The sequence below is a fragment of the Streptomyces sp. NPDC050287 genome (assembly GCF_044459385.1).
GTDB lineage: Bacteria > Actinomycetota > Actinomycetes > Streptomycetales > Streptomycetaceae > Streptomyces.
In genome coordinates this window covers 169,333-283,232 of sequence record NZ_JBITIY010000005.1, presented here as the reverse complement: position 1 = coordinate 283,232, position 113,900 = coordinate 169,333, and the positions used below count along the sequence as shown (strand labels likewise).

At 69.9% G+C, this 113,900-nt stretch carries 98 protein-coding genes and 3 pseudogenes (2 of these 101 only partly in view); 49 read left to right on the top strand and 52 right to left on the bottom strand.

The features are described from left to right. The 7 genes from ACIBK3_RS19925 to ACIBK3_RS19895 form a co-directional block, all read right to left on the bottom strand. Positions 1-1,975: the 5' portion of a GDSL-type esterase/lipase family protein gene (locus tag ACIBK3_RS19925; protein WP_399367047.1), read on the bottom strand. The gene continues 173 nt to the left of window position 1, outside the view; 1,975 of the gene's 2,148 nt are visible here — the first part of the coding sequence; its start codon is at positions 1,973-1,975; the stop codon falls past the left edge of the window. Between the two features lie 9 nt (positions 1,976-1,984). Next, the gene (locus tag ACIBK3_RS19920; protein WP_399367045.1) at positions 1,985-3,205 is read right to left on the bottom strand and encodes an SGNH/GDSL hydrolase family protein; all 1,221 of its coding nucleotides are present in this window, start codon (positions 3,203-3,205) and stop codon (positions 1,985-1,987) included. Between the two features lie 11 nt (positions 3,206-3,216). Beyond that, on the bottom strand, positions 3,217-5,211 hold the full coding sequence (locus tag ACIBK3_RS19915; RefSeq protein ID WP_399367043.1) for a TIM-barrel domain-containing protein: 1,995 nt from the start codon (positions 5,209-5,211) through the stop codon (positions 3,217-3,219). An 11-nt stretch (positions 5,212-5,222) separates the two neighbouring features. After that, positions 5,223-8,948 carry a beta-galactosidase gene (locus tag ACIBK3_RS19910; RefSeq protein ID WP_399367041.1) on the bottom strand — a complete coding sequence of 1,242 codons (3,726 nt, stop codon included), beginning with the start codon at positions 8,946-8,948 and terminating at the stop codon, positions 5,223-5,225. Further along, complete coding sequence (locus ACIBK3_RS19905) at positions 8,945-12,601, bottom strand: beta-galactosidase (RefSeq protein ID WP_399367039.1); 3,657 nt, start codon at positions 12,599-12,601, stop codon at positions 8,945-8,947. Before ACIBK3_RS19905 ends, ACIBK3_RS19910 begins: the two co-directional genes overlap by 4 nt. Further along, positions 12,598-14,463: a glycoside hydrolase domain-containing protein gene (locus tag ACIBK3_RS19900; RefSeq protein WP_399367037.1), complete on the bottom strand. Its 1,866-nt coding sequence runs from the start codon at positions 14,461-14,463 to the stop codon at positions 12,598-12,600. The genes ACIBK3_RS19905 and ACIBK3_RS19900 overlap by 4 nt, the downstream gene beginning before the upstream one ends. Before the next feature lie 159 nt (positions 14,464-14,622). Then, positions 14,623-17,667, bottom strand: a complete 3,045-nt coding sequence (locus ACIBK3_RS19895; RefSeq protein WP_399367035.1) for a TIM-barrel domain-containing protein — start codon at positions 17,665-17,667, stop codon at positions 14,623-14,625. Positions 17,668-18,249: 582 nt separating this feature from the next. On the opposite strand from ACIBK3_RS19895, the gene ACIBK3_RS19890 reads away from it, so the two are divergent. Genes ACIBK3_RS19890 through ACIBK3_RS19880 form a run of 3 tightly spaced genes read left to right on the top strand, consistent with a single transcriptional unit; the run spans position 18,250 to position 21,381 of the window. Further along, positions 18,250-19,500, top strand: a complete 1,251-nt coding sequence (locus ACIBK3_RS19890; protein ID WP_399367033.1) for an extracellular solute-binding protein — start codon at positions 18,250-18,252, stop codon at positions 19,498-19,500. 4 nt (positions 19,501-19,504) lie between these two features. Then, positions 19,505-20,479: a carbohydrate ABC transporter permease gene (locus tag ACIBK3_RS19885; RefSeq protein ID WP_399367031.1), complete on the top strand. Its 975-nt coding sequence runs from the start codon at positions 19,505-19,507 to the stop codon at positions 20,477-20,479. After that, on the top strand, positions 20,479-21,381 hold the full coding sequence (locus tag ACIBK3_RS19880; protein WP_399367029.1) for a carbohydrate ABC transporter permease: 903 nt from the start codon (positions 20,479-20,481) through the stop codon (positions 21,379-21,381). The genes ACIBK3_RS19885 and ACIBK3_RS19880 overlap by 1 nt, the downstream gene beginning before the upstream one ends. A 24-nt stretch (positions 21,382-21,405) precedes the next feature. Here the strand turns inward: ACIBK3_RS19880 and ACIBK3_RS19875 are convergent, their stop codons facing one another. After that, positions 21,406-22,194: a DeoR/GlpR family DNA-binding transcription regulator gene (locus tag ACIBK3_RS19875; RefSeq protein ID WP_399367027.1), complete on the bottom strand. Its 789-nt coding sequence runs from the start codon at positions 22,192-22,194 to the stop codon at positions 21,406-21,408. A 197-nt stretch (positions 22,195-22,391) separates the two neighbouring features. Between ACIBK3_RS19875 and ACIBK3_RS19870 the strand changes: the two genes are divergently transcribed. Then, on the top strand, positions 22,392-23,126 hold the full coding sequence (locus ACIBK3_RS19870) for a hypothetical protein (RefSeq protein WP_399367025.1): 735 nt from the start codon (positions 22,392-22,394) through the stop codon (positions 23,124-23,126). A gap of 104 nt (positions 23,127-23,230) precedes the next feature. Here ACIBK3_RS19870 and ACIBK3_RS19865 read toward each other — a convergent pair. Beyond that, a pseudogene (locus ACIBK3_RS19865) lies at positions 23,231-23,970 on the bottom strand (NAD(P)-dependent oxidoreductase). 291 nt (positions 23,971-24,261) lie between these two features. Here ACIBK3_RS19865 and ACIBK3_RS19860 point away from each other — a divergent pair. Next, the gene (locus tag ACIBK3_RS19860; protein ID WP_399367023.1) at positions 24,262-25,158 is read left to right on the top strand and encodes a BTAD domain-containing putative transcriptional regulator; all 897 of its coding nucleotides are present in this window, start codon (positions 24,262-24,264) and stop codon (positions 25,156-25,158) included. 130 nt (positions 25,159-25,288) lie between these two features. Here ACIBK3_RS19860 and ACIBK3_RS19855 read toward each other — a convergent pair whose 3' ends face one another. Beyond that, positions 25,289-25,711: a YjbQ family protein gene (locus tag ACIBK3_RS19855; protein ID WP_399367021.1), complete on the bottom strand. Its 423-nt coding sequence runs from the start codon at positions 25,709-25,711 to the stop codon at positions 25,289-25,291. 123 nt (positions 25,712-25,834) lie between these two features. On the opposite strand from ACIBK3_RS19855, the gene ACIBK3_RS19850 reads away from it, so the two are divergent. From ACIBK3_RS19850 to ACIBK3_RS19825, 6 genes are all read left to right on the top strand, one after another. After that, on the top strand, positions 25,835-25,918 hold the full coding sequence (locus tag ACIBK3_RS19850) for a putative leader peptide (RefSeq protein WP_349817350.1): 84 nt from the start codon (positions 25,835-25,837) through the stop codon (positions 25,916-25,918). A gap of 181 nt (positions 25,919-26,099) precedes the next feature. Continuing rightward, on the top strand, positions 26,100-27,020 hold the full coding sequence (locus tag ACIBK3_RS19845) for an ABC transporter permease (RefSeq protein WP_399367019.1): 921 nt from the start codon (positions 26,100-26,102) through the stop codon (positions 27,018-27,020). After that, complete coding sequence (locus tag ACIBK3_RS19840; RefSeq protein WP_399367017.1) at positions 26,993-27,820, top strand: ABC transporter ATP-binding protein; 828 nt, start codon at positions 26,993-26,995, stop codon at positions 27,818-27,820. The genes ACIBK3_RS19845 and ACIBK3_RS19840 overlap by 28 nt, the downstream gene beginning before the upstream one ends. A gap of 102 nt (positions 27,821-27,922) precedes the next feature. Further along, the gene (locus ACIBK3_RS19835; RefSeq protein WP_399367015.1) at positions 27,923-28,948 is read left to right on the top strand and encodes an ABC transporter substrate-binding protein; all 1,026 of its coding nucleotides are present in this window, start codon (positions 27,923-27,925) and stop codon (positions 28,946-28,948) included. A 1-nt stretch (position 28,949) separates the two neighbouring features. Next, positions 28,950-30,089 carry an LLM class flavin-dependent oxidoreductase gene (locus tag ACIBK3_RS19830; RefSeq protein WP_399367013.1) on the top strand — a complete coding sequence of 380 codons (1,140 nt, stop codon included), beginning with the start codon at positions 28,950-28,952 and terminating at the stop codon, positions 30,087-30,089. A gap of 42 nt (positions 30,090-30,131) precedes the next feature. Further along, a complete protein-coding gene (locus tag ACIBK3_RS19825) occupies positions 30,132-31,208 on the top strand; it encodes an NAD(P)-binding domain-containing protein (RefSeq protein WP_399367011.1) in 1,077 nt (358 codons plus the stop codon). 12 nt (positions 31,209-31,220) lie between these two features. Here the strand turns inward: ACIBK3_RS19825 and mltG are convergent, their stop codons facing one another. Then, the gene (gene mltG, locus ACIBK3_RS19820; protein ID WP_399367009.1) at positions 31,221-32,063 is read right to left on the bottom strand and encodes an endolytic transglycosylase MltG; all 843 of its coding nucleotides are present in this window, start codon (positions 32,061-32,063) and stop codon (positions 31,221-31,223) included. Between the two features lie 92 nt (positions 32,064-32,155). Further along, positions 32,156-33,967 carry an ABC transporter ATP-binding protein gene (locus tag ACIBK3_RS19815; protein WP_399367007.1) on the bottom strand — a complete coding sequence of 604 codons (1,812 nt, stop codon included), beginning with the start codon at positions 33,965-33,967 and terminating at the stop codon, positions 32,156-32,158. A gap of 93 nt (positions 33,968-34,060) precedes the next feature. Between ACIBK3_RS19815 and ACIBK3_RS19810 the strand changes: the two genes are divergently transcribed. Continuing rightward, on the top strand, positions 34,061-34,528 hold the full coding sequence (locus ACIBK3_RS19810) for a MarR family winged helix-turn-helix transcriptional regulator (protein ID WP_399367005.1): 468 nt from the start codon (positions 34,061-34,063) through the stop codon (positions 34,526-34,528). Between the two features lie 118 nt (positions 34,529-34,646). Here the strand turns inward: ACIBK3_RS19810 and ACIBK3_RS19805 are convergent, their stop codons facing one another. Together ACIBK3_RS19805 and ACIBK3_RS19800 are read right to left on the bottom strand one after the other, a co-directional pair. After that, entirely contained in the window at positions 34,647-36,086 is a 1,440-nt protein-coding gene (locus ACIBK3_RS19805; RefSeq protein WP_399367003.1) for a cation:dicarboxylate symporter family transporter, read from the bottom strand. A 172-nt stretch (positions 36,087-36,258) separates the two neighbouring features. Continuing rightward, a complete protein-coding gene (locus ACIBK3_RS19800) occupies positions 36,259-37,905 on the bottom strand; it encodes a peptide-N4-asparagine amidase (RefSeq protein WP_399367001.1) in 1,647 nt (548 codons plus the stop codon). Between the two features lie 612 nt (positions 37,906-38,517). Here ACIBK3_RS19800 and ACIBK3_RS19795 point away from each other — a divergent pair. From ACIBK3_RS19795 to ACIBK3_RS19780, 4 genes are all read left to right on the top strand, one after another. Then, entirely contained in the window at positions 38,518-40,335 is a 1,818-nt protein-coding gene (locus tag ACIBK3_RS19795) for an ABC transporter ATP-binding protein (protein WP_399366999.1), read from the top strand. Further along, entirely contained in the window at positions 40,332-42,113 is a 1,782-nt protein-coding gene (locus ACIBK3_RS19790; RefSeq protein WP_399366997.1) for an ABC transporter ATP-binding protein, read from the top strand. The genes ACIBK3_RS19795 and ACIBK3_RS19790 overlap by 4 nt, the downstream gene beginning before the upstream one ends. A 240-nt stretch (positions 42,114-42,353) precedes the next feature. Then, positions 42,354-42,824, top strand: a complete 471-nt coding sequence (locus ACIBK3_RS19785) for a DUF5709 domain-containing protein (RefSeq protein WP_399366995.1) — start codon at positions 42,354-42,356, stop codon at positions 42,822-42,824. A gap of 54 nt (positions 42,825-42,878) precedes the next feature. Beyond that, positions 42,879-43,151, top strand: coding sequence for a type B 50S ribosomal protein L31 (locus tag ACIBK3_RS19780; RefSeq protein WP_399366993.1), 273 nt, complete (start codon positions 42,879-42,881; stop codon positions 43,149-43,151). Positions 43,152-43,423: 272 nt separating this feature from the next. Here the strand turns inward: ACIBK3_RS19780 and ACIBK3_RS19775 are convergent, their stop codons facing one another. Next, positions 43,424-44,218, bottom strand: coding sequence for a metal-dependent hydrolase (locus ACIBK3_RS19775; RefSeq protein WP_399366991.1), 795 nt, complete (start codon positions 44,216-44,218; stop codon positions 43,424-43,426). Positions 44,219-44,363: 145 nt separating this feature from the next. Here ACIBK3_RS19775 and ACIBK3_RS19770 point away from each other — a divergent pair, with 145 nt between their 5' ends. Both ACIBK3_RS19770 and ACIBK3_RS19765 read left to right on the top strand, forming a co-directional pair. After that, positions 44,364-46,877 (top strand): DUF3516 domain-containing protein, encoded by a 2,514-nt coding sequence (locus tag ACIBK3_RS19770; protein ID WP_399366989.1) that lies wholly within the window; start codon positions 44,364-44,366, stop codon positions 46,875-46,877. Positions 46,878-46,896: 19 nt separating this feature from the next. Beyond that, positions 46,897-47,766: an acyl-CoA thioesterase gene (locus ACIBK3_RS19765; RefSeq protein WP_399366987.1), complete on the top strand. Its 870-nt coding sequence runs from the start codon at positions 46,897-46,899 to the stop codon at positions 47,764-47,766. On the opposite strand, the gene ACIBK3_RS19760 is transcribed toward ACIBK3_RS19765, so the two are convergent. Together ACIBK3_RS19760 and ACIBK3_RS19755 are read right to left on the bottom strand one after the other, a co-directional pair. After that, the gene (locus tag ACIBK3_RS19760) at positions 47,753-48,679 is read right to left on the bottom strand and encodes a DUF6397 family protein (RefSeq protein WP_399366985.1); all 927 of its coding nucleotides are present in this window, start codon (positions 48,677-48,679) and stop codon (positions 47,753-47,755) included. The two genes, ACIBK3_RS19765 and ACIBK3_RS19760, sit on opposite strands and share 14 nt — an antisense overlap. Positions 48,680-48,805: 126 nt before the next feature. Further along, entirely contained in the window at positions 48,806-49,219 is a 414-nt protein-coding gene (locus ACIBK3_RS19755) for a roadblock/LC7 domain-containing protein (protein WP_399366983.1), read from the bottom strand. A 97-nt stretch (positions 49,220-49,316) separates the two neighbouring features. Between ACIBK3_RS19755 and ACIBK3_RS19750 the strand changes: the two genes are divergently transcribed. Continuing rightward, positions 49,317-49,745: a PPOX class F420-dependent oxidoreductase gene (locus ACIBK3_RS19750; protein WP_399366981.1), complete on the top strand. Its 429-nt coding sequence runs from the start codon at positions 49,317-49,319 to the stop codon at positions 49,743-49,745. 28 nt (positions 49,746-49,773) lie between these two features. Here the strand turns inward: ACIBK3_RS19750 and ACIBK3_RS19745 are convergent, their stop codons facing one another. From ACIBK3_RS19745 to ACIBK3_RS19725, 5 genes are all read right to left on the bottom strand, one after another. Further along, on the bottom strand, positions 49,774-50,379 hold the full coding sequence (locus ACIBK3_RS19745; protein ID WP_399366979.1) for a GTP-binding protein: 606 nt from the start codon (positions 50,377-50,379) through the stop codon (positions 49,774-49,776). A gap of 239 nt (positions 50,380-50,618) precedes the next feature. After that, positions 50,619-51,032 carry a DUF742 domain-containing protein gene (locus ACIBK3_RS19740; RefSeq protein WP_399366977.1) on the bottom strand — a complete coding sequence of 138 codons (414 nt, stop codon included), beginning with the start codon at positions 51,030-51,032 and terminating at the stop codon, positions 50,619-50,621. A gap of 21 nt (positions 51,033-51,053) precedes the next feature. Continuing rightward, a complete protein-coding gene (locus ACIBK3_RS19735; RefSeq protein WP_399366975.1) occupies positions 51,054-51,527 on the bottom strand; it encodes a roadblock/LC7 domain-containing protein in 474 nt (157 codons plus the stop codon). Beyond that, positions 51,524-54,181, bottom strand: a complete 2,658-nt coding sequence (locus ACIBK3_RS19730; RefSeq protein ID WP_399366973.1) for a nitrate- and nitrite sensing domain-containing protein — start codon at positions 54,179-54,181, stop codon at positions 51,524-51,526. The genes ACIBK3_RS19735 and ACIBK3_RS19730 overlap by 4 nt, the downstream gene beginning before the upstream one ends. Positions 54,182-54,256: 75 nt before the next feature. Next, positions 54,257-55,030, bottom strand: a complete 774-nt coding sequence (locus ACIBK3_RS19725; protein ID WP_399366971.1) for an MHYT domain-containing protein — start codon at positions 55,028-55,030, stop codon at positions 54,257-54,259. Between the two features lie 153 nt (positions 55,031-55,183). Here ACIBK3_RS19725 and ACIBK3_RS19720 point away from each other — a divergent pair, with 153 nt between their 5' ends. The 3 genes from ACIBK3_RS19720 to ACIBK3_RS19710 all read left to right on the top strand — a co-directional run bounded on the left by ACIBK3_RS19720 (position 55,184) and on the right by ACIBK3_RS19710 (position 57,391). Next, positions 55,184-55,783 (top strand): class I SAM-dependent methyltransferase, encoded by a 600-nt coding sequence (locus ACIBK3_RS19720; protein ID WP_399366969.1) that lies wholly within the window; start codon positions 55,184-55,186, stop codon positions 55,781-55,783. Between the two features lie 264 nt (positions 55,784-56,047). Beyond that, positions 56,048-56,344 carry a hypothetical protein gene (locus ACIBK3_RS19715; protein WP_399366967.1) on the top strand — a complete coding sequence of 99 codons (297 nt, stop codon included), beginning with the start codon at positions 56,048-56,050 and terminating at the stop codon, positions 56,342-56,344. Positions 56,345-56,500: 156 nt separating this feature from the next. After that, the gene (locus ACIBK3_RS19710; protein WP_399366965.1) at positions 56,501-57,391 is read left to right on the top strand and encodes a hypothetical protein; all 891 of its coding nucleotides are present in this window, start codon (positions 56,501-56,503) and stop codon (positions 57,389-57,391) included. 265 nt (positions 57,392-57,656) lie between these two features. On the opposite strand, the gene ACIBK3_RS19705 is transcribed toward ACIBK3_RS19710, so the two are convergent. Together ACIBK3_RS19705 and ACIBK3_RS19700 are read right to left on the bottom strand one after the other, a co-directional pair. Next, positions 57,657-57,839 carry a hypothetical protein gene (locus tag ACIBK3_RS19705; RefSeq protein WP_399366964.1) on the bottom strand — a complete coding sequence of 61 codons (183 nt, stop codon included), beginning with the start codon at positions 57,837-57,839 and terminating at the stop codon, positions 57,657-57,659. A gap of 93 nt (positions 57,840-57,932) precedes the next feature. Beyond that, a complete protein-coding gene (locus ACIBK3_RS19700) occupies positions 57,933-59,000 on the bottom strand; it encodes a fatty acid desaturase family protein (RefSeq protein WP_399366962.1) in 1,068 nt (355 codons plus the stop codon). 552 nt (positions 59,001-59,552) lie between these two features. Here ACIBK3_RS19700 and ACIBK3_RS19695 point away from each other — a divergent pair. Together ACIBK3_RS19695 and ACIBK3_RS19690 are read left to right on the top strand one after the other, a co-directional pair. Continuing rightward, positions 59,553-59,696, top strand: a complete 144-nt coding sequence (locus ACIBK3_RS19695) for a hypothetical protein (RefSeq protein WP_399366959.1) — start codon at positions 59,553-59,555, stop codon at positions 59,694-59,696. 69 nt (positions 59,697-59,765) lie between these two features. Next, the gene (locus ACIBK3_RS19690; RefSeq protein WP_399366958.1) at positions 59,766-61,853 is read left to right on the top strand and encodes a HelD family protein; all 2,088 of its coding nucleotides are present in this window, start codon (positions 59,766-59,768) and stop codon (positions 61,851-61,853) included. Positions 61,854-61,978: 125 nt separating this feature from the next. Here the strand turns inward: ACIBK3_RS19690 and ACIBK3_RS19685 are convergent, their stop codons facing one another. Both ACIBK3_RS19685 and xylA read right to left on the bottom strand, forming a co-directional pair. Then, positions 61,979-62,332, bottom strand: coding sequence for a hypothetical protein (locus ACIBK3_RS19685; protein ID WP_399366956.1), 354 nt, complete (start codon positions 62,330-62,332; stop codon positions 61,979-61,981). A gap of 339 nt (positions 62,333-62,671) precedes the next feature. Further along, positions 62,672-63,838, bottom strand: coding sequence for a xylose isomerase (xylA, locus tag ACIBK3_RS19680; protein WP_399366954.1), 1,167 nt, complete (start codon positions 63,836-63,838; stop codon positions 62,672-62,674). Between the two features lie 116 nt (positions 63,839-63,954). On the opposite strand from xylA, the gene xylB reads away from it, so the two are divergent. From xylB to ACIBK3_RS19650, 6 genes are all read left to right on the top strand, one after another. Then, a complete protein-coding gene (gene xylB, locus ACIBK3_RS19675) occupies positions 63,955-65,400 on the top strand; it encodes a xylulokinase (RefSeq protein WP_399366951.1) in 1,446 nt (481 codons plus the stop codon). 64 nt (positions 65,401-65,464) lie between these two features. Next, positions 65,465-66,691 carry an ROK family protein gene (locus ACIBK3_RS19670; RefSeq protein WP_399366949.1) on the top strand — a complete coding sequence of 409 codons (1,227 nt, stop codon included), beginning with the start codon at positions 65,465-65,467 and terminating at the stop codon, positions 66,689-66,691. Between the two features lie 589 nt (positions 66,692-67,280). Beyond that, the gene (locus ACIBK3_RS19665) at positions 67,281-68,303 is read left to right on the top strand and encodes an acetamidase/formamidase family protein (RefSeq protein WP_399366948.1); all 1,023 of its coding nucleotides are present in this window, start codon (positions 67,281-67,283) and stop codon (positions 68,301-68,303) included. Positions 68,304-68,372: 69 nt separating this feature from the next. Further along, positions 68,373-68,972: an N-acetylmuramoyl-L-alanine amidase gene (locus ACIBK3_RS19660; RefSeq protein WP_399366946.1), complete on the top strand. Its 600-nt coding sequence runs from the start codon at positions 68,373-68,375 to the stop codon at positions 68,970-68,972. 104 nt (positions 68,973-69,076) lie between these two features. Continuing rightward, positions 69,077-70,390 carry a GAF domain-containing protein gene (locus tag ACIBK3_RS19655; protein WP_399366944.1) on the top strand — a complete coding sequence of 438 codons (1,314 nt, stop codon included), beginning with the start codon at positions 69,077-69,079 and terminating at the stop codon, positions 70,388-70,390. A gap of 443 nt (positions 70,391-70,833) precedes the next feature. Then, the gene (locus ACIBK3_RS19650) at positions 70,834-72,357 is read left to right on the top strand and encodes an aldehyde dehydrogenase family protein (protein WP_399366942.1); all 1,524 of its coding nucleotides are present in this window, start codon (positions 70,834-70,836) and stop codon (positions 72,355-72,357) included. A gap of 161 nt (positions 72,358-72,518) precedes the next feature. Here ACIBK3_RS19650 and ACIBK3_RS19645 read toward each other — a convergent pair whose 3' ends face one another. The 9 genes from ACIBK3_RS19645 to ACIBK3_RS19605 form a co-directional block, all read right to left on the bottom strand. After that, entirely contained in the window at positions 72,519-73,907 is a 1,389-nt protein-coding gene (locus tag ACIBK3_RS19645; protein WP_266586919.1) for an integrase, read from the bottom strand. Beyond that, on the bottom strand, positions 73,904-74,101 hold the full coding sequence (locus ACIBK3_RS19640) for an AlpA family transcriptional regulator (protein ID WP_266586917.1): 198 nt from the start codon (positions 74,099-74,101) through the stop codon (positions 73,904-73,906). The genes ACIBK3_RS19645 and ACIBK3_RS19640 overlap by 4 nt, the downstream gene beginning before the upstream one ends. A gap of 1,211 nt (positions 74,102-75,312) precedes the next feature. Further along, positions 75,313-76,437 carry a hypothetical protein gene (locus ACIBK3_RS19635; protein ID WP_399366939.1) on the bottom strand — a complete coding sequence of 375 codons (1,125 nt, stop codon included), beginning with the start codon at positions 76,435-76,437 and terminating at the stop codon, positions 75,313-75,315. A gap of 87 nt (positions 76,438-76,524) precedes the next feature. Then, complete coding sequence (gene fxlM / locus ACIBK3_RS19630) at positions 76,525-78,615, bottom strand: methyltransferase, FxLD system (protein WP_266586913.1); 2,091 nt, start codon at positions 78,613-78,615, stop codon at positions 76,525-76,527. A 24-nt stretch (positions 78,616-78,639) separates the two neighbouring features. After that, positions 78,640-79,908 (bottom strand): lanthionine synthetase C family protein, encoded by a 1,269-nt coding sequence (locus ACIBK3_RS19625; RefSeq protein WP_269649421.1) that lies wholly within the window; start codon positions 79,906-79,908, stop codon positions 78,640-78,642. Further along, positions 79,905-82,850 carry a lantibiotic dehydratase gene (locus ACIBK3_RS19620; protein ID WP_326673185.1) on the bottom strand — a complete coding sequence of 982 codons (2,946 nt, stop codon included), beginning with the start codon at positions 82,848-82,850 and terminating at the stop codon, positions 79,905-79,907. The genes ACIBK3_RS19625 and ACIBK3_RS19620 overlap by 4 nt, the downstream gene beginning before the upstream one ends. 227 nt (positions 82,851-83,077) lie before the next feature. After that, a complete protein-coding gene (locus tag ACIBK3_RS19615; protein ID WP_030661977.1) occupies positions 83,078-83,257 on the bottom strand; it encodes an FxLD family lanthipeptide in 180 nt (59 codons plus the stop codon). A gap of 93 nt (positions 83,258-83,350) precedes the next feature. Further along, a complete protein-coding gene (locus tag ACIBK3_RS19610; RefSeq protein WP_371649106.1) occupies positions 83,351-83,557 on the bottom strand; it encodes a hypothetical protein in 207 nt (68 codons plus the stop codon). 211 nt (positions 83,558-83,768) lie between these two features. Next, a complete protein-coding gene (locus tag ACIBK3_RS19605) occupies positions 83,769-84,215 on the bottom strand; it encodes an ATP-binding protein (protein ID WP_266586906.1) in 447 nt (148 codons plus the stop codon). A gap of 240 nt (positions 84,216-84,455) precedes the next feature. On the opposite strand from ACIBK3_RS19605, the gene ACIBK3_RS19600 reads away from it, so the two are divergent. The 4 genes from ACIBK3_RS19600 to ACIBK3_RS19585 all read left to right on the top strand — a co-directional run bounded on the left by ACIBK3_RS19600 (position 84,456) and on the right by ACIBK3_RS19585 (position 87,899). After that, on the top strand, positions 84,456-85,742 hold the full coding sequence (locus tag ACIBK3_RS19600; protein ID WP_266586904.1) for an XRE family transcriptional regulator: 1,287 nt from the start codon (positions 84,456-84,458) through the stop codon (positions 85,740-85,742). Beyond that, a complete protein-coding gene (locus ACIBK3_RS19595) occupies positions 85,739-86,278 on the top strand; it encodes a GNAT family N-acetyltransferase (protein ID WP_266586902.1) in 540 nt (179 codons plus the stop codon). Before ACIBK3_RS19600 ends, ACIBK3_RS19595 begins: the two co-directional genes overlap by 4 nt. Positions 86,279-86,454: 176 nt before the next feature. Next, complete coding sequence (locus ACIBK3_RS19590; RefSeq protein ID WP_266586900.1) at positions 86,455-87,060, top strand: ParA family protein; 606 nt, start codon at positions 86,455-86,457, stop codon at positions 87,058-87,060. Then, positions 87,057-87,899, top strand: a complete 843-nt coding sequence (locus tag ACIBK3_RS19585) for a hypothetical protein (protein ID WP_266586898.1) — start codon at positions 87,057-87,059, stop codon at positions 87,897-87,899. The genes ACIBK3_RS19590 and ACIBK3_RS19585 overlap by 4 nt, the downstream gene beginning before the upstream one ends. Before the next feature lie 99 nt (positions 87,900-87,998). Here ACIBK3_RS19585 and ACIBK3_RS19580 read toward each other — a convergent pair whose 3' ends face one another. The 3 genes from ACIBK3_RS19580 to ACIBK3_RS19570 all read right to left on the bottom strand — a co-directional run bounded on the left by ACIBK3_RS19580 (position 87,999) and on the right by ACIBK3_RS19570 (position 89,437). Next, the gene (locus ACIBK3_RS19580) at positions 87,999-88,247 is read right to left on the bottom strand and encodes a hypothetical protein (protein WP_266586896.1); all 249 of its coding nucleotides are present in this window, start codon (positions 88,245-88,247) and stop codon (positions 87,999-88,001) included. A 63-nt stretch (positions 88,248-88,310) separates the two neighbouring features. After that, complete coding sequence (locus ACIBK3_RS19575) at positions 88,311-88,517, bottom strand: hypothetical protein (RefSeq protein WP_266588558.1); 207 nt, start codon at positions 88,515-88,517, stop codon at positions 88,311-88,313. A gap of 38 nt (positions 88,518-88,555) precedes the next feature. After that, positions 88,556-89,437: an aldo/keto reductase gene (locus tag ACIBK3_RS19570; RefSeq protein WP_329225486.1), complete on the bottom strand. Its 882-nt coding sequence runs from the start codon at positions 89,435-89,437 to the stop codon at positions 88,556-88,558. A 95-nt stretch (positions 89,438-89,532) separates the two neighbouring features. Here ACIBK3_RS19570 and ACIBK3_RS19565 point away from each other — a divergent pair, with 95 nt between their 5' ends. Then, positions 89,533-90,102 carry a TetR/AcrR family transcriptional regulator gene (locus ACIBK3_RS19565; RefSeq protein WP_269654781.1) on the top strand — a complete coding sequence of 190 codons (570 nt, stop codon included), beginning with the start codon at positions 89,533-89,535 and terminating at the stop codon, positions 90,100-90,102. A gap of 229 nt (positions 90,103-90,331) precedes the next feature. Here the strand turns inward: ACIBK3_RS19565 and ACIBK3_RS19560 are convergent. The 5 genes and pseudogenes from ACIBK3_RS19560 to ACIBK3_RS19540 form a co-directional block, all read right to left on the bottom strand. Further along, positions 90,332-90,820, bottom strand: a pseudogene (locus ACIBK3_RS19560) (Tn3 family transposase); the annotation flags it as partial. Positions 90,821-91,039: 219 nt separating this feature from the next. Then, positions 91,040-91,789, bottom strand: a complete 750-nt coding sequence (locus ACIBK3_RS19555; protein WP_266586890.1) for an SDR family NAD(P)-dependent oxidoreductase — start codon at positions 91,787-91,789, stop codon at positions 91,040-91,042. An 89-nt stretch (positions 91,790-91,878) separates the two neighbouring features. Then, complete coding sequence (locus ACIBK3_RS19550) at positions 91,879-92,094, bottom strand: hypothetical protein (protein ID WP_371649100.1); 216 nt, start codon at positions 92,092-92,094, stop codon at positions 91,879-91,881. Positions 92,095-92,099: 5 nt separating this feature from the next. Next, a complete protein-coding gene (locus tag ACIBK3_RS19545; protein WP_269654779.1) occupies positions 92,100-92,558 on the bottom strand; it encodes a hypothetical protein in 459 nt (152 codons plus the stop codon). Between the two features lie 41 nt (positions 92,559-92,599). Beyond that, positions 92,600-93,271 (bottom strand): SDR family NAD(P)-dependent oxidoreductase, encoded by a 672-nt coding sequence (locus ACIBK3_RS19540; RefSeq protein ID WP_399366933.1) that lies wholly within the window; start codon positions 93,269-93,271, stop codon positions 92,600-92,602. Positions 93,272-93,420: 149 nt separating this feature from the next. Between ACIBK3_RS19540 and ACIBK3_RS19535 the strand changes: the two genes are divergently transcribed. Continuing rightward, entirely contained in the window at positions 93,421-94,113 is a 693-nt protein-coding gene (locus ACIBK3_RS19535; RefSeq protein ID WP_399366931.1) for a TetR/AcrR family transcriptional regulator, read from the top strand. A gap of 1,208 nt (positions 94,114-95,321) precedes the next feature. Then, complete coding sequence (locus tag ACIBK3_RS19530) at positions 95,322-95,903, top strand: group II intron reverse transcriptase/maturase (protein WP_266586882.1); 582 nt, start codon at positions 95,322-95,324, stop codon at positions 95,901-95,903. Positions 95,904-96,119: 216 nt separating this feature from the next. Here the strand turns inward: ACIBK3_RS19530 and ACIBK3_RS19525 are convergent, their stop codons facing one another. After that, positions 96,120-96,722, bottom strand: coding sequence for a TetR/AcrR family transcriptional regulator (locus ACIBK3_RS19525; protein WP_266586880.1), 603 nt, complete (start codon positions 96,720-96,722; stop codon positions 96,120-96,122). A gap of 119 nt (positions 96,723-96,841) precedes the next feature. Between ACIBK3_RS19525 and ACIBK3_RS19520 the strand changes: the two genes are divergently transcribed. Beyond that, entirely contained in the window at positions 96,842-97,249 is a 408-nt protein-coding gene (locus tag ACIBK3_RS19520; RefSeq protein ID WP_266586874.1) for a nuclear transport factor 2 family protein, read from the top strand. Positions 97,250-97,303: 54 nt separating this feature from the next. Here the strand turns inward: ACIBK3_RS19520 and ACIBK3_RS19515 are convergent, their stop codons facing one another. The 5 genes and pseudogenes from ACIBK3_RS19515 to ACIBK3_RS19495 form a co-directional block, all read right to left on the bottom strand. Further along, the gene (locus ACIBK3_RS19515; protein ID WP_266586872.1) at positions 97,304-97,741 is read right to left on the bottom strand and encodes a transposase; all 438 of its coding nucleotides are present in this window, start codon (positions 97,739-97,741) and stop codon (positions 97,304-97,306) included. 2 nt (positions 97,742-97,743) lie between these two features. Continuing rightward, positions 97,744-98,172, bottom strand: a complete 429-nt coding sequence (locus ACIBK3_RS19510; protein ID WP_369124158.1) for a transposase — start codon at positions 98,170-98,172, stop codon at positions 97,744-97,746. Between the two features lie 184 nt (positions 98,173-98,356). Beyond that, complete coding sequence (locus ACIBK3_RS19505; protein WP_266586870.1) at positions 98,357-99,394, bottom strand: transposase; 1,038 nt, start codon at positions 99,392-99,394, stop codon at positions 98,357-98,359. Positions 99,395-99,528: 134 nt separating this feature from the next. Further along, a pseudogene (locus tag ACIBK3_RS19500) lies at positions 99,529-99,891 on the bottom strand (transposase family protein); the annotation flags it as partial. Positions 99,892-99,946: 55 nt separating this feature from the next. Then, a complete protein-coding gene (locus ACIBK3_RS19495) occupies positions 99,947-100,237 on the bottom strand; it encodes a hypothetical protein (RefSeq protein WP_371649096.1) in 291 nt (96 codons plus the stop codon). 280 nt (positions 100,238-100,517) lie between these two features. Between ACIBK3_RS19495 and mftR the strand changes: the two genes are divergently transcribed. Beyond that, positions 100,518-101,174 (top strand): mycofactocin system transcriptional regulator, encoded by a 657-nt coding sequence (mftR, locus tag ACIBK3_RS19490; RefSeq protein WP_266586868.1) that lies wholly within the window; start codon positions 100,518-100,520, stop codon positions 101,172-101,174. Between the two features lie 11 nt (positions 101,175-101,185). Here mftR and mftG read toward each other — a convergent pair whose 3' ends face one another. Further along, a complete protein-coding gene (gene mftG, locus ACIBK3_RS19485; RefSeq protein WP_266586866.1) occupies positions 101,186-102,748 on the bottom strand; it encodes a mycofactocin system GMC family oxidoreductase MftG in 1,563 nt (520 codons plus the stop codon). Between the two features lie 113 nt (positions 102,749-102,861). On the opposite strand from mftG, the gene mftA reads away from it, so the two are divergent. The 7 genes from mftA to ACIBK3_RS19450 all read left to right on the top strand — a co-directional run bounded on the left by mftA (position 102,862) and on the right by ACIBK3_RS19450 (position 109,324). Further along, positions 102,862-103,011: a mycofactocin precursor MftA gene (gene mftA, locus ACIBK3_RS19480; RefSeq protein WP_266586864.1), complete on the top strand. Its 150-nt coding sequence runs from the start codon at positions 102,862-102,864 to the stop codon at positions 103,009-103,011. Between the two features lie 16 nt (positions 103,012-103,027). After that, positions 103,028-103,318 carry a mycofactocin biosynthesis chaperone MftB gene (gene mftB, locus ACIBK3_RS19475; protein WP_266586862.1) on the top strand — a complete coding sequence of 97 codons (291 nt, stop codon included), beginning with the start codon at positions 103,028-103,030 and terminating at the stop codon, positions 103,316-103,318. Continuing rightward, positions 103,315-104,565, top strand: coding sequence for a mycofactocin radical SAM maturase (gene mftC, locus ACIBK3_RS19470; protein WP_266586860.1), 1,251 nt, complete (start codon positions 103,315-103,317; stop codon positions 104,563-104,565). The genes mftB and mftC overlap by 4 nt, the downstream gene beginning before the upstream one ends. Before the next feature lie 3 nt (positions 104,566-104,568). Then, positions 104,569-105,771, top strand: coding sequence for a pre-mycofactocin synthase MftD (mftD, locus tag ACIBK3_RS19465; protein WP_266531798.1), 1,203 nt, complete (start codon positions 104,569-104,571; stop codon positions 105,769-105,771). Beyond that, positions 105,768-106,535, top strand: coding sequence for a mycofactocin biosynthesis peptidyl-dipeptidase MftE (mftE, locus tag ACIBK3_RS19460; RefSeq protein WP_266586858.1), 768 nt, complete (start codon positions 105,768-105,770; stop codon positions 106,533-106,535). The genes mftD and mftE overlap by 4 nt, the downstream gene beginning before the upstream one ends. Next, positions 106,532-107,926 (top strand): mycofactocin biosynthesis glycosyltransferase MftF, encoded by a 1,395-nt coding sequence (gene mftF, locus ACIBK3_RS19455; RefSeq protein ID WP_266586856.1) that lies wholly within the window; start codon positions 106,532-106,534, stop codon positions 107,924-107,926. The genes mftE and mftF overlap by 4 nt, the downstream gene beginning before the upstream one ends. A 132-nt stretch (positions 107,927-108,058) precedes the next feature. Continuing rightward, positions 108,059-109,324 (top strand): cytochrome P450, encoded by a 1,266-nt coding sequence (locus tag ACIBK3_RS19450; protein ID WP_266586854.1) that lies wholly within the window; start codon positions 108,059-108,061, stop codon positions 109,322-109,324. Positions 109,325-109,637: 313 nt separating this feature from the next. On the opposite strand, the gene ACIBK3_RS19445 is transcribed toward ACIBK3_RS19450, so the two are convergent. Then, positions 109,638-110,672: a TetR/AcrR family transcriptional regulator gene (locus tag ACIBK3_RS19445; protein ID WP_266586852.1), complete on the bottom strand. Its 1,035-nt coding sequence runs from the start codon at positions 110,670-110,672 to the stop codon at positions 109,638-109,640. A gap of 382 nt (positions 110,673-111,054) precedes the next feature. Here ACIBK3_RS19445 and ACIBK3_RS19440 point away from each other — a divergent pair, with 382 nt between their 5' ends. After that, the gene (locus ACIBK3_RS19440; RefSeq protein WP_266586850.1) at positions 111,055-111,822 is read left to right on the top strand and encodes an enoyl-CoA hydratase-related protein; all 768 of its coding nucleotides are present in this window, start codon (positions 111,055-111,057) and stop codon (positions 111,820-111,822) included. A 75-nt stretch (positions 111,823-111,897) separates the two neighbouring features. Here ACIBK3_RS19440 and ACIBK3_RS19435 read toward each other — a convergent pair whose 3' ends face one another. After that, positions 111,898-112,761 carry an alpha/beta fold hydrolase gene (locus ACIBK3_RS19435; protein WP_266586849.1) on the bottom strand — a complete coding sequence of 288 codons (864 nt, stop codon included), beginning with the start codon at positions 112,759-112,761 and terminating at the stop codon, positions 111,898-111,900. A gap of 448 nt (positions 112,762-113,209) precedes the next feature. Here ACIBK3_RS19435 and ACIBK3_RS19430 point away from each other — a divergent pair, with 448 nt between their 5' ends. Both ACIBK3_RS19430 and ACIBK3_RS19425 read left to right on the top strand, forming a co-directional pair. Next, on the top strand, positions 113,210-113,509 hold the full coding sequence (locus tag ACIBK3_RS19430; RefSeq protein WP_269646729.1) for a hypothetical protein: 300 nt from the start codon (positions 113,210-113,212) through the stop codon (positions 113,507-113,509). A gap of 16 nt (positions 113,510-113,525) precedes the next feature. Then, positions 113,526-113,900 carry the 5' portion of a class I adenylate-forming enzyme family protein gene (locus tag ACIBK3_RS19425; RefSeq protein WP_266586845.1) on the top strand. Its footprint extends 1,149 nt past the window's final position, so 375 of the gene's 1,524 nt are visible here — the first part of the coding sequence; its start codon is at positions 113,526-113,528; its stop codon lies beyond the right edge, outside the window.

The window sequence follows — 113,900 nt, the reverse complement described above, 5'->3', positions numbered from 1 at the left end:
CGGTGCCGTCGCGGACGAGCTTCAGCCAGGCGGGGTGATACGAACTGCCGCCGCCCGCCCAGGTGTCGAGCTTCCCGTCGCCGTCGCTGTCGGTCAGGAACTCCAGGCCGTACTGCGCGGACATGGTGAGCACCGCGTAGCCGCCCGCCTCGGGCGCGGTGAGGTCGTTGGCGACGGCGATCCCCGCCTTGGCGGACGGGCCGCTGCCGCTCTGGCCGACGACCCGGGCGGTCACCGTGCCGGACGGCGGCGCCGCGTCCGCGAGGTAGACCGCCGCCTTCTCGTCCTTCCAGCCGGACAGGTCCTGGCCGCCCGCCCAGATGGCGAACTGGTCGCCGTTCTGCGCGTACTGGGCTTTCTCGGTGGTGGTGGCGGTCGTCAGATACGGCGCCCGCACCCCGGACGGAGCGGGGGTCACCGTGGCGTCCACGCTGTCGGAGTCGTGGCGTGTCCGGCCGTCCTGGAGGAAGGAGGTGCGTACGCCGATCGCGTGGGTGCCCCAGGTGGTATCGGCCGCGGGGGTCACCGTCCAGGTGACGGTGGCGCTGTCGCCCGGGGCGAGGGAGCGTGTCCGCGTGCTGCCGGCGGGTTCGGCGGACCAGCCGTCGGGGAGGTCGAGGCGCGTGCTGACCTGGGTGACCGCCGTGGTGCCGGTGTTGGTGACGGTCGACGTGATCTCCGTACCGTCGCCACCGGCTTGCAGGGTCGGCCGGTAGGGGGTGAGCCGTACGCGGGCCGAGGGGCAGTCACGGGCCACCCGCAGGCCGGCGAGGTCGACCGCGTCGGCGAACGCCTTCATCCCGGTGTCGTTGGGGTGCAGATGGTCCCCGGAGTCGAACGCGGTGGCGTAGCGGGTGGGGTCGTCCGGGTCCCGTACGGCCTTGTCGAAGTCGGCGTAGCCGTCGAAGACGCCGCCGTCGCGCACGAACGTGTTGACCTTCTGCCGGTCGGCCTCCTTGGCCTCGGTCCACCAGTCGCCCCAGCCGCGATACGGCACGACGGTCGCGCCGATCACACGCAGCCCGCGTTCGTGGGCGCGGCGCACGATCTCCTTCATGCCGTCGATCACCTGGTCGCCGGTGGCGCCGCCCCAGCTGAGGTCGTTGACGCCCTCGAAGAGGATCACGGTCCGGGCGCCCGGCTGCGACAGCACATCGCGTTCCAGCCGGTCCAGCGCCGACGGGTTGCCGTCAACGCCGGCCGTGATCCGGTTGCCGCTGATGCCCTCGTTGAGCACTCCGGCGGTGGTCGAGCAGGCCGACAGCCGTCCCGCCAGATAGTCGGGCCAGCGCCGGTTGGCGTTCGACGTGGAGGCCGCGCCGTCGGTGATGGAGTCACCGAGCGCCACGACGGAGCCCGCCGCGTTTCCGCCCTGTACGTCTACACCGGTCAAGAACGGGAACGCGGAATCGGTCTTGGTGAAAGCGCCTCCGTCGGCGTCAAAGGCGTGGTCGCCGCCGCCGTCGGGCGTCCAGTAGACGGTCTGCAGGCCCATCCAGTGCTGGCTGATGTGGGTGAGCCGGCCGGGGAAGTACAGGCTGACGACCAGGTCGCCGCGGGCCGGCACGGTGAGCCGGACCTGATCGCTGGCCGCATGCTCACCGGCCGGAACGGTCACCTCGCTCTTCCCGCCGAACCGCAGCTGCTGCGGCTTCGTGACGGCGGAACCGCCGTCACGAAGTCCCACGGTCGCGTGACCGATGGTCACCGGCTCGGTGGTGAAGTCGTTGGTCAGGCGGATGCGCACGCTCGACCCGCCGGCGCTCACCCGCACCGGTATCCGAACCGTCACCTCCGATGTACCCGGGTCGTACGCGGCGTGCTGGGCGGTCGCCCAAGTCCCCGTCCATCCCTGCTGCGTGGTCTCGGCCGCGGCCGGTACCGCCGGAAGCAGAGCTGCCACGGTGGCCGCCAACGCACTGGCCAGGACCGCGAATCTTCGGTGTCCCCGCAAGTGTTCAAGCCGTCCAGACACGGTTCCTCCTCAGGAACAGCCGCGGCCGAGGCCGAGCGACGTCAGATCGATGGAGTCGGCGAAGGCCTTCATCCCGGCGTCATTGGGATGCAGATGGTCACCGGAGTCGTACGCCGCGCCCAGCCGCCGCGGATCCGCCGGGTCCCGGACCGCCCGGTCGAAGTCGGCGTAGTCGTCGAAGACCTCGCCGGAGTCCCGGACGAACGCGTTGACCTGCTGTCGCCGTGCCTCCGTCTCCTCGGTCCAGCCACCCCAGGTGAAGTCCTTGTACGGCGTGATCGTGGCGCCGACGACCCGCATCCCGCGCTGGTGCGCCCGGTCGGCGATCTCCGTCATCCCGGCGATGATCTGCTCGGCACTCGCCCCGCCGAGATCGTTGATCCCCTCGAAGAGGATCAAGGTCTTGGCGCCCGGCTGGGAGAGCACATCCCGTTCGAGGCGGTCGAGCGCCGAGGGGTTGGTCGCGGTCCCGGCGGTGATCCGGTTGCTGGTGATGCCCGCGTTGAGCACCCCGGCGCCGGGCAGGCAGGCGTTGAGGCGGGCGGAGAGCAGGTCGGGCCAGCGCCGGTTGGTGTCGGCCGTCGAGAAGGAGCCGTCGGTGATCGAGTCGCCGAGCGCCACCACCGATCCGGCTCTCGGCGCGGTCACGTCGACGCCGCTGAGGAACGGCCAGCTGGTGGTGGTCCAGGTGTAGGCGTCCCCGGCGGTGTCGGCGGCGTGGTCGCCCGCCCCGTAGTCCGTCCAGTACACGGTCTGCTGGGCCCACCAGTGATCGGTGATGTGCGTGACCTGGCCGGGCAGATGGAGGCTGACCGCGAGGTCGGTCAGGGCCGGAACGGCCAGGCGGACCGGATCGCTGACCGCCTCGCCGCCCGCCGGGATCGTGACCTGGCGTTTCCCGCCGAACCGCACGTCGTGCGGGCGCGCCACGGCGGAGCCCCCGTCACGCAGGCCCACGGTCGCGTGCCCGATCGTCACCGGGTCGGTGGCGTAGACATTGGTGAGCCGGATGCGTACGGACGAACCGCCGACGCTGGTGTGCACCGGCATCCGCACCGTCACCTCGGACATCCCCGAGACCTCGTAGTGCTCACTGGCCGCCGTCGCCCAGGTCCCCGTCCAGCCGCGCCCGTTCGCTTGCTGACCGGCCTCGGCGGGTGCCACGGTCCCGGCCACGACGGCCGAGACCGCCAGGAGCAACGCCGCGATTCTGCCGCGTATCCCATGCATCTGACGCCCCTTCACTGTTCCGCGCCGGTGCGCGCGAGCGCCGCGAACGCCTTGCCGGCGCCCTGGGCCTTGAGGTTCACGAACGCCGGCGTCACTCCGAGTGGCGCCGCGTATCCCTTGAGCGTCACGGGGCCGCGGACGACCTTGCCGTCGGTGACGTCCCGCCACGTTCCGGTGGGCAGGAAGACGTCCCGGGTGGTGCCTTCGTCGAGCTTCGGCGCGGCGAGCACGGCCGGGCCGAGCATCCACTCGTCGGCGACGGTGTAACTCGCCGCGTCCTTCGGGAAGTCGAAGAACAGCGGCCGCATGATCGGATCGCCGGTCTTCAGGGTGCTACGCACCTGGTCCCAGATGTAGGGAGCGAGTTTCCCGTGCGTCTTGATCGCCTGCCGGTAGAAATCGACTGTTTCGCGGTCGTACCCGACCCACTCGCCGGTCGTCGCGTCCCGGACACCGGTGGGTGAGGTGGAGGCGTACATGAGCGGCATCAGGGACGCCGCCTGCGCCCAGCGGGCCAGGACCTGCTTGGTGGGTGGCGGGTAGCTGAGCGAGCCGCCGATCATGTCGGTCTCGACGAACGGGTAACCGATCGTCGAGACCGCCAGGTTGGCCGAGACGGCGGCCCGCAGCCCCGCGAACGTGGTCGGCTTGTCGGCCGTGCGGGTGGCGAAGCCCTTGTCCTGCGCGGCGTTCCAGGCGACGCGCAACCCGGCACCCTGCTGGTCGAACGCGTCGGCCAGTTCGGTGCCGTACTTCACGTAGTCGGCGCGGGTGGCCCCCGGGTACGGGGCGCACCGGTCGTCGAAGAAGGCGGTGTCGAACTTGAAGCCGGCGACCCCCAACTCGTCCGTCTGCTTCTTGAGATCGTCGGTGTACCACTGCCGCGCGGCCGGGTTCGCCAGGTCGATCAGCCCGGTCTGGTGTCCGTTCCACCAGGTGAACAGGCACGGTTTCGTCGGGTCCGACGGGTCCTTCAGCAGATAGCCGTGGTCGACGGCTTCGGAGAAGTCGGCGGCGTTCTCGGGCATGTACAGGCCCGTCCACATGCCGAGGTCGAACCCTAGGCGGTCGAGTTCCTTGGAAAGGCCGGGCAGGTCGGGGAAGCGTTCGCCGAAGTCGGTGGCGATCACGCTCTCCTCGACTTGCAGAGCGTGCCCGCGGAGCCCGGCGCCGGCCAGCGCGCGGGCCCAGGCGAGGACGTTCTCCTGGGTCTGCTCGCCGTAGAGCTGCGCCCAGGAGTTCCAGAGGGGGGTGGCGTACTGCTCGTAGGGGGTGTCGGAGCGTTCCGGCCTGCCGACGAGGGCGATGTGGTCGCGGTACACCTCGGCGGGAGTGTCCTCGACGAACACGGTGGAGGCGGAGGGACGTTCACCGGTGACGGTGAACTCGCCGAGCCCGTTGCCGCCGGAGTTGATCCGCACGTCCATCGGGTCGTTCGTGTTCGCGAGGAGTCCGGTGGCGCTGGAGGTGTACCAGAAGGGGGAGACCACCTGGTACGAGGCCGGGCTGAAGCCGGTGTCCACCAGTTGCCCGGAGTCCAGCGGCCACGGCTGCACGGTCTGGTCGCTGTTCTCGCCGTGTCCGTACCAGTGTCCGCCGCTGCTGAGGTCGTAGGCCGTGCTGAGTGCGTCGGCCCGGGCACCCGACAGGGACCAGTTCATGTCGTACCGGTCGGAGCGCGGGGTGATCCGCAGATCGACGGTGACGCCCGGCAGGTCGGTGGCGGCGGTGACGCGCAGGGAGTTGCCGCTACGGGTGCTGCCGGTGACCTCCCGGACGATGTGCCAGTCGGCGCCGATCCGGAACCGGAACGCCGCGGGCTCGGTGGCCAGCACGGTCCGGCCCTCCCGCACGGTGGTGACGGTCAACCTGTCCGTGGCGACGCGCAGTTCGTAGGCGGGTGTCGTGAGGGTGATCGGCCCGGGGTCGGCGGCCGCCGGCGCCGTGCCGAGCAGCGGGGCGGCCAGGGTCAGCGCCACCGCGCCGCGGCGGACGGTTCCTCTCACCGTGGGTGGCATCAGGCTCCACCGCCGCACGTCAGCTTGGCGTCGGCCCAGTCGGCGTGGTCGAGGGCGTTGCCGTCCCCGGCGTCCGATACGACGAGTTCGAGGCGGCGCGCTCCTGCCACGTCGACGTCGATCTCCTTCGTCGCGGTGTCCCGGTCGACGGTGCCGCTCTCGTAGACGGGTGTTCCGTCGGCGAGGACGGTGTAGGTGACGGTGGCCGGGCCGTCGGAGCGGCCGTAGGTCTCCTGGTCGAGGCCGAGCGCGGCGTGGAACGTGGCGCAGGTGCCGCCGAGCCACACCTGGACGCTACTGGCGGCGTGGGTGCCCAGGCCCTTGTCGTAGACGGTGTCGTGGAGGGTGAGCGGCAGGCCGTCGCCCTCGGCGTTCTCGCCGACGGACTGGTCGCGTTCGACCGGGCCCCAGCCGTTGCTGCTGGACTGGAACGGCAGGTCGCTGACGTAGTGTTCACCGGCCGTGAGCGGCGGTGGCTGTGCCGCCACGACCTGTTCCGCGGTCACCGAGCCGGGTTTGCCGGACCGGGTGAAGTCGGCGGTGGCGCGGAGCACCGTGACGGTGCCGGTCTTCTGGTCGGCGGGGACGGTGACGGTCCACCGGGCCTTCGCCGAGGCGCCGGGTTTGAGGGTGCCGAGGCGGACCGGGTCGGCCGGGGTCGCGGTCCACCCGGCGGGCAGCTTCGGGCTCAGGACGAGGTCGCTGAGCGTCTTGCCGTTGCCCGGTACGGAGGCCGTCGCGGTGACCTGGTAGGTGTGGCCCGGCTCGACGGTGTCGGGGGCGTCGACGGTCACCCGCGCCGGGGTGGCCGGGTCGGCGTACGCGGCGGCGTCGTAGGCGGGGGCGGCCACCTTGCCGACCCGCAGCGAGGAGGCGACGTTGCCGAGCGTGGTGAGGCCGACCTTTCCGAGGCCGCCGCTCTTCGTGTCCTCGCTCCACGAGGCGATGGCGATGGTGTTCTTGCCGTCGGCGCGCAGGATGCCGTTGGGGACGGGGAAGGTGTGCTGGGGGCCCGTGTCGTTGACGTACTGGCCCATCAGCCAGCCGTTGACATAGATGAGGGCGCGGTAGTTGCGGTCGGGGTCGTCGGTGATCGTGACGCCGACCGACACGTCCTGGCCCGTGGGCACCTTGGGATTGAAGGTGGTGCGGTACCAGGCGATACCGGGCGTGGTGTCACTGGCCGGCAGCGTGGCGTCGTTCCAGGAGCGGTCCGGGAATCCGGGCAGGGTCCACCCCGAACGCTCCCCGTACAGGCCGCCGTTGTTCATGTGCCCGCGTACGGTGTCGACGGGCTGCTCGCCGCCCCGCGCGCCCTGGATGCGCCAGGTGATCTGCGCGTCGGAACCGGCGAGATACGCCGTGGTCAGGCCGCGCGGCTGCTTGTGGTCGTCGCTGTTCCAGGTGAAGTCCTCGTTGTGGCCCATGGTGCCGACCAGGACGGAGATCAGGTTCTCCTTGCCCTTGCGCAGCAGCCCGTCGGCGAGGGGAAAGGTCTTGCGGCCGGTCTGACTCGTCCCGGCGAACTTCCCGTTGATCCACACCGAGTACGCGCCCACCGCGGCCGAACCGGTGTCCGGGTTGGTGGCGTAGGCGGCCAGGGACAGGGACTTCTCGGTGCCGGTGGCCTTGAAGCGGCCCCGGTACCAGACGTAGCCGTAGTGGTAGCCGTACTCGTCCTGGTAGAGGACCGGCAGAGTCCCGGGCTTGGCCGGGTTGTCGGTGGTCAGCTTGTCGGCGTACGTCCAGGACGAGTCGTCGAAGTCCGGGGCGGCCTCGGGGGTCTCGGCGGAGGTCTTCCAGCCGGTCAGCTCGGGGAGCTTGACGTCCTTCGGGCCGGGCACGGTGCCCAGCAGGCTGCCGGAGGAGGTCTGTTTCACGCTCAGGGGTACGCCGTTCCAGGTGACGTTCCGTACGCCGGACGGGGCGAAGACCTCCAGCTGGCCCGCCTTCTTCGCGTCGCCGGTGAGGGCGAGCGTCCTGCCGGTGACGGTCGCCGTGCGGACCAGTTCGGTGCCGCGTTCCAGGACCGGCCCGGCCGCCGTGTCCTGCCTCCAGAAACCGGCGGCCTCGGCGTCGGTGCCGATGAGCAGCAGCAGATCGGGGCGGCCGGCGCTCTGGACGAGGACCCGGGTGAGGCCGGAGTGGATGTAGTCCAGCTTCAGGTCGCCGCGTTCGGCGTCCCAGGTGGACTCCGCCTTGCCGTCGAGCACCGTGACCTTGGGCTTGGCTGAGTAGCGGAGCACCGTCTGCCCGGGATCGCCCTCGCCGCCGTACAGCACGGCCTGCGCTCGGCCACCGGTCCCGGGCCGGGTGCTGGTCAGCAGCTCGCTGGTGGAGTAGACGAGCCGCTGCCCGCCTCCGAGGTCGTGGCCGGCGACGAGGATCTTGCCCGTCTTGCCGTTGAGCCGTGCGGTGACCGGATAGGTGCCGTCCGGGGTCTTCCAGTCGAAGGTGGTGGTGGCGTCGGCGTCGGCCATCGGGTCGCCGTGCCGGAGGTAGAGGAACTGGGTGTGGGTGTCCGGGTTGGCACGCGCCTCGATGTGCACGGCGTCGTTGGAGGAGGCGGGGGCGTCGGCCGGATCGGTCGCGGTGAGCGGGGCGGTGGTGGTGTAGAAGAGGCCCTGCCGCTTCATCTCGTCGTAGTCGGCACCGGTCTGGCGCGGTTCGCTGATCGGTGCGCCGTAGTCGTACGAGGTGTAGACCTGGCGCGGGTCGGCGAGCCAGCCCCAGTTGGTGCCGCCGTAGGTCATGTACAGGTTCTCGATCGTGGTGCCCTGCATGACCTCGTGCTTGTTGACGATCTTCTGGTAGGCGGGGCCCATCTTCTCCGGGCACTTCTCGTAGCCGGTGTCGCCCCAGGTCTGGAACCAGCCGGTGCCCGCCTCGAAGATCGACAGCGGTGCGTCGTCCTGCTGGCGCTTGAGGGCGGGCAGCCACCACTCGCCCTTGCAGAAGGAGTTGTACTGGTCCAGCTCGCCGACGAAGTCCAGGCCCTCGCCGCCCGCGTACTGCGGCATCGGCTCGTTGCCGACCAAGGGCACGGTGATGCCGTCGGCCCGTACCTGCTTGGAGAGTTCGACGATGTAGTCGCGGCCCTCGGGGTCGTACAGCTCGTTCTCGACCTGGTAGAGCAGTACCGGTCCGGTGCCGTTCGTGACCTGGCGGCGGGCGAGAATCTTGTCGATCTGCTTGAGCCACTCGCGGGCGGCGTCGAGGTATTCGGGGTCGGTGGAGCGGGCCTGCCCCTTCTGGGTCATCAGCCAGCCGGGGAAGCCGCCGCCGTCCGTCTCGGCGTTGATGTACGGGCCCGGGCGGGCGATGACGTAGAGCCCGGCCTCCTCGGCCATGTCGAGGAGCTTGTCGACGTCACGAATCCCGGTGAAGTCGTAACGGCCCTTCGACGGGGAGTGGTAGGCCCAGTCGAAGTAGATCGAGACGGCGTTCATGCCGCTCGCCTTGATCTTCTGGAGCACGTCGCGCCACAGGTCGGGGCTGGGGAGGCGCCAGTAGTGGAACTCCCCGGACCAGACGAACAGCCGCTCGCCGTCGACCTTGACGGAGTACTTGTCGTAACTGACCGTGTGGGGCGTGGGCTTGGCGGGTGCGGCAGCGGCGGGGGCCGTGGCGTGGGCGGGCACCGCCGCGGCGAGGACCGCGAGCAGTACGGCGGCCAACGCCGCGGCCAGCACGGCTCGCGGCCGTCCGACTCGGGCGGGGCTCACGAGGTGCTCCCTGTGCAGGTCAGCTTGGCGTCGGCCCAGTCGGCGTGGTCGGAGGAGACATCGCCGTCCCCGTCGACCCGCAGGTCGAGCCAGCGCGCGCCGGTCACGTCCACGTCGATGCCGGTGCCGCCGTCGGAACCGCGCACCACCGGGGTGGTGGCGAGGGAGCGGCCGTCGGCGATCACCTGGAAGGAGACGCTGCCCCCGTCGCCGACCTCGTCGTCCACGCCGGCGGTCGCGGTGAAGCGGGTGCAGCCACCGCCGAGGTAGACCCGGATCTGGCTGTTGGCGTGCACGCCGAGGCCCTTGGTGTACGTGGTGCCGCCGATGCTCAGGGGACGACCGTCACCCGCCGCGTTCTCCCCGTTGGAGGCGTCCTTCTCCACCGGCCCCCAGCCGTTGACCGCCTTGACCAGGGTCAGGTCGCTCACATAGGCGTCGGCGGAGAGTCCCGGCGGTGGCACCTGTACGGCGCGTACACCGGTGACGGTGCCCGGGCGGTCGGGCTGGGTGAGCTTGGCGGTCGCGGACAGGACCGCGTAGTGGACCGGGTCACCCGGCGGCGTGACGGTGTAGTTCGCGGTCACGGTGTCGCCGGGGCGGACCCGGTCGAAACGGGTGGTGTCGTCGGTGGTCGCGGTCCAGCCGTCCGGGACCTTCAGCATCAGGCCGACGTTGGAGGCAGCCGGCGCGTCCTTCGGCACGCTGAGGGTGACGGGGACCTTGGCGGCGGTGCCGGTGCTCAGGAACGGCTCGGCGTCGACGGTGACACGGGCGCCCGCGGTCGGCATGGCGTAGGTCTTGGCGTCGTACGAGGGCGCCGGCACCGTACCGACCTTGATCCCGCCCGCCGAGGCACCGAGGTCGACGAGTTTCGCCGAACCCGGGCCCGCACCGGCCTTGGTGGACCACACGGCCAGGGCGATGGTGTTGTCGCCCTGCTCGCGCAGGAGGCCCTTGGGGATGACGAACCGTGTCTGCGGTCCGGTGTCCGGCAGGTAGCGGCCGATCAGCCAGCCATTGACGAAGATCTCGGCGCGATAGCCGGTGCTGCCGCCCGTGGGTTCGGCCAGATCCAGTGCGAGCGCGTTGTCCTGGCCCTGCGGCAGGTCGAGCCGGGCGGAGGTGCGGTACCAGCGCACGCCGGTCCCGGTCTTCCCGGTCTGCTGGGCGAGGGTGGTGCTCTTCCAGCCGCCGTCGGGGAAGCCCGGCAGCGACCAGCCGGCCCGCTCCCCGTACAGCCCGCCGTTGTTGTACGGGCCCCGGGCGGTGTCCACCGGGTCCTCGCCGCCCCGGTTGCCCTGGATCTTCCAGGTGACGGTGGAGGCCCCGCCGATCACCTCCGCGCTGAGCAGACCACGCGGCTCCTTGGAGTAGTCGTGGCCCCATTCCTCGTTGTGGCCCGCGTTCTCCACGAGGACGGCCAGGACGTTGTCGGCGCTGTCTCCGGCGGCCTTCAGCGTGCCCGCCGGGATGTCGAAGGTGTGCGCGCCGTCGCCGGAGCTGCCGAGGTAGCGGCCGTTGAGCCAGACCGCGTACTGGCCCGTGTTGCCGGTCTTGGCGTCGAGTGCCAGCGCGGTCGCGGCACCGGTGGTCCTGAACCGGCCGCGGTACCACACGTTGCCGTGGTGGAAGCCGTACTCGTCCATCGCGAGGACCGGCAACGACCCGTCGAGCGCCGCGTTGTTGGCGGTGAGGTGGTCGGCGGTGGTCCAGGTGGAGTCGTCGAAGCCGGGAGCGGCCTCCGGCGCCTCCTCCTGGTACCTCCACGTGGTCAGCTTGGGCAGCTCGACCGGGCGCGGCGCCTGGGTGACGGCGACATCGCGGCCGTTCCAGGTCACCTTCCTGGCGTCCGCGATGACCTCGATCTTCGCGGCCTTGGTGGAGTCGCCGGTCAGTTTCAGGGTGCCGTCCGCCTGTTCGGCCGTACGGACCAGGGACGGTCCCCGTACGAGGACCGGGCCCGCGGCGGTGTCCTGGCGCCACCAGTGGGCGGTCTCCGCGGTGTCGGCGATCAGCAGTTCCATGCCGTTCACCAGCACGCGGGCCAGGCCCTTGTGGGTGTAGTTCAGGCGCAGGTCACCGCGTGCGGCGTCCCAGGTGGTGGTGACGTGACCGTCGAGGACGGTCACCTTGGGCCGCTCGGTGTACCGCAGCACGGTCTCGCCGGCCTCCCCCGCACGCCCGTAGAGCAGCGCCACCTCCCGGTCGCCGATCCGGCCGTGCGTCATGATCTCCGAGGTGGAGTAGACGAGCCGCTGCTTCTCACCCAGGTCGTAGCCCGCGACGAGGAGTTTGGCGTCCCGGCCGTCGACAGTGATCGTTCCCTGCTGCGGTACGCGTGGGTAGTCGCCGTCCTTCCCCGAGAGGGACAGGGTGGTCTCGTCCTTGTCCTTCACCCGGGTGTCGGCGTGCCGCACGGTGAAGAACTGCGTGCCGTCGTCGGGGTTGACGCGCCGGTCGATGCGCAGGGCGTCGTCGGAAGGCGTGGGCGCCTCGGCCTTGTCGGTGCGCGCCAGTGAGGTCACCGAGTTGACCAGGTAGCCGAGGCGCTTGAACTCCTGGTATTTGTCGGTCAGTTGGCGGGACTCGTTGATCGGGGCCCCGTAGTCGTACGAGGTGTAGACCGCGTTGGGGTCGGCGAGCCAGCCCCAGTTGGTGCCGCCGTACGTCATGTAGAAGGACTGGCCGCTCACGCCGGCGGCGATGTTCATCTTGCTGAACACCCGGGTGAAGTCGGTGCCGGTGAGCTTCGCGCAGTCCTGGTAGCCGGTGCCGCCCCAGGGGTCGAAGGCGCCGCCCTGTGCCTCCGGGATGATCAGCGGCGACTCGGGCTTCCAGTCATTGACGTACGAATAGTCGGGCAGGTTCTTCCAGGTGTCGGGGTCCTTGCAGTCGAAGCCCTGCGGATAGGCGTCGAAGCCGTAGATGTCCGGTGCGCCCTTGCCGCTCACCCAGTTCTGGTTCGCGCCGCCGTCGTTGACGAAGGTGGGCACATCGATGCCGTCCTCCTTCGCCCAGTCGATGAGGGTCTGCATGTAGTCGGCGTCGTGGCGACCGCCCTGGTACTCGTTCTCGACCTGGTAGAGGATCACCGACCCGGTGCCCCGGGTGAGTTGGTGGCGGGCGATGATCGGGTTGATCCGGCTCATCCACTCCCGGGCCGCCTTCATGTACTCCGGCTCGGAGGTGCGGTTCACACCGGCCTGTGTCGACCGCCAGGCGGGCATGCCGCCGCCGGAGACCTCCGCGTTGATGTACGGGCCCGGGCGGGCGATCACATACAGGCCCGCGCGCTCGGCCTCGTCGAGCAGCCGCTCCACGTCACGGGTGCCGGTGAAGTCGTACGAACCCGGTTTGGAGGAGTGGTATCCCCAGTCGAAGTAGAGCGAGACCGCGTTGAATCCGCCCGCCTTGATCTTCTGCAGGACGTCGCGCCACGCGTCGGGGCTGGGCAGCCGGAAGTAGTGGAACTCGGCGCCCCAGATGTACAGGGGTTTGCCGTCGACCCGCACGGAGTACTGGTCGTAGGTGACGGTGTGCCGCGCCTGGGTCTGCTGCTCCGCCTGGGCCGGTGTCGCGACACCGGCGCCGGTCAGGGGCATGGCAGTCAGCGCTCCGGCGAGCAGCAGAGATCTCCACTTGCCTTTCAAGAGGTCAGCCCCTTCACGACGGCCGCCCGCGCGGTCTCGATGTCACCGACGTCCTTCGTCCGGCCGTCGAGGTTCCGGGTCGCGGTGGTGAGCGCCTCGGTCAGCGCGTCGCTGTCCGTGCCGCCGTCCTTCTTCCGCAGCTCGGCGATGAGTTCGTAGTCCTCGATGCCCTCCTTCAGCTGCTCCCAGCGGATGCTGGACATCGGGCCGTCCTTGCCCGGGTAGACCAGGTACTCGTCGCCCTGGGTGAAGATGTGCACGGGCTGCTTGAAGGGGTCGCTGGTCCAGCTGTTGTACGACCAGCGCAGGAAGCCGTCCAGATCCCGCTGGGCGGAGATCCAGGGCAGCATCCGCGACTCGACGGCGGGCGAGTAGGACAGCGTGTTGGGGTGGGCCGGCGAGCCGTACACGTAGAAGGTCGTGATCTTGCCGGCCTTGCGCCGTTCCGCCACCTTCTCCTTGGTCATCGCGTCGATGCCGCCCCAGTCGACGGACAGGTTGGACGCGACGCCTTCGGTGTTGACGGAACCTGCCACGGAGATGCGGTCGTCGAAGGCCGGCGCGACCTCGTGGACGAAGTTCTTGACGACCGTCATGGTGTCGATGGGCCGCTCGTCGAAGGACAGGTAGGTGTCGTTCAGCCAGCCCTTCGCCTTCAGGTGCTTCTCGAAGGCGGGAAGGAACGTTCCCCACGCCTGACGCCAGCGGTCGCCGCCCAGATCGACGTTCTCGTAGACCGTCTTGCCGGTGCTGGTGTCGGTGTAGGTGAGGTGCTCCCGGTCCTGGAAGGCCAGCATGGAGAAGGCGCCGATCTCGGGCCCGAGACCGGCACGTCTGGCGGTCTGGACGTATTTGTCCCAGCGGCTGAAGTCGAAGGAGAACGTCTTTCCGTTCCAGTTCCAGCCCACCATGCTGGTGTACGGCGTGGCCGTCTGCGACTCGCGGGTGCCGAGCGACCACTGGTGGTGCCACGGGTTGTCGACGATGGTGGTGTTGATGACCTTCTGGCCGCGCGAGGCCAGGTCCCGGTTGTACTTGTCGATCAGCTTCCAGTGCTCGTCGGACCAGAGCTTGACGCCGTGGTTCTTGGCGATCGTCTCCGGCTGCGCCCACACGTCGAGGAAGAAGTTGTAGTCCTTCGGGTCGGGCACGCTCGCGTCGGCGACCTCGATGGTCAGCGGGTACGTGCTCTGGGTGCGGCCGTCGGCGTTGACCTTCACCGTGCCGGTGTAGGTGCCGGGCCTGGCCGTCTTGGGGATGTGGAAGGTGAACCACAGCGGCTGCGCCGCGTACGCGGGCACGTCCACCGAGGATTTCTCCTCCAGCGGGTCGCCGACCACGTCGGGGTTGCGGTCGCCGGACACCTCCTTGCCTGAGCTGACCTGGTCGATGGTGGCGGACCAGTCGACCTCGCTCTTGGAGCGCTGCACGGGCACGTACTTGACGAACCGGACCTGGGTGCCGGCACCGGACAGCTTCGCGCCGCCGGGCCCGGTGAGGTCGCCGACCACGGCGTTGACGTCGTCGAGGTTCTTGCCGGAGGCGATCGCGAGCTGCGCCGAGACCTGCTCGTTGCGGACGGCGGAGAGCTTGAGCTCCTTGGTGTCCTTGCCCTGGATGGGGGTCATCGGGTACCGCGGGACCCGTTCTTCCGCGGAGCCGGCGAAGGAGCCGGTGGGGACCCAGGTGATGGTGTCCCTGGTGCCCATGGCGTCGGCGACCTTGACGGTCAGCCAGGTGGTGGTGGCCTTGGTGTTGGGGTCGGTGCCGGTCGTCGTTCCGGTGACGGCGATCGCGGTGGTGCCGGCGGCCACGACCACGCCGGCGACGAAGCCGGCGACAGCTGAGGATGTACGTGCCATGGGGGTGGGTCCCTCTCTCACGGCTTTGCAGGGAGTGGTCCCCGGCAGGCCCTCAGGGGCGGGAGGGCTGCACGGGAAGCGGGGATGGTCTCCGGCAGGCCCACAGGGGGAGGGGGGCCTGCCGGAGAACCGAAGGGTGGTGCTGGTGGTACCGGCGTGTCAGGAGGTGACGGTGAATCCGCTGAAGACGGCTTCGATGTCCTCGCCGGGGTAGTTGACGTTGGCCGCGCTGGCGACCATCCCGGCGTCCTCGGTGCCTGCGGCCGACGGCACCTCGGCGGTGCCGACCTGCGTCCAGGTCTGGCCGTCCTTGCTGGCGTACCCGGTGTAGGTGGCGCCGTCGCGGGTCAGCTTGAGATACGCCGGGTGATAGGAGGCGTTACCGCCCGCCCAGGTGTCGAGCTTTCCGTCGCCGTTGCTGTCGGTCATGAACTCCAGTCCGTAGCTCTGGGTCATGACCAGTACCGCGTAACCGCCCTTCTCGGGTGCGGTCAGGTCGTTGGCGAGGGCGACGCCCGCCTTGCCGACCGGCGAGGCGCTGTTCTGCGAGACCAACTGGGCCTGAACGGTGGACTTCTCACCGGCCACGTCGTCGCGGTAGATGACGCCCTTCTCGTCCTTCCAGCCGGACAGGTCCTGGCCGCCCGCCCAGATGGCGAACTGGTCGCCGGCCTGGGCGTACTGGGGGTCCTCTGAGGTGGTGTCGGTCGTCAGGTAGGGCGCCTGCACGCTGCCCGGGGCGGCCTTCACCTGCGCCTGCACGGTGTCGGACACCTTCGTCGAGCCCTTGGATCCGGTGTAGGTGGCGGTGCCGGTCAGGTCGTGGCTGCCCCAGCGGGCGTCCTCCGCCGGGGTCACCGTCCAGGTGGTGGTGAGTGTGGCGCCGTTCTGGAGGGAGCTCGCGGTGGTCGCACCGGCCGGCTTGGCGCTCCAGCCGTCGGGCAGGTCCAGAGCCGCCTTGACGCTCTTGATGGTTCCGGTGCTCCAGTTGGTCACGTCGGTGGTCACCTGGAACGGCTTGCCCGCGTCGGTGGCGGGCGCGTCCGGGGTGATCAGGACGGAGGCGGCCGGAGCGTCGTCGCGCTTGAGCGCCTTGACGGCCTTGGCGGCGCCTTGGGCCTTGAGGTTGACGAAGGCCGGGGTGACGCCGAGCGGCGCCGAGTAGCCCTTCAGGGTCTTGGGGCCGCGGATCACCGTGCCCTGGTTGACGTCGTACCAGGTGCCCGGCGGCAGATGGACCGAACGGGTGGCGCCGGTGCTCAGCTTGGGCGCGGCCAGTACGGCCGGGCCGAGCATCCACTCGTCGGCGACCGTGTAACTCGCCTCGTCCTTCGGGAAGTCGAAGAACAGCGGCCGCATGATCGGATCACCGGTCTTCAGAGTGCTCTGCACCTGGTCCCAGATGTAGGGGGCGAGCTTCTCGTGCGTTTTGATCGCCTGCCGGTAGAGGTCGACCGTCTCCTGGTCGTAGTCGACCTTCTGCCCGGTGGTGGTGTCGTTGGTGTCCACCGGGGAGGTCGAGGCGTACATCAGCGGCATCAGTGAGGCCGACTGCGCCCACCGCACCAACACGTCCTTCGTCGGTGCGGGCTGGCCGCCGGAACCGCCGATCATGTCGGACTCGACGAACGGGTAACCGATGGTGGAGATCGCCAGGTTCTGGGAGGCGGAGGCGCGCAGCGAGTCCCAGCCGGTGCCCTTGTCGACCTGCCGGGTCACGAAACCGGCCTCGTGGGCCGTCTTGTTCCAGTGCACCCGGATACCGGCGCCCTGGAGGTCGAACTCGTCGGCGAGCTGCGTGCCGAGCTTCTGGTAGTCCGTGACCTGGGACCCCTCGCGCGGCGCGCACCTCTCGTCGAAGAAGCGCGTGTCGAACTTCAGCCCGTCGATGTCGTACGTGTCCATGAGGGACTTGAGGTTGCCCTCGTACCAGGCCTTGGCCTCGGGGTTGGCCAGGTCGATGATCCCGGCCTCGCCGTTCCACCAGGTCACGTCACACGGCTTGGTCTTGTCCTTGGCGTCCATGAGCAGATAGCCGTGGTCAACCGCGTACTGGTAGTTGGCGGAGTCCAGGTTGATCCACAGGGTGACCCAGACTCCGAAGTCGAACCCCATGTCGTGGATCTTCTTGGAGAGGCCCTTGGGATCGGGGAAGGTCTTGGGATCCCAGGTCAGATTGCCGTAGTTCGACTCCCACTTGTCGTCGAGCTGGATGGTGTGCCCGTCCAGCCCGTTGTCGTGGAGGTCGGTGGCGTAGTCGAGCAGTTTCTCCTGGTCGACCTTGGTGTAGAACTGCGCCCAGGAATTCCACAGCGGCTTGGCGTACTGCTCGTACGGGGCGTCGGACTTGGTGGGCTTGCCGACGATGCCGATGTAGTCGCGGTAGACCTCCAGCGGGGTCGACTCGACGAACACGGTGGCCTTGTAGGTGTCGGGCGACTCGACGACGAAGGTGCCGAGGCCGTCCTTGCCCTTGTTGAGCGCCACGTCCATGACGTTCCCGGTGTCGACGCGCAGACCGGTCGACTTGGACGTGTACCAGAACGGGTCGATCATGTGGTACGACGCCGGGCCGAAGGTCGGATGGTCGACCTCGCCGGCGTCCAGCGGCCAGGGCTGGTTGGTGCCAGGACCGCCCTGCGGGGTCTCCGCCTCGCCGTGGCCGTACCAGTGGCCGGCCGAGGACAGGTCGTAGGTGAGGGCGAGTTGGTCGGGGCTGCCGCCTTCGACGTCCCAGTCCAGCTGGTAGCGGTCGGCCTCGGGAGTGAGCCGGGCCCTGACGGTGGCGCCGTCGAGGGTGGTGCCGGTGGTGAGGGTGAGGACACCGCTCTTCCACGTCCAGCCGGTGACCTCGGTGGCGTGTTCCCACTTCCCGTCGGAGCGGAAGCGGAGTCCGCCGTCATCGCCGCCCGCGGTACCGAGCACGGTCTTCCCTGAGCGCTCGGTGGTGAGGGCGAGTTGATCGGTGGCGATGTCGACGGTGTAACCGGGGGTGTTCCTGGTGCCCGGCACCGACAGAGCGAGGCCGTCCGCGGTCCGGGTCACCTTCGGCCGGTCCGTCGTGTCCGCCTGGGCGGCGGTGTCCGCCTGAGCCTTGGTGGTGAGGGGTCCGGCAACGGTCGGTACAAGGGTCAGAACCAGCGCGGCGGCCAGCAGTGTCGCGGGCCTAGGGGATTTGCGCCGTCTGAGCGGTTGGGTGCGCACTCACGTCCTCCAGCGGGCGGGGCGGGGCGTTGCTTAGCGGGAGCTGCACGGCAAGATCATGCTCATTTCTGCTCATGTTCTGGCCATAAACGTCAGCTGTCAACATTCCCTTCCATGATTTCTCCGTGGCACCACGGGCCTCTGTCGACCCTGGTGACAGTCGCCTTCCGGGGTCCGCGCCCTGCTCGGGAAGGGGGTCACACCGAGGGAAACGGCTGTAAATTCTGCGTGAACCGCGCCCGAATCGGGGGATTTCAGCACGCGTGGCGCCGGGGCAGGGTCCGAGCGCCGCCACCTCGGCGCCGGACCACGACGACCCGCTCACCGAACCACGACCGAAATTGACAGAAACAGCTCGAAACGGCTCAACGCGACCAACTGGCCGCTGCGAGGGCGGATTACGCGCGGCAAGGCGCCAGGGACCCACCCCTCGCGGAGAGTTGCCACGGCCTCGGCGTAACGCACCGGCAACCGTCCCTCCCTTGACATCGCGCGCGCCCTGTTGGGCATGATGGTGATTACTGCTTGAAGTAAGGCAGTTTCGAGCACAAACAAGCACCAGCTTGCAGCGAAGGTGGTCCTATGAAACGGCACGTCATCGGCATCTCGGCAGGTGTGGCCCTCGCCCTGGTCCTCAGCGGATGCGGCAAGGGAGGTTCGTCAGGAGGCGGCGGCTCCGACGGGAAGACGATCAGATTCGTGGCCGCCAAGTACGACGACGACACCCAGCCCTACTGGGACAAGCTCATCAAGGGCTTCGAGGCCGCGAACCCCGGCTACCGGGTGGAGTTGGAGGTGGTCGACTGGGAGCAGATGGACTCCAAGGTCAAGACATACGTCCAGACCGGGCAGGAACCCGACGTCCTCAACTACAACAAGTTCTCCGACTTCGCCCGCGACGACCTGATCTACCCGGCGAAGGACGTCGTGTCGCCGAAGGTGCTCGACGACTTCCTGCCGCTCTTCGCCGACCAGGCGCAGTACAAAGGCACCCAGTACGGCCTGCCGTTCATCTCCAGCGCGCGGCTCTTCTTCTACAACAAGGACATCTTCGCCAAGGCCAAGATCTCCAAGCCGCCCACCAGTTGGGCCGAGGTCGAGGAGGACGCCAAGAAGATCAAGAAGGCCGGGGACATCCCGCTGGGCCTGCCGCTCGGCGCGGAGGAAGCCCAGGCCGAGTTCTACATCTGGGCGATGAACAACAACGGCGGCTGGACCGACAAGTCGGGCAAGTGGGCGGTCGACCAGCCCGCCAACGTCGAGACGCTGGACTACCTGCGGGGGCTCACGAAGGCCGGGCTGACCCAGCCCAACCCCGAGGCCACCAACCGCAAGGACGTCTTCAACCAGTTCGCGCAGGGCAAGATCGGCATGATCAACGGCGCCGTCTTCATGCGCAAGGGGTTCATCGACACGGTCGACAAGAACCTGAACTACGGCGTCGCGCCGCTGCCCAGCAAGGACGGCACGACGCACAACACGCTCGGTGTCCAGGACTACCTGGTGTCCTTCAAGAAGGACGACGGCAAGAACCGCGAAGCCGTCAACAAGTTCCTCGACTTCTTCTACCAGAAGGAGAACGCCTCGAAGTTCCTCTCCACCGAGGGCTTCCTGTCGGTCACCAAGTCGGCCGGTGACGCGCTGAGTTCGGACTCCTCCTACTACAAGCCGTTCGTCGACGCGCTGTCGGGCGCGCGGTTCGCCCCCACCGACAACCCCAACTGGTCGGCCGTCGAGGGCGCCGTGAAGCAGCGCATCGGCACCGCCGTGTCGGGCGCCGAACCCCAGAAGGTCCTGACCGAGATCCAGGACACCGCCGAGAAGGACGGCTGACGAGGTGGCCGTACAGGACGTCACCCCACGCACCGCCGGGGCCGGTTCCGGGGAGGAAGGGGCGGCGGCGGCACCCGGTTCCCGTCGCTCCTCCCGCAACGGTCGCCGCCTGCGGGCGCTGGAGCCGCTGCTGTGGCTCGGACCCGCCCTCGTGCTGATCCTGGCCGTGGTCATCTGGCCCGTCGTCGAGATGGTCCGCACCTCCCTGATGGACATCAGCTCCACCGGACTGACCCGCGGCTTCGCCGGCGGCGACAACTACGCCGACCTGTTCGCCGAGCCGGACCTGCCGGGCGTGGTGCTGCGCACCCTGGTCTGGGTGGTGGGAGTGGTCACGGTCACCATCACCGTCTCCCTGGCGCTCGCGCAGTTGCTCAACTCGCGTTTCCCCGGGCGCCGGATGGTCCGCTGGGCGCTGATCGTGCCCTGGGCGGCATCGGTCCTGATGACGGCCCTGACCTGGCGCTGGATGCTCAACAACTTCTACGGCGTCGTCAACCGCGTCCTGATGGACGTCGGAATCCTCGACAAACCGGTGAACTGGCTGGCCCACCCGGCGCAGGCGTTCGCCTGGATGATGGCCGTGGCGGTATTCGTCTCCCTGCCGTTCACCGCGTTCGTCATCCTCTCCGGCCTGGGGACCATCCCGGCCGAGGTGTACGAGGCGGCCCGACTGGACGGCGCGGGAACGGCCCGCACGTATCTCTCCATCACGCTGCCGCTGCTGCGCCCGTCGCTGATGGTCGCCGCCATCATCAACGTCATCAACGTTTTCAACTCCTTCCCGGTCATCTGGGCCATGACCCGCGGCGGTCCGGGCTTCGCCACCGACACGACCACCACCTACATGTACAAGCTCGCGTTCGACAACCAGGCCGTCGGCGAATCGGCGGCCATGGCCGTCGTGAACTTCGCGCTGATCCTCCTGGTCGTGCTGGTGTACCTGCGCGTCGTCCGCGGGCGAGAGGAGACCGGCTGATGTCCGCCGTCACGGCCCGATCCACCACAGCCCCCTCCCCCACCGTTCCCCCCACGCAGGCCCGGCGACGGCGTCCGCTCCGGCTGCGCACCGTCGTCCTCACCGCGGTGGGCTGGCTGGTGGCTCTGTTCTTCCTGGCGCCGTATCTGCAGATGCTGCTGACGGCCCTGAAGCCGACACCCGAACTGATGAAGTCGCCGCCGTCCTATCTGCCGTCGCACTGGCAGTGGTCGAACTTCGCCGACGTCTGGTCGCTGAAGGATCCGCCGGTCTCCGACGCGCTCCTGTTCTCGCTGTACGTCGCCGGGATGTCCACGCTCCTCGCACTCGCCGTGGGACTGCCCGCCGCGTACTACACCGCCCGCCACAGGTTCCGCGGACGCGGGGCCTTTCTCCTCCTGGTGCTGGTCACCCAGATGTTCGCGCCGACCGCACTGCTGGTGGGTATCTACCGGGAGATGGTCAGCCTCGATCTCACCGACACCGCGGAGGGGCTGATCCTGGTCAACGCGGCCTTCAACCTGCCGTTCTGCATCTGGATCCTCAACGCCTACTTCGCGAGCATCCCCAGGGAACTGGAGGAGGCGGCGTTCATGGACGGGGCCGGCCGGCTGGGCGCCATGGTCCGGATCACCCTGCCGCTGGCGCTGCCCGGGGTGGTGACCGCGCTGGTCTACACGTTCATCGGGGCCTGGAACGAGTACGTCGTCGCCCTCACCATCACCTCGTCCGGCGACCGGACGACGCTCACCAAGGCCATCCCCGGGTTCGTCACGGCGTACCAGGAGCAGTGGCAGTATCTCTTCGCCACGTCGCTCATCGCGATCGTGCCGGTCGTCGTCCTGTTCGTCTTCGTCGAGCGCTACCTGATCAGCGGTCTGACGGCCGGCGGCATCAAGTAGCCCGCCCACGACGCCCGAACGCGTTCAGGCCCGGACGATCTCCACGCCCGCCGCGGCGAACGGCTCGGTCAGCTCCGGGCCCGCCGCCTTGTCGGTCACCAGCACATCGACGTCCTCCACCGGGCAGATCCGGGCGAAGGCCCGCCGGCCCAGTTTGGAGGAGTCCGCGACCACGATCACCCGCTCGGCACGGCGGGCCAACGCCCAGTTGATGCCCGCCTCGCCCTCGTCCTGGGCCGTCGCCCCGTGCCGGACGTCGATCGCGTCGACGCCGATGAAGGCGTGGTCGAGGGTGATCTGCGCGAGCATGCCGGTGGCGAGCGGTCCGGTGAGCTCGTACGAGGCCGGGCGGGCCACTCCCCCGGTGAGGACGAGCTTCACATGGCGGCGTACGACCAACTCGTTGGCGATGTTCAGCGCGTTGGTCACGACCGTCAGGGAGGGCCCGGCGCCCTCCGTGCTCAGCTCCGGTCTGATGGCCAGCGCCCGGGCCACCGCGGTGGTCGTCGTGCCGCCGTTCAGCCCCACCACGGCACCGGCTTTCACCAGTCCCGCCGCCGCGTTGGCGATCCGCTCCTTCTCGGGAGCGTTGCGCGCGGCCTTGTAGCGGAGCGGCAGGTCGTACGCGATGGCGTTGATCACGGCGCCGCCGTGGGTCCGGGTGACCATCTGCTGGCGGGCCAGCTCATCCAGATCGCGTCGGATCGTGGCGGTGGAGACGTGCAGTACCTCCGCGGCGGTCTCGACCTCGATCCGCCCGTCGCGCGTCAGTATGTCCAGCAAGGCGCTCCATCGGTCCTGCGGTGCCGCCATGCGTCGTCCCCTGTCCGTGGTGTGCACACCCGTGAAGCACGAGCCGTGTCCGGTTCTCTGAAAGGCCATGCCTGTTTCAGCAGCCTAGACGGCCAAAGCCAGCACTTCTGCGCACGGATGATCCTCTCACCGCGAGCGGGGGCCTTCCAGGGCCGGCCGGTCCTCTGATCAACATGGCCCCCAGGACAATCATCGCCATGACCGACGACATGGACGACGCCGAGAGCCGCCTGGCGAGGATCGAGCGACTGCTGCAGAGCGGCGAGCACGAAGCGGCACCCGCGTGGCGCCGGGCGACGCGGGGTGAGCCGCGCTGGGCGGTGACCGCCGTGATCCTGATGGCGGTCGTACTCCAGCTGATGCTGCCGCACCGGCTCGCCTTCCAGCCGTACTGGACGCTGCCGGTCCTGGAGCTCCTGCTGCTGGCCGGCCTGATCGCCGCGAACCCGCGACGGGTGGAGCCCCGGACCCGGTGGCTGCGGTGGCTGGGCCTGGCCTTGACCTGCCTGATCAGCCTGGCCAACGGCTGGGCGGCGGTCCGTCTGGTGGCGGGCCTGGTCAACGGCACCGAGGGGACGGACGCCGGGCCGCTGCTGCTGACCGGCGGCGGCATCTGGCTGACGAACGTCATCGTGTTCGCCCTGTGGTACTGGGAGTGGGACCGCGGCGGCCCGATGGCACGGGCCCGCGGTCACCACCAGTTCGCCGACTTCCTCTTCGTCCAGATGCAGAGCCCCGAGACGGCGCCGCCGGACTGGGAACCTGCGTTCCTGGACTACCTGTACCTGTCGTTCACCAACTCCACCGCCTTCAGCCCGACCGACGTGATGCCGCTGTCGCGCTGGGCGAAGATGCTGATGACGGTGCAGTCCTCGGTCTCGCTGGTGACCGTGGTCCTGGTGGTCGCCCGGGCCGTCAACATCCTGCGCTGACGGCCCAGCCGGGACCCGCTTGACCGGCTGCCCCGGCCTGCCGTCCCGGACACGGGTGACCGCCCCGGGTTCCGTCAGGAACGACGGGGAAGACCCGCACCTCGTCAGCGAGCGGGTCGGCGATATGCCTGGACGACGCTGGCGTAGCTGTTCTTGCCGTGGCCCTGCGCGATGACGCGCTCCATCAGCGCCTCGGAGTACCTGAGCAGTTCGGTGTCGACGCCGAGCGCCTCGCTCTCCTCGACGAGATGCCTGAGCGCGCCCAGGTGCGTCTCCAGAGTGGCGTCGTTGGCCGGGAACTTCTCGTCGCCCGCGTCGATCTGCGCGGCGTAGTCGGCTGTGAAGATCTTGATGGCGTCGAGCCACATGTGCGCCCAGGGCAGGAACTCCCGCGCCTTGACACCGCCTGTCTCCACGATGGCGACACCGTGCAGGAAGCTGTTGAGGACGCCCCACATCAGGCCGAGCAGTTCCACGTCGAACAGGGCGGGCTTGCCGTGGTCGGTGCCGAGGTAGGCGGTGCCTCCGCCGCGCCCTCGAGGTACCGCGTGCCGTTCTTCTCCGCCCACTCGGCGGTCTGCCGGGCCTGCTCCGAGGAGCCCGTGGTCAGGTTGACGAGGGTCTTGCCTCGCAGCGCGGCACCCAATGAGCCGACCACGTCGTGCACGACGTCGTACGTCGACACGCACATGACCACGAGGTCGCTCGCGGCCACGGCGTCCCCGGGAGTGGCGGTGCGGACCGCGCCGTCCGCGACGAGCCCGTCGGCCTTGTCCGCCGAGCGGTTCCACACGGTGGTGGCGTGGCCCGCCTTCAGGAAGGCAGCCGCGAGTGCCTGCCCCATCAGGCCCAGGCCGATCACCGACACCGAGGGGTGGTTGTCACCCAGGAATCATTTCCTCCAGTCGAAGCGGGTGAATTGAGGGCCGGAGTGCCGCGCCGGGCCCCCTTCCGCACCGCCGCCGAACCCGGATTCCTCGGGGAAGCCTGTCTCAGGCCCCGTCGGAATCACTTCGGACTCGCTTCGGATTCGCTTCGGACAGCCTCGGACCTGCTGCACGGTCGCCCTCCCCGGACCGGTGGCGGGCCTTGTTCGTCGCCGATCACCCTGCGCGGCTGCGGTTACGCCGAGATCGTGAAGTTCGGGGTGCTGGGGCCGCTGGAGGTGTGCACGGACGACGGCCGCGGGGTGCAGGTGCCCGAAGCCAAGGTGCGGATGCTCCTCGCCGAACCGCTCGCCCACCGAGGGCAGGTCGTGCCGGTGGGCCGGCTCATCGAGGACCTGTGGGGCGGCTCGACGTTCACGGCACGGCCCACGGCTTCGCTGCAGGACAAGGTGTCCCAGCTGCGGCGCGCTCTTCAGGACGCGGAAGCGGGGGGGGGCCGTGAGCTGGTGGCGCACCGGGCGCCCGGCTACGTCCTGGACATCCCGGCCGCCGCGCTGGACGCCGGGCGGTTTCGCGCCCTGGTCGCCGGGGCCCGTGCCGCCGAAGAGCCCCGGGCGCGGGCGGCGTTGTACACCGAGGCGCTGGCGCTGTGGCGCGGGGCCGCCTTCGCCGGGTTCGCGGACCAGCCCTGCGTACGGCCGACGGCGGCGAGCCTGGAGGAGGAACGCCTCACCGCGGTGGAGGAACACGCCCATGTGCGGCTGGAGTTGGGCGAGCACAGCCTGCTGATCGGTGAGCTGACCGAGCTGGTGGAGACGTACCCGTTGCGCGAGGGCCTGCGGGGCGCACTGATGTGGGCGCTGTACCGGGCGGGGCGCTCCTCCGACGCGCTCGCGCCTGCTCGGCACTGCGGCGGCGACCAGGGAACGGGCCGGAGCCCCGCACCCTCCCGCCGAACAGGGCGATGTGGAACGCGTCTCCGCCCGCGTGCGTGCGGCGGTCGACGAGGACACCTACGCCCGGGAGTTCGCCCTGGGCGCTCTCAGCGGCCACGAGGCCCAGGCCACGGCGGAGTCGGCCCGCCCGGGCACGGAGTGAGCCGGGGCACGCGGAAGCCACGGCTCAGGATCCTTTCTCACCCATGACCTCTCCGTTGTCAGGGGGTTCGCGGCCGCACCCGGCGCCTGGTGGCAGCCGCACTCGTCCCGGACCCGGTCCTGCGACGCAGCCGCGGTTGCCGACCCGATCTTGGTCTCGATCCCCCAGCAAGGGCGCTCAGCCGAGGAACGACAACCGGACCCGCCTGTCCGGATTATCCCTGTTCGTATCGACCAGGCACACCGACTGCCACGTCCCCAGTTCCAGTCGCCCGCCCACCACCGGCAGTGTCGCGTGGGGCGGGACGATGGCGGGGAGGACGTGGTCGCGGCCGTGGCCGGGGCTGCCGTGGCGGTGCTGCCAGCGGTCGTCGGCGGGCAGGAGGGTGTGCAGGGCCGCGAGGAGGTCGTCGTCGCTGCCGGCGCCCGTCTCGATGATCGCGATGCCGGCCGTGGCGTGCGGGACGAAGAGGTTGAGAAGGCCGTCACGGCCGGCCGCCACCTCCCCCAGGAAGGCTTCACAGTCGCCGGTGAGATCGGCGATCCGCTCCGTGGAGCCGGTGCTCACATTCAGGACTCGGGTGGTGAAAACGTCTGACATGCTTCCCATCCTCACCCGCACACCACGTTTCACACGTGTACGACCGACCACCTTCCGATACGAGTGGTCCACTACGCGAGACGCCATTGACCGCGGGCACGCCGGCTGGCTACTTTCAGCCGCATGTTGCGTTCAGCTCTGCTCACCACGCGCGGTCACATCGACCTGCTGCGGGTGGCCTCCGCCGCGTGTCGCCGCGGCTGCTGACGCCTTCTCACCTCTTTTCGCCTGCGGTCCGATCTTTCCGCCTGGTCCGGTCCGACCTGGATCCGATCCGCGCCTGATCTCCTGATCCGCACCGCCTACCCGCACACCCCGCTCACTCCCGGGACGTGGCGGCGCGCGGGCGCACTCCCTCACCGGCCGCTCTCCTGCCCGTGGAGCACTCATGAGCATCAGCCATGCCCCGCCCGGCTCTCACGAACCCGATATTTCAGATATATCGACATCCCGCCTCGCCAAGGCCGGCGCCACGACCGACGCCGATGCCGACGAGCGCGCTCCGCTCGACCTCCAGCCCCTCGTCCCCAGCTCCTCCCGTCGCGCCCGCGTCCCCCGCTGGCTGCGCCGCACCACCGGTCCGCTCGCGCTGCTGGCGCTGTGGCAACTCCTCAGCAGCACGGGCGTACTGACCCCCGACGTACTCGCCTCACCGGGGCGGATCGCCCAGGTGGGCAGGGACCTGATCGCCGACGGGTCGCTGCCCTCCGCCATGGGCACCTCACTGCAGCGGGTGGCCGTCGGACTGCTTCTCGGCACCGTCATCGGTACCGCACTCGCCCTGGTCTCAGGCCTGTTCCGGATCGGCGAGGACCTCGTGGACGCCCCCGTCCAGATGCTGCGGACCGTGCCATTCGTGGGTCTCATCCCGCTGTTCATCATCTGGTTCGGCATCGGCGAGGCGCCGAAGATCGCCATCATCACGCTCGGTGTGACCTTCCCGCTCTATCTCAACGTGTACGCCGGCATCCGCGGCGTGGACTCGCAACTGATCGAGGCCGGGGAGTCCCTCGGACTGTCACGGTGGGGGCTGGTGCGCCACGTCGTGCTGCCGGGCGCGCTGCCCGGGGCGATGACCGGCCTGCGCTACTCCCTCGGCATCTCCTGGCTGGCGCTCGTCTTCGCCGAGCAGGTCAACGCGGACTCGGGCATCGGGTTCCTCATGGTCCAGGCGCGGGACTTCCTGCGGACCGACGTGATCGTGGTCTGCCTGATCGTCTACGCCTTCCTCGGCCTGCTGGCCGACTTCGTCGTCCGTACCCTCGAAAGGCTGCTGCTGCAATGGCGACCGACGTTCACCGGCCGGTGAACCCCCAGGTGTCCCCGGTACCGGACCCGTCCCAGGCGTCCGAGGCGCCCCAGGTATCCGAGGCGTCCGGGGCGTCCCCGGTCTCCCCGGTGCCGCAGGCCGTCCGCGTCGAGGGGCTGACCCGGTCCTTCGACGGCCGTGCCGTCATCGACGACCTCCGACTCGACGTCCGTCAGGGCGAGTTCGTCGCCCTGCTCGGCCGCAGCGGCTGCGGCAAGTCCACCCTGCTGCGCATCCTCGCCGGTCTCGACCGCGACATCGACGGCACCGTCCTCGTCCCGCGCCGCAAGGCCGTCGCGTTCCAGGCGCCGCGGCTGATGCCGTGGAAGAAGGTGTGGCGCAATGTGCTGCTCGGACTGCCCGGCAGGCCCGAGCGCGCCCTCGCCGACCGGGCCCTCGAGGAGGTCGGCCTCGACCACCGCTCCGACGCCTGGCCCAAGACCCTCTCCGGCGGTGAGGCCCAACGTGCCTCACTGGCCCGGGCCTTGGTCCGCGAACCCGACCTGCTGCTGCTCGACGAGCCGTTCGGCGCCCTCGACGCGCTCACCCGGATCAAGGCACAGCGGCTGGTGGGCGAGTTGTGGCGGCGGCGCGGCTGCGCCGTGCTGCTGGTCACGCACGACGTCGAGGAGGCCGTGCTGCTCGCCGACCGGGTCCTGGTGATGGACGACGGTGTCATCGCGCACGAGCAGCGGATCGACCTGGACCGGCCGCGGGACATCACCGACCCGCGGTTCGCCGAACTGCGCGCCGGACTCCTCGCGCGCCTGGGCGTCGACACCACGGCCGAAGCCGCCTGACATTCCCTTTCCCTCTCCTGTAGTTCCTGCGCCGGTTTCTCCTCAAGTTCCTCCCGCGTTCCCTCCCCTGGTTCCTCCCCAGTTGCACAGAACGGATCCGTCATGCGACGTCGCCTCGTCCCCGCCGCGCTGCTTCTCCCCCTCGCCCTGCTGCTGTCCGCCTGCGGCGGGAGCTCGTCGGCCTCGACCGGCGGCGGCACCGACGGTTCGGGCTCTCTCACGCTCAACGTCGGTGACCAGAAGGGCGGTTCGCAGGCCATCCTGCAGGCCGCCGGCGAACTCGAGAACCTCAAGTACAAGATCAAGTGGTCCACGTTCACCTCCGGCCCGCCGCTGCTCGAAGCCGTCAACGCCAAGGCCGTCGACATCGGCGGCGTCGGCAACACCCCGCCCGTGTTCGCGGCCGGCGCGGACTCGAAGATCACGGTGGTGTCCGCCTGGCACGGCACGTCCAAGGGCGACGCCATCCTCGTACCGAACGGCTCGAAGCTGTCGAAGCCCCAGGACCTCAAGGGCAGGTCGGTGGCCGTGGCGCAGGGGTCCTCCGCGCACTACCAGCTGGTCGCGTCCCTGAAGGAGGCCGGGCTCAGCCTGAGCGACATCAAGGTCAAGTACCTCCAGCCGGCCGACGCGCTGGCCGCGTTCACCTCCGGCAAGGTCGACGCGTGGGCGGTGTGGGACCCGTACACCTCGCAGGTGCTCAAGGGCAAGCAGGGCCGGATCCTGACGACCGGCGAGGGCATCACCAACGGCCTGACCTTCCAGGTCGCGGCGCCCGGCGCGCTCAAGGACGCGAAGAAGGCGGCCGCCATCAAGGACTACCTGCAGCGGCTGCAGCGGGCGACCACGTGGGTGTACAACCACAAGGAGGACTGGGCGAAGGTCTGGGCGAAGGAGACCGGGCTGCCCGAGGACGTGGCGCTGGCCGCGGTGAAGCGCACCTACGCCACGCGGGTCGCGGTCGCCGTCGACAAGCCGCTCATCGCCTCCGAGCAGCAGATCGCCGACACCTTCACACAGCTGAAGCTCATCCCCCGCAAGGTGGACTTCGCCGACTTCACCGACTCGCGGTACAACGGCGACCTGCCGCCGTCGACCACCGCGCCCCGTCCCTCGGAAGGGTCGTGACATGACCGTCCGTCTCCACTGGTTCCTCCCGACGGGCGGCGACGGCCGCACCCTCGTCGACCGGCACGCGTACGCGTCCAACCACGCCGGGCCGGTACGCGGGGTGCGTGCGCCCGACATCGAGTACCTCGCCCAGATCGCCAAGGCGGCCGAGCAGTTGGGCTTCGAGGCGGTGCTCACCCCGACCGGTACCTGGTGCGAGGACGCCTGGCTGACGACGGTGGCGCTCGCGCAGCACACCGAGCGGCTGAAGTTCCTGGTGGCGTTCCGGCCGGGGCTGATCTCGCCCACGCTCGCCGCGCAGATGGCGGCCACCTATCAGCGGGTCACGCGTGGACGACTGCTGCTGAACGTGGTCACGGGCGGCGACTCGACCGAGCAACGGCGGTTCGGGGACCGGCTCGACCACGACCGACGGTACGAACGTACGGACGAGTTCCTGTCCGTCGTGCGCGGGGTGTGGCGCGGTGAACCGTACGACTTCCACGGCAGCCACTACCAGGTCGACGCCGGACTGACCGCGCTGCCTCCGGACCCGGTGCCGCAGTTGTTCTTCGGCGGGTCGTCCGCCGCCGCCGGACCGGTCGCCGCGCGGCACGCCGACGTGTATCTGACATGGGGCGAGCCGCCCGCACAGGTCAAGGAGAAGATCGACTGGATCCGTTCGCTCGCCGAACGGGAGGGCCGCGAGGTCCGCTTCGGGATCCGCTTGCACACCATCTCGCGCGACGCGTCGGCGGAGGCCTGGGCAACGGCGAACCGGCTGCTCGACGACCTCGACGCGGAGAGCGTCGCGGCCGCGCAGACTGCGCTCGGGCGCAGTGAGTCGGTGGGCCAGCAGCGGATGCTGGCCCTGCACGGCGGCTCGCGCGACAAGCTGGAGATCCATCCGAACCTGTGGGCGGGGGTCGGTCTCGTCCGAGGTGGGGCGGGTACCGCCCTGGTCGGCAGCCACGCCGAGGTCGCCGACCTGATCGAGGAGTACCACGCGCTGGGCGTCGAGCACTTCGTGCTCTCCGGGTATCCGCACCTGGAGGAGGCGTACTGGTTCGGCGAGGGCGTGATCCCCGAGCTGGCGGCCCGTGGGCTGGTCGAGAGCGCGAAGGCCGGTGCGCCGGTCCTCGTGGGGAGCGGCCGGTGACAGCCTGGGAAGATCCACGGACGCGCCACTGTTGGTAGAAGCGTGAACAACACGCGTGAGGTCGAGGTGGTCGTCATAGGCGCTGGACAGGCCGGGCTGTCCAGCGCCTGTCACCTGCGACGTGTCGGCTACGAGCCGGACCGCGACTTCGTTGTGCTGGACCACTCCCCCGGCCCCGGCGGCGCCTGGCAGTTCCGCTGGCCGTCGCTGACGTACGGCAAGGTCCACGGGATGCACGCCCTGCCCGGTATGGAACTCACGGACGCCGACCCGGCGCGGCCGTCCGCCGACGTCATCACCGAGTACTTCACCCGGTACGAGCGCACCTTCGACCTGCGGGTCCGGCGGCCCGTCGATGTCCGTGCCGTGCGCGAGGGCGAGAGCGGGCGACTGCTCGTGGAGACCTCTGCCGGAACATGGGCGACGCGGGCGCTGATCAACGCGACCGGGACCTGGGACCGGCCGTTCTGGCCGCGCTATCCGGGCCAGGAGACCTTCCGGGGACGGCAGTTGCACACCGCGCAGTACCCGGGGCCCGAGGAGTTCGCCGGGCAGCGGGTCGTGGTGGTGGGCGGCGGCGCGTCCGGCACCCAGCACCTGTTGGAGATCGCCCCGTACGCGGCCTCCACCGCCTGGGTCACCCGGCGGCCGCCCGTCTTCCGCGAGGGGCCCTTCGACGAGAACGTGGGCCGGGCCGCGGTCGCGCTGGTCGAGGAGCGGGTCCGGCAGGGGCTGCCACCGAAGAGTGTCGTGTCGGTGACGGGGCTGCCGCTCAACGACGCGATCCGCCAGGGCATCGCGGACGGAGTCCTGGACCGGTTGCCGATGTTCGACCGGGTCACACCCGAGGGCGTGGAGTGGAACGACGGGCGGCGTGTGGCCGCCGACGTCATCCTGTGGGCGACCGGGTTCCGGGCCGCCATCGACCATCTGGCGCCGCTGACGCTGCGCGAGCCGGGTGGCGGGATCCGGGTCGAGGGCACGCGCGTGCTCGCCGATCCGCGGATCCACCTGGTCGGCTACGGCCCGTCGGCCAGCACCATCGGCGCCAACCGGGCGGGCCGCGCGGCCGTACGGGACATCAGGCGGCTGCTGGCCGGGGAGCCGCTCGCCGCGTGAGGCACCGTCCGGTCAGCCGGCCGCGGCCGAACTCGGCGGGTGATCGCGGTTGAACTCGGCGACGTTGCGCCGGTGCTCCGCGAAGTCGGCCGTGAAGCGCGTGTCGCCCGGCTTGACCGTGACGAAGTACAGCCAGTTGCCAGGGGCCGGGCTGATCGCTGCCCGCATCGCGTCCTCGCCCGGGTTGTCGATCGGGGTCGGCGGCAGCCCCATGCGCTGGTACGAGTTGTAGGGGCTGTTGATCCGCGTGTCGGCCCCGGTCGTCTTCAGGGTGGAGCGGCCCAGCGCGTAGTTGATGGTCGAGTCCATCTGCAGCGGCATGCCTCGCTCCAGACGGTTGAAGACGACCCGGGCCACCTTCCCCATGTCCGCCTTGGTGGCGGCCTCCGCCTGGACGATGCTCGCGATGGTGACCGCCTGGTAGACGTTCATCGCGTTGCGCTGCGCACCGGCCGCGATCGGGGCGCCGTTGAACTTCTTGTTCGCGGTGTCGACCATGAGCGACAGCAACTGCTCCGGAGTCACCTTCTCCTGAAGCGAATAAGTCGCCGGGAACAGGTAGCCCTCCGGGTTGCCCTCCGCGTCGTTGGGCAGCTTCAGGTTGGCCTTGGCCAGTGACTTCCTGGTGGTGCCCGCGGGCAGACCGAGTGCCTTGTCGACGGCCTCGTAGACCTGCCCGGCCCGCCAGCCCTCCGGGATGACCAGGGTGGCGGGCTTCTCCTCGAGGTCGCTGCGCAGGGTCAGCAGCGGCACCGCCACGGCGGTGCCGGCCACGACGGCCCCGGTCGCGATGAGGGCGAGACGGCCCCGGCGCGTCAGTCGGATCGTGCTCCGTGGCGGAGTGTTCATGTGCATGCGGGCACGGTAACCCGCTAATGCTCACAAACCCGGCATATCGTCATCTTGTCGACCCCAGTACATCGTCGTTCTGTCGGCTCGGCACATTGTCATCCTGTCGGCTCCAGCCGGGCGTCCCGGCGGACCAGGGCCGCATACCGGCCGTCCCGCTCCAGCAGTTCCTCGTGCGAGCCGCGTTCGGCGATCTGCCCGGAGTCCAGGACCACGATCTGGTCGGCGGCCCGAATGGTGGACAGCCGGTGCGCGATGGTGAGCGTCGTCCGGTTGGCCGACAGCGCGTCGATGGCCTCCTGGACGGCGTGTTCGGTGCGGGTGTCCAGGGCGCTGGTCGCCTCGTCGAGGATCAGCACCGGCGGATCGCGCAGGATCGTCCGGGCGATGGCGAGGCGCTGTTTCTCACCCCCGGAGAAGCGGTGGCCGCGCTCGCCGACGACTGTGTCGTAGCCGTCGGGCAGGGAGACGATGTGGTCGTGGATCTGGGCCGCCTTCGCCGCCTGCTGGAGCTCCTCGTCGGTGGCGTCCGGCTTCGCGAAGCGCAGGTTCTCGGCGACCGTCGCGTGGAAGAGGTACGTCTCCTGGGAGACGACGCCGATCGCGCGGGCGAGGGTGTCGAAGTCGAGGTCGCGCACGTCGACCCCGTCGAGGGTGACCCTGCCCCCGGTCACGTCGTACAGCCTCGGCACCAGGTAGCCCAGCGTGGACTTGCCGGCACCGGTCGGGCCGACGACCGCGAGGCTGCTGCCTGCGGGCACGGTGATGTCGATGCCGTCGAGTATGGGGCTCCCCTTGCTGTCGTCGCCGTCGTACCGGAACTCGACGTCCTCGAAGCGGACCTCGCCCTTGACGCGGTCGAGACGCACCGGCTGCTCCCGCTCGGTGATGTCGATGGGCAGGTCGAGGTACTCGAAGATGCGCTGGAAGAGCGCGAGCGAGGTCTGGATCTGCACGCCGGTCGACAGCAGGCTCACAGCCGGGCGGAACAGGCCCTGCTGGAGCGAGACGAAGGCGACGATGGTGCCGATGGAGATCTGGGTGCCGCCCGTCTGGAGGGCGAGACCGGCGCTCCAGTAGATGACGGCGGGCATCGCGGCCATGACGATCGAGATGACGGCCATCCGCCAGCGCCCGGCCATGTTCGACCGCACCTCGAGGTCGACCAGTTGCTCGGACTCCTCGGAGAAGGAGCGGGTGAGCGAGTCCGACCGGCCCATCGTGCGGCCCAGCAGGATGCCGCTGACCGACAGGGACTCGGTGACGGTCGCCGCCATCGCGGCCATCTGCTTCTGCCGCTGGGTGGTGATCTTCTTGCGTTCGCTGCCGACGCGGCGGCTGATCCACACGAAGACCGGAAGCAGCACCAGGGAGACGACGGTGAGGCGCCAGTCGAGGGCGATCATCGCGATGATCGTGGCGACCACGCTGGTCAGGTTGGAGACCAGGGAGGTGGCGGTCGAGGTGACGGTGGCCTGCATGCCGCCGATGTCGTTGGCGATGCGGGACTGGACCTCGCCGGTGCGGGTGCGCGTGAAGAAGGCGAGGGACATCCGCTGCAGGCGGCCGTAGACCGCGGTGCGCAGGTCGTGCATGACGCGCTGGCCGACCGTGGTGGAGATCAGGGTCTGCAGCACGCCGAAGATGCTGGTGAGGACGGCGCTGAGAATCATGCCGAGCGCGAGCAGGCTCAGCAGTCCGGTGCGGCCCTGGGGGATGGCGACATCCAGGGTCTCCTTCAGCAGGAACGGGGTCGCCACGGTGACCAGGGACGCGGCGCCGACCAGCAGGCCGACGATCGCGAGCCGGGCGCGGTAGGGCTTGAAGAGCTTGAGAATGCGGCGCACCTGCCGGGGTTGCTCGGTCGAGGTGCCGGGGGCCGGGGTCCAGTTGATGGTGTCGCGGGGCATGGCTCCTACGGAGGGTGAGACGGTGCGGACTGAGAGAGCGTAGCTCATTGTTACCTATACTCACAATGAGCGGGGTCCTGATATTGTTCCCGTATGACCACGCCCGATTCCGACGGCCTCCTCGCCGAGCAGCTGCTGCGGCTCACGCGCCGGGTGCACCGCATCCAGAAGCGCCACCTGGAGCAGCGTGGCCTCGGCGTCACACCGGCCCAGGCCCGCTTGTTGCGCACACTGGCGCACTGCGACACTCCGCCCCGCATGGCCGACCTCGCGCAGCGCCTCGAAGTGGTGCCCCGTGCAGTGACCACCCTGGTCGACGGGCTGGAGACGAGCGGCAAGGTGCGACGGGTGCCCGACCCCACCAACCGCCGCGTGATCCGCATCGAGCTCACCGACGGCGGGCACAAGGCCGTCCAGGAGCTGCGGCGCGCGCGGGTGTCCGCCGCGGAGGAGATCCTGGATCCGTTGACGACAGTGGAACGTGAGGTGTTGAGCGGGTTGCTGGACGCGCTGGTGGACGGAGCTCCGGAGCGGGGGCGGGGGCCGGGGCGGACCTGCTGAGGGCGTTGCGCACGCGGCAGCCGCCGCTCCGTGGTGCTGGAGCGGCGGCTGCGGCGTTGTGGAGCGACACGTCAGCGACAAGTTCGCCGAGCGGCGACTTGCTCGGCGGCAAGGGCCGTCAACTTGTCCCGGGGGTCGGTTCCTTGGCCGGCTGGGCGGGTACGGCCGCGAGCTGGTCATCGAGGTCAGGGGCGACCGACGCTTCGGAGGACTCGGTCGCGGTCGGCTCACCCGCGTCGCGATCCTCGTCATCGTCCTCGGTCGGCACGATCTCCCCGTCCAGGACTTTCCTCGCCCGGTCGGCGTCCAGCGCCCCCTCCCAGCGGGAGACGGCGAAGACGGCGACGCAGTTGCCGAGCAGGTTCGTCACCACGCGCATCGTGTCCATGATGCGGTCGACGCCGAGGAGCAGGGCGACGGCGCCGGCGGGGATGGCGCCCAGCGAGGAGGCGGTCGCGGACAGCGCGAGGAAGGCCGAACCGGGGATGCCCGCCATGCCCTTGCTGGTCAGCATGAGGACCAGGACCACGGTGATCTGCTGGCTCGGACTGAGGTCCACGCCGACGGCCTGCGCGATGAACAGCGTGCCGATGGACAGGTAGAGCGAGGCACCGTCCAGGTTGAACGAGTAGCCGGTGGGCAGCACGAGGCCCACCGCGTCGTCGCGGGCGCCCGCCCTGCGCAACTTCTGCATGACACGCGGCATGACGGACTCGGTGGACGCGGTGCCGAGCGCGAGAAGCATCTCCTCACGGATGTAGCGCAGGAACTTCCAGAGACTGAGCCCGGTGACCACCTTGAGCGCGACGGCGAGCAGCGCGACGAAGAGCGCGGCGGCCACGTAGCACAGGATGATCAGCTTGGCGTACGTCTCGATCACGCCGAGTCCGTACTGACCGATCAGGACGGCCATCGCGCCGAACACCGCGACCGGGGCCAGGCGCATGACGAAGCCGACGATCGCGAAGATGATCTCCTGAGCCTGCTCGATGGCGGGCAGCACCTGCGGCACCTTGGTGTGACCGAGGTGCAGCAGCGCCGCCCCCACCAGGCAGGCCAGGATGAGCACCTGGAGCAGGGAGTTCTCGGCGAAGGCGCCGATGAAACTGGTGGGCAGCGCGTTCACGATGAACTCGGTCGTCGACGGAAGGGAACCGCCGCCCGTCTTCGCGTCGACCGCGGAGGTGTCGAGCGTGGACGGGTCGACGTTCATCCCCGAGCCGGGCTGGACGACGTTGGCGGCGAGGAGCCCGATGATCAGGGCGAGGGTGCTCGCGACCTCGAACCAGATCAGGGCCTTCAGCCCGATCCGGCCGCACGCCTTCAGGTCACCGGCCTTGGCGATGCCGACGACGACCACGCAGAACACCAGCGGGGAGATGATCGTCTTGATGAGCCGGGTGAAACCGTCGCCGAGCGGCTGGAGATCCGCGGCGAAGCCGGGCCACAGCTTCCCGACGACGATTCCGAGCACGAGCGCGCAGGCGACCTGCGCGAAGAGGGAGGTACGCAGTATGCGTGCGACGCGTCGCGGCAGGGACGGGACGGGCGGCGGCACGGGAACTCCTTGGGGGGACGGCGACACTCAGAAACCCCTCACGGGGACTTCTGCGATACGGAAAGCGGTTTCCGCGTCGATCACTGTGGAGGCGCCGTTGATCCCGCACAAAACCGTGGCGTTTCGGCCGGGTAAATCAATGCTGCCTGTGACACATCGCACACAACTGGCCTCAGCAGCCCCTGCGTTCCTCGGTGAGCACTCCCTGAGCGGTCGTCAGCGAACGGTCGAAGCACCCGGCCGAGCCGTGAATCCGGTAGCGCTCGCGCGTGGTTCCGACCGCGTGCCGCTGGTCACGCGGCACGTTCGCCGTGTACGTCGCGTCGCCCGTGTAGGTGTCGTCGAGCCGCGACCACGCGGTGCGCCGGCCACCCCGCGACTCGGTGACCGTGGCACGGTCGCCGAGGGTCAGCACGGTCCGCAGCCGGTCCGCCGCACCGAGCGTGGTCGTGCCGTCCATGGTGTACGTCCGCCGGGTTCGCGTCGTGCGGGCGTCTCCGCGCCCGTCCACGGTCACCGACTCGTCATCGGTCCACGCGGCGTCCAGGGCGTCGACGTTCTCGCCATCGGTCCAGCGGTGCGTGGAGGTGTTCGCGAGGGTACGACTGACAGTGGTCGTGACCCGGCCGTGCGAGGTGTCGACGTATCCGGCGACGGTCAGCCGGTGACCGCCCTCGGTCTCCAGGCGATGCTCCGAACCGGGCGTGTACGTCGAGGAGTCGGCGGCGTTCTCCGCCCGGTGCCCGGTGAGCTTCCCGCCCACGTGTGCGCTCTTCGCGTCCTGCCAGACCAGAACGTTGACCGGAGTGCTCCAGCCGCTCTGCCCCTCGGGCACGCCGACGACCGAGACCTCGACCCGGTGCGGGCGGCCGTCGTTGAGGATCCCGGCGAAGGGCGTCAGGTCGTATTCGATCGGCTTGATGTCGAAGGCGCGCGGCCCCGGAACGACGTACCAGAGGAAGGGATTGGACCAGCCCCCGGTCCACACGGTCGGGAACGGCGCCGCGATGCCCGCGAGTTGGCCGTCGACCTTGATCTGGACCTCACGGTAGGGGCCGTTGTCGGACTGACAGGAGTACGGCGCCACGACGGGCACGGTCAGATACCAGTACTCCTCGCAGCCTCCGCCGGAGCCCGTGGCGTACACCTCGGCGACGATGTGTTCGCTGTTGCGCGGAGTGGTGAGTGAGGTGCCGTCGAGGGTGAGCACACGGTCCGGGGCGGCGGCCGGCCTGCCCGCGTAGAACGTCAGGGTGACCTTGACGTCGATGACGCCGGTGTAGGTGTCGTCGACGACGTTCCCGATGAGCATCTCGACATCCTGGCTGTCGCGGAAGGTGTCGCTGTAGCGGGTGACGTCCTTCTCGACGGACCACTCGATGCCGTCGGGCGAGGGCTGCGGCGTCGACGTACGGAAGATCTCGACTCCGCCGACATGGACATAGCCGAGCCGGTCGTACTGCCGTCCCTTGACCTTCCCGTCGAGCCGCAGCACGACCTTGCTCCACCTCTCGCCACAGCCGCCGGGCGGGGTATAAGCGCCTTTGTACGGGGTGAAGTCCCGGAACTGCGCCTGGGCGAGCGTGACTTCGCAGGACTTGCCGGCGGGTTTGGCGACGGGCGGGGCGGCGGTGACGGGGTCGTGCCAGTCGGTGCCGAACTCGGCGGGCACGTCTGCGGGTCGGGGCGAGGGAGTGGTGGCGGGGGTTTGAGCGGATGGGGCGGTGACCTGAGCGGATTGGGCGGGGGCGGCCCCGAGGAGGGTGCTCGCCACGAGGGTCGCTCCGGCGAGCATGGACATGATGATCCGTCTCTTCATGGCCGGTGTTCTACGGCGAAGCGGGCGCCCTCCGCAATGAGGCCTCCCCCGGAGGTGTCAGGCCATCAGGTCTCCTCCGTCCCCCGTCAGCACCACCGGATGCCGGTCCGGATCGAGCGTGTGCGGCAGATGACGCGACGCCGGCTGCTCACCGTCGTGCCCTGCACCAGGCCAGGCTCCACCTCGGACCGCGTCCGCTTCGCCGAGTCCCTGCCGTCGCCGTGGACCGCGACGAACTGGCGGGAGTCGGCGGGGTCCGCCGCCGCAGCCGGTCGCCCACACCGGGGACGCGGATCGGGTCGGTGGTGGCCGAGCGTGGGCGGAGCGCGCTGCCGCGGCTCCTGTCTCCGCCATGACGGAGTGCGCCGAGCCCGAACCGCCGCAGCCGGCCAGGGCGGTCACAAGCGTTCCCAGGGCTGTTGCCACGACCGCGGCACACCGTGCACCACCACTGCACATCGTCCCCGGGTCACACCACGGCCAGCCGGTTCCGTGCGCCGCGGCAGAAAACCGGTTGCTTCCGACCACGCTGCGACGCCACGCTTTCACGGTTTGTTGCCGCCGTCGAGCGGTCCCCCCACCCACCCCCCTGACACGAGCCACTGGACCGTCATGCAGATTCAAGACCTTCCGTATCCCGATCCCGGAGTGCCGGACGCTCGTTCGGGTCCCCGATTCCTGCGGTGGCTCTTCCGGAACCAGTTGGGCGGGCAACTCAAGTCGCTGGCCTGGGGGCTGCTTCACTTCGGCTCCGTCTCCATGCTGCCGTTCTGCGTCGGGCTCGCCGTCCAGGCCGTCGTCGACCGGTCCGGTTCCCGGCTCGCCGTGGCGGGCGCCCTGCTGGCCGTGTGCTGCGTCGGCAACGCGGTCGGCGAGACCTTCCTGCACCGCAGCGCGATCACCAACTGGATCACGGCTGCCGCCCGCGTCCAGCAACTGCTGGCCCGCAAGGCCGCTCTGCTGGGCTCGGCGCTGACCCGGCGGGTCGCGGCCGGCGAGGTCGTTGCCGTTTCCACCGGTGACGTCGAGAAGATCGGCTGGTTCGTGGAGGCCGTCTCCCGGTTCACCGCGGCGGCCGTCACCATCGTGCTGGTCTGCGTCGGGCTGGTCCTCTACCAGCCCGCCCTCGGCGTGGTCGTCGCGGCGGGTCTGCCGGTCCTCGCGCTCTCGGTTCTGCCGCTGCTGCCCCGCGCCACCCGGCGCGCCGACGTCCAGCGGGAGAAAGCGGGCCGCGCCACCGAACTGGCCTCGGACACCGTGGCCGGTCTGCGCGTCCTGCGTGGCATCGGCGGCGAGGAACTCTTCCTCGACCGCTACCGCCGCGCCTCCCAGGAGGTGCGCCGCGCGGCCGTCCGCAGCGCCCGGATGTGGTCGCTGATCTCCGCCATCCAGGTCCTGCTGCCGGGACTGCTGCTGATCGCGGTCGTCTGGTACGGCGTCCACCTGGCCCGCGAGGGCCGGATCGACGTCGGCGAACTGGTCACCGTCTACAGCTCGGTCATGCTCCTGACCTATCCGCTCCGGCACTTCGAAGAGATCGCGATGGCCTACTCCTTCTCGCGCCCGTCGGCCCGGCGGGCCGCGCGGGTGCTGTCCCTGGAGCGGGCCACGGACACCGGGGGCTCACTGGCCGCCGAGATCCCGTCCGGTGACCTGTACGACCCGGCCACCGGTCTGCTGGCGCCCGCCGGCCGGCTCACCGCCGTGGTGTGCGGCGACCCGGACGCGGCGGGGGTGCTGGCGGAGCGGCTGGGCGGGCATCCCTCGGAGGAGGGCGTGTCGGTCCTGCTGGGCGGGGTGCCGCTCGACGACCTGCCGCTCGACTCAGCCCGGACCGCCGTCCTCGTCCAGGACAAGGACCCGGTGCTGCTGTCCGGCTCACTGCGCGAACTGCTCGACGTGCCCGCCTCCGGCGGTGTCGGTGCCAAGGACGCACTGGCTGCCGCGCAGTGCGGGGACGTCCTGACCGCCCTGGCCCAGGGGTCGGTGGGCGCCGAGGACCCGATGGACGCCCGGATCACCGAACGCGGCCGGTCCCTGTCCGGCGGCCAGCGACAACGGCTCGCGCTGGCCCGGTCGCTGGTGACGGACCCGGAGGTGCTCGTCCTGGACGAGCCGACCTCCGCCGTCGACTCGCACACGGAGGCCCGGATCGCCCAGGGCCTGCGGGAGCTGCGCGCTGGACGCACCACCGTGGTCTTCACCTCCTCGCCGCTGCTCCTGGACCACGCCGACCGGGTCGCCCTGGTGCACGAGGGCGAGGTCGTGGCGGTCGGAGTGCACCGCGACCTGGTGCACACGGAACCCCGGTACCGGGCCGTGGTGACCCGGGAGACCGACGAAGAGGCCGCCCGGCTCGAACGCGCGGCGACCGGGTCCGAGTTGGACGACGTACTGGACGCACTGGAAGAAATCGAGGAGACAGCATGATCGGCGTGGCGCCACCGGCGTACGACCCGGCGGCCCCGACGACGGCGAACACCCTGCCCGTCGGCGCCTCCGCGACCGTCCGCGCCTACGTGGCCGAACTGTTCCGCAGGCACCGCCGTGCCTTCCTGATCCTCGTCACCGTCAACACGGTCTCCGTGGTGGCCTCGATGGCGGGCCCTTGGCTGCTGGGCGGCCTGGTGGAACGGGTGTCGGACGGCGCACGGGAGCTCCATCTGGGGCTGACGGCCGGGCTGTTCGTGCTCGCACTGGTCGTCCAGTCCGTGTTCGTGCGGGAGGTGCGGTTGCGCGGGGCGATGCTCGGCGAGCGGATGCTGGCCGACCTGCGCGAGGACTTCCTGGTGCGGTCGGTGGGACTTCCGCCGGGGGTCCTGGAGCGGGCCGGGACAGGCGACCTGCTGTCCCGGATCACCACCGATGTCGACCGGCTGTCCAACGCGATGCGTGAGGCCGTGCCGCAGCTCGCGATCGGCGTGGTGTGGGCGGCCCTGCTGCTGGGCGGACTGGTGATCACCGCGCCGCCGCTCGCCGCGTCGGTGCTGCTCGCTGTGCCGCTGCTGGTGGTCGGCTGCCGCTGGTACTTCAGGCGGGCGGGAGCGGCCTACCGCTCCGAGGCCGCCGGGTACGCCGCCGTCGCCGCCGCTCTGGCGGAGACCGTGGACGCCGGGCGCACCATCGAGGCGCACCGGCTCAGCGCCCGCCGTATCGCGCAGTCGGAGCGGCGGATCAAGGAGTGGACGGCCTGGGAGCGCTACACGCTCTGGCTGCGGTCGGTGCTGTTCCCCGTCGTCAACGTCACCCATGTGACGGTTCTCGCCTCGGTGCTCATGATCGGCGGCGTGTTCGTGCTCCAGGGCTGGATCGGGGTCGGTCAGCTGACCACAGGTGCGCTGATCGCGCAGATGCTCGTCGACCCGGTCGGGCTGATCCTGCGTTGGTACGACGAACTGCAGGTCGCCCAGGTGTCGCTGGCCCGGCTGGTGGGAGTCCGGGACATCGAGCCGGACGCCGGTGACGACGCGCTGACCCCCGACGGACGGGATGTGCACGCGGACCGGGTCCACTTCGGCTACCTCGAAGGCGTGGACGTCCTGCGCAAGGTGTCCCTGGAGGTCGCCCCCGGCACCAGGCTGGCGCTGGTCGGCCCCTCCGGCGCGGGCAAGTCGACGCTGGGCAGGCTGCTCGCCGGGATCTACGCGCCCCGGGACGGCCGGATCACCCTGGGCGGCGCCGAACTGTCCCGGATGCCCGCCGAACGCGTCCGCTCGCACGTCGCCCTCGTCAACCAGGAACACCATGTCTTCGTGGGGTCTCTGCGCGACAACCTGCTCCTCGCCCGGACCGATGCCGCCGACGCGCAGTTGTGGGCGGCGCTGGGCGCGGTGGACGCGGACGGGTGGGCGCGGGCCCTGGAGGAGGGCCTGGACACCGAGGTCGGCTCGGGCGGACTGGCGCTCACTCCCGCCCAGGCGCAGCAGATCGCCCTGGCCCGGCTGGTGCTGGCCGACCCGCACACGCTGGTCCTGGACGAGGCGACCTCCCTGCTCGACCCCCGGGCGGCCCGCCATCTGGAACGGTCCCTGGCCCGGGTCCTCGACGGCCGCACGGTGGTCGCGATCGCCCACCGGCTGCACACCGCCCACGACGCGGACGTCATCGCCGTCGTCGAGAACGGCCGGATCAGCGAGCTGGGCAGCCACGACGAGCTGGTCGCGGCCGACGGGGCGTACGCGGCACTGTGGCGGTCCTGGCACGGCTGACCAGCTGACGCCGTCGGCGCGCGGGGCCCGAGGAGCCGAGCCGGGGACTACTGGTCCCTGGCCCGGCTCCGTGCCGTTGCGCTGGGCCGAAGTCGAGTGGAAGGCTGGATACCGGCACCAGCTCGGGGAGCGCCCGCGAACCAGACGGTTCGGGGACGGGAGCGGCACGTGCCTGATACGCCCGTGGTCCGCCGCAGACCACGGAGGGAACGGGCCCGTCCCCATCACCTGGAGGTACCCGTGAACAGCGCCGACGGATGGGGAGACGACGTCTACCAGCCCGATGGATCCGACATCCAGGACGACGCGGGACTGCTCGACGCGGAGGACACCCTGGAGAACGACGGTGTCGCTGACCCGCTCGACCGGGGCTGGTCGCCACCCGACCGCCCCTGGGCGGTGGAGCACACCGGTGTGACGGCCGCCGAGCGCCGACAGGGCGAGACACTGGACCAGCGGCTCGCCGAGGAACTGCCCGACCCGGTCGAGCTCGACAGCGACGACATCGGCGATATTGACGGCACCGACGGGGAACTCCTCGACGACGAGGTCGGCGCGGCCCGCTCCGGCCGTCTCGTGGCACCCGACGAGGGAGCGCACGAGGACGAGGAGAGTGCCCTCGTCGCCACGGACGTGGGCATCGACGGCGCGGCCGCCTCCGCCGAGGAGGCCGCGATGCACATCGTCGACGGCGACGCCCTGTCCGGCTGACCCCGCCGGCCCCGCGCCGCCGGCCGCCCGGCCGGTGCCGCACAAGGAGGATCCATGCAGCAGGACAAGCAGCCCGACTACCACCCGGTCGTCTTCCGCGACCGCTCCGCCGGCTACGCCTTTCTCACCCGGTCCACCGCCACCAGTGACCGCACCATCGAGTGGGACGACGGTGAGACCTACCCCGTCGTGGACGTGGAGATCTCCTCGGAGAGCCACCCCTTCTACACCGGCAAGGCCCGCACGGTGGACTCGGAGGGCCGCATCGCCCAGTTCGAACGGCGCTACGGCAGCGGAGCAACGGGCAAGGGGACAGACGGGCCGTGACCGCCTGCGGCTGACACCGATGAGGCCAATGAGGCCAACGACAACCGCCGTGATTCCTGAGGCACAGCGGATCGCAGCGGCCGGGCGTGCGGCCTCGCTGATTCCAGCGGAGGCCAGGCATGAGGTCTCGCCGCCGGCAGCCGTCTGCGGCGAGGCCCAGCCGATGAAGCCGACGGCCGCGAGTCGTGAGACCCCACGGACGACGGCGACGAGTCCCGCACCCAGGCCGACCCGGCTGCGGACCAGGCAGGCGGCCGCGCGGCCCGGCCCGCTCAGATGAAGTTGAGAGCCGCCGCGCAGCCCACTCCCCCGAGCAGCATGAACGCCGGCATCAGGACCTTCAGCTCGACCCAGCTGCCCGCCCGGAACCGCATGACCTTCGGCGGGCCGATCGGGTACCACCTCTTGCGGCCCACCGGGATCGGCCACAGGATCGGGCAGCCGGAGACCGTCAGCGCGTCCCCGATGTCGTGCACCAGCGCGCCCAGCACCACCGGCAGCCCAAGCCACAGGTACTCCTGGCCCGGCTGCGTGAACAGCCAGTGCGCGCCGTTGCCCGGTTTGTCGAGGACGCCGGCGAGGATCCACGCACTGGTCGCGGCCAGCAGCCAGACCAGGACATCGGCGCTGGAGCCACGGGTCGCCCGCCACAACAGGCCCTCGATGGCCAGCACTATGTGGACGAAGAGGATCGCCAGCACGGCCCAGCGGCCCCCGGTGATCGCCGCCACCGAGGAGCCCGCGCCGATCAGGACGGCCCACAGCCAGGTGTGCGTGAGTGTGCGGTGCCCGCCGGAGCGGCGCGGGTCGCCCTGCTTCCTCGTGGTCTTGTAGACGGCGTAGGAGAGCTTGTCGACGATCTCGCACAGCCCCCGCGAGATCGGACCGAAGGCCCGCGAGATGGTGGCGGCCTTGTGGTCGAGGTCCGGGGCGAGTGCGGCGCCGGCGCAGATCAGGGCCCCGACGAGAAGTACCGGCCAGGGCATCGTGTGCCCGGTGGCGGCGGCCGCCGCTCCGACGCCGAGCCAGGCGGCGGCCCCCGACAGTGAGTGCGCTGGTCCCATCATCGCCGCTGCCCGCCCCATTCCTCGTGTGCCGCTGTCCAGTTGACCGGGAGCGCTGACGCTCCGCCGGCGACACAGCGTAGCGTTCGCGATCTTCGTGCCCGCAGCCGATTCCCCTATAGGCGAGGAGGGCAGGCAAGATGGGTGGGTGACCCTCATCGATCAGCTGCCGCCGACCGCCGACCCAGACGCCCTCTACGAAGCCTTCGAGTCGTGGGCCGAGGAGCGCGGTCTCACGCTCTACTCGCACCAGGAGGAGGCGCTGATCGAGGTGGTCTCCGGTGCGAACGTGATCGTCTCCACGCCCACCGGCTCCGGCAAGAGCATGATCGCGGCGGGCGCCCACTTCGCGGCTCTCGCCCGTGACGAGGTCACCTTCTACACGGCACCGATCAAGGCACTCGTGTCGGAGAAGTTCTTCGAGCTGTGCAAGCTCTTCGGCACGGAGAACGTCGGCATGCTGACCGGTGACGCGTCCGTCAACGCCGACGCCCCGGTGATCTGCTGCACCGCCGAGGTGCTCGCGTCCATCGCGCTGCGGGACGGCAAGCACGCGGACGTCGGCCAGGTCGTGATGGACGAGTTCCACTTCTACGCGGAGGCCGATCGCGGCTGGGCCTGGCAGATCCCGATCCTGGAGCTGCCGCAGGCGCAGTTCGTCCTGATGTCGGCCACCCTCGGCGATGTCTCGATGTTCGAGAAGGATCTGACCCGGCGCACCGGCCGCCCGACGTCGGTGGTCCGCTCGGCGACCCGCCCCGTGCCGCTGTCCTACGAGTACAAACTCACGCCGCTCACCGAGACGCTGACCGAGTTGCTGGAGACCAAGCAGGCACCGGTCTACATCGTGCACTTCACGCAGGCGCAGGCCGTGGAGCGGGCGCAGGCGCTGATGAGCATCAACATGTGCACGCGCCAGGAGAAGGACCAGATCGCCGAGCTGATCGGCAACTTCCGCTTCACCACCAAGTTCGGCCGCAACCTCTCCCGTTACGTCCGGCACGGCATCGGCGTCCATCACGCCGGCATGCTGCCCAAGTACCGCCGCCTGGTGGAGAAGCTCGCGCAGGCCGGTCTGCTGAAGGTCATCTGCGGCACGGACACGCTCGGTGTCGGTGTCAACGTGCCCATCCGGACCGTGCTGTTCACCGCGCTGGCCAAGTACGACGGCACCCGGGTGCGCACGCTGCGGGCCCGTGAGTTCCACCAGATCGCCGGTCGTGCCGGACGGGCGGGCTTCGACACGGCCGGCTTTGTGGTGGCTCAGGCCCCCGAGCACGTCATCGAGAACGAGAAGGCGCTGAACAAGGCCGGCGACGACCCGAAGAAGCGCCGCAAGGTCGTACGGAAGAAGGCGCCCGAGGGCTTCGTCGGGTGGACGGAGAACACCTTCGAGAAGCTGATCACCTCCGAGCCGGAGCCTCTCACCTCCCGCTTCCGCGTGACGCACACGATGCTGCTGTCGGTGATCGCCCGGCCCGGCAACGCCTTCGAGGCTATGCGGCACCTCCTGGAGGACAACCACGAGCCGCGCAAGCAGCAGCTGAGGCACATTCGCCGCGCGATCGCCATCTACCGCTCGCTGCTGGACGGCGGCATCGTCGAAAAGCTCGACGAGCCGGACGCCGAGGGCCGCGTCGTCCGGCTCACGGTCGACCTCCAGCAGGACTTCGCGCTCAACCAGCCGCTGTCCACGTTCGCGCTCGCCGCGTTCGAACTTCTCGACCCCGAGTCGCCGTCCTACGCCCTGGACATGGTGTCCGTCGTCGAGTCCACGCTCGACGACCCCCGGCAGATCCTCGCCGCCCAGCAGAACAAGGCACGTGGCGAGGCGGTGGCCGCGATGAAGGCGGACGGCGTCGAGTACGAGGAGCGCATGGAGCGCCTCCAGGACGTCAGCTACCCGAAACCGCTGGAGGAGCTTCTCTTCCACGCGTACAACACCTACCGCAAGAGTCACCCGTGGGTGGGGGACCATCCGCTGTCCCCGAAGTCCGTCGTCCGTGACATGTACGAACGGGCCATGTCGTTCACGGAGTTGGTCTCCTTCTACGAGCTGGCCCGCACCGAGGGCATTGTGCTGCGCTACCTCGCCGGCGCCTACAAGGCCCTGGACCACACTGTCCCGGACGACCTCAAGTCCGAGGATCTGCAGGATCTGATCGAGTGGCTGGGCGAGATGGTGCGCCAGGTCGACTCCAGCCTGCTGGACGAGTGGGAGCAGCTCGCCAACCCCGAGGAGATGACCGCGGAGGAGGCCCAGGAGAAGGCCGACGAGGTCAAGCCGGTCACCACCAACGCGCGGGCTTTCCGCGTCCTCGTCCGCAACGCCATGTTCCGCCGCGTCGAGCTCGCCGCCCTGGACCAGGTCGAGGAGCTCGGCGAGATGGACGCGGACTCCGGCTGGGACGCCGAGGCCTGGGGCGAGGCGATGGACAAGTACTGGGACGAGTACGACGACCTCGGCACCGGACCCGACGCCCGCGGCCCGAAGCTGCTGCTGATCGAGGAGGAGCCGCAGCACGGCCTGTGGCGCGTGCGCCAGATCTTCGACGACCCGAACGACGACCATGACTGGGGCATCAGCGCGGAGGTGGACCTCGCGGCCTCCGACGCCGAGGGCCGTGCGATCGTACGTGTCACCGACGTCGGCCAGCTGTGAGCACAGGAGAATCCCACCCATGACGACGAACCCGGCCGAGAGGCTCGTCGACCTGCTCGACCTGGAGCAGATCGAGGTCAACATCTTCCGCGGCCGCAGCCCGCAGGAGTCCCTGCAGCGTGTGTTCGGCGGCCAGGTGGCCGGCCAGGCACTGGTCGCCGCGGGCCGTACCACGGAGGGCGACCGGCCGGTGCACTCGCTGCACGCGTACTTCCTGCGTCCGGGCCGGCCCGGGGTGCCGATCGTGTACCAGGTCGAGCGGGTGCGGGACGGCCGGTCCTTCACGACGCGCCGGGTCACCGGCGTACAGCAGGGACGCACGATCTTCAATCTCACCGCTTCCTTTCACAAGCCTGAACAGGGGAGTTTCGAGCACCAGTTGCCGCAGGCCCGCAAGGTCCCGGACCCGGAGTCCCTGCCGACGGTCTCGGACGAGATCCGGGAGCATCTGGGCGCGCTGCCCGAGCAGTTGGAGCGGATGGCCCGGCGCCAGCCCTTCGACATCCGCTATGTGGACCGGCTGCGGTGGAGCGCCGAGGAGATCAAGGACGCCGAACCGCGCAGCGCGGTGTGGATGCGCGCGGTCGGGCCGCTGGGCGATGACCCGTTGGTGCACACCTGCGCGCTGACCTACGCCAGCGACATGACGCTGCTGGACGCCGTCCGCATCCCGGTCGAACCTCTGTGGGGTCCGCGGGGGTTCGACATGGCGTCGCTGGACCACGCCATGTGGTTCCACCGGCCGTTCCGCGCGGACGAGTGGTTCCTCTATGACCAGGAGTCCCCGATCGCGACAGGCGGGCGAGGGCTGGCCCGCGGCCGGATCTACGACCTGGAGGGCCGACTGCTCGTGTCGGTCGTCCAGGAGGGGCTGTTCAGGGCGTTGTAGGCAGGGGTTTGCCACGGCGCAGCCAGCCCAGCCGTTTGCGGGGCGGCTGCGGCTTCCCGGACACGGGCGCGGTACGCGGCGTCTCGACGGACGGGTCCTGGTGTGCCACGGCCGGGGCCGGTTGTGCCGTGGGATGCGGACGGGGCGCAGGTCGATGCTCGCGCGCCTCTTCCAGCGTCCGGGCCAGGTCGGCCCTCAGCCAACCGATCTCGTCAGGGTCGTCCGCCGTCATGATCCGCTCGGCCAGGTGCGCGGCGGGTGAACCCGGGGTGCCGTGGGTGGGTGGCCCGGGCCGGAAGCGGTTCAGATGCGAGCGTTCGTAGGGGTCCGGGACGAGTTCCGCGATCTGGAGCGGGTCGAGGAAGGCGGCCACGGCACCGGCCTGTTCCCACGGGTCCTCGGCCTGCCGCAGCAGGAATCCGAGGTGTCGGCCGCGCCAGTTGCGGGGGCGCAGATCCAGGCCGGCCTCCAACTGGCCCCGTAGCCCTTCGGGCATACGGGCCTTCAGCAGGCGGGAGTTCTTCTCGTCGGCCGCGAACTGCCCTAGTTCCTCGGCCAGATACTGCCAGACCACCGTTCGGTACCGGTTCAGATAGAAGGTCACCGGCACCACCAGTCCCAGGCGGGCCAGGCGGGTGAACCTGCCTGGAGGCACCTCCATGACGGCCGCGCCTTCAGTGGCTCCCACGGCTTTCACCCGCCTCCGCAGGGAATCGGGGAAGCCTTCGCCCGCACTCAGCCGGTCGATCTCGGAGCGGGGCACACGTCGGCCGCCGCCTTCGTCGGGCAGGGTGCGGATGTGGCCGAGGTGCACGGCGAGATCGAACTCACCTCGCCTCAGGCCCAGTTCGCGGGCGGCGCGGCTGGGCGCGCAGGAGAGGAGGTGCGGTGTGGTGGTGGTGTCGGTCGGCATGGCCGGTCTCCCCCGTGGAGTCAGTGCTCACGCTGTGTGCGCTCGCCGTGACAAAAACCGTAACCGGTCGGGCGGACATCGCGGCGAGCCTGTGGATAACTCTGCGGAGTATGACGAACCTGCAGGTCAGAGCTCTGTGGACGGGCTTCGCTCGGGCTGCCGGGCGTCCACCGCGAGATGCTCGCCGACCCGGTTGACGAGCAGAGTCATCTCGTAGGCGATCAGGCCGATGTCGGCCTCCGCGCCGCTGAGTACGCACAGGCAGCTGCCGGTACCCGCGGCGGTGACGAACAGCACCGCGTCGTCGAACTCGACCATGGTCTGCCGTACCCGGCCCGCTCCGAAGTGCCGTCCCGAGCCCTTGGCCAGGCTGTGCAGTCCGGACGAGACGGCGGCGAGGTGCTCCGCGTCCTCGCGGCGCAGTCCCGTGCTCGCCCCCGTCACCAGCCCGTCGTTGGACAGGACCAGAGCGTGCCGCACGTGTTCCACGCGTTCGGTCAGGTCGTCCAGCAGCCAGCCAAGTCCCTGGTTCTGCGCCATGGTGCTCGTCTCCCCGTGTGATGTCTCCTCCCTGGCCGGAGGATCTCTCTCCGTCAGCCTTCCCCACGTCCGGCGCGCGAGCAAGGAGGATGGGCACATGGCACAGAACATGACCGACACCGAATGGCGGGAGTTCGTCTCCCGCGGCACACGCACCGGAAAGCTGTCGACCGTACGGGCCGACGGCGGCCCGCACATCGCACCGATCTGGTTTCTGCTCGACGGGGACGACGTGGTGTTCAACACCGGCAAGAGCACGGTGAAGGGGCGCAATCTGGTCCGGGACGGCCGAGTGGCGCTGTGCGTCGACGACGACCGGCCGCCCTTCGACTTCGTCGTACTCCAGGGCCGCGCCCGGATCACGGAGGATCCCGACGAGCTCCGGCACTGGGCCGCGCGTATCGGGGCGCGGTACATGGGTGAGGACCGGGCCGAGGAGTTCGGGGCCCGCAATGGCGTCCCGGGTGAGCTCCTCGTCCGCTTCAAGATCGACAAGGTTCTGGCGCAGAAGGCGGTCGCCGACTGAGGGCGGCCTGCGGACCTCGTCAGTGAGGTCAACCCACCGAGTCGAGCAGCCGGGCGGTGTGCATCCGCCCGGCGTACTCGACCAGCCGGATCAGCACCTCCTTCCCCGAGTCGCGGTCACGGGCGTCACAGAGCACCACGGGCGTGCCCTGGTCGAGATCCAGGGCACGTGAGACATCGCCGGCGCCGTAGGACCGGGCACCCGTGAAGCAGTTGACGGCCACCACGAACGGGATGTGCCGGTGCTCGAAGTAGTCCACCGCGGGGAAGCAGTCCTCCAGGCGGCGCGTGTCGGCGAGGACCACCGCGCCGAGGGCTCCCTGCGACAGTTCGTCCCACAGGAACCAGAAGCGGTCCTGGCCCGGTGTGCCGAACAGGTAGAGGGACAGCCCTGAGCGGATGGTGATCCGCCCGAAGTCCATGGCGACCGTCGTGGTGACCTTCTGGTCCACGCCCTCGGTGTCGTCGACCAACTGTCCGGCCTCGCTGAGCAGTTCCTCGGTGCGCAGGGGGCGGATCTCACTGACGGCGCCGACCAGGGTCGTCTTGCCCACGCCGAAACCGCCGGCGACCAGTATCTTCAACGCCAGGGCGGTCGTCTCGCCGTCCTGGTCGTCGGAGTGCTCGGAGACCATCGATCACTTCTCTCGGGAGGGCCGGCAAGGGTCGACGTCGGGGAGTGGGTGCCGCGTACGGGCGGATCGTCCGCGCACGTCCTCGGTACGTCGATGTGACGTCAGCATGATGGCAACGGCCGCTCCCCTCCGAGGCGCTTCGACCGCTATGTGCCCCATCTGACCGACTCGTGGCCATGTTGTGTGCGGAAGAGCGCACGAGTGGGCACGGCTCGGGACCGGGTGGCTGCGCGCGTTCATCACAGGGCCCGCAACCCTTCGATCACCTCGCGCAGAATCCGTTCGTCGGGAAGGTGCGCGGGCGGCACGGGACGGCTGACGGTGACCCGGCCGAGTTCCAGGAGATCGCCGAGGAGGACTCTGATCACGCCCACGGGCAGGTCCGCGTCCGCGGCCAGTTCCGCGACGGACTGCGTCTCGGCACGGCACAGGTCGACGAGGACGCGGTGTTCCGGACCGAGCGCGGTGTCGTCGTCGAAGCCGGGCGCGCCCGGGTCGAGGGTGACGAGGGCGATCAGGTCGAAGCGCACCCCGGTGGGACCGGGTGTGGTGCGTCCTCCGGTCATGGCGTACGGCCGCACCAAGGGCCCGGCTTCCCCGTCGTACCACTGGCTGCCCTGCTCGTGCGGGGCACCGGTCAGGTCCTCGGTCATGTGCGTGCACCGCCTTCTCGGTCATCCGGCGGAGGGAGGCCGGGCGTCGACGCGCGGCGGCGTGTACAGGTGCTCGCCGACGCGTTTGACCAGCCGCGCCATCTCGTAGGCGACCAGACCGATGTCCGCCGTCGCCGTGGTGAGGACGGCGAGGCAGGAGCCGTCGCCCGCGGCGGCCACGAAGAGGAAGCCGTCGTCCATCTCCACCATGGTCTGGCGCACCCCGCCTGCGCCGAAGTGCCGGCCCGCGCCCTTGGCCAGGCTGTGGAAGCCGGAGGCCACGGCGGCGAGGTGCTCGGCGTCCTCGCGGCGGAGGTCGGTCGAGGCGCCCACGGCGAGGCCGTCGTTGGACAGCACCACCGCGTGCCGCACCTCGCTCACGCGCACTACCAAGTCGTCCAGCAGCCAGTCGAGTTCGCCGGACCTCCCCCACTCTCGGCTTCGCTCGAGCGGGGGGAGCCCCCCGGCGGCTCTCATGCTCGGGTCCTGGATCATGCGGGATCTCCTTCGCTGCTGTCGCTGCCCGCTGGGGAATCTGGGGTGGCACCGCGGCCGGGCTGCCTGCCGCCGCCCCGAGCCCACCCGTCGCGGTACGCCGTCATGCGGTGCCGTACGAGTTCGGGGGTGCGCCGGTCGTCGGTGCGGGGGGCGGATGTCCGCACCGGCTCCTCGGCGGGGCGCTCACGCAGTTGGGGGGCGAGATGCGCCTGGCGTACCCGCCGGGGAAGGTCGTCACCGTCCTCCGGGGAGTCGTCGGAGTCCTCCCGCGAGTCATCGGAGCAGTCGCCCGGCGGGCGGTGCACACGAAGGGTGGTGACTCCGGAAGGCGCGTCGTCAGCCGCGCTCCGGGCAGTGCGGGCTTCTGTCATGTTCCCGGCCTCGGCCGTGTTCCGGGTTTCGGCTGTATTCCGGGCCTCGGCCGTGTTCCGGGTTTCCGCCGTTCCGCGGGCGGATGCCGGTGCGGGAGCCACCAGTGCGGGCCGGTCGGCCGACGCCGGGACGGACTCCTGGTGCTGCGCGGCGGCGGGCACGCGCGCGTACTCGTGTTCCGAGTGCCGTTCCGCGTCCGCCGTCCTGCGGGGGGAACCTTCCGTCGCTCCTGAGTGCAGCAGAGCCGTCGGCAGCAGGACGACGGCTGTGGTGCCGCCGTAGGGCGAGGGTCGCAGGTGCACCTTGATGTCATGCCGCGCGGCGAGCCTGCTGACCACGAAGAGGCCCAGTTGATCGCTGTCGAACAGGTCGAGGGCCTCGGACTGCTCGATGCGCCGGTTGGCCTCGGCAAGCGTCTCCCTCCCCATGCCCAGCCCCCGGTCCTCGACCTCGACGGCGTAGCCGTTGCCGACGGGCTCGCCGGTGATCCGCACACGCGTGTGAGGCGGCGAGAACTGGGCGGCGTTCTCGATGATCTCCGCGAGGAGGTGGGTGAGGTCGGCGACGGCCGCACCGACGATCGACGCGTCGGGCAGTTGGCGCACCTCCACGCGCGCGTAGTCCTCGACTTCGGAGACGGCCGCACGGACCACGTTGGTCAGCGAGACCGGCATGCGCCAGGCGCGGCCGGGCGCCGCGCCGGAGAGGATGATCAGGCTCTCTGCGTGGCGCCGCATCCGGGTGGTGAGGTGGTCGAGCCGGAAGAGGTCGCTCAGTTCGTTCGGGTCGTCGGAGCGACGCTCCATGCTGTCGAGAAGGCTGAGCTGGCGGTGGACGAGAACCTGGCTGCGGCGGGCGAGGTTGACGAAGACCCCGGAGATGCCGCTGGCGAGTTCGGCGCGCTCGACAGCGGCCCTGAGGGCGGCGCGGTGCACGGTGCCGAGGGCCTCGGCGACCTGCCCCGTCTCGTCCTCGGCGGGCGGTCCGGTCGGGGCCTCGGCCCGGACGTCGATCTCCTCGCCTGAGCGCAGTTTCCGCATGGCCTCGGGAAGTTTGCGGCGGGCGATCTCCAGCGCACCGTTGCGAAGGCTCACCAGCTCGACGACCAGGCCGCGGCCGATGCGTACGGAGATCACGAGAGAGGCGGCGACGGCTACGAGGCCGAGGAGGACGGCGGCGCCGGCCGGGGTGAGCAGCCCGCGGGTGAACGGGTCGGCGCGGTCGGCGGCCTCCCGTCCGGCCTCCTCCTCGATCGTCCGCATGCCGTCCTGCACGCGCGCGTGCGCCGCTTCCCAGGTGGCCTGCGGCACCACGTCGACAGCACGGGTGCCCGGGCCCTCAGCGATGACCTTGTCCTCGGTGGTGCCCACGGTGGCGTACGCGCTGCCGTCGGCGAGGCCGCGCCAGGCCGCTCGTTCGGAACCGCGCAGGTCGATTACGGCGGCGGCGGTCAGGGCACGGCGGGTCTCGACGGCACCGGTGAACAGCCGCAGGCGCTCGCCCGACAGTCCGCCGGCCAGGTGCGCGCTGCCCAGGACGACGTCCTCCTGCGCCAACGCCTCACCCGCACGCGAGAACTCGAGCAGCACACGCGCGTCGGAGCCGAGTTCGGCGTCCTGGATGCCGGTCAGGGCTCCCCCGACGCCGAAGGCGCCGGCGATGGCTGTCGTGTACCGCCCGTACGTCTCGTTCCAGCTCACCCGGTGGGCCAGTACGGCGCTGCGCAGTGCGGGCAGCCGCTCGGCGCCGGTGACGAAGGACTCGAGCCGCTGGGACACCCCGGTGGGCAGCTCCTCGCTGTCGGCGATGGTGTCGTCGTCGCCGAGACGCAGTTTGGCCACGGCACTGTCGGTACGCCGGGCGAGCTGCTTCAGGTCGGCGTTCTGCCCCGCCGACGGGTCGGTCGCGTAGCGGACGGCCGCCGCACGCTCGGTCTGGAGGGCGGTCACGGCATCGGCGACGGGGGTCCGGATCGCGGAGTCCACGCGCTGCAGTTGCCGGAGCCGGGAGACGTCCTGGGCGGTGGTGACCGTGGCGTACGCCCACAGGGCGAGCAGGGACACGACCGGCACCATCAGCAGGCAGACGATCTTGGCTCGCACCGTCCGCGGTCGGACGCGCCAGCTTCCCCCGCGCGCGGGTATCTCGTCCGGTATCGCACCCGCGGGTTCGTCGGGGTGTTCGTCGGCGGGCGGTCCGGCGTGCGCGCGGCGGCCGCGTACGGGAGGCGGGGGCGGCGTCTCGGCGCCGGTTGTGGGGGTCCTACGCGGTGTACGCATGGCCTCCTCGCTCGGGGAGTGGTCGGGGGCTTGCCGTCCGCGCGGTGGCGGTCCGGGATGCCGCTGGGTGGGCCGCTAGAGAGCCGCGTTCTCGACCTGCTGCTGGGCCGAGGCGGATGCCCGGCGCTCCCCCGTGGTCGGCGACAGCGCGACGAAGGCCGAGGTCAGGAAGAGGTAGGACCCGAGGCCGACGGCGAGGGGGAAGATGAACTGCATCGCCGTGGCCCCGGGCAGAGCGGCACCGGAGGGCACCACGCGCACACTGACCGCGAACATTCCGGTGTAGTGCATGCTGCTCACCGCCGCTCCCATGATCAGGGAGGCGATGGTGACCGCGACGGGTGACTTGATGTTGAGCCCCGCCCAGAGGGCCGCCGTCGCAGCGACGACCGCGATCAGGACGGAGAGACCGACGAGCACCGGGTCGTACGAGACGTCACCGTGCAGGCGTACCGCAGCCATGCCCAGGTAGTGCATGCTCGCCACGCCGACACCGGTGGTGAGCCCGCCGAGGAAGAGAGCGCGGGTGCGGTCGCGGCTGTAGCCGACGGCGAAGACGCCGGCGCAGACGACCACCATGGCGACCAGCAGGCTCCCGATCGTGAGCGGCACGTCGTAGCGGATCTCGGTGCCGCTGACGCTGAAGCCGAGCATGGCCACGAAGTGCATGGTCCAGATGCCGGTGCCGATCGCGGAGGCCGCGGTGATCAGCCAGTTCCGTCGCGACCGGCCGGTGGCGCCGAGCGCGCGGACAGTGCAGCGCAGCCCGAGAGCGGCGCCTATGCAAGCCATCACGTATGACAGCGCGGGGGTCAGCCACCCCAGGGCGGCGTGGTCCAGGTGTCCCATGGCTCCGGGACGCTAGTCCGGGCAGGTGCGCACAAAGGGGGCACAGTTCGAAAAGTGGTGGAACATGACACAGAGATGCACCTGAACGATCGCATCACGCTCGAACATGCACACAGGAGCGCTCATCCCTGTCGGTGAGGAATCATGCGGAACATGAGCGACGACCACACACGCGTGCAGGAGTTCTTCACCACCCGCGCCGCTGACTGGGACAGCCGGTTCCCCGATGACACTCCCGCCTATGCCGCCGCGGTCGCCCAGTCCGGGCTGCGTGAGGGCGACCGCGTGCTCGACGCCGGCTGCGGCACGGGACGCGCCCTGACGCCGCTACGGGCAGCCGTGGGGCCCTCGGGAGTGGTCCTGGGCGCCGATCTGACTCCCGCCATGCTCCAGGCCGCCGTGCGGGCCGGGCGGGACCGCGACGGGCGGTTGCTGCTCGCCGACGTGACCACGCTGCCGCTGCGCTCGGAGTCACTCGACGCCGTGTTCGGCGCGGGCCTCGTCTCCCATTTGCCTCATCCTGCCGAGAACCTGCGGGAGTTGGCGCGCGTGGTGCGCCCCGGCGGCTCACTGGCGCTGTTCCACCCCATTGGCAGGGCCGCGCTGGCCGCACGTCAGGGCCGGCAGATCACCCCGGACGACCTGCGCGCCGAGCGCAATCTACGGCCTCTCCTGACCCGTTCGGGGTGGCGCATGACCTCGTACGTCGACGAGGACGACCGGTTCCTGGCCCTGGCCGTACGCGAGGGCTGACCTGCGCGGCCTGTCCGGACTCAGTCGGGGACGACCGAGCTGTTCGGTGGCGCGCCGGCAATCCCCGCCGTGTGGCGTCCGCCGGGGCGGCGACAGCCGGAGGGCTCGTCGGCACGTCCGGACCGCAGCCGGACCCGCTCCTTCGACCTGCACGAGACGCTTCATCGCCCCCTCCCCCTTCTGTCGCCGGAGCTCCAACTCTACGTTGAGCAGCAGGAGATGCACGTTCGGTCAGGACAACCACACAGGGGGAAGGCGGTCAGCATGTTCGGCAGGGTCCGCAAGTCCGGTGCCAGAGTCCTCGACGTCCTGCGCGCCGAGGCGAAGGCCGATGGCGAGGTTCGCTCACACAACCTGTTCGAGGCAGCGGCCGCCTATGTCTCGGCCTGCGCGGAGGACGACCAGGAGCAGATCGACGAGGCCGCGGGCTGGGTGTCCCCGGAGGCGCTGTCGTTCGGGGTGAACGAGTTGGCGTGCCGGGCCGTGATCGCGCTGGCACGGGAGCGGGACGAGTCGCCTCGGGCGGTGGCACGGGCGCTTCTGGGGCTTCCGGCGGCCTGACGTAAGGGTGGCGCATGGTCGATTCGCCCCGTCCGGTCGGAAAACTGCAGCTCCGGGTGGGTCGGGGAGCCGCAGCGCGCAGCGGGGGCGTCGTGACAAGCGCCTTCCGGGCGCACTAGGGTGCGCCCGGTTGGATGAAGCGATGGGGAGGCTGGGATGGCCGGGACGGATGAGGATGCCGTCGCCGCCGCGGAGGACGCGCTCTATGTGCTGACGGCGGTGCTGCTGACGCCGGCGAAGTTCCCGAGCGTGCTGGGCGACGACTATCCGGAGGCCTGTGCGACGCTCGGCCTCGCACCGTTGGCCGACGGGTACGGCCTGGTGCTCGGCCAGGACGGCGACGGGGCCAGATGGACGGTCGTCGTCGACGACGTGTCGTTGGTCGCCGTCGCCATCGCGTCCTGGGACTGCGGCATGGAGCACGACCTGTCGCCCGACGAGCGCACAGTGGTCGCCGCGCTGCCCGGCTGGCCCCTGGCGGTCGCTGTGGCGGCCCCAGGCGTACCGGAGCCGCACGATCCGGATCCCGAGATCGCGGACCGTGCCCCGCTGGCACCGCCGGACACCTCCGTCTGGGGGCCGGCCCAGCGGCGGCTGGGGGCCGACGAGATCGCGCTCCAGTGGGCGACCTGGCGGGCGCGGCTCGACGACGCGAACCCGGGCCCCGCCGGCGGTGACGTCGAGAACGGCGCGTCCTCCGGCGCTCCTGAGGAGGGCGCCGTCGCCGGGGACCCCGGAAACGGACGGGGTTCGACGCCGCAAGGCGTGACTTTGGGCAGCCACAACGGCATCCGGCGCGTCCTCGCGGAGGCCCGCGCGTATGTGGACGCGCCACCGCCGCTCGGCCGCGTCCGGTCGTCCTTCGCCCCCGGGGACGCACGGACCCTGCGGGCCGACGGCCCCGGCTGGTCGCTGGTGGCCAGGACCGACGACATCGCGTTCGTGCTGCTGGACGACGAGCCCGGCGAGGTTCTGCCGGTGGGCCGGGGGCCGGAACTGCCGGGTCTTCTGGAGGCACTGGACAAGATCGCCGTACGTCCGCTCTGAGGCCGTAGGGGCGGCGCACGCATCAGGGCCTGCACTGAGGCCGCACGGGGGGGGCCGCACCCGTCCAGGGCTGCCCTGGGGCCGTACGGGCGGCGCACGCGCCCCGAGGTCGTACGACAGCCACGGGGGCCGGCCACGGTCGGCCTACGTCCGCTCGCGGACCATGCCCTCGGCGGGCCCGCGAGCGGTCATGCGGTCGGTTTGAGTGCGTCGGTGGCCGGCTTCAGCGACACGGTCGGTCCGTCCGGGCCTGTTCGGTACGGTGTCAGCGGCCGAGCTCCTTGCGGGTCACACGGCGCAGCCTGCGCCGCTGCGAGGGGTCCAGCGTGAGATAAGCGGCTGCCGGGACTCCCAGGATTATCAGGAGTGAGGCCCACCAGGGCAGCCAGATCAGCAGGATCAGCCCGACCGCCACACCCCCTGCGGCGATCTTCGCGTTCTTCGACATGTGCGTCGCCTCCTTCGCGGCCACTGCCGCTCTCTGTCCAGAAGAACGGGTTCGCGTCTCCCACGGTTCCGGAACGCGACCCTGAGACATCCCCTAGATGTGCCCCTGCTCGGCGCGCAGGGGCTCGCCCACCTCGTGCATATGGCGCAGGGCCTGCCGATAGGAGTCGACGAGCCCGGTCTCCGCGTAGGGGATACCCAATTCCCTGCAGTGGGCGCGCACAAGAGGCTGGACGAGTCGCAGATGCGGGCGGGGCATGCTGGGGAAGAGGTGATGCTCGATCTGGTAGTTGAGACCGCCGAGAAACCAGTCGGTCAGGAGACCGCCACGGATGTTCCGCGAGGTGAGCACCTGGCGGCGCAGGTGGCCCCACGGTTCGCCACTCACGTCCGGCATCTCCATGCCCTTGTGGTTGGGCGCGAAGGACAGCCCCAGATGCAGACCGAAGAGGGCCTGATGAAGGGCGGCGAACGCCAGAGCCTTGCCGGGTGACATGGACGTCAGCAGCAGCGCCGCATAGCCGGCGACATGGATCACCAGGAGCACGGCCTCCACGGACCGCTCCTCGGGCGACTGCCGGCGCAGGTCCTTGAAGCCCTGGATCTTCAGGGCCACCCCTTCGAGGAGGGTGAGCGGGAAGAACAGCCAGGCCTGGCGTTGGGTGAGCCAGCGCCGGAAGCCGGTCCGCTCCTTCGCCTGCTCGCCGGTGAAGACAAGGACGTCGGCGGCGACATCAGGGTCCTTGTCGATGTGGTTGGGATTGGCGTGGTGGCGGTTGTGCTTGTGGTTCCACCAGGAATAGCTCATCCCGAGGAGCAGGTTGCCGTGGATCAGGCCGATGAGACGGCCGGCCGCCTTGCCGCCGGTGATCTGGGCGTGGCCGGCGTCGTGGCCTATGAAGGCCGTGCGCGCGCAGAGCACGGCGAGCACGGGCGCGAGGAGCAGCGTCCACCAGGTGTCGCCGAGCAGGACGACGCCCGCGGCGACGCCGGCCAGGGCGAACGCGTTGAGGGCGATGACGCGCGCGTACCAGCCGTACCGGCGTTCCAGCAGTGCCTGGCTCTTGACCACGCGCATGAGAGGCGTGAACTCGCTCCCGCCGGGCGGCGGGCCGGGCGTGTCCCGTCGGCGGACTGCGACGACTGGCGTGGTCTGGGACATGTCGGAACTCCCGCTCGCTTGAGGAAACGCGCTGACCTCAGCAAACGTACGGATCGATGACATGCCGCGACCATGAGGACACCACCCGTGTGCGTGCGGGGGTCAGCACCGGGCGGGACGGGGGCTGACAACACCTCCCGCAAGGAAGTGACGCAGGTCACATCCCGGTGATGCCGGGCGTTCCGTCGGCGTGCTGTACCCTCGGCGACTCCGAGTTCAGTAGTCAAATTTGAGGAATATGGCATCGCTGTGCAGAGCTTTCCCTCGGCATCACCGTCCCGCCTCTCCCAACTGGGCCGCCTGCTGCGCCTTTTCGTGCCGGGCGACCCGGCCCGCACCGGCACCCGCGCCTTCTGGCGCCCGGATGGTGTCGCCCCGCCGGTCGTCGCGTCGGTGTGTTGTCACGGGTGTGGTGCGCCGGCAGAACGGTGCGCCCGGGTACGCGGAGCTCACCTTCCCGTGGGCGATCCGTCGCGATCGGCCGACGGACACCCTCCGTCAGAACACGGAACATCGCGGCAGGGCCAACGGGGCACTGTGACATCGAGGTTCATGACCAAGGCCGACACCAAGCCGGCAGCTGAGTTCACATCCACTTCGCCCTGCACCGAGGCGGGGCAGGCGCTGTTCTCCCAGTCCCGCAGCGAGATTCCGGAAGCCCGCCTGCCGGGCGCCGACACCGACGCCTGTCCATAGTTCGCGGTCGGCAGCAGCCGGAAACAGCCTCAAGCCCACACTCCACCCGCTGTCCCGAGGAGCCTCCTGTTGTCGCAGGTCAACGATCCCGCCGCGTGCCAGGTCGCATGGGAACAAGCCCACGTGTCCGCTCTGTACGAGTTGCTCACCAAGCGACTCTCCGAGGCACAGGCCCGTTTGGCAGACGTACTCAAGGCCCCCGCCGAGAGCGCGAGCGAGGCGCACGAACGAGAAGTCGCCGCTGAACGACTGGCGAAGGAGGTCCGTCGGCTGGAAGGAGCCGAGAACGGGCTGGTCTTCGGTCGGATCGACCTGGTGGACGGCACCGCCTTGCGTATTGGACGGCTGGGTCTGCAAACGGACGAGGACGACCTGCCCCTACTGGTGGACTGGCGTGCGAGGGCGGCGCGGCCCTTCTACGAAGCCACGCCGGTCCACCCGATGGGCCTGCGGCGCCGTCGGCACCTGCGCATGGAGGAGCACACGGTGGTCGCCGTGAGCGACGAGTTGCTGGACGGCTCCGCTCCCGCGGCCGGAGATGTCCTCGGTGACGGCCCCCTGATGGAGGCCCTTTCAGCGCGGCGTACGGGTCGGATGCAGGCGGCGGTCGCGACGCTCCAGGCCGAGCAGGACGAGATCGTCCGCTCCGCACACCGTGGGGTGTCAGTGGTCCAGGGCGGCCCCGGCACCGGCAAGACGGTGGTCGCCCTGCACCGGGCGGCATATGTTCTGTACGCGTTCCCGCGCGCGGCCGAGCAAGGTGTCCTGGTGGTCGGTCCGAACGCGCGGTTCCTCGATTACATCTCGGAGGTTCTGCCCTCACTCGGCGAGAACGACATCGTCCTGGCAACGTGCCAGGATCTGGCTGGAGTCTCGCCGGACAGGGCGGAGCGGCTCGATGTGGCGCGCCTCAAGGGCAGCGCGGCGCTCGCCGACGCACTGGCTGACCTGGTGCGTAGTCACCAGGCTCCGGATGGCGGATTTTCCCTGCGGATCGGACATGAATCGGTTCGCCTCGATGACGAGGTTGTGGCCTCGGCGCGAGACGCCGCCGTGGCGACCGGGCTTGGGCACAACCCCGCGCGCCGGGTGTTCAAAGAACTCCTGGTCGACGCCGTCACCGACGCGCTGGAACGCAGCACGGGCGACATCCTGGACCAGATCGATGCCGAGGTCGCCGAGCTGACAGGCGCGGACCTCGACCGTGCGACGGCAGCCGACCTGCGCCACCTCGGTTACGATGACGCGGCTGCCACGGGACCGGCCGACGAGTTCGACGCAGACGCCGTCCGGGCCGGCCTCCTGGACGACAGCCACGTCGACCGCACGGTGGAAACGCTGTGGCCGCGACTGGTGCCCGGCGAACTCGTGCGGGCCCTCCTTGCACACCCTGACGCTCTCGCGGAGCACCTGCCCCAGCTGACCGATGACGAACGGGCATGCCTGCTGCACGACTCGGACGACTCGTGGACCGATGCCGATATTCCTCTGCTGGACGAGGCGGCAAGCCTGATAGACGGCCCGCCACAGCGCACATACGGGCACGTCGTCGTCGATGAAGCACAAGAACTGACCGCCATGCAATGGCGGATGATCGTACGGCGATGCCCGGGCAAGGCGATGACGCTGGTGGGCGACTTCGCCCAGGCGGGCCCAGCCACGACAGCGCGCGACTGGAAGGAGGCGCTGAGCCCCCATGTCGGCCCGCGGTTCAACCTCCACACCCTGACCATCAGTTACCGCACCACACAGGAGATCTTGGAGACCACCCGAGACCTCCTCGTCCGGATTGCTCCAGAACAGACGCCGACCCGGTCCCTGCGCCGCGGTGAGACTCCTCGCATCGTGGCGGCGCGGCCAGACGCTCTTGTCGCCACCGTCGCCCGGGAACTGCAGACTCAGACCGCCGCGTACCCGGGCGAACTCCTCGGCGTGATCTGCGCTGAAGTGAGGCTGGATCAGCTGACCTCCGCAGGGATCGCAGAGCACGCGCTCATCGTGCCGGCGTCCGAAGCGCGCGGGCTGGAGTTCGACGAGGTCGTCGTCGTGAGTCCCGAGGAGATCATCACAGCCCGCCCCGGCGGGGAGAAAGACCTGTATGTAGCTCTGACTCGGGCCACCAAGAGGCTCTGCACGGTCACTGTCCAGCCCGTGTGAGGGATCACCACAGCGCCGGCCACAACCTCCCCACGGCGACATCGTCGCCCTCGCTCCCGACAGCCGGCTGAGCGCCATGCGCGCGACCGGGGGCATGGCAACTCCAGCGGGTTCCGGTTCGGCGACTACCGGGGACCCGGAGTTCCCGGTGACGCGCCCTGGGGAAGTTGGTCGGCCAGTGACGGGATCAGCGATTCAAGGCCACTCGGAAGATCGCTCGGAAAGCCGCTCGGCAGCTCGGTCGGGAATCGCGACGGCAGGTCGCTGGGCACCTCGGTCGGCAGGCTGAAGGAGGGTGCGGGAGAACGACTCGTACCGGCGCTGCTCTCGGGCGGCGGCTTCTTGTCCGGCGAGTCGTCACTTCCCGCCACCATGAGGGCCACCACGGCGACGGCCACGGCCGCGATGATCACGGCCAGCAGCATGTAGAGCGGGCCGCGGCGCCTTTTCGGGCCGCCCGGGTCACCGGTCGGGCTCATCGGCTGAGTCGGATACGGACCGCCGTACGGAGGCGGCCCGTCGTGGCCGTAGGCCTGAGGGGGTGATCCAGGAGGTGGCCCGGGCGGTGGTCCAGGCGGTGGTCCGAAACCCCCGCCCTGCGGCGGGGTGTCATCCGGTGGTCCGGGCGGCTGAGGAGGTACCGGCGGCATGCCCATACCGTCCAGAGTCACCCGGAGCCGGTGATGTCGCGGCTCCCGCGCGGAAGTTGGTACGGGCTCATGCCAGGGACCGCATGATTCCGGAACATTCCGCGCGGGGCGCCTCGAAGACCTCTCGAAGATCACTGCGGGAACGAGCGCACGCGCGCGTGCATGCGTTCAGCCGCGGGCTCCCAGCAGGTGGTCCATCGCCAGCTGGTCGAGCCGCTCGAAGGCCATCCCGCGCGCGGCGGCCGTCTCGACGTCGAACTCCTCGAAGGCCGAACGGTCCGCGAGCAGTGCCTTGAGGCCGTCGGCAGCGGTGGGCTGTGCCAGTTCGTCGAGCCGGGAGGCGCGCAGGGCTTCCTGGACCTCCGGGTCCGCGCGGAAGGCGGCCGCACGGTCCTTGAGGATGAGGTAGTTGCGCATGCAGCCGGCGGCCGACGCCCACACGCCGTCGAGGTCCTCTGTACGAGGCGGCTTGAAGTCGAAGTGACGCGGGCCCTCGTAACCGGCGCTCTCCAGGAGGTCGACCAGCCAGAAGGCGGCACGCAGGTCGCCGGCGCCGAAGCGCAGGTCCTGGTCGTACTTGATGCCGGACTGGCCGTTGAGGTCGATGTGGAAGAGCTTGCCCGCCCACAGGGCCTGCGCGATGCCGTGCGGGAAGTTCAGCCCGGCCATCTGCTCGTGGCCGACCTCGGGGTTGACGCCGTACAGCTCGGGGCGCTCCAGGCGCTCGATGAACGCCAGGGCGTGGCCGACGGTGGGCAGCAGGATGTCGCCGCGCGGCTCGTTGGGCTTGGGCTCGATCGCGAACTTCAGGTCGTAGCCCTGCTCGGTGACGTACTCGCCGAGCAGGTCGAAGGCCTCCTTCATACGGTCGAGGGCGACGCGTACGTCCTTGGCTCCGCCGGACTCGGCGCCCTCCCGGCCGCCCCAGGCGACGTAGGTCCTGGCGCCGAGCTCGGCCGCAAGGTCGATGTTGCGGATCGTCTTGCGCAGGGCGTAGCGGCGCACGTCGCGGTCGTTGGCGGTGAACGCGCCGTCCTTGAAGACGGGGTGCGTGAAGAGGTTGGTGGTGGCCATCGGCACCTTCATGCCGGTCGCGTCGAGAGCCTCACGGAAACGCTTGATGTGCGCCTCGCGCTCGGTGTCGGAGGACCCGAAGGGGATCAGGTCGTCGTCGTGGAAGGTCACGCCGTGCGCGCCGAGCTCAGCCAGGCGCTGCACCGACTCGACCGGGTCGAGGGCACGGCGCGTGGCGTCGCCGAACGGGTCCCTTCCCTGCCAGCCGACGGTCCACAGGCCGAAGGTGAACCTGTCCTCGGGGGTGGGCTGGTAGTTCATGCCGCGGCTCCTTGCGTGCTCGATCTATTTCGTCATGGCCGTTTACAAATTAGTATGCGAACGCATCTCTGGGAAGACAGACCCCGCAGAGCCGCGGAAAAACTTAGGAGAGCCCGATGTCAGCAGCCGAGGGTCCGCTCGTCGTCGGTGTGGACACGTCCACACAGTCCACCAAGGCCCTGGTAGTCGACGCGTCGACCGGACAGGTGGTGGCCGGCGGGCAGGCACCGCACACCGTGACCTCCGGGGCCGGCCGCGAGAGCGACCCGCGCCAGTGGTGGGACGCCCTGTGCGAAGCTCTGAACCAGTGCGGGGACGCGGCGCGTGAGGCGGCCGCGGTCTCGATCGGCGGGCAGCAGCACGGCCTGGTCACGCTGGACGCACAGGGGGAGCCGGTACGCCCGGCCCTGCTGTGGAACGACGTGCGCTCGGCGCCGCAGGCCCGTCGGCTCACCGAGGAACTGGGCGGCGCGAAGTTCTGGGCCGAACGCACCGGGTCCGTCCCGGCCGCGTCGTTCACCGTCACCAAATGGGCTTGGCTGGCCGAGAACGAGCCGGAGGCACTGCGCGCCGTCAAGGCCGTACGGCTGCCCCACGACTACCTCACCGAGCGGCTCACCGGGCAGGGCACCACCGACCGGGGCGACGCCTCCGGGACCGGCTGGTGGGCATCGGCTACGGAGTCGTACGACACCGACATCCTCGCCCACGTGGGGCTCGACCCGGCGCTGCTGCCCCGCGTGGTCCGCCCGGGCGAGGTGGCCGGGACCGTGCGGGACAGCCATGACCTGCCGTTCGCCAAGGGCACCCTGGTCGCCCCCGGTACTGGTGACAACGCCGCCGCCGCGCTCGGCCTGGGCCTGCGTCCCGGCACCGCGGTGATGAGCCTCGGTACCTCGGGCACGGTCTACGCGGTGTCCGAGCGGCGCCCCACCGACCCGACCGGCACAGTGGCGGGCTTCGCCGACGCCCACGGCGACTGGCTGCCCCTGGCGTGCACCCTGAACTGCACGCTCGCCGTCGACCGCATCGCCACCCTCGTGGGCCTCGACCGTGAGGCCGTGGAACCCACCTCAGGTGTCACCCTGCTGCCCTACCTGGACGGCGAGCGCACCCCGAACCTGCCGAACGCCTCGGGCCTGCTGCACGGCCTGCGCCACGACACCACCGGCGGCCAGCTGCTGCAGGCCGCGTACGACGGCGCCGTCCACGCACTGCTCGGCGCACTGGACCTGGTCCTCGACGAGGACGCCGACCGCTCGACCCCGCTGCTCCTGATCGGCGGCGGCGCCCGGGGCACGGCCTGGCAGCAGACCGTACGACGGCTGTCCGGGCGTCCCGTCCAGGTGCCCGAGGCCAAGGAACTGGTCGCGCTCGGCGCGGCGGCCCAGGCGGCGGGCCTGCTGACCGGCGAGGACCCGGCCGCCGTCGCCCGGCGCTGGAACACGGCCACCGGGCCCGTGCTCGACGCCGTGCAGCGGGACGAGGCGGCCCTGGCCAGGATCTCCGGGGTACTCTCCGACGCGGCCCCGCTGCTGGAGCGAGGGACGGACCCGAGCTGACGGACACCTTGCGCGGCACACCCGTGAACCGATCGACGGACACCGACCGAGGACGGACGGAGGCATGACCGCACCGCTGCACGAGCCTCACCCGTCCGGCCCCGGCCGGGCGCTGCCCGACACCCAGCAGGGCATGCGCCGCCGCAACCTGGCCCGGGTGATGCACGCCGTCAGTGCCGAGGGGCCTCTGTCCCGGGCCGGCGTCGCCTCACACATCGGCCTCACCCGTGCCGCGGTGTCGAGCCTCGTCGACGAGCTGATCCGCTCGGGCCTGCTGGAGGAACTGGGCCCCGAACGGCCCGGCCGGGTGGGCCGGCCCGGGTCGGCGCTCGCCGTCAGCGGGCACGGACCCGCGGGGATCGGCGCTGAGATAGGTGTCGACCATCTCGCGGTATGCACGGTCGATCTGCGCGGACAGGTGCGGTCCAGGGCCGTGCGGTACGGAACGAACCGGGGCCGCTCCTGCGAACCGGTGGTCGCGGAGCTCACCGGACTGGTACGTAAGGTCGTCGCCGAGGCGGAGAGCGAGGGGCTGTGGCCGGCGGGGCTGGCCGTGGCAGTACCGGGCCTGGTGGCGCGCGACGCCCGGATCGTCGTACGCGCCCCGAACCTCGACTGGCACGACACGGATCTCGGCGCCCTGCTGCCCGCCGAGCTCAACCCGGCCGTGGGCAACGAGGCCAACTTCGGTGCCCTCGCCGAGCTCTGGCTCGGCGAGGGCACCCCGCGCGACTTCCTGCACGTGTCGGCGGAGATCGGGATCGGCGCGGCCGTCGTGGTGGACGGGCAGCTCCTGCGCGGCACCCGTGGTTTCGCGGGCGAGCTCGGTCATGTGCCGGTCCACCCGGACGGGCCGGACTGTCCGTGCGGCGGGCGCGGGTGTCTGGAGCAGTACGCCGGTGAGGAAGCGGTGCTGCGGGCGGCCGGTCTGGAGCCGGGCGAGGACCGCGTCGGGTTGCTCGCGCAGCGGGCCACGGACGGCGACGAGAACGTGCGGCATGCCCTGCGCGACGCGGGACAGGCGCTCGGGACAGCACTGACCGGCGCGGTCAATCTGCTGGACCCGCAGACCGTGGTACTCGGCGGTGCGCTGGCGGGCCTCGCGCCCTGGCTGCTGCCGTCCCTTCGCGACGAGCTGGCCCGGCGCACGGCGGGACCCGCCTGTCCGGTGTCCGTGTCCCGGCTGGGCTCCGAGGGGCCGTTGCTGGGGGCCGCGCACTCGGTGGTACGGGCTGTGCTGGACGATCCGGCGTCCGTGGCGGAACGGGGCGGACGGGTCGGACGGGTCTGAGCGCGAACGTGGGTGGACGGGAACCTCGACGAACCGGAGGTCGCCCCCCCGCCGCTGACAGGAGCGAGCTTCACCGCGAACGGGAGCGCGGCTGACCTCGATCACAAGCCGGCCTCACCCCTCACGGAAGCGGCGCTGACTTCCGATCACAAGCCGGCCTGACCGCGAACAGAAGCGCGGCTGGCCTCCGATCACAGCGGGCCGCGACCCCGAACGGCAGCGGGCTTGACCTCCGGTCGCAGCGGGCCGCGACCCCGAACCGGAACGGCCGGAACCCCCGACCGCGAACGGGCCCTGAACCCCGGACAGACCCAGCTCCCGACCAACCCCGTCCCAGGGAGGGGATTTCACCCGTTCGAGTGAGCGAGATATCCACAAACGTGCCGTCGTCCACGGAACCGCACGGTGCCCTTCTGCCCACCCCGCCAGCGCCGTACCGTGATTCACGCGAGGCGCAGCCGTCGTGAACGGCGAGTGTGCGGCGGCATCCCGGGAGCATGGCCGAGACTGCCCGTCACCCCCTCCACGCCCGCGTTCACCTCGACCGACAGCCGTCCACCGGCCTTGAGCAGAACGGAGCTGTGCAGCGATGAACAACCCCCGCGATCCCCGGATCCTGACCGTGCGCCCTGAACCGGACGAGTACGCCTGGACGTTCGGCGGTGCGCCGCCCGTGGCACGGATCGCACCCGGCACGGTCCTGGACCTGTACACGGAGGACTGCTTCGCCGGACGGGTGCGGTCCGAGAGGGACCTGGTGTCCGAGGTGTGCCAGTTCCCTTTCCTGAACCCTCAGACCGGGCCCTTCCACGTGGAGGGCGCGGAGCCCGGCGACACGCTCGCCGTGCACTTCGTGTCGATCGAACCGGCCCGGGACTGGGCCGCGTCCACCACGGTCCCGCTGTTCGGCGCGCTCACCTCCACGCACACCACGGCCACGCTGCAACCCCCGCTCCGCGAAACCGTCTGGATCTGGCAGCTCGACCGAGCCCGCCGCACCGCGCTGTTCCGCGCCCACGACAGCGACATCGAGATGGAGCTGCCGATGGACCCCATGCACGGCACGGTGGGCGTGGCTCCCGCCAACCTGGAGGTGCGTTCGGCGCTGGTGCCCGACGCGCACGGCGGCAACATGGACACACCCGAGATGCGGGCCGGGGTGACCTGCTATCTCGGGGTGAACGTGGAGGGTGCCCTGCTCAGCCTCGGCGACGGTCACGCCCGGCAGGGCGAGGGAGAGACCTGCGGCGTGGCCGTCGAGTGCGCGATGAACACCTTGGTGATCGTCGAACTTCTCAAAGGGCTCGCCACTCCCTGGCCGCGCATCGAATCGGACACGCACATCATCTCGACGGGTTCGGCACGCCCCCTGGAGGACGCGTTCCGGATATCGCAGCTCGACCTGGTGCGGTGGCTGGCGCGCGACTACGGGTTCAGCGAGTTGGACGCGTACCAGTTCGCGACCCAGGTCGTGGAGTCTCCGTTGGCCAACGTGTGCGACACCAACTACACCTGCGTGGCCAAGATCCGCAAGGAATGGCTGCCCGAGCGCGAGACTCACCGAGGCATGCACGCCCGGCTTCGGGAGACAGCGGCGACGCTGCGAGGCTGAGCACCGCCTCAGCCACGGCCGAACCCCTCCCCACGGCGAAACCCCCCACCATGGAAAGGCACTCCCCCCATGGAACGCGCAAGAGCGCATCCCAGCAGACGACGGCTGTTGCAGGGCGCCGTCCTCGCCGCCGTACCGTCCACATTGCTGCCCCAGGCGCTCGCCCGAGCGCAGGCCCGGGCCGTCGACTATCCCCCGGCCGAATGGCAGCCGGCCGTCACCTCCAACTACACGGCGTCCGACCGCCCCGACTCCTATCCCCTCGACTACGTCGTCATCCATGTCACCCAGGAGACGTACGACGACACGCTGGCCGTCTTCAAGGACCCGCAGAACCAGGTGTCCGCGCACTACCTCATCCGATCGGCCGACGGACACATCGCACAGTGCGTCCGCGAGGCTGACGTCGCCTGGCACGCGGGGAACTGGGACTACAACACCCGCAGCATCGGCATCGAACACGAGGGCTGGGTGGACCGGCCCGCTTACTTCACCGACGCGCTGTACGAGCAGTCGGCGGGACTCACGGCCGCGATCTGCGCGACATACGGCATCCCGAAGGACCGAGGGCACATCATCGGGCACTACGAGGTACCGGGCTCGGACCACACCGATCCGGGGCCGAACTGGGACTGGACGCGCTTTATAAGGCTGGTCGACTCCGCCTGACCGAGGACGAGGCCACGAGAGCCCCGGAAACCCTGGGTGGTCTCTGCCACCCGTTCGGATGCTCGCGGTCCAAACGGTTGTCGGGGCACGTACCCGGGGTGACGATGTCCCCACGTACATCGCCGTTCGGGGAGGCCGAGTTGTCCGATCCGTGGGTGGCACTGGAGCCGGGGGCAGACCTGGGCGAGCGGCTGCGGATGCTGCGGCGCGCGCACGAGACATTCACCGAGGCGGGGACCGTGCCGCGCCCCGTGCGTTCGGTGGTGGCCGACTCCTGGCGACGTTCGGCGCGGGCCGGGGTCGGTCCCGACGGCACGCCGAGCGTGGAGTTGTCGGACGGTGACCTCGGCAGCTACCGGGCCGAGCATCCGCTGGCGCGGGTGATGCCGCTCTTCCGTGAGCTGCTGGGCACGTTCGCGGCGGACGGCGAGCATCTGCTCGCGGTGTGCGACGCACACGGCAGGCTGCTGTGGGTCGAGGGCCATCCGGCGACCCGCCGCAAGGCGGACCGGATGAACTTCGTCCCGGGTGCACGGTGGGCGGAGACCGCGGTCGGGACGAACGCCCCGGGGACGGCGGTCGCCGTCGACCGGCCGGTGCAGGTGTTCGCGGCCGAGCACTTCATCCGGCGGGTGCAGCCGTGGACGTGCGCGGCGGCCCCGGTGCACGACCCGCGCACCGGACGGGTGCTGGGTGCCGTGGACATCACCGGCGGGGACGGTCTCGCGCATCCGCACAGCCTGGGTTTCGTGCAGGCCGTGGCGCGCGCCGCCGAGTCCCAGCTGGCGCTGCTGCTGCCCGAGCGGCCCGCGGAGGACAGGCCCGAACTCACCGCGTTGGGCCGTGACGAGGCGCAGCTGCTCACCGGCGGGCGCAGGATCAGGCTCAGCCGCCGGCACAGTGAGATCGTGGTGTTGCTGGCCCACCATCCGGAAGGGCTGACCGGCGACGAGTTGCTGTGCGCCCTGTACGAGGACGAGTCCGTGCCAACGGTGACGCTGCGCGCCGAACTGGCCCGGCTGCGCCGCGTGCTGGGTCCGGTCCTGCTCGCGTCGCGTCCGTACCGGCTCACGGTTCCGGTGGAGTCCGACGTCGCCGTCATCGAGCGGCGGCTGAAGACCGGCGCGGTGACGGCGGCCGCGGCGGCGTACGTGGGCCCGCTGCTGCCCGGTTCGCAGGCACCGGAAGTCGTACGGCTGCGGCGCCGCCTCGCCGACGGCCTCCGTACGGCACTGATCGCCCGCCGCGATCCCGACCTGCTGGCGGACTGGGTGCACGGACCGTGGGGCGAGGACGACCTTGACGTATGGCGGTCGCTCGCCACGGTGCGGCCGACGGCGGCGGTCCGGGCGCGTCTGACGGCACTGGAGTCCGAGCTGGCCACGCCGCGTACACGGGCCCACCCGTCGGCACGCTGACCGCGTCGCCTCGGTCGCGGGGTGCTGCGGCCGCCTGCCCCACCGGTCACGGGACACTTCCGCCGCAGGCCCCACCAGCCACAGGGCACCTCCGCCACATGGCACCTCCGCCGCAGGCCCCTTCGTCACGGGACACGTCCGCTGCATACCGCTGGTGTCGCGAGGCGCTTCTGTCGCGAGGCGTCTGGAAGGAACTTCATGCCATTACTTTTCAGGGCGCTCACCGGAGTGCTCGCCGCCGGGGTGCTCGCCGCCGGAGCACTGACGCCGGGCGCCGAGGCGGCGGACGCGGGTCCCCCCGTCAGCGGCCCGGCGACGCGCAAGGCCATCGACTGGAGACCGTGCCCCCACGCCGCCGCAACGTACTTGCAACCTCTCCCTCCCTAGCCTCGCGCCGAGAGCTGCCCAACGGCGGGCAGCGCTGCTGAGGGAGGCAGACCAGGATGACCCGTTACGCGGCGCCCGGTACCGAGGGCGCGATCGTCTCCTACCAGGCGCGCTACGACCACTTCATCGGCGGCGAGTACGTGCCGCCGGCCCGCGGACAGTACTTCGAGAACCCGTCTCCCGTGAACGGGCAGCCGTTCACGGAGGTCGCGCGGGGTACCGCGGAGGACGTGGAGCGTGCTCTCGACGCGGCGCACGCGGCCGCCCCCGCCTGGGGCCGCACCTCGGTCACCGAGCGCTCCGCCGTCCTGCTGAAGATCGCAGACCGGATGGAGGCCCATCTCGAGCCCCTGGCGGTGGCGGAGAGCTGGGAGAACGGCAAGCCCGTACGGGAGACGCTGGCGGCCGACATCCCGCTCGCCATCGACCACTTCCGCTACTTCGCGGGGGCGATCCGCGCGCAGGAGGGCTCGCTCGGCGAGCTCGACGACGACACGGTGGCCTACCACTTCCACGAGCCGCTGGGCGTCGTGGCGCAGATCATCCCGTGGAACTTCCCCATCCTGATGGCCACATGGAAGCTCGCGCCGGCCCTCGCGGCGGGCAACGCGGTCGTCATCAAGCCCGCCGAGCAGACCCCCGCGTCCCTCCACTACTGGATGAGCCTCATCGCGGACCTGCTGCCGCCGGGTGTGGTGAACATCGTCAACGGTTTCGGCGCGGAGGCGGGCAAGCCGCTGGCGTCCAGCCCGCGGGTGGCAAAGGTGGCGTTCACGGGCGAGACCACGACGGGGCGGCTGATCATGCAGTACGCCTCGGAGAACATCAAGCCGGTCACGCTGGAGCTCGGCGGCAAGTCGCCCAACATCTTCTTCGACGACATCTGGGCGCAGAACGATGACTTCCGCGACAAGGCGCTCGAAGGCTTCACCATGTTCGCGCTCAACCAAGGCGAGGTGTGCACCTGTCCGTCCCGGGCGCTGGTCCAGCGCGGCCACTACGCCGAGTTCCTCGAGGCCGCCGTCGCCCGCACCGAGCTGATCAAGCCGGGGCATCCGCTCGACACGGACACGATGATCGGTGCCCAGGCCTCCAACGACCAGCTGGAGAAGATCCTCTCCTACCTGGACATCGGCAGGCAGGAGGGCGCGAGGGTGCTCACGGGCGGGGAACGCGTCGAGTACGACGGGGAGTTGAAGGGCGGCTACTACGTCCAGCCGACCATCTTCGAGGGCGACAACCGGATGCGGATCTTCCAGGAGGAGATCTTCGGACCGGTGGTCTCGGTGACGTCCTTCGACGACTTCGACGACGCGATCAAGCTCGCCAACGACACGCTGTACGGACTCGGCGCGGGCGTGTGGACGCGGGACATCAACACGGCCTACCGCGCGGGCCGCGCGATCCAGGCGGGCCGCGTCTGGACGAACTGCTACCACACCTACCCGGCCCACGCCGCCTTCGGCGGCTACAAGCAGTCGGGCATCGGCCGCGAGACGCACAGGATGATGCTGGAGCACTACCAGCAGACGAAGAACCTTCTGGTGTCGTATTCGCCGAAGAAACTGGGCTTCTTCTAGAGGCACGAAAAAAGGCGCCTGACCTGGGCTTTTGCCCGTCAGGCGCCTTCCTCTCGACCCGTCCGGGGCAAGGACCGACTTACGCCATAACTCCCAGTTCCTCCCACTGCTGTCCCGCTCCTGACCAGTGCTTCCGGACCAGTCACGGACCAAATCCCGACTCACCCTTCAGACTCCGCGCCCTGGCTGACGCGGTCCCACTCCTGCATGGACTGCTCGATGAGGCGGTTGGCCTGTTCTCGGACGCCGTCCAGGAATTTGGCGTAGTGGCGGAAGAGGACCTCAATGCTTTGGCCCGCGCGACGAGCGCACTCGGCGGGGTCCACACCGGAGTACAGCCAGAACGAGATCCCGGCGTGCCGGAGATCGTAGGGCCGCTTTGCCAGCTTGGAGGCGAGTTCTGTACGGGTCAGGACGTACTTCCGTGCCCGCGCCCACGTTGTGCCGTACGCAGCTGCGTCCACGTAGTTGCCGGCCTGGTTCCGGAACAGTCGGCCGTCCGGCGCCACACCGAAGCGTTCGATGTGTCCGCGGAGCATGCGTACGAACTGCGGCGGGATGGGCACAGGCCGGGTCGCGGTAGCCGCGCGGCGCTTGAGGGAGTGCACCTCGTGCACCGAACCGCCGTCCGTCCACTCTTTGCCTGATGTGACGACGCCACCCGACAGGTTGAGCATCCCCCAGCCGGTCTCGGGCAGATGGCACTGTTCGAGCCGGAGATGGATGACCTCCGCAGGCCGCATCGCCGCGTAGTACATGCAGCCGAAGAAGGCCTCCAGGTGAGGGCCGCGCCCGCGCTGTTGGGCAACCGCCGTGAGCAGCCGGGCAATCTGGGCGGGATTAGGAACGGCAGCCGGGTCCACTTCCTCGTTGACCGCTGGAGCGTGCCACCTGAGCCCGTTGAGGGGATTCTCCGTGAAGTAACCTTTCTCCACAGCGATGTTGAGGACTTCGTTGAACGCAGCCCGCTTGCGCCGTGCCGTCTTGGCCGCAGCCTCTTTGCCGTCCAGCTTGAGGCACAGGGCGTCCAGTGCCCGTCGCAGCACATCGGCTTCCGCGAGAGCGCTGACAGGCAGGGAGTTCCGCTTCATCCAGTCCAGCGCCTGCCGCCAGTCCTCAACTGGCTCTTTCTCCCACGCCTTCTTGTTGAACGCCCAGGAGTACAACGCTCGCCGCAGCACCCGCGGCTCCGGATAGGTCACGCCAGAACGCACAAGGGCAGGCGTGATGGTGGCGAATGCGTCGGCCAGTGTGCGGCGGGTGTTTCCCGGCGTGCGGTCCCAACGCTGGTCGAGGTATTCGTGCGCAAGGTCATACCATGTCGTCCGCTGCTTGATAGCTCGCAGCTCGGACGCTGGCAGCCCTGTGCGCTCATCGAAGGGCTCACCATCGCGCGCCGCGGTCATCAGCTTTGACCGCCTGCTGTCGGCGAGCCCGACGGTCATGAATGACTCTGATTTTTCGCGCCCGTTGACCGTCCACCGGACCATAAACGGCTTGCGCCGATCGGGGCGCTCCCGTATGTCCCAGAAACGGACATTGTAACTCATCGCCAATTATCAGTATCTCTCTCGCACATGTCCCACCAGGCATCCAGGTCAGCACGACGACACCGGAGTTCACCATTGGGCAACTTGATCATGCGGGGCGCCTGCCCGCGAGCGCGCATTCGGTAGAACGCCGACGGACTCATACGAATCTCCGCGAGAACCTCGGTGAGCTTCAGCGCCGGAGGACGAGCCATGCAATATCACCTTCACATTAAGAAAGGCTTCATGCCGGAAAGCCAGGCATGCATCGTATGCAGCAGAGATCCCATTTCTGCACGGCCGCCGTCCCGGATCAGACGACGAGACACAGCCAGGTATCACACATCGATACAACGGATGATTTTCTTTCGGCGCACAAGCGAGCGGTCCGGAAGGAGACCTTGCGTAGCGAGCAACAGTGGCCGTGGGCATGAAAGCTTGGTCATTGATGTAGCAGCAGCTGGCAACAGCCACTCAATATCTCCTCTCGGATGCGTACGACTCTGCCAACTGCGTCCGCCACGGCTCCACCGCCAAGCACAGCCGAATGCGAACACCACCAATGCTCTGGAAGATCCCCGGTTTCGGTAACCGGGGATCTTCTGCTATGTATCGCCCTGCACTACGAAGGTCTGCTCATCGCGCCCTTTCCGCCTCGGTCACGAGGCCAGGCGGTACGAGCGGAGGGCGAAGGTGCGCCATCCATGACGAGCACGGGCAGCCTGCCTCCGGTGAACCGATCGAGGTCACGGCCTACGACCTCACAGCGCCAACAACCGAGGCGCCGTGGCGCGTTGCGGAGCTGCGGTGCGCAGCGATGTACGTAAGGGCCTCTCGGCCACGACGGGGTCCGCGTTACAGCAGATCCTCGCCAAAAGATCCTGGCGTGCAGACACAGAGAGGCAGCGCCTTGGAAATGGCGCCAAAGCCTCCGCCTCCGGACCAGTCCAGGCGTTCGCGGCGTCGAGCGGGACAGGGCGCGTGATGAGGGCGAATTGGAAGGTGTGACTCGACAGGTGGGCCTCCTCGGAGCGGGACGCGGTCGTGAGACCGAGCAGCGCGGGATGCGTACTGCCATAGCGGCCAGCCCCTTTTGCAGGCCGACGTTCAATGCCGCTCCCTACGGCTGACCTGGTGTTTCCGGGTCGTTGTACGTTGACATGATCGCGGACGGGGTTCCAGTCCCGTGGGCCATTTTCTCGTCTGCCGTAGGCGAATGCCGGAGCCTCGTCACACAGCCCCACTCGCCCCTTGATGATCCCCGCCGTGGATCCGGCCGACTTCTCGGACGGTCACCGATGCGTGCGACGCCGATGGTCCAGTGCCGTTGCTGCACTGCAGTGATCAGCTGACCGAGGTGGGCACACATCCCGGTCGCGCACGACTGCCTGAGGGAAGAGGGTGCCTGGCTGATCACTCATGCAGATCACCGGGTTGTACGCCCGGAATTGGAGGGGCGCGCAAGGCTGTCCCGGATCACGATGTCGCTGGCGCTTAGAGCCGACGTCAGCTGTTCTTGCAGTTCGTCCGGGATGGTCCCTGTCCCGAGGGCGCAGGCATGCACGAGAGCGCGGCAGTCCTGGGTTTGCCTGTCCGTGGCGATCGAGGTGAACAGAGGGTGCGCCAGGTTCTCGCGGGCCGCGTAGCCGTCTTCGGCGGCGGCCGTCCTGCGGTGGAGGTCCTCGACGACGCGGTGGGCTGTAGGAGCCTCGGCGGAACCGATCGCGTCGAGGACGGTAAGGCCAAGCCGAGTGTCGAAGACGGTCATCCCAGGTTCGGCCGGCCACTCCAGATAGGTGGTCGCCAGCGCCGCCAGTTGGTCTTCGACCGGCAGCTCGGCGCCGCGGCGGCACAGGGCGGTCAAGCCTGCCGTGATGGCCTGCTCCCACGGATCGCCGGGCATCGTTTCAGCAAGGAGAACAGCTGCCCGTGCCGTGTCACCTGCAACGAGGGGAGTAAGTATGGCAACTTGGCGTCCGTCGAGCATCCGTTTGCCTACGCCGCAGTGAGTCTCGAGGTGTCTCAGAGCCTCCGCCCAACGTCCCTTGGCGGTAAGCGTGCGGGTCCCATCAGCGAGGAGCACGCGCCACAGCCACGCGCGGACCTCGTGGCGGTCCTCGTCGGTCGCAGTGAGGTCCGCCGGTACGGCGACGCCCTCGAACCGGGCAGCTGTGCCTGCCTCGACGGCCTTGTACAGGTCGAGTAGGTGTTGGCGTCCCTCGTCGGTGTGGCCGGCGCGGATCTGGAGGCGGGCGAGGTTGACGACCGGTTCCAGTCCCCGGATTGCGCTCATGCCGGGCAGGGGGCACGCGTCGAGGTAGGCGGCGGCGTGCTGGTGACACATCTCGCGGGCGAGATCGGGCAGGCCGAGATCGGAGGCGATGAGCGCGGCCTGGTTGTAGACGGCGGATGCGAGCCCTTGGTCGCCCTTCTCCACCACCGTCTCGGCGAGGTCGACAAGGCCGCCCACGCGTTCGGGCAGGGGAAGACAGGCGGGCCGGAATCGGGCGACGAGCGGAAAGCGCTGGGCTATGGGTCCGTGCGGGTCCATGAGTTCCCCGGGCGTGAGTGAGAAGTGCTGGGGCGACGGTGCCCGCCAGCCGTACACCGGCGGGCACCGTCCGCTACGCAAGGGGCGTCACCGCCAGTCGACGACGATGCGGTTCAGCGGGGTGTCGAGAGCGAAGAGTCCGGGGCGCTGCTCGATGGCGGGGGCGTCGAGGGGATGGATCTCGAACGTGGCCTCGCGACCGCGGTATTCGCGATCCCACGTGCGGATGGCGTCGGCGACCTTCGCGGCGAGCTCGTCGCTGCCGGGACCGTGGCCGATGACGCCGAACTCCCAGAGCTTGTCGCCCTCGGGGGTCTTCTTCTCCGACACGCGTCGCGCCAGGTAGGTGACGGCGCCCTTGTCGACGGCCGCGGTCGACGAGGGGTAGGGGTCCTCCGTGAGCAGAGTGCCCTTGGCGTTCTGGGGGAACAACATCCGGATGAGGCCGGAGGGAAGGGAACAGGTGACGAAAAGTTCCATCCACTCCGGCGATTCCATGGCGCGGACCATCATGCCAGTCCACTCCTCGGTGCGCGGCTGGTCCAGGACTCCGGCGAGGGCATCGGCGTCGATGTTCTGCCCAGCGGGGGCCTGAAGCCGGACGGTGCCGTCTGTGCTGAGCGGGATGACGCGGCGGTCGTCGTCGGCAATGCCCCGCCGGAGCGGCATGAAGGTGTTCATCTCGCTACCGAGAGACACCCATCGACCGTCGCGCCGCTCGTAGGCGATGGACCGGGAGACGGTGCCCTTCAGGCGCTGGGGGACGAGGAGCCGGCCGCCGGGGGCGAGTTGTTGCATCCAGGCGTGCGGTACGCCGTGAGCGCCCACGGTGGCCATGATCCGGTCGTACGGTGCTCCTTCGGCGTAGCCGAGGGCCCCGTCGCGGGTCACGGCATCGACGTTGGTGAGACCGGCGTCGGCCAGGTGTGCGCGAGCGCCCTCCACAAGGTCGTCGTCGACATCGAGGGTGGTCACGTGCCCGCTCTCCCCGACCAGGTGGGCGAGGAGAGCGGCGTTGTAGCCGGTGCCGGCGCCGAGTTCGAGGATGCGCTCGCCGGGCTGGGCGTCGAGTTGGTCCAGCATGAGGGCGACGACGCCCGGCTGGGAAGCGCACGAGATCGATGTACCGTCGGTGTCGTACTTGATGTGCACTGGTGCGTTGGCGTAGGCGTCTTCAAGCGACGCCTCCGGCACGAACACGTGACGGGGCACAGTCCGCAGCGCCTTCTCGACTGCGGTCGTGCGGGCGTGCCCGTCCGCGCGAAGCTGGTCGACCAGGGCGTTGCGGAGGCGTTCGGCGTCAGCCGTGGGGGTGGCGATCGTGTCGGTATTCACCGCCCTGACGCTAGCCGCCTCGGACGTTGCCTCGTCGGTCGACGCGGTGTTGTCACTCGTTCCCATGATTACCTCTCGTGCGATGTTGGACATGGCGCTTTGGTCGACCCGGAGGAGACCGGCGCGGTTGGCGTGAAAGATCAGGTGGTGGGCAATGACGGCTCGCAGACCGCGGGTGAGGGCGCCGCGGCCTGCGAGGTCGGCGAGCGCGGTGCCCGCCCACTCGAACGAGGCGACCCACTCGTTGTGCTCGGCGAGCGGGCCGTTCGGGCGGCACAGGCTCTGGGCGTCGACCGTCATCAGCTTCCGCATCGCGGGCGCCAGTTCGGCGGCTCGCGCAGAGGGCAGAAGGCCGCTGGTCGGTCGGAGGGCGGCGACCCTTACCCATACGTCGCCCTGCTCGAACCAGTCCAGGCCGGCCGCCCGCATCATGACGCTTGCCAGCAGCACGGCGGTTTCCCGGCGTCCCAACTGCTCCGAGCCTGGTTGATAGGTGAGCAGGTGGCGGCTGTCCTTGTGGAACAGGTCGTGGGCGACGCCCATGGCCTGGGTCCCGCCGAAGGCGTGGGTCTCGGGTTCGTAGAGGTAGGGCAGCCATGACACGGCCGTGCCGTCCTGGACGAGGTCGCTCAGCAGCGCTTCGACGGCGGGTGAAGGCTCGTCCGCGCGGTACCGCAGCGGCCAGGGCTGCTTGTTCATGAACCACCAGCCGGTGAGCTGCCCGTCCCTTTCAGCGGCGAAGAGGACAGGGGCGATGCGTTCGACGATGGCGCGCTGGGCGCTCTCGCGGTCGCCGAAGGTGATGTTGTGTTGCTGCCAGCGGTCGGAGCGGTCCGGGGGCATGCGGGTGTCCTTCGGTCGATGGGGTCATGCGATGAGCAGGCAGGCGTCCCAGGTGGATCGGGGCGGTTCGGCAGTGCTGGGCGCGAGGAGGGCCAGTGCGATACCGGCTGCGCCGTCGAGGAGACCGGGTCCGCGCTCCTCGTCCTGCATGAGCGTCGTGGCGGCGTGTGCGGGGTCGGTGCCCGGCGGTTGGACTGCGGCTAGGAGTGCCGGGATCGTGGCGCGGAGCTGTCCGGCGGTCGAGGGGTGGGCGTCGTCGGCCGCGCGGGCGGCGACGTGGGCGAGGCCGGCGAAACCGTGGCACAGGGCGTTGTCCGTCGTGGCCTTGAGCTGAACGGGGTCGGTGAGTGCGGCCACGAGCGCGTTCTCGGCGTCCAGCCGGCGGCCGTCGTCACCGCGGGCGAGCGCGGCGAGTTGCTGGGCGCGGGCGAGGCCAGGGGTGCCGTAGCACCATGACGGCCGCCGCGCCGTGGACGGGGTGAGGCGGCCGGTACGCAGCTCGTCTCGGGTGAACCAGTACGGCCACGCCGGGCCTCGGCCGGTGTCCTCTCGGCATCGGTCCAGCCACACCAGGATCCGGTCCAGTGCGTCCTCGTGGCCGTCGACGAAGCTGCCCTGCCTGGCGGCGAGCGCCAGGAGCGTGAGCACGCCGCCGATACCGTGCGCCATGCCGTTGTTGGCGTGTCCGCCTCGAAAACGGTCGTCCCGGTGGCCCGAGGGCCCTGTGTCCGTCCACCAACCGGGCAAGTTCTCGCCGTCGTGTGTGATCGGTTGGGTGAGGCGTACGCAGTAGTCGAGTACGGCGCGCAGGGCGGCGCTGCCAGGATTGCGGCGCAGGAGGTAGGAGCCGTATCCGCTCAGGCCGCGAATGGTGTCGAACTCCGCGAGCGCTGGGAGGAGTCCGGCGTCGATTCGCCGGTGTGCGGCGTCGACGCGGCGGCTCACGTCGTCAGCCATTTGTCGATCGAGAGTGTCAAGCGCGCGCCGGTAGGCGCCGGGCAGGTGATCGGCGGCGCAGGCCAGAGCGTGCGCGAAGGCGGGCGCCCCGTAGAAGGGGTGGCTGTCGGGGCCGCTAGTGAGCGGTTCACTGGAGGCGGCGGCGAGCCAGTCGTGGGCGCGCTGCCACGGCCCCAGACCGGCCGCAGCCCGCTCGATGTGCAGGAGCGCGATGCCGGGCAAGCCATAGGCAAGGTGCTGCCGACGAGAGACCGCTGGCCCAAGGTACGCCGTGTGGGGGTCGGCGAGCTGCTCGGCGACGGCGTCGGCCAGGTCCAGCCCGGCCTGCGCGGTCATCGTGTCCTCCCAGTGGTGCGGGCGGTCCAGGCCAGGGCGGCAGCGCGAGCGAGGTAGAGGCAGACCTCTTCTTCGGGGAAGTTCACCGCGATGTGCCGTACAAAATGAACGTGCAGCAGCGAGGTCAGGACGTCATCGAGGGCGATCCCCTGCGTGTGGGGACCTGGCAGGTGCCGCCGGTACGCGGCGAGCGCCGCGTCGCGATCGGCGCACCCCGACACGATCGCCGCTCCTCCGGGGGCGCCGCGCAATGCCGCCCAGGCGTCGCCAGGGTCAGCGAAGCGTACGGCATCGGTGAACTGCGGGCGCGGTACGGGCACGGGCGCTGTAGGCGGGATGTGGTCGATCAGCCAGCGCATCCCGGCTTGAGTACTGCCGAGGAACGCGGAGGCGATAGAGACAGTGTGTGCGGCCACCAGCGTGCGCTCGTGTGGGCGCCGCGGCTGCGCGAGCTGGGCCAGGATGGCGCGCGAGTCCGCCCGGAACACTTCCTCGGCCGCGTCCCATGCAGGGCCAGACCCCCAACGGCCCATCTCCCGATAGGAGGTGGGGTACCGCAAGTCCGCCAGCAGACCGGCGCCGCGCAGCTCGTCGGCCCACCCGCTCACGGTTCGAGTCGTCTCGGCGAACGCCTCCGGCGTGGGTAGCGCGATGCGCAGACGCAAGTGCTGCTCGGGGTCGCGGAAGCGGATGAACCACCACGGCGGGCCACCGAGCCGTTCGAGCAGATCGGGCAAGTGGCAGGAGAGCAGAGTGTCCTGGCGGCGAGCGTCTCCATACAAGGTGGCCAGCAACACCGACGAAGCGGCCGGGGTCTGCATCTGGGCTGGGGAGAGGATGCGAGCCGGGGTGGGGGCGGGAAGCGCCGGCCACGCCGGCGGCCGGATGGCCTTGAGCGGCACCACTATCTCGTGGGCGCGACCGTCGCACCAGCCGAACGCCCCCGATTTCGGCGCCTCGACGAGCACGGCCAGGCCCACTCGGTCGAGGTGCTGGCGCAGCAGCGTCCGGTGGCCGGCCTCGTCGAGGTCGAGGAAGAGACGCCGGTCGTCCTCCACGAGGTAGACCCGCCGAGGTAGCCGCCGCCTAGCCCGCCAGTCGGTGAGGGCGGAGTCCCATTCGGCCCGAGGGCGTGTGCGACCAGGCTGCTCGGTCGCCTCCAGCCGCCAGCGGGCCGGGGCAAGCACCGTGCGTCCGCACCGCAGGCGCGGTAGGAACGGCATCGCCGCCGCAGCGCCCCAGTCGAAGACGGTGACCTGCGCGCATTGAGCACGCGACAACTCGGTGAGGAATCGCACCAGCGGCGGAGTGTGCGTGTGGAGGTTAAGCGCGTGCATCCCGACGGCCTCGATGCGCCGCCCGCGCTCGGGGGCGGCCAGGTACATGCGGCGGCCGTCGCACCCCACCGCCAGGTCCGCAGGTGTGAGGACATGGTCGGCGGGGGCTCGGTGTTCGTGGAGGCTGATCACGGTGGGCAGGACTCGCGGGGCGCGTGTGATGTGGGCGCTCTCGGGCAGGAGCGGCGGAAAGGACAGGTGCGCGGGCACGGTGTTCCTGTCAGCGGTCGGAAGGTCAGCCAGTTCGGCGGCCAGGGCCTCACGGTCGGCGGTGCCCAGGACGCTGAGGAACCGGCCTGTGGAGACGCCGGCGCCGCGAGACACGCTCACGACCTCCAGCCGGAACTGCCCGCGCTGCAGCTCGCCAACGCTTGCCGCGTGGACGCGCACCCCCACCTCCAAGTGTGGCGGCACCCGGGGTTCGTCGGGCCCTACGTCCAGGGCGTCGATCAACTCGTCGGTGAGGACCACCTCGTCGCGGCCGTCGAGCGCGGCGGCCTGCGCCAGCCGTATAAGGGCGTCATCCCGAGCGGAGACGCGAGGCCGACTGGCGCCGGGCGGGATGCTCGGGTAGCCCTCGGGGTAACCAGTGCCGCTGTCCGCGACGACTTCCTGGAGCGGCACCATCGTGCCGATGCCGTACCGCTCGTAGAACCGCTGGTGGTACGCGCCCCACGCCGCGGTGCCGTACGGGCGGGCGCTGACTCGGGTCAGGATCAGGGCGGCGCGCTCGATCTCGCGGGCGACCGCGTCCGGCAGCACGAGCTGCGCGTCCAGGCGCAGGTCGAGCGCGACAGGGTGGCGGCGCAGACCTGGCACGAGGGCCTTCATCCGCGCTGCGACGCTGTCCCGCCCGCCCCGCGAAGTGCACTCTTTGAGGCCGGTCCGGATCGCCCGTAGCTCGCGCAGCATTTCCGCGACCGAGGGGAGGCTGTCGGTGTCGATCGCGTCGAGTCGGTCGAGTAGATACCCGAGGGCGTCGGTCTCGGTGCTGGGTGTGCGCAAGCTCGTGATCAGGACATGCCGCTGGATCAGCTCTACCAGCAGTCGGCGCACCTTCTCCGGTCCGGCCTCGGGGAACTCCGCCTGGAGCTTGTGCGCGAGCACACCGACCCGGACCGGCGCTCGCGTTGCGGCGAGGACCGCGCGTACGGGCTCGATGAGGGCCAGGGACGCCTCAACCGCGCGAGTCCGATCGTCCTGGGCGTCGGATTGAAACGGCACGATGAGCCGGTCCCCGCGGCTCGTCACGGTGTTGTTGACGACCACCGGCAGCCGTTCGAGGAGGTCGGGGCAGGACTCCAGCCTCTCGACCACGGCGGCCAACCACTCTGCGCCCGCATGGCCGATGGCTACGCGCTCCGCACCCCAGCGTGCGCCCGCCTGCGGACCGAATTCTGCGACGGTCACACCGGCGAAGAGCCCGAACGGCGTCGCCCGGTGCTGGGAGCGCAGCAGGTAGCGGGCCACGGACAGTGCCGCACGCCGGACGTCTCGCGTTAACGGCTCATCGGCCGTGCACACGGTCCGTACCTGTGCGGCCAGGACCGGGCTGGCGTGTTCCAGGGCTTCGGCAAGGTCGGCGTTCGCCCAGACCTCGCGCAGCCAGGCGGCACAGGTGGCGGACCCGTTGGCAGAGTCATCGTCGAGGTCCGGAAGCGGAGGACACGGCAGTGTCGGCTGGGCAACGGCTCGTACGAGAGCGGTCGTGCCGGTTCGGAACGCTGGGCGCGGAGCAGCCACCACTACCTCCGTAGGTGAGAGACAGGCGGCTGGTGCCGCCACGCCACAGGGCGCGGCGGCACCAGCCCGGAGCGACGTGAAGCCTCGGGTCAGGCGACGTTGGTGGTGCAGGCGCCACAGGTGGTTCCGCAGTTGTCGTCGGTCAGGTTGACCAGACCTGCGGGGTCGGCGACCTCGACGAGGGACACGTCCAGGTCGAAACCGTCCGACGTCCTCGGCGTCTGCTGGCTCACATGAGTGCTGCTCGGTACTACGGTGCTGCGTGTCATGCCAACTCCTTTGAGTGGTTGGGATGTTGTTGTGCGGTGGTGCCCGCCTCCGGCCGTACGGCACAGTCCGCACGGCCGGAGGCGGGAGTCTGGTCAGACGGCAGCCGGTCGCCGCTGCATGAAGTAGGCAAGCGCCTGAGCCTTGAGCCGGTCGAGGCACGGCTTGCAGGCGTGGACTGGGGCGTGCTGCCCGTCCCACTGCAGTGGGCCGAGCCAGATCACGGGCACTCCGGTGCGCTCGCACCCGAGCCAGCAGTCACCGGTGACCCAGTGCTCCTGCATGCCGGGGAGCTGGGTCATGTCTCGGCTCCCGTCCGCGGTCCAGGGGTGGGCGACCGGCAGGTGGGCCCGCACACCCAGAGCTGGAACAGCAGGCCCCGATGACGTACTTCGCCCAAGATCTCGCCGCTCGCTCCCAGGTACCAGGCGCAGCGTGCACACTCCATAGCCATCTGCTGGCGGGGTCGTAGGCGAGCGACGTCCGGCACGGGCGAGGTCGCCACGACCGGCTTCACTCGTCGCCCTTCATGAAGAGTTCGGCCCAGACCTCTTTGCACCGTGGGCGCTCCTCCGGGCCGTGCAGGTCATAGCCCCAGCGGTCGGCGATGCCGTCGATCAGGAGCAGGCCGCGGCCTGACTCGTCGTCTCCCCCGACCTGCCCGAGCACCGGCAAACGTGATGGCGCCCGGTCCACCACCCCAACGCGAACCCGTGTCGCACTCGGTCGCCCAATAATCAGGCGGATCGAGTCGCACGGGGTGTGCCTGACGGCATTCGCGATCAGCTCCGAGATGATCAGTGCGGTGACGTCGGCCAGGTTGTCGAGGTGCCATACGCCGAGGACGTCACGGACGAGCTTGCGGCCGATCTGGGCCGTGGACGGCTCGCACGGGAAGGTCTGGCTATAGGCGGGGTGGCCGGTTGGGTCGGCCTGAACTGGCTTAATGAGACTCGTCATTGGGGTTGAGCCTTCGTGTCGTCTCGGCGCCCAGCCCACCCCTGCGGGGGACCTCAGGGGCGGGCCGGGCCGTCAACAGCCGCCCGCACGGTGGGCGTAACGGGCGACCGACACCAAGACAACTCCCCTTCTGCGCACGGTGGTTAGGGCGATCAGCCGTCCGTCCATCTGAAGAACCTAGGGCGATTTGACCTTCTCTTTACCTGGCGGGGCAAGGGAGGTGAGGGCTACCGTGCGGACATGGACACCACGCGCAACACCGTTCTCGAGGCGTGGATGGCCGAACACGGCTACAGCTCCAACAGCCTTGCTGACACTGTGAACAGGGCCTTAGAGGAACTGACCGGGAGACATGGCGGCCTCGACGGTTCATCGGTCCGGGACTGGAAAGCAGGCCGGGTCACATGGCCCAAATCGGCTACCCGCAAGGCACTTGAGGACGTCAGCGGCCTGCCCGCCGTCGCTCTAGGGTTCGTGCCACGGGGCCGGACTCCGTCCAGCCCAGCCCCACCGCAGCAGGAGGACCCCGACATGAAGCGCCGTACCCTCGTCGGAGGCATCGCGGCGGCTGCCGCCGCGGCAGCCGCCGCTCCCGGCACCGCATCCCCGCGCCGCATCGGCATGAGCGACGTCGACCGTCTACAGAAGCGCTTCGCCGAGATCATCGCCAGCGACCACCGCCACGGCGGCCAACTCGGCATCGAGCAGCGGGCCGCCGCGCTCGCCGACGAGGCCCTGAATCTCCAGAACGCGGGCAGCGCCAGCCAACGGGTACGCAGCAGCCTCTACGCCTCCGCAGCGGCGTTCCGTTCCTCAGCGATGTGGGCCGCCATCGACGGCCGGCGCTACGACATCGCCAAGGCGCACATGCGTGAGGCCCAGGCCCTCGCCGAGATGTCCGGCGACCAGGCGATCAAGTTCCGCATCTGGAGCCACGCAGGCACCATGTACCGGCACATGGGCCGTCCCGCGGACGCATTCGCCGCCAACGACGTCGCCCGCAACCTGCACCTCACCCGCCGAGACCCTCTCTTCGCCTCCCTCGGCCTGGCCCGCCAAGGCGCCATCCACGGCGCAGCACAGGACCGCACCGGCACCCGCCGGGCCTTCGAGCAGGCGCAGGACGCCATGCTGCGCGCCGACCCCGCCGACTACCGGCCGGTGTGGATGCTCGCCTTCTACGACCAGGCTGAACTGGACTCCCTGGCACTGTCAGCGCACTTGGCGCTCGGCGACTACTCCACCGCCGAGTACCACGCCCACCGCTGCTTGTCCGCCCTCCGGCCCCACATGATCCGCTCCCGGGCCATCACCACGACCCGGCTCGCGCACGCCCAGCTCGCACAGGGCGCCACCGACGCCGCCACGACCACCGCGATGAAGGTCCCTGCCGAGGCGGCTACCCAGCACGCCCGGGTCACGCGCATGCTGCAGGAGTTCGGGGCCGCCCTGCGCGCCACCGCGCCGGGAAGCTCCAGCGTGCAGACCTGGACCGAGCACGCCGCCACCTGGAGGATGGCCGCATGACCACGGCGCCCGCCATCGAACTGCGCACCTTCACCAACCTCGACACCGCCCGCGGCGACCTCCTCGACGTGTACGCCGAAGTGCGCGCCCCACTCCTCCACCTGCCGAACTACGCGGTCACCGCGTTCGGCGAACGCCTGGACCGGCACAGCACCGAGCCGGGGTTCGCGGCTGTCCTCGCGTACGCGGACGGACATCCCGTCGGCTACGCCTACGGCAACACCATCGAGCACGGCGACCGGTACTGGCAGCGCACCAGCCCGACGCCGGCCGAGAAGTACACCGAGCGTCCGGTCGTAGCCCTGAAGGAGATCGGCGTCCGGCCGGCCTGGCGGAAGACCGGCACTGCCCGGCGTATCCACGACGCCCTCCTCGCCACACGTGACGAGCCCTTCGTAACCCTCATGGTCAACCCGGCTGCTGGGGACGGAAAGGTCCACGCGCTCTACAAGTCGTGGGGGTACGAGGACGTCGGGCAGAGCCAGCCGTCAGTGGCCTCGCCCGTCCTCACCGTGATGATCCGCGCAGCCCGCTGAACAGCAGCCACGGCCCAGCGGCTTGACGGACTTCCACCGAGCCCCTGGAATTCCAGATGCTGGACCTCCGCCCCGAGCGCTACAAGATCGCCGCCTCGGGGGTTCGTGCAAGCCGGTGAGTTACGACGAGTTCCCGGCGGTCAGAGCCTGCAACAGCAGTGATCCCGTGGGTCTCGGTGCCAACGGATGCCCGGGGCGCTGAAGCGCGTGTCCTCGGCCTGCCCACACTGCTCCTGGACGCCGACGCCACCAGCCAGTCCGCCTACGACTGGTTCAAGGTTCCCCAGGCCGCCGGCTTCGAGATCCCGGCCAACCTGATCGTCGAGCGGTACCCGTTCGATGACATCGCCGAGTACATCCGGGCCAAGCGCGCCGAGTTCGGCGCAATCGTGGTCGACGCCGGCGGCGGCAGCGCCCGCATCTTCCACGAGGCGGTCACCGAGGCGAACCTGCTGCTCGTGCCGGTCGCCCCCACCAAGATCGAGCGCCGCAAGCTCGTGGCCACCTTCGACGAGGCCGAGCGCGCCGCCGCCCGCAACGAGCGCGACGTCACCGCCAACGTAGTCCTGGTCAAGGCCGACGACCGCACAAGCCTGCCCCGCACGGCCAAGGACAAGCTGCTGGAGCCCGCCCAGGGCGAGGGCATCGGCCCGGACCGCGACGAGCCGTTCCCCCTCGCCGAGACCGTCATCCACTCCTGGGTGCACTACATGGAGGCCTTCGGCGAGATCCCCACCGAACTGAGCGAGTACGCCGAACTGATGAAGGAGCTCACGGCATGACCGAGCCAATGAAACCCCCGGCCCGCCGCACCGGCCGCACCCTCGCAGGGGCCAAGAAGGCGACCCCGCCGCACCCTCCCCCGGCCGCCGAGCTCACCCCCGAGCAGTACGCCGCCGAACAGGCCACCCCCCAGGACGACGGCCATCCCCCTGCCAGCGAGCCGCAGGTGCAGCCCGCACCTTCCGCCGTTCCCGCCGAGGCATCGGCACGGGGCCGGACCGAGACGGCGCCCGAAGTGGCGGAGCCCTCCACCCAGCCGACCGTTGAGGTCACGCGGAGCGGCCTCGTGCCGGAGCCAGACGCTGGCCAGCTGGGCGTCGGCGCCCCGGAGGCGAGGATGGAATCCGCTGGGGAGCCAATGGAGACGCGGGTGCCGCGTGTGCTCCCGGCTCCCGAGCCCGCAGCACATGCGGTCCAGCCCACGCAGCCGACCGAGCCCGTTCCGCAGCACGGTCTGTCCGCGGCCCCTGGCGCAGCCTCGGCCGCCGAGGTGGCGCTTCGCCCGGTAGCTCCTCCGGCGGCAGGCGGCAACGGGTTTCCGGTGAGGACCGATGTTCCACAGGCTCACCAGGAACAGGACGTGCAATCGCAAGTAGCGGCCAGCGAAGGAACACCGTGGGCTCAGGGATCCGGCCGTCCCAAGGACATTCCTGAGGCCGCCGTCGTTCTCAACCAGCGCATCATCGCGCGCGAGAGCCTCGACTCGTCGGTCCCCGCTGCACTGAAGCTGAAGAGGCGGATCAAACGCTTCGCACTGGACAACGAACTCGATCACCTGCCGATCGGCGACATCGTCTCCGTCGCGTTGGACGAGTGGCTCACCGCTCGCGGCTTCTGAGCCGGACTGCAGTGCACGAGGGGCGGCCAACCCACGCCGAGGTGCGGCCGCCCCTCGTGCCGACTATTCCAATAGCCCAGTAGGCGGATAGCTATCCGCCTAGCCGGACCGACCGGAGCAGCTCTCGTGCCTGATCACTCCCCCTACGCCCGCCGACTGCGTGAAATCGCCGACGCCCTCGACGCCGAGTTCCAGCCAACCGACGACGCTCTTACGCCGCACCCGGACACCCTGAACGTCATCAAAGACCGGCACACCAAACGAGGGCAGCTCAACCACGCCGTCCCTGAAGTTCTTCAGTTCCAGCGCCGGATCCGCCGCTGCAACGCCGACACCGACATCCCTCACGGTGACATCGTCGCTCTCGCCCTTGACGCCTGGCTCCGTGCAAAGGGCTACCCACCGGACCTCCTAGGGCCCAGGCGGCCTGGCTGGTGAGGTGTACCGCGTTCCAACAGGAGCGGGACGAGGGCAACGACGACGACGTACCCGTGCCTCGTAAGACGCGGTCGATACCACGCCGCGCTTGGTCGGGTCGCCGTCCCCACCGACCACGACTGGCTTCCCGCGTAGCTCCGGGTGACGCAGTTGCTCGACGGCGGCGAGGAACTGGTCCATGTCCAGGTGCAGCACCCACTCGCTCACACCGGCAAGTTTTACCCCATCGGGAGGCGCTTCTTGGCTTCCTCGTAGAGGTCGGACGGTAGCGGGCCCTTTTCCGCGATGGCGATGTTGCCCGCCAGGTGGGCCGGGTTCGCGGTGCCGACGATCGTGGTAGACAGGCCGGGGTGGCTGAGCGTGAAGCGGAGGATGAACTCCTGCTTGTCGATGCCTGCCTGGTCGATGAGGTCCTCGATGCCCGACGTCTCCCAGTTGCGCTGGCCGACACCCGGCTGCTGGGCGAGCGGACCGACGGTCCAGTTCTTCTCCTGCGACGCCGCGCCGCGAGCGGCCCCGCCGCGGATGAGCGTGCCGGTGCCCTTGTCCGCCGCCTCGGTAATGAGGTTCTCGTGATCGCGTTGCACGGCCGAGTAAGGGATCTGAAAAGCGTCGAAGACGTTCATCGCAAGGTGGTCGGGCAGGTTGGGCAGGATGCCCGACATGCCGATGAAGCGGACCTTGCCCTCGGCCTGTAGTTCCTTGAGCATCTCGACGGTGCGGTTCTCTTCGAGCGTGGCCCGGCTCGGTGACATGTGCACCTGGACCAGGTCGAGGCGATCGGTCCGGAGCCGGCGCAGCGACTGCTCGACATCGGCGCGGACGTTCGCCTGGCTGTAGTCGTGCGGGTAGGGCGGCGGCGTGTCGGCGGGCGGCTCGATCGGGCAGCCACACTTGGAGGCGAGAAAGAACTCGTCCCTGCGGTGGGCGAGGTGCGTGCCGATGAGCTCTTCGCTGCGGCCGTAGTCGGGCGAGGTGTCGATCAGGTTGATGCCGCCGTCGAGGACCGCGTTGAGCAGCCGGCCGGCGTCCTCGTCGGTCAGTTCTGGCCCCCTGCGCAGCCCGCCCAGTTCCATAGCGCCGTAGCCGAGGATGGTCACGTCCGTGTCGGTGTGCCCGAGGGCACGTGTCATGATCGCCATGCCGATAGAGTGAAGCACCATTCACCTTTCGTCAAATGGTCCCGGAGGGCTCCATGACCTCACCCCGACCGCTGCGTGCCGACGCGGCCCGCAACCGCACCCGGATCATGACCGCGGCGCATGAGCAGATCACCGAGCACGGGCCCGAGGTGTCGATGGAGCAGATCGCCGCTGCCGCGGGCGTCGCGGTCGGCACCCTGTACAAGCACTTCCCGAACAAGAGCGACCTGGTCACAGCCGTGGTCGCCACCTCGTTCGAAACACTCGCCGACGACGCCGAAGAGTGCCTGCAACGCGAGAGCCAGGGTTCACCCGCCATGGCGGAGCTCACCGGCTTCCTCAGCCGCGTGATGGACACCGTCGCCCACAACCGCGCCGTCAAAGCAGCCGCGTACGCGCTCGGCGCCGACCACGCAGCCCACCCCGCCAAGCAGGAGGTGGAGACCCGCGTCACCCAGGCTCTCGGTCCACTCATCCGCACCGCACAAGCCCAGGGCGGTCTGCGCGCCGACTTCACCCTCGACGACCTGTACCTGATGCTCTCCACCCTCCCCGCCGACCAGCCACCCACCGCCCGCGCCCGATGGCTCGCCCTCCTGCTCACCGGGCTCACCGCCCGCTGACCGACCGTGGGGGTACGCCGCCGTCGCGGCCACCGCCGGGACGCCCTCTACGACCGCCCCGCCTGCCGACAGAAGGCGTACCGGGCCCGCCGACGGGCCGCCGAGCGGGTCCGCGAAGCCGTAGCGGCCCCGGGCCGGTGTGACGACTCGCGGAACCAGCTGCGGGGCTCTGGCCAGCACGGACGCCTAGGTCAAGATGGTGGCGACCACGACGCGCCGCCGTACGACCTCACTCGTCGTCGGCAGCGTCCTTGTCGCGCAGCGGGCGCATACCGCCGGGCAGCTTGAACGAGTACCGGCCCAGCATGTTGATGTGCCGTCGCACGAACGGCGAGAGGCGGGCGACGTCCTCGTCGCGGACGTCGAACCCGTCCGCCCGCAGTTGGTTCACCGCGGCGTCCATGTACCTCGTGTTGAAGAGGACGACGGCGTTGAGGACCAGGCCGAGCGCGCCGAGCTGGTCCTCCACACCGTCCTGGCAGCGCTGGTAGAGCTGCCCCGAGCAGCCGTGGAAGATCTTCCGGGCGAGTGCGTGGCGGCCCTCCTGGAGGTTGGCCTGCGCCTTGATCTGGCGGCGGTAGCCGGGCTCGTCGGCCAGCCGCAGGATGTGCAGGGACTTGGCGATCCGCCCGTAGTGCGCGATCGCGTCCCCCAGCGGGGTCGGCCGCCCGTCCCTCGACAGCATCCGGATCACGTCGTACGCGCGCACCACCCCGGTGTCAATCCCCTCGAACTGTGGAGATCTTCTTTTCTTTGCGGCCAGCTCCAAGGCGGAGTTGGCCTGGTGGTCGTGCTCGTAGTCGATCGGCTCTGATATCCACACACGCTGTGTAGCCGACGGCCGTTGTAGAAGCCGGTGATCCAGGTCGCGATCCGCAGCCGCGCCTCGGTGCGGGTGGCGCTTGCGACCAGCGCGCCTACGGCCGCTCAACGTGGATCAGCGGGCGTAGCCGCCGTCGGCCATGATGGTCTGGCCAGTCACGAAGGCAGCGTCGTCGCTGGTGAGGAAGGCAATGGTGCCGGTCAAGTCTTCCGGCAGCCCGTTGCGCTTGATGGCCTGGGACTGTGCGGCCGCCGTGAGGGCTTCCTGCGGGTGGGCATTCAGGACGCCGGGTGTGATGGTCAGGGTCGCGCCGACCGCGTTGACGGTGATGCCGAACGGGGCGAGGTCGTTGGCCAGTCCGCGGCTGAAGCCGATGTTGCCCATCTTGCTCGCCATGTAGTGGGACATGCCGGGCGCGTTGGTGACGATTGAGTTGGAGGTCACGTTGACGATGCGGCCCCAGCCGCTCTTCTTCATGGTCGGCAGCAGGGCCTTGACCATGAGGAACTGCGAGTCGAGGTTGACCGCGATGACGCGCCGCCAGGTGTCGTAGTCCAGCTCCTCGATGTCGAGGAAGGGGCAAATGCCGGCGTTGTTGACCAGGATGTCCGCCCGCCCGAACCGGTCGGCGACCTCCTTGCCCACGGCCGCGGTCTGGTCGGGATTGGACACGTCGCCTGTGAGACCCAGCACCGGGTGTCCTTTGTCGGCGAGCAAGGCGACGGTTTCCTCGGGGCTGTTGAGGTCGACCGCGACGACGCTCGCGCCGCGTGCGGCGAGGTCGACGGCGATGGCCTGGCCGATGCCGCGTCCGGCGCCGGTGACAACGGCCACGCGGTCCGTGTGTGTCTGGGGAACTGACATGTCAGAAACTCCTTTGTTGCGAACTTCCGGTCCCGCGCCTCGTGGCACGGTGCCCGGGACTTCTTTTCCGGCCCCCGCCCGGGTGAGCGTCACGCCGCGCGGCCGGCCTTGAGGGTCCTGGCGACGTTGGCGATCCGCTTGCCCTGGTAGGCGCCAGAGACGCGGGCCGTGCTGTCGACGGGGATCTCTCCCTGGGCACCGGTCACGTGCGAGGTTCCGTAGGGGTTGCCGTCGGTGAACTTGACGGGGTTGGTGAAGCCGGGGGGGCTTTCCCCGGGCCGGGCGATGTGCAACCGGCGCTTCACAAGTGCTACCGGCCCGGCCGCTCGGGCTCCACCCGGAAGCAGACCAAGCGGGTCTTCGCGGCGGCCGTGCGCAGCTCGTCGTCGGTGGGTTGCCGGTCGCCTGGGAGGCCGAGCATCAGTCCCTTGGCGGCCTTGGGTCCTTTGCGTCGGCCGAACTCACCCAGCAGGGCGGCGACTTTCTCAGGGTCCTCGACGACCATGGGGACGGCGGCGTGGTCCTGGCCCCGGATGCGCAGCCGGACGGTGGCCCCTTGGCGCATGCTGGGGATCCAGCTGAGCTGGGAGGACATGGCGAGTACCGTGCCGGGATCCCAGTCGAAGTAGCCGATGGGGACCGTGAATTCGCGACCCGTTTTGTGCCCGTTGTAGGTGAGCAGCATCAGGCGTCCGCTCAGCGGCTTGTGGAAGCGGGAGGCGAGCAGCGGCCGTACGACCTTGTTGGCGGCTCGGAAGATCTTCACCATGGGTGGCGTGGCCGTGTTCGCCGCGGGTGTGCCGGAGGTGTTCACCGGGTGCCGCCGGGGGCGGTGTGGACGATCTCGGCCTGGTCGCGTTTGGTGTACGCGTCCCAGTAGTGCTCGGCGATGGTCTCGGGCTCGGTGCCGGGACCGCTGCCGATGTACACGCCGATGGCCACGTGCGCGGCGTGCACTCCGTGCTCGGCGAGGTCGATGCCCAGGGCCATGGCGTAGTTGCGCAGGGCCGCCGCTGCGACGCCGATGCTGCCGAACGCGCCGCCGCTCGGCCGGATGGAGGAGGCGCCCGTGGAGAACAGCAGGGTGCCGCTGCCGCGTTCGAGCATGGCGGGCAGCACCTGACGGACCGCGGCAACCGCTCCGTACAGGTAGTAGTCGAGCTGCTTGTGGAGGTCCTGCGCCGTGGCGTCGACGGCGGCGGCGCCGGCGAACGTGGGGTCGGCGGGCGAGTACTCCAGTACGTCGACGACCCCGAACCGGTCGGCGACCGCGGCGAGCGCCGACTGCAGCGAGTCGGGACGCGTCACGTCCGCGGCGAAGCCCGCGGCCTCGATGCCCTCCTCGGCGAGCCGTGCGGCGAGCGCGTCGAGCTTGTCCTGGGTCCGGGAGACCAGGGCGACCTGGAAACCCTCCCTTCCGAAGCGGCGGGCGATGGACAGGCCCAGGCCTGGGCCTGCCCCGATGACGGCGATGACGGGCATAGGTGGCGCTCCTGTGGTCGGACGGACTGGACGGATGAGGCGCACCTCCCGCCACGTCAGCGGTCAGAACTGAAAGTCGAGGGTGCCCTCATGTTCTTGGATCGTAGCAGAGAAAATGAGGCACCCCTCCGGTTGGTAGGCTGAGGGACATGGCCATCCACCCTCCGTCCGCCTCCGCCGGGAACCCGGCCCCTGCCCGCCCCCTGCGGCGCGACGCGCAGCGCAATCGCGAGGCCCTGCTCACCGCGGCCCGCTCCTGCTTCGCCGAGCAGGGCCTGGAGGCATCCCTGGAGCAGGTGGCCAAGCGGGCCGGGGTGGCCATCGGCACGCTGTACCGGCACTTCCCCACCCGGCTGGACCTGGTGCAGACAACCTTCGCCGGGAAGCTGACCCTCTGGCGGGAGGCCGCCGAGAAGGCCGTCACCATGGACGACGCCTGGGCGGGGCTGTGCCACTTCCTGGAGACCATGTGCGAACTCCAGTCACAGGACCGGGGGTTCAACGACCTGGCCTCCATACGACTGCCGGAGAGCGCCTGCCTGGCAGGCACCCAGACCCGCATCCGCGAACTCGGCGTACACATCGTCGAGCGTGCCCAGGAGCAGGGCAGCCTGCGCCCCGACCTCACCCCCCAGGACCTCGCCTTCGTCATCTGGTCGCACAGCCGCGTCACCGAGGCCACCCACGCCATCGCCCCAAACGCCTGGCGCCGCCACCTCTACCTCCTGCTCGACGGCTTCCGAACCGACCGCGCCCACCCACTGCCGGCACCGCCGCTCACCGGGGAGCAGCTGTACCGCGCCATGACCAGCCTCGGCGGAAACGGGGCCTGCGGCGCCTGACCGTCGGCACGCGTCGTTGCCTCAAGGCGCCGCGGGGAGCCCCTTCCCGGCGACCAGGCCGAGCCGGTACGCGTTCCGTCCCCGCGACGCAGAATTCGCGGAGGCGCTTGGTGACCTCCGCGCGCACCGGCGACACGGCGTGCGTCTCGAAGGCCACCTCGTCGGCGAAGCATTCGCACATCCAGACCACGTCCGGGTCCTCGCTGCCGACATGCATCAGGTAGAGCAGCCACGACGCCACGCTCTCGTGGCGCACCCACCCGCTACGACAAGACCGCCGAGTCCTACCAGGCAGCCGTCACCCTCGCATCGCTCCTGATGCGGGCGTGACATTTGAAGACGACTCCTAGCCGAAACGGCACTCACCAAGCCCCTCCAGACAACCTGCACATCGACGAAGCAGCGGCCCTTCCCTGGCCAGCGGTTGTGTTGTCCGCCGGCTCATAGCGGTACTACGGCCGCCTCCGACGCCCACCCGGCTCGCGCCCACTTCCCGGGGATCACCCGGTTATAGGACGCGCGGCTTCCGGCAGCACCTGTCCGCAGGCCGCCCGGCCGGGGAGGGCCTCCCCAGTTCCCGCTGTCACCGTCGCAACGTTCCATGCTCCATACGCCGGGGAGTCCTTCACGGCTGCATCTCCAGGATATTCGCCGCTTCCATGGCCTTCGCCCTGATTTCGGGGGCTCGGCATTCCCTGTCCCCACCCCAAGGGGGCGGGCCTCTAACGACGCCGCAGACTTCGCGTGATGCTACGGACCGCTGCTTTGCTCCCCCTTACAGGGCTTTCGACACTGGGCTTCGACGCCGGGCGTTTCCCCGACGCCGCCAGTCTGCTACCGGGCCTCCTGGCAGCTACCCGGACCGGACTCCCACCGGCAGGCGACAACGAGCTTACGACTCAAGATCAACTACATCACGAAGACCTCCGAGCCTGCTGGGCGCGCGAAAGATCGAGGCTAGTCACCAGCCGCCGCCTGCCGCTTCGCAGCGGCCAGCCTTGCCCCCCAGCGGTTCATCCCATCTCCGGGGGTATCGATATCGAAGCATCATCGAGCGTTCGCGTGTAGTGAAGTAGGCCGCCGGCGAGGTGCCTCCAAGGAGGTCCTTTTCCGACGGCCCCTTCCCGAACGGTACGTGCGGTTGGGTAGGCCGCCAGCGAGGTGCCTGTGACCAGGCCCTTTTCCAACGGCCCCCCACCGAACCCACCGTGCTAGATTTCCCAATTGTCGCCCAGTACCAGACCGAGTTCCGCGGGATTGCTGGCTACTATCAACTCGCTTTCAACGTTCACCGTTTAGGACGGCTGAAGTACGTGATGCAGCGCTCCCTGGTCAAGACGCTCGCGCGGAAGTATCGCGTCCGCGTCTCCAGGATTCATCAGCGCTACCGGACCGTACTGAAGACCGACCAGGGCCCCCGTCGGGGACTCCAGGTCACCGTCGAACGCGGCGAAGGGCGAAAGCCGTTGGTGGCGCAGTGGGGCGGAGTTTCACTTCGGCACAAGATCAGGATCGGCAGTCTCGACGACCATCCGACGCAGGTGTGGAACAGCGCGCGCAATGAAGTGGTCAAGCGCCTGCTCGCCGACACCTGTGAGATGTGTGGGTCGCATGACGGTGTCGAAGTGCACCACATTCGGCACCTGAAAGACCTGAACGTCCGGGGGCGGGTCGCCAAGCCCGCCTGGGCTCAGATGATGGCCGCGCGCCGTCGAAAGCCCCTGGTCGTCTGTCGCGTCTGCCACGAGGGCATTCACTACGGTGCGAGCCACTCGCGGCAGAACTCATGAGAAGAAAAGGCACTGGAGAGCCCACTGCTGGGAAATCTAGCACGGTGGGTTCGGTGGGGGGCCGTTGGAAAAGGGCCTGGTCACAGGCACCTCGCTGGCGGCCTACCCAACGGCACGGCGGGTTCGGCGAGAGGTCCGGGGATATTTATTAGAAACGGACCGGGAGCAATCCCGGCGCCGCGCCCCGGGCCTGCTCAGCGAACGGTTGCGGCACCTTTAGCGCAGGGTAACTGCCAGTCCTGCGAGTAGCTGGTCCACGGCACTGACGGCTTGATCTCGGGCGGAGACCGGGTTGTCGGCGCTGGCGATGAAGAGCGCTGCTTCGTCAATGGCGGCGAGAAGTATGTGGGCGAGGACATCGAGGGGCTGGTCGGGCAGGGTTCCTTCGGTGACCGCGAGTTCGAGCAGGGCGTGGATCGCGCCGAGTCCGTAGCGTTCCTCGATCGCTCGCCATTCGCGCCAGCCGAGGACGGCGGGTCCGTCGATGAGCAGGATGCGCTGCACTTCGGGTTGCAGGGAGGCGTCGAGGAATCCCAGCAAGCCGTGGCGGAGGCGGGCAAGGGCGTCGTCGCTGCTACTGCTAGTGGTGTCTGCGGCGGCGAGCAGGTCTTCTTCGACCTGCTCGAAGACGGCGAGGAACAGCGCCTTCTTGCCGGCGAAGTGGTGGTAGAGCGCCCCTCGGGTACCGACGCCGGCCGCCGCGACGAGTTCCTCGGTGCTGGTGTCGAAGTAGCCCTTCTCGACGAACAGCCGCCGAGCTGCCGTGACCAGGGCGGAGCGGGTGGTCTCCGCACGTTCAGCTACCCGTGCCGCTCTCACGGTGCTGCGGGTTGCCGATGTCCGTTGACCGCTGTCCACCACCTCAGTATAGTCCACCTACAGGGTGAATGAGAGACATACAGTCTGTATGTGACCGAGAGTGCTGAAGGAGTGACGCCATGAGTGACCCGTCTCGTATCGTCCGTGAGTTCTGCGACCTGATGGCCAAGCGGGACCCGGAGCTATTGCGGCCGTTCCTCGCCGAGGACGCTGTCTACCAGAACACCGGCATGCCCGCGTCGACTGGGGCCGCGGCCGTGCTGGAGAACCTCGCCGGCCAATTCGCGGCGTTCCCCGACTCCTACGAGTACAAGACGATCAACTTGGCGGTCGACGGCGACGTCGTCCTGACCGAGCGCCTCGACATGATCCGAACCCCCGACGGTGTGCGGGGCGTGCCGGTCATGGGCGCCTTCGTTGTCCGCGACGGCATGATCACCCGGTGGACGGACTACTGGGACACCGGGCTGCCCGCGAAGATGATGACTGGTGAGGACACCAGCGTGCTGGTCCCGGCGGCCTACTGACCACTCGTCGGCCGTGGGGTGCGGGCACTGCCGTTCTTCGGGCGCCATTGTCGATCATGTGGTGAGGAGGGCGCGTTTGCGGAGGAGGTCGAAGTTCGCGCGGCCGTACATCTGCCTTTTGATCATTTTGATGCGGTTGACGTGACCTTCGACGGGACCGGACCTGCGGGGCAAGGTCCGGCCGGTGGTGACGGCGTCCACATCGCGTTCGAGGCCGGTCGCGTAGGTGCGTAGCGCGGGGAGGTCGTCGGCGCGGACCGCGGTGATCCAGTCGGTGACCGTGGCATCGGTCGGGCGGGTGAGCAGGTACGCGAACGCGCCGACGTGACGGCTGAGCGCGTCGAGTTCCAGGCAGCACGCACGAACGTCATTGAGCTGGCGCTGTTCGTCGTCGTGGAGCCGGTCGGGACGAGTCAGGATCCAGCGGCTGATCGTCCGGGTCGAGCGGGGTCGGGGTGGCGGGGGCGTGTCACGCGAAGGGCTCTGGCTCACTTTCAGGATGCTGTTGGTGATCTTCGGTTAGTCAGGGTTCGACAGAGTCGCTTGAATCGGCTGGCGGGACGGGGCCGGCGTGGTGGTGAGGTGCCTGGCGGGAAGTGTCCGCTCAGCCGGATGATGTTCGTTCCGGCGGCGGTCAGGACGTGTTGGACGTGCGTCTTGGCCATGCCTCGGTAGCGGCAGTGCCGTAGTCCGTGGGCGTGGACGGTTTCGGAGACGGTGGCTTCGCAGCCGGCCCGGACCGCATAGTGCTGCCGCCACTGGAGGGTGTCTTGTTCGTGTCGGACCCGTGTCTGGATCTCCTGCAGGGGCTGGGGCAGCAAGATGATGTGCCGAGCGCGGTCGTCGGTGGTGCCCAAACCGGCCTGCCGGGCTTCGCAGGCCCGGCAGGCCGGCTTGGGAACAGCACACGGACAGCCGTTCATGCCCGTCACCCCGGGTCACCTTCAGGGATGGCTGGTCACTCCACGGGGGCAGGTGAGGGTGCGGGCGTCCCAGTCGGGGGTGAAGTCTGCCTTGGTGAGGCCGGGGTGCTCACGAGCCCTCGGGTCGGCCCGAACCGGGCCGGTCAGTGCCACCCCGTGGGTGCGGGCGGCCCGGTCGATGGATTCAGGAGTGATGTACCGTGAACCCCTGCCGGACCAGGTCCCGGTGGATCTGTTCGAGGGCGTCGATGTCCTGCTCGGGCGCCGGCCTGGTGGTGACCTGCACAATCACGTGCGGACCATCGCCACAGGTTTCGCTCTGGTGATCGCGATAGCCGATCCACTCCTTCTTTCCCGACGCGGTCAGCTTCTGGCTGTAGTGAGCCTCGACGTCATAGGGAGAGATAATCTCCATGCTGGCCCACGGGACACTGGCCTTCTCCGGGTTGGGCCTTCCCGTGGCCTCGGGCCGCGAAGCGGCTCTGTGTGGCATGTCGCGCCTGTTCAACCGGTCCTTGGTGGACTTCGGTCCCCGCCACCGCTGCCGCCCTGCACTGTCGAACGAGTACTGCTGCACCCACACTCGCCGCAGAATTTCCACCTGCGGCAACGCCCTCAGCCGCGGCGGGACTTCAGCGCTGAAAACAGCCGACAGAAGCCGCATCCCGTCCGCGCCGACCTGCAGCACGTACTCCTCCAGCGCCGCGTTGCCCTTGGGCAGCCGATGGTAGATGGCCGGACGTCCGTACCGGTCCGCCCAATCCGCGGTAACCAATGACGCCAGCCAGACCTCATCCGCCAGAGTCAGCTGCTCCAGAGCGGCATGCAAGGTCTTGGTGACCAACTCCGCCCGGCTCAGCTTCCTAATGGCCGCGAGTACATGAGTGGTATCCGTGCGCACCGCACCACGCCGCTTGACCAGGCCCGCAGCCGCCAGGTGGTCGACCATCACGGCCAGCAGCCGATCCGCCCGGTCAGCCTGGGCCATACGGTCCCGGAACTCGCTGGGCACGCAGTGGTCGAAGCCCGGATCGTCCAGCTCGAGGCCCAGACAGTACCTCCAGTCCATCCGGCAGCGGACCGTCTCGGCGGCCTGCCGGTCCGTGAGGTTCTCCGCGTACTGCAACACCGACACCATCGCCAGCCGAGCCGGCGACAACCCCCTCCGCCCGTCAACCGGATACCAGTCGGCGAAGTGCTCATCGGTGAACAGCTCGTCCAACCGGTCACGCACCCGCATGGCCACTGTGCCCCGTGGATTGCTCGCCCGCGCCATCCGAACCGTCAACGGCGGAATCGTCCGCCCCGGACCTGAACCCATCGACATCGCGGCCACCCCTCCGACCGCTCGAACCACCCCGCCCAGAAGGGCCGGTCGGCGGCGATCCTGTCGATCGGCAGAGGTGTCCCGTCCAGGATCAGGTACGCCTTCATCGACGCGGCCCGTACTGCTTCGGCGAGTGTGGGGGCGAGGGCAGCCAGGAGATCGACGGCCTCTGTGATGTACCGGTAGACGGTGGTCGTGCCGATCCCGAAACCGGCCGCGAGCTGGGCGTAGGGCTGGACGTTGCGGAGATGGGTGAGGGTGAGCAGGGCCTGTCGGCCCGCGCTCAGGCGCCGCCATCGGGTGCCAAGAGCATGACGGTGTGTTCTCAGGCGGGCCGAGAGTAAGCGGAGGGCAGAACTGGACACGTCGACGCCGGACGGGTAAACAAGCATGCGAAGCCTCTGGTGGAGACGGTTCTCTTGGTCGAAAGCCCATCTATCAGGGGCTTCACAGACCAACTGCCCAACCCGCGCAAGAGGTTGGAAAAGGCTCATTGTGTCGCAGCGTCTTGGACGAGTGACCAATATGTGACTGAAGGGTAAGGCGGTCTCGTCGAGGCGGGGCTGAGACAGTCCGATGCCGACCGGCCCATGTCGCGCAGCCGTGGTCCCAGCCCATGAGGTCGGCGACCGCGATCAACGCCTTCGGCGGGCGGTTTCCCGCACCCATTCCCCGCCCGTCGAGGGAGGCGTCGATGCGGGTGACGCCGTTCTCGACGGCGACGCCGGTGTTGGTCACGTCCAGGGCGAGGTTGCGGTGGGCCCGGATGCCGAGCTCGGTGGCCGAGCCGGTAGGCGCGGAAGCGGTCGCGACCCCGTCTATCGTCAGCCGGCCTCCGGAGTCGGTGACCTACACGCAGTTGCGCCGCAGGACTCCATCAGCTTGACCGGGCGGGCAAGTTCGGCCGGCAGAAGAGGACCAGCTCTGCGGCACCGGTCTAAGGCCGGTATATGTTCGAAGGCGGAGTGGTCGACGCTCCGGGTCGGCCGTACCGCCCCGTTCCCCGGAAGGAGTCCCCGTGAAGTCACCGCCCGGCGACGCGACGGTCACGGTCGAGCCGGCCAGGACCGGAAGGCCGCGCGTGACCTCGAGGGCCGAGCTGGAGCGGATCGGGTTCGAGCTGTTCGCCCGTCAGGGCTTCGACGACACCACGGTGGACGACATCGCCGCGGCCGCGGGCATCGGCCGCCGTACCTTCTTCCGCTACTTCTCCTCCAAGAACGACCTGGTCTGGGGCGACTTCGAGGAACACCTGCTCAGGCTGCGCGAGCTGCTGGCGGCGACTTCCACGGACGCGCCGCTGGTCGACGCGCTCCGCGAGGCGGTCGTCGAGTTCAACAGCTTCGATCCCGTGGAGGTGCCCTGGCACCGGCAGCGCATGGAGCTCATCCTGCGGGTGCCCACGCTGCAGGCGGATTCGACCCTCCGCTATGCCTCGTGGCGGGCCGTCGTCACGGAGTTCGTCGCGGCACGCACGGGCCTGCCCCCGACGGACATGGTGCCCCGGCTGGCCGGCTACGCCCTCCTCGCGGCGGCCATGGCGGCGTACGAGCACTGGCTGAGCGAGCCCGGAACCGAACTGTCGCGTCTGCTCGGCCGGACCATCGAGCAGGTGGGCGCGGGCCTCGGCACGGTGCGGACGGCCCCTCCCCCGCCCCGCGACGCCGCCTGCTGATCTCGCCCCCGTCAGTCCGGGCCGTGCCGCATCGCACGGGCCACGAACTCCCCGATGAGGACCGCGGTGGCCGCCGGGCCACGCAGCGGAGCCGTGGGCAGGATCGAGGTGTCCGCCACCCGGAGCCCGCTCAGCCCGTACAGCCTGCCGTAGCCGTCGACGGCCGCTCGGGCGTCGTCCGCCGGGCCCATGGGGACCGTTCCGCACGTGTGCTGAGCCGTGCTGAGCCCGGCCCGGATCCAGTGGTCGAGCCGACGGTCGTCGTCGAGGGTCGTGGCGTCCGGGTCCACCAGGCCCGACGCCACCTCGCCGAAGGCCGCGGCACCGAGCAGGGCCGCGGTGACGCGGACGGCTTCACGCATACGGCGCCGGTCGCCGGCCGTGCGCAGATAGCCGTAGTCGATGTCCAGTGGGTCCGCCGCGTCCGCCGACCTCGTTCGCAGGCGGCCGCTCGTGCGGGGCGTCTGTACGGAGACCAGGAACGCCAGCGGGGCACCCGCCACGCTCGTGCGTCCGGTGGTCAGGCCGGCCATCGGGACGAGTGACTGCAGGATCTCCAGGTCGCCCGGGTGCGCGCCGTCGGACGAGGACACGTGCAGGGCACCGCCGAGCCAGGATCCCACGGGTTCGGCCAGGTCACCGCGGGGCGCCCACTCCAGCACCACCTGGGGGTGATCGCTGAACCGCGCTCCGACCGCGGGGGCGTCCAGCACGACGGGGATGCCCGCCCGCGTCAGCGCCGCACCCGGGCCGATTCCCGACCGGTGCAGCAGGTGCGCGGAGGCGAAGGCTCCCGCGCAGAGCACGACCTCGCCGGCCTCCAGTACCTCGAACCCACCGTCGTGTTCGACGACGACTGCGCTCGCCCGGCCCTCGCGGACGACGACCCGGTGAACCGGACAGTCGCCCGTCACCGTGAGGTTGGGCCGGCCGAGGGCGCCCAGGAGATGGCTGATGCCGGTGTTGACCCGCAGACCGTCCACCGTGTTCGTGGGAACCGGGCCGAAGCCCGGAACGTCCTGCGCGTTCTTGTCGGGCTCGTGCGGCAGGCCCAGTTCGCGGGCGGCGTCACAGAACGCCGCGGCGGCCGGATGCCTCAGGTCCGTGCGCCGGATCCGTACCGGTCCCCGGTCTCCGTGCACGGCGTCGGCGCCGTGGTCCAGGTCGGTCTCCAGGCCGCGAAGCAACGGCAGCATGCGGTCGTACGACCAGTCCGCCCCGCCCGCGGCCGCCCAGCGGGCGAAGTCCTCGCGCCGGGCCCGTACGAAATAGCCTCCGTTCACGGTGGTGGAACCGCCGAGTACCCGCCCCCGCGGTACCGAGTAGGGCCGGTCCGGGGTGAGGCGGACCGGGTGGTGCGAGACCGCGGCGCACTGCGCCTGCGCACCGGGGACGAGCCGGGCGTCCAGCAACTGCGGTGGGAAGTCCGACAGTTGACGCGGCACCGGTCCGGCCTCCAGCAGCAGTACCGAGCGGCCGGGGTCCTCGCTCAGCCGCGCCGCCAGCGCGGCACCGCTGGCGCCGGCCCCCACCACGACGACATCGGGGCGCCGACCAGGGCCGTTCCTCGGCATGACGCACGACCCTTCCGTTTTGACACCGGGTGCCATTAGCCTCACGGTACAGGAACCCGCGGCACCGGGACCGTCCGATGGACCGGATCGCCGCGGCCGTCGAGGAGGTTCGCATGAGCCCGCTCCACTCCCTGCCCCCGCAGGCCGCCCCTGTTGCCGACGCCGAGTCCGGCGCCGGGGACGTTTTGGCCCCCGAGTCGCTGATCGAGGAGGACGACCTCATCGAGGAGGTCTCGATCGACGGCATGTGCGGCGTCTACTAGGCGAACGGGGACCAGCGTGCCCACCGTGAACGCCGACATGGACATCGACCGCGCCTGGGACCTGCATCCGCAGGTCTCCGTGCGGCCGGAACCCTTCGGCGCGCTGCTGTACCACTTCGGCACCCGCCGGCTGTCGTTCGTCAAGGACCTCCGCCTGCTCGCCGTCCTGCGGGCCCTGCCGCACGTGCCCACCGCCCGCGCCGCCTGCGCGCAAGCCGGTGTCGGCGCCGCCGAACTCCCCCGCTTCACCACGGCCCTGACCGCCCTGGCCCGGTCGTCCATGGTCGTCGAAAGGACCGCCCCATGACCTCACCGGCACTACCCGCCCACGGCACCCGGCTGGTCGACCTGTTCGAGTACGGCCTCGACGCGCCGATCTGCCTGACCTGGGAACTCACCTACGCCTGCAACCTGTCCTGCGCGCACTGCCTGTCCAGCTCCGGACGGCGCGACCCGCGCGAGCTGAGCACGAGCGAGGCGAAGGCCGTCATCGACGAGCTGGAGGCCATGCAGGTCTTCTACGTCAACATCGGCGGCGGCGAACCCACCGTCCGCCCCGACTTCTGGGACCTCCTGGACTACGCCACCAGCCACCACGTCGGCGTGAAGTTCTCCACCAACGGCGTCCGCATCACCCCCGAGGCGGCCCGCCGGCTGGCCCGCAACGACTACGTCGACGTACAGATCTCCCTCGACGGGGCGACCCCGGAGGTCAACGACGCGGTGCGCGGGGCCGGTTCGTACGCCACCGCGCTTCGGGCCATGGAGAACCTCGCCGCGGCCGGGATGAAGAACTTCAAGCTCTCCGTCGTGTGCACCCGGCACAACATCCCCCAGCTGGACGCCTTCAAGGCACTCGCCGACCGCTACGGCGCCCAGCTGCGGCTCACCCGGCTGCGCCCGTCCGGCCGCGGCGCCGATGTCTGGGACGACCTGCGCCCGTCCCGGGAGCAGCAGCGCCTGCTGTACGACTGGCTGCTGGCACACGGCGAGTCGGTGCTGACCGGTGACTCGTTCTTCCACCTGTCCGCCTACGGTCAGGCACTGCCCGGCCTCAACCTGTGCGGCGCCGGCCGGGTGGTGTGCCTGGTCGACCCGGTCGGGGACGTGTACGCGTGCCCCTTCGCGATCCACGACGAGTTCCTCGCCGGGAACGTGCGCGATCCCGGCGGCTTCACCGAGGTGTGGCGGGAGTCCGCGCTGTTCCGCGACCTGCGTTCGCCTCAGACCGGCGGAGCCTGCGCCTCCTGCGGGTTCTACGACACGTGCAAGGGCGGCTGCATGGCCGCCAAGTTCTTCACCGGGCTGCCGCTGGACGGCCCCGACCCCGAATGCGTCCAGGGCTACGGCGAGGATCTGCTGGCCGAACGCCCGGCGGACCGGGCCCTCCTGCCGCGCCCCTCCCAGGACCACTCCCGGCGACGGCCGGTCGACCTGCCGCTGCCGGCCCGCCGCGCGGACCTGGAACGCCCTCCCGTCAGCGACTGCGCCCAGGACCCCTTGGCCGGGCTGCGGCTCGCCCAGACTCCGTCACCCCAGCACGAGAAGAGTTGACGCATGCCCCACAACCCCTGGTTCGAGACGGTCGCCGAGGCCCAGCGCCGGGCGAAAAAACGCCTGCCCAGCAGCGTCTACGGAGCACTCGTCGCCGGCTCCGAGCGCGGCCGTACGATCGACGACAACGCCGCGGCCTTCGTCGACCTCGGCTTCGCCCCGCACGTCGTGGGCCACCATGCCGAACGCGACCTGACCACGACCGTCCTCGGCGTCGAGACGGCGTTCCCCGTGCTGATCTCTCCCACCGGTGTGCAGGCCGTGCACCCGGAAGGAGAGGTCGCCGTGGCGCGGGCCGCGGCGAACCGGGGCGTCATCATGGGGCTGAGCTCCTTCGCGAGCAAACCGGTGGAGGAGGTCGTCCAGGCCAACACCGACACCTTCTTCCAGCTGTACTGGAGCGGCACCCGGGACAGCATGGTGCAGCGTATGGACAGGGCCAGGTCCGCGGGCGCCAAAGCGCTCATCGCCACCCTCGACTGGTCCTTCTCCCACGGCCGCGACTGGGGAAGCCCGCAAATCCCCGACAAGCTCGACGTGAGGACCATGGCGAAGTTCGCTCCCGACGTGCTGCCCCGCCCCCGGTGGCTGTGGACGTATCTGCGCTCCGGCCGGCTTCCCGACCTCACGGTCCCCAACCTCCGCCCCCCGCGCGGCGAAGCACCCACCTTCTTCGGCGCCTACGGCGAGTGGATGCAGACCACCCCGCCCACCTGGGAGGACGTCGCCTGGCTCCGCAAGGAGTGGGGCGGGCCCTTCCTGCTCAAGGGCGTGACCCGGGTGGACGACGCCAAACGGGCCGTCGACGCCGGGGTGACGGCGATCTCGGTGTCCAACCACGGCGGCAACAACCTCGACACCACCCCCGCCACCGTCCGGGTGCTCCCCTCCGTCGTGGACGCCGTCGGCGATGACATCGAAGTCCTGCTCGACGGCGGCGTCCGGCGCGGCAGCGACGTGGCCAAGGCACTGGCGCTCGGCGCCCGGGCCGTCCTGATCGGGCGCGCGTACCTGTGGGGCCTGGCGGCGAACGGCCAGGCCGGTGTCGAGAACGTGCTGGACATCCTGCGCGGCGGCCTCGACTCCGCAGTGCTGGGTCTGGGCCGCTCGTCCGTCCACGAGCTGTCCCCCGACGACCTGGTGATTCCTCCCGGGTTCGCCCTGACCCTCGGCGGCACGAGTGCCCCCGCCCCGGTCGCCGGATGACGACGGCACGGCACGACCGGCTCGCGCACCGGGCCTGGCCCACCGTTTCCGCCAAGAGCCTGGTCCTGGTGCCGATCGGCTCGACCGAGCAGCACGGGCCGCATCTGCCGCTGAACACCGACAGCGTCATCGCCGAGTCCGTAGCCGGCCGTGCCGCCGAGGAACTCTCCGCCCGTCTCACCCCGCCGCCCCTGGTGGCGCCCACGCTCGCCTACGGCGCCAGCGGCGAGCACGCCGGCTTCCCCGGCACCGTCTCCCTCGGACACGAGGCCCTGCACGCCGTGATCGTCGAAACCGTGCGCTCCCTGTCGCTGTGGGCCGGGCGCGTCGTCTTCGTCAACGGCCACGGCGGCAACACCGCCACCCTGGACGCAGCCCTCGGCGCCCTGCGCGCCGAGGGGCACGCCGTCGCCTGGGCCGGGTGCGGCATCACGGGAGGCGACGCGCACGCCGGCCGGACCGAGACCTCGCTCATGCTGTATCTCGCCCCTGAGGAGGTACGGATCCTCGAGGCCGTCGCCGGCGACACCCGCCCGCTGGATGTCCTGATGCCTCTGCTGACGGCCCACGGCGTCAAAGCCGTCTCGCCGTCGGGTGTGCTCGGTAATCCGGCCGGCGCCTCGGCCGAGGAGGGCCGCCGGCATGTGCGGACCATGGTGTCCCGGCTCGTCGGCCAGATCACCGCCGCACCGACGGACGAGCGCGGCCGCCTCCTGGACCCCGCGGCACGGGACCGACCTGGCACGAAGGCGGCAGGGAGATGACGCTGCCCCTCGGATTCGTCGTGGCGCTCGATCGTGACACCCGCGTCCTGGACGGCGGCCGCACCCTCCTCGGTGGTTCCCCCCTGCGGCTGCTGCGCCTGACCCGGCGGGCACGTCCACTGCTGACCGGTCGTATGGTCCACGTACGGGACCGGGCGGGCGCCCTCCTGGCGGACCGGCTCCTGGAGGCGGGGCTGGCGCACCCGGTCGTCCGCGCCCTGCCCCTGCCCGACGACCCCCGGTACACGGTCGTCGTCCCCGTCCGCGACCGCCCGCGCGAGCTCGACCGCCTGCTGGCGAGCATCGGGCCGGACACCCCGGTGATCGTGGTCGACGACGCGTCGACTCACCGCGCTCCGGTCGAGGCGGCCGCCGCACGGCATGGCGCGCGCTTCGTCCCCCTGAGGGTCAACGTCGGTCCCGCCGGAGCCCGTAACGCAGGCCTTCGCCTGGTCGGCACGCCGTATGTGGTCTTCGTCGACTCCGACGTCGTCCTGCCCAAGGACACTGTCCCGACACTGCTGCGGCACTTCTGCGACCCGCGGGTCGCCCTGGCCGTCCCCCGCGTGACCGCTCTCGAAACACCCGGCTCCGAGACCTGGATCGGACGGTACGAGCGCACACGCTCCTCACTCGACCTGGGCAGCCGTCCCGCCCTGGTACGCCCCGGGACACCCGTCTCCTGGGCCTCCACGGCCTGCGCCGTCGCACGCGTCGACGCCCTGGGCGAGGGCTTCGACGAGCGGCTGAGAATCGGCGAGGACGTCGACATCGGCTGGCGCGCCATCAAGAGCGGGTGGCGGGTGCGCTACGAGCCCTCGGTCTATGCCGCCCACGAGCACCGCGGCCGCCTCGGGGACTGGTTTCGACGCAAGGCCGCCTACGGGACGGGAGCGCACCCGCTCGCCGAACGACACCCCGAGTTCATCGCGCCCGCGGTCCTCGCCCCCTGGAGCGGCGCCTTCGTCCTCGCCCTTGTCGCCCAGCGCCGTTGGTCGCTCCCGGTGGCCGGCGCCGTCGGCGCGACGACCGTCCTGCGCGTCTGCCGGAAACTGGACGGCACGGAGCACCCGGTACGGCTGGCCTGCTCACTGACGGCCATGGGCGCGCTCGGCGCGCTCGCCCAGACGTCCGCGCTGCTGACCCGGCACTGGTGGCCCCTCACGGTGGCCGGCTGCACGATCTCCCGCCGGGCACGCCGGGCCACCGCGCTGGCCGCGGTCGCCGACGTCGCTCTGGAATACCTGCACCAGGGCGCCGCTCTGGATCCCCTGAGGTACGGCGTCGCACGCCGCCTCGACGACCTCGCCTACGGCGCCGGTGTGTGGTGGTCCGCCATCAAGGGACGCTCCACTGCGGCTCTGCGGCCTCGGCTGCGGCAGCCGCGGTGACCGTCACCGTTCCCGCCCGGCGAAAACAGTCGTCCCGTCCATTGTGACCGACGACTGGAGTCGTTACCGTAAGCATCACGGGACTTGCAACAGTAAAAGCGTTGCACGGATGCGGGAGCGCGAAGGAGCGACATGGCGCAGACGGAGCAGACCACGAGCGATGCGGATGAGCGGGATGCGCTGATCGCACAGCGATGCCCCTACAGTGACCTGGTGATGCAGGGCGGCAGCCGCGAACCGCTCGCCGGTTACGCGGAACTGGACTCCCTGCGGGACGCCGGACCGGCACACACGCTCGGCACCGGCCAGATCATCTACACCACCTACGACCTGGTGCAGGAGGTCGCCCAGCGCGCCGACGTGTTCCACAGCAAGTTCTACGATCCGGTGACCGGCAAGGAGGCGGCATTCACCCTCGTGCCGCATCAGATCGACGGCCCGGTCCACGTGAAGTGGCGAAGGCTGCTCGCCTCGTCCTTCTCACCCGGCACCGTCGCCGGCCTGGAAGGCTCCCTCCGCGCGCGCGTCAACGAAATCATCGACGGGTTCATCGACCGCGGTCACTGCGATTTCGCCAAGGAATTCGCGCTCAGGTTCCCGACCAGCATCTTCCTTGAGCACATCATCGGCCTGCCGGTCGAAGAACTGGACAAGTTCATCGCGTGGGAGACCGACATCCTGCACCCGGAGTCGACGGATCGGGCCGAAGCGTACCGGACCTCGGTCCGGGCCCAGACCGAGGTCACCGCATACCTGTCGCAGATCCTGGAGGAGCGCAGGAAGACGCCGGCCGAGGAGCGCGGCTCCGACCTCATCTCGCGCGCCATGGACTGGCAGATCGACGGTGAGCCGATCCCGCACCAGGAGCTGCTCTCCTTCTATCTCCTGCTGTTCCAGGCCGGTCTGGACACCGTCACCGCCTCGCTCGGCTACGGCTTCCACCATCTGGCGAGCCATCCGGCCGACCGGGAGCGGATCGCGGCCGACCCGTCGGTGATTCCCAACGCGATCGAGGAGTTCCTCCGCGTCTACTCGGTCGTGAACATCGTGCGGACGGCGATGACCGACACCGAAGTGGACGGCTGCCCGGTGAAGAAGGGCCAGCGGTTCATCCTCAGCCTGCCGTCCGGGAACCGCGACGAGCAGCACTTCCCGGACGCCACGACGGTCGACTTCGACCGCACCGACATCTCGCATCTGGCGTTCGGTGCGGGGCCCCACCGGTGCCTCGGGTCTCACCTCGCGCGACAGGAGCTGGTGATCGCCTACGAGGAGTGGCACAAGCGCATTCCGGTGTACGAGATCGATCCGGACATCTCGTTCGACGAATCGCGCAGCATGCTGCTGGGGCTGAACAGCCTCCCCCTGCGGTGGGACCCTGCCGCCGTCCGCAGGTAGCGGCCGGCGAGCCGAACCGCGAGGGTCCCGGTTCCCGTCCAGGCAGGGCCCGGTTGCGTCACGAGCACACTGGGGCCCGGCGGCAGGCTCGTCGCCGCCGGGCGTCGCACCACGCTGGTGACCGCGCCCGGCGAGCGGCTCTGAACCTGCCCGGCCGACACGGCGCCCAAGGCTCCGGCCCAGCCCTTGGCGACATGCATCCCACGAGGACGCGAACGGCCTGATGCGCCTGGGAGACTGTCGGCCGAGCCCTGCGGGAACCGGCCTCGACACGGCCGAACCGGCCCGGTGTCGCAGCGATCCCCGGAAGCCGTCAGGATCCGGCTTTTTTGCGAGCAGGGGCCTTACGGGCGGTCGTCGTGCTCCGCGCGGCCGTCGATCCGCGTGACGTCCTGCGAGGCCCCTGGCTCTGCTCGCTGTGGAGTACCTCGAACCCGCACATCAGGCGCGCAACGCCGAACTCGAAGTCCTCGTCGCTCGTCCCGGAGATCGGATGGCGGTCGATCAAGCCGTCCAGGACGGGAAAGTGGAACCAGTCCGTGATGCGACGCTGGCGGGCGGGGTCGGTCATCGGCGCGTTGGCCAGCCGAAGGATGCGCTCGTGGATGATCGAACCGCGGGTGTACACACCGATGGCGTTGCACACCATCATCGCGTTGTCGGGCGTGAAACCGTCCGCGACCAGCTTCGCCACCACGGACTCGAGCAGTTCCATGATGCGGCGGGTCGCCTCACGACTGTATGTGGAGGTGCGGATCAACAGCAGATCGGAGAGGACCGCATCCTCGCGGTGGATCTCGCGCTGCACGCGGAAGTGCGAGGACAGCATGTTCTGCCAGGTGTCATCCGCCCGGACCTCCGGCATCAGCCGCAGGTACTTGTCGACGGCGATGTCCGTCATCGCATTGAGCAGCTCTTCCTTCTTCCGGAAGTACCAGTAGATGCTGGTGACGCCGACACCCAGATGCTCGGCGAGGATCGGCATGCTCAGCTGGTCGAGCGAGGTGCCCCGCGCGACCTCGAAGGCACCCCCGAGGATCTCCTCGGCGTTGATCGAGTTACGCTGACGACGCTTACGCGTCCCGGCGGAATCGGCCTTGGTCACGCTGCTTCTCCTCCTTGTCACCACCCCACCGGCCCGGCCCGAGCGTAGGCCGAGCCCGCGCTCCGAACTGACTGACACGGTACCAGCCAATGCCTCCCGGCATGGCATACGGTAAGGGATTACCGTAACGCTGCCGCGACGGCTGGTCGACCGCCCCGGACCACGTCGCCGCCTGCTGGTTCTCAGCGCGGTTCTGGTGAACCGGGTCGGAACGGGCACCTCACCCGCGATCCGTTCCGCCACGCGGCGGACGCTCGACGAGTCGTCGGCGATTCCTGTGAGCAGCCGTCACCGCACCGCCTCGGCACCGGCCTTCCGCCCGGGGAACGAACAGCATCAGCCTGACCCGCGCCCGACCGACGATCTCGAGCAGCACCACGATGGTGTCGGCCCCGCGTCACGGCCCCTCCGACAGCTGCACCGCGCCGTTGTCCCTCCGATCAGCCGGTGGTAGCTTACCGAAATCATTCCCGGAACCTTTACCGGATAGAATACCGGTAGAGCACGCGCCTGGCCGCCGCAGTCCCGCAACCGACTGTATGCCGGCGCCACACCACCGGCGGAAGACGGTCGGGCCGCCGGGCCGGACACCCTTCAGCGAAACACCCACCAAAAGGCGGTCGAGATGGATCTGCTCCGACGTCGTGAAGGCTCTGCCGAGGTCATCACACTCAACCGCCCCGACCAGCGCAACGCCCTCAGCCCCGGCCTGATCGCCGAACTCTCGCGGGCGCTGCGTGACTGCCTGGACGACGACGCGGTACGCGCGGTGGTGCTGACCGGTGCCGGCGACCGGGCGTTCTGCGCCGGCATGGACCTCAAAGCGTTCGCCTCCGGTTCCGATTCCTCCGGGCCGGAGTCCGACAACACGCATTTCACGATGTTCAGCCGAGGCGAGTACCCCAAGCCCGTCATCGGTGCCGCCAACGCCACCGCCGTCGCCGGAGGGTTCGAGCTCCTGCTCAACTGCGACATCGTCGTCGCCTCCGACAAGGCCAGGTTCGGCATCCCGGAGGTCAAGCGCGGCCTGTTCGCCGCCGGCGGCGGAACCACGCTGCCCGGCCGCATCCCCCTCGCGATCGCTCTCGAACTCGGGCTGACCGGAGATCTGATCGACGCCGAGCGCGCGTGTGCGCTGGGGCTGGTCAACTGTGTCGTTCCAGCCGGAGACGTGGTCGGCGCCGCGTTGGAGTTCGCCCGCCGTATCGGCGAGAACGGCCCGCTCGGCGTCCTCGCGACGAAGAAGCTCATGCGCGTGACGCTCACCGAAGGCGTCGCCGCGGCGCGCGCGGCGCAGGAAGCCGAAAACTCCAAGGTGTTCAAGAGCGAGGACGCGCTCGAAGGGGCTCGCGCCTTCGCGGAGAAGCGCGCACCGCAGTGGAAGGGCCGGTGAGTCACCCCCGGCGGGGGTGACCCACCGCAGGACCGGACGGGTCACGGAGGCCCAGGACCCGTTGGGTCTGCGCGGTCACACGGTGCCGAGGAATCGCCCTACCTGGTCGATGAACGCGTCGTTGTCGTCGCCGGCCACCATATGGCCGGTGCCGGCGACGTCGACCGCGCGCGAGCCGGACACGAGCGACAGGAGCTCGCGCACCCCCTCCTCACTGAGCACGTCCGACTGGGCACCGCGGACCAGGAGGGTGGGAACGCCGATGGCGCGGGCCGCCTCGCGCAGCCGCTCCGGGTCGGGCTGCCGCCTGGGCCCGTCGGCGTCCCGCCGCACCAGCGCCGGGTCCCAGTGCCAGTACCAGCGGCCGTCTTCGGCCAGGCGCACGTTCTTGCGCAACCCGTCCGGACTTCTCGGACGCCGACGCTGCGGGTTGTACTCGGACACCGCGGCGGCGACGTCCTCCAGGGTGGCGAAGCCGTCGACGTGGCGGCGCATGAACCCGGAGACCCGTTCGGCGCCGTCCCGTTCCATGCGAGGGGCGACATCGACGAGCACGAGCGCGCGAGCGTCCACCAGCCCTTCCCCGACGGCCAGCAGCGAGGTCAGGCCGCCCATCGACGCGCCGATCAGCGCGGGAGGACGCGGATCGCCCTCACCGACCCGGGCTGCCACGGCGACGAGATCGGCCACGAGGACGTCCATCGAGTAGTCCCCGTCCGGCGCCCACCCACTGTCGCCGTGACCGCGGGTGTCGAGCGAGAAGGTGCGCCAGCCGCTCCTGGCAAGCGTCAGGGCCGCGCCCTTCCACGAATGGCGGGTCTGGCCCCCGCCGTGCAGGAACAGCGCGGTGCCCTTCGGCGCGTCCACCGGATATTCCTCGGCGGCCAGTTCCACGCCGGCGGCGGGGATCCGCCTGATGAGTGGCTCGGTCCAGGTCATGCGGTTGCACCCTCCCATCTCTCGGGTCACTTCCTCCGCCCGCACGTCGCCGGTCAGCGCACGCGGCACCTCTCGGCGCAGCGTGCAGTGAGGAGTTGCGCGGTCGCGCAGCCGACAAGCCTGCTTGCACGGGGATCTTCCTGACGCCGGCACCGGTCCCGCCTCCCGCGGAGGCTCCGCCGGCACCTGCCGTACGTGTGCGACTTCAGTACGCGGCGGGAACCAGGGGCGAGACGTCCTCGCCCTGGATCATCTCCCCGGCAGACTCGTGTCCCAGTAGTCGGCCCGGCGCGCGATCCGACCGTCGCACCCCTCGCACCTATTGACCCCTGTACTATATACCTTACGGTATGGGTGATGCGGCATCCCTTCCAGACGGCCCCGGCCGCTCTGCGGGACGGACGGCATCAGCAGTGCCCAAGCAATGCCCGTCGCCGAGGAGGACGATATGAGTTTGCAGGTCGGCAACCGGCTGCGCGGACAGAACTCGACGTGCGAAGTCATCGTCGTCAAGGGTTCCGCCAGCCCCGCGGTATTGATGTGCGCCGGCGCGGAGATGCGCACGACGGCCCCCGATCCCCCCGCCCCACAGGTGAGCGACGGCCCACCGATCCAGCTCGGCAAGCGGTACACGGACGACGCCAGCGGCATCGAGGTGCTGTGCACCAAGGCCGGAATCGGCCCTTTGACCTTCGGCGACAGCCAACTCACGCAGAAGGCAGCCAAGGCGCTGCCGGCGTCCGACTGAACGGACCGCACCCGCGATGAACCTCACGATGCTCCTCGACATGGTGGTCGAGGGGATGCCCGACCGGATCCTCATCGGTGACCGCACGGACGGCCTCACCGCCCGCGAACTCGCCCGACGGGCGCGCTCGGGCGCGGATCTCGTCCGGGCCGCCGATGCCGGCACCGTCGTCTACCTCGGCGGCAACGGTCCCGCGTTTCCGGTCGCCCTGTTCGCCGCGGCCTCCGCCGGCGTGCCGTTCCTGCCGGTCAACTACCGGCTGAGCGACGAGCAGCTGGACGACGTCCTCGGCCGCCAGGCCAGGCCGCTCGTGATAACCGACTCACCCGAGCGGGTCCGGGGCATGGCGGCCGTGACGCTGGAGGAGTTCGCCGGACCGACGGCCGTTGCC

What these genes read in the sequence shown, in the direction of transcription:
- ACIBK3_RS19920 (WP_399367045.1), bottom strand. Translation starts at nt 3,205, where the DNA reads ATGCATGGGATACGCGGCAGAATCGCGGCGTTGCTCCTGGCGGTCTCG.
- ACIBK3_RS19900 (WP_399367037.1), bottom strand. Translation starts at nt 14,463, where the DNA reads ATGGCACGTACATCCTCAGCTGTCGCCGGCTTCGTCGCCGGCGTGGTC.
- ACIBK3_RS19890 (WP_399367033.1), top strand. Translation starts at nt 18,250, where the DNA reads ATGAAACGGCACGTCATCGGCATCTCGGCAGGTGTGGCCCTCGCCCTG.
- ACIBK3_RS19880 (WP_399367029.1), top strand. Translation starts at nt 20,479, where the DNA reads ATGTCCGCCGTCACGGCCCGATCCACCACAGCCCCCTCCCCCACCGTT.
- ACIBK3_RS19875 (WP_399367027.1), bottom strand. Translation starts at nt 22,194, where the DNA reads ATGGCGGCACCGCAGGACCGATGGAGCGCCTTGCTGGACATACTGACG.
- ACIBK3_RS19870 (WP_399367025.1), top strand. Translation starts at nt 22,392, where the DNA reads ATGACCGACGACATGGACGACGCCGAGAGCCGCCTGGCGAGGATCGAG.
- ACIBK3_RS19855 (WP_399367021.1), bottom strand. Translation starts at nt 25,711, where the DNA reads ATGTCAGACGTTTTCACCACCCGAGTCCTGAATGTGAGCACCGGCTCC.
- ACIBK3_RS19850 (WP_349817350.1), top strand. Translation starts at nt 25,835, where the DNA reads ATGTTGCGTTCAGCTCTGCTCACCACGCGCGGTCACATCGACCTGCTG.
- ACIBK3_RS19845 (WP_399367019.1), top strand. Translation starts at nt 26,100, where the DNA reads ATGAGCATCAGCCATGCCCCGCCCGGCTCTCACGAACCCGATATTTCA.
- ACIBK3_RS19840 (WP_399367017.1), top strand. Translation starts at nt 26,993, where the DNA reads ATGGCGACCGACGTTCACCGGCCGGTGAACCCCCAGGTGTCCCCGGTA.
- ACIBK3_RS19835 (WP_399367015.1), top strand. Translation starts at nt 27,923, where the DNA reads ATGCGACGTCGCCTCGTCCCCGCCGCGCTGCTTCTCCCCCTCGCCCTG.
- ACIBK3_RS19830 (WP_399367013.1), top strand. Translation starts at nt 28,950, where the DNA reads ATGACCGTCCGTCTCCACTGGTTCCTCCCGACGGGCGGCGACGGCCGC.
- mltG (WP_399367009.1), bottom strand. Translation starts at nt 32,063, where the DNA reads ATGCACATGAACACTCCGCCACGGAGCACGATCCGACTGACGCGCCGG.
- ACIBK3_RS19815 (WP_399367007.1), bottom strand. Translation starts at nt 33,967, where the DNA reads ATGCCCCGCGACACCATCAACTGGACCCCGGCCCCCGGCACCTCGACC.
- ACIBK3_RS19810 (WP_399367005.1), top strand. Translation starts at nt 34,061, where the DNA reads ATGACCACGCCCGATTCCGACGGCCTCCTCGCCGAGCAGCTGCTGCGG.
- ACIBK3_RS19800 (WP_399367001.1), bottom strand. Translation starts at nt 37,905, where the DNA reads ATGAAGAGACGGATCATCATGTCCATGCTCGCCGGAGCGACCCTCGTG.
- ACIBK3_RS19795 (WP_399366999.1), top strand. Translation starts at nt 38,518, where the DNA reads ATGCAGATTCAAGACCTTCCGTATCCCGATCCCGGAGTGCCGGACGCT.
- ACIBK3_RS19790 (WP_399366997.1), top strand. Translation starts at nt 40,332, where the DNA reads ATGATCGGCGTGGCGCCACCGGCGTACGACCCGGCGGCCCCGACGACG.
- ACIBK3_RS19780 (WP_399366993.1), top strand. Translation starts at nt 42,879, where the DNA reads ATGCAGCAGGACAAGCAGCCCGACTACCACCCGGTCGTCTTCCGCGAC.
- ACIBK3_RS19775 (WP_399366991.1), bottom strand. Translation starts at nt 44,218, where the DNA reads ATGATGGGACCAGCGCACTCACTGTCGGGGGCCGCCGCCTGGCTCGGC.
- ACIBK3_RS19765 (WP_399366987.1), top strand. Translation starts at nt 46,897, where the DNA reads ATGACGACGAACCCGGCCGAGAGGCTCGTCGACCTGCTCGACCTGGAG.
- ACIBK3_RS19760 (WP_399366985.1), bottom strand. Translation starts at nt 48,679, where the DNA reads ATGCCGACCGACACCACCACCACACCGCACCTCCTCTCCTGCGCGCCC.
- ACIBK3_RS19755 (WP_399366983.1), bottom strand. Translation starts at nt 49,219, where the DNA reads ATGGCGCAGAACCAGGGACTTGGCTGGCTGCTGGACGACCTGACCGAA.
- ACIBK3_RS19750 (WP_399366981.1), top strand. Translation starts at nt 49,317, where the DNA reads ATGGCACAGAACATGACCGACACCGAATGGCGGGAGTTCGTCTCCCGC.
- ACIBK3_RS19745 (WP_399366979.1), bottom strand. Translation starts at nt 50,379, where the DNA reads ATGGTCTCCGAGCACTCCGACGACCAGGACGGCGAGACGACCGCCCTG.
- ACIBK3_RS19740 (WP_399366977.1), bottom strand. Translation starts at nt 51,032, where the DNA reads ATGACCGAGGACCTGACCGGTGCCCCGCACGAGCAGGGCAGCCAGTGG.
- ACIBK3_RS19735 (WP_399366975.1), bottom strand. Translation starts at nt 51,527, where the DNA reads ATGATCCAGGACCCGAGCATGAGAGCCGCCGGGGGGCTCCCCCCGCTC.
- ACIBK3_RS19730 (WP_399366973.1), bottom strand. Translation starts at nt 54,181, where the DNA reads ATGCGTACACCGCGTAGGACCCCCACAACCGGCGCCGAGACGCCGCCC.
- ACIBK3_RS19725 (WP_399366971.1), bottom strand. Translation starts at nt 55,030, where the DNA reads ATGGGACACCTGGACCACGCCGCCCTGGGGTGGCTGACCCCCGCGCTG.
- ACIBK3_RS19720 (WP_399366969.1), top strand. Translation starts at nt 55,184, where the DNA reads ATGAGCGACGACCACACACGCGTGCAGGAGTTCTTCACCACCCGCGCC.
- ACIBK3_RS19715 (WP_399366967.1), top strand. Translation starts at nt 56,048, where the DNA reads ATGTTCGGCAGGGTCCGCAAGTCCGGTGCCAGAGTCCTCGACGTCCTG.
- ACIBK3_RS19710 (WP_399366965.1), top strand. Translation starts at nt 56,501, where the DNA reads ATGGCCGGGACGGATGAGGATGCCGTCGCCGCCGCGGAGGACGCGCTC.
- ACIBK3_RS19705 (WP_399366964.1), bottom strand. Translation starts at nt 57,839, where the DNA reads ATGTCGAAGAACGCGAAGATCGCCGCAGGGGGTGTGGCGGTCGGGCTG.
- ACIBK3_RS19700 (WP_399366962.1), bottom strand. Translation starts at nt 59,000, where the DNA reads ATGTCCCAGACCACGCCAGTCGTCGCAGTCCGCCGACGGGACACGCCC.
- ACIBK3_RS19695 (WP_399366959.1), top strand. Translation starts at nt 59,553, where the DNA reads ATGACCAAGGCCGACACCAAGCCGGCAGCTGAGTTCACATCCACTTCG.
- ACIBK3_RS19685 (WP_399366956.1), bottom strand. Translation starts at nt 62,332, where the DNA reads ATGAGCCCGACCGGTGACCCGGGCGGCCCGAAAAGGCGCCGCGGCCCG.
- xylA (WP_399366954.1), bottom strand. Translation starts at nt 63,838, where the DNA reads ATGAACTACCAGCCCACCCCCGAGGACAGGTTCACCTTCGGCCTGTGG.
- xylB (WP_399366951.1), top strand. Translation starts at nt 63,955, where the DNA reads ATGTCAGCAGCCGAGGGTCCGCTCGTCGTCGGTGTGGACACGTCCACA.
- ACIBK3_RS19670 (WP_399366949.1), top strand. Translation starts at nt 65,465, where the DNA reads ATGACCGCACCGCTGCACGAGCCTCACCCGTCCGGCCCCGGCCGGGCG.
- ACIBK3_RS19665 (WP_399366948.1), top strand. Translation starts at nt 67,281, where the DNA reads ATGAACAACCCCCGCGATCCCCGGATCCTGACCGTGCGCCCTGAACCG.
- ACIBK3_RS19660 (WP_399366946.1), top strand. Translation starts at nt 68,373, where the DNA reads ATGGAACGCGCAAGAGCGCATCCCAGCAGACGACGGCTGTTGCAGGGC.
- ACIBK3_RS19655 (WP_399366944.1), top strand. Translation starts at nt 69,077, where the DNA reads ATGTCCCCACGTACATCGCCGTTCGGGGAGGCCGAGTTGTCCGATCCG.
- ACIBK3_RS19650 (WP_399366942.1), top strand. Translation starts at nt 70,834, where the DNA reads ATGACCCGTTACGCGGCGCCCGGTACCGAGGGCGCGATCGTCTCCTAC.
- ACIBK3_RS19645 (WP_266586919.1), bottom strand. Translation starts at nt 73,907, where the DNA reads ATGAGTTACAATGTCCGTTTCTGGGACATACGGGAGCGCCCCGATCGG.
- ACIBK3_RS19640 (WP_266586917.1), bottom strand. Translation starts at nt 74,101, where the DNA reads ATGGCTCGTCCTCCGGCGCTGAAGCTCACCGAGGTTCTCGCGGAGATT.
- ACIBK3_RS19635 (WP_399366939.1), bottom strand. Translation starts at nt 76,437, where the DNA reads ATGGACCCGCACGGACCCATAGCCCAGCGCTTTCCGCTCGTCGCCCGA.
- fxlM (WP_266586913.1), bottom strand. Translation starts at nt 78,615, where the DNA reads ATGCCCCCGGACCGCTCCGACCGCTGGCAGCAACACAACATCACCTTC.
- ACIBK3_RS19625 (WP_269649421.1), bottom strand. Translation starts at nt 79,908, where the DNA reads ATGACCGCGCAGGCCGGGCTGGACCTGGCCGACGCCGTCGCCGAGCAG.
- ACIBK3_RS19615 (WP_030661977.1), bottom strand. Translation starts at nt 83,257, where the DNA reads ATGACACGCAGCACCGTAGTACCGAGCAGCACTCATGTGAGCCAGCAG.
- ACIBK3_RS19610 (WP_371649106.1), bottom strand. Translation starts at nt 83,557, where the DNA reads ATGACCCAGCTCCCCGGCATGCAGGAGCACTGGGTCACCGGTGACTGC.
- ACIBK3_RS19605 (WP_266586906.1), bottom strand. Translation starts at nt 84,215, where the DNA reads ATGACGAGTCTCATTAAGCCAGTTCAGGCCGACCCAACCGGCCACCCC.
- ACIBK3_RS19600 (WP_266586904.1), top strand. Translation starts at nt 84,456, where the DNA reads ATGGACACCACGCGCAACACCGTTCTCGAGGCGTGGATGGCCGAACAC.
- ACIBK3_RS19595 (WP_266586902.1), top strand. Translation starts at nt 85,739, where the DNA reads ATGACCACGGCGCCCGCCATCGAACTGCGCACCTTCACCAACCTCGAC.
- ACIBK3_RS19585 (WP_266586898.1), top strand. Translation starts at nt 87,057, where the DNA reads ATGACCGAGCCAATGAAACCCCCGGCCCGCCGCACCGGCCGCACCCTC.
- ACIBK3_RS19575 (WP_266588558.1), bottom strand. Translation starts at nt 88,517, where the DNA reads ATGGACCAGTTCCTCGCCGCCGTCGAGCAACTGCGTCACCCGGAGCTA.
- ACIBK3_RS19565 (WP_269654781.1), top strand. Translation starts at nt 89,533, where the DNA reads ATGACCTCACCCCGACCGCTGCGTGCCGACGCGGCCCGCAACCGCACC.
- ACIBK3_RS19555 (WP_266586890.1), bottom strand. Translation starts at nt 91,789, where the DNA reads ATGTCAGTTCCCCAGACACACACGGACCGCGTGGCCGTTGTCACCGGC.
- ACIBK3_RS19545 (WP_269654779.1), bottom strand. Translation starts at nt 92,558, where the DNA reads ATGGTGAAGATCTTCCGAGCCGCCAACAAGGTCGTACGGCCGCTGCTC.
- ACIBK3_RS19540 (WP_399366933.1), bottom strand. Translation starts at nt 93,271, where the DNA reads ATGCCCGTCATCGCCGTCATCGGGGCAGGCCCAGGCCTGGGCCTGTCC.
- ACIBK3_RS19535 (WP_399366931.1), top strand. Translation starts at nt 93,421, where the DNA reads ATGGCCATCCACCCTCCGTCCGCCTCCGCCGGGAACCCGGCCCCTGCC.
- ACIBK3_RS19520 (WP_266586874.1), top strand. Translation starts at nt 96,842, where the DNA reads ATGAGTGACCCGTCTCGTATCGTCCGTGAGTTCTGCGACCTGATGGCC.
- ACIBK3_RS19510 (WP_369124158.1), bottom strand. Translation starts at nt 98,172, where the DNA reads ATGAACGGCTGTCCGTGTGCTGTTCCCAAGCCGGCCTGCCGGGCCTGC.
- mftG (WP_266586866.1), bottom strand. Translation starts at nt 102,748, where the DNA reads ATGCCGAGGAACGGCCCTGGTCGGCGCCCCGATGTCGTCGTGGTGGGG.
- mftA (WP_266586864.1), top strand. Translation starts at nt 102,862, where the DNA reads ATGAGCCCGCTCCACTCCCTGCCCCCGCAGGCCGCCCCTGTTGCCGAC.
- mftC (WP_266586860.1), top strand. Translation starts at nt 103,315, where the DNA reads ATGACCTCACCGGCACTACCCGCCCACGGCACCCGGCTGGTCGACCTG.
- mftD (WP_266531798.1), top strand. Translation starts at nt 104,569, where the DNA reads ATGCCCCACAACCCCTGGTTCGAGACGGTCGCCGAGGCCCAGCGCCGG.
- mftE (WP_266586858.1), top strand. Translation starts at nt 105,768, where the DNA reads ATGACGACGGCACGGCACGACCGGCTCGCGCACCGGGCCTGGCCCACC.
- mftF (WP_266586856.1), top strand. Translation starts at nt 106,532, where the DNA reads ATGACGCTGCCCCTCGGATTCGTCGTGGCGCTCGATCGTGACACCCGC.
- ACIBK3_RS19450 (WP_266586854.1), top strand. Translation starts at nt 108,059, where the DNA reads ATGGCGCAGACGGAGCAGACCACGAGCGATGCGGATGAGCGGGATGCG.
- ACIBK3_RS19440 (WP_266586850.1), top strand. Translation starts at nt 111,055, where the DNA reads ATGGATCTGCTCCGACGTCGTGAAGGCTCTGCCGAGGTCATCACACTC.
- ACIBK3_RS19435 (WP_266586849.1), bottom strand. Translation starts at nt 112,761, where the DNA reads ATGACCTGGACCGAGCCACTCATCAGGCGGATCCCCGCCGCCGGCGTG.
- ACIBK3_RS19430 (WP_269646729.1), top strand. Translation starts at nt 113,210, where the DNA reads ATGAGTTTGCAGGTCGGCAACCGGCTGCGCGGACAGAACTCGACGTGC.